The following is an 84,670-nucleotide window of genomic DNA, read 5'->3' as shown; positions in this document are numbered from 1 at the left end:
GAGCGAGTCGAGCACCACGAGGAGGGCGAGGCCGACCGAGTCGGCCAGCGCCGCCTGCTCGTCCGGCGTGGGCTCGTCGCCGGGTGTCCCCAGCAGGGCGCGGCTGGCGATCATCTTGGCGGCGTCGGCTGACTTGCCCAGGATGTGGCCGATCTCCTGGACGGTGCCGCTCGGACGGATGGCCGAGCCGCGCGAGGTCGCCGAGGTGGCCGCGTGGCTGCTCAGCGACCGGGCCTCGATGGTGACCGGCGCGATCGTGCCGGTGGACGGTGGCGCCGGCGCGTGAGGACCAGCCTCGGCCCGGCTGCAGCCCGGCGGGGAACCTGCGCCCGGCTTCGCGCGGGACCCGATTGATTTGTCCAATTTGTCCAAGCTTCGATCTTGTGAGCGGACGCGGGCTACAGTGACGACGGCCAGCAGTCAAAGGCAGTAAAGGCTGGCCGAAACCCGAGGAGAACATGAATGAGAAGAACGTGGCCAATGGCGTTGGTGGCCCTCGCCGCTGTCGTCATGGGCGGCGCGACGCCGGCGAGTGGCGACGCCGGCGACCCGGCGGCCAAGGCGACGACCGCAACCGCGGGAACGACGGCGGCCAAAGCCGCGGTCTGCGGTAGCGCGTCGCTGAACGGCCCCGCCACACCGCCGGCCGGCGCGGTCGTGGTGCCCGCCGGCGACAACAGCGGCGTGGACTTACGCAAGGCGAACACCACGTACTACTTCGAGACCGGCACGCACACCCTGGAGCCCGCCCAATACGCCCAGATCCTGCCCGGTGACAACGCGACGTTCATCGGCGCGCCCGGCGCGGTGCTCGACGGGAAGGGCGTGAACCAGTACGCGTTCGGTGACACGGCGACCGGGGTCACCATCCGGTACCTGACCGTCACCGGGTTCGTCGCGCCGCAGGAGGAGGCCGTGGTCAACCACAGCGCCGCCGACGACTGGGTCCTGGAGCACAACACGTTCCGTGACAACTCCGGCGCGGCGCTGATGGCCGGGGCCAGGAACCAGATCCGTGGCAACTGCATCAAGGACAACGGCCAGCTCGGCCTGAACGCGTCCCAGCACGGCGACCACATCACCGGCCTGGTGGTGGCGGACAACGAGGTCACCGGCAACAACACCGACGACTGGGAACACCAGGGCCAAGGGTGCGGATGCACCGGTGGCCTGAAGTTCTGGGCGGTGAACGGCGCCGACGTGACCGGCAACTGGGTGCACCACAACCACGGGCCGGGGATCTGGGCGGACACCAACAACAACGACTTCCTCATCGAGAACAACCTCATCGAGGACAACGACTCGATCGGGATCTTCTACGAGATCAGCTACAACGCCGTGATCCGCAACAACACCCTGCGCCGCAACACCTGGAAGGCGGGTGCCGAGCGGGCCGCGAAGGGCGACTCGTTCCCCGACGCGGCGATCTACCTGTCCGAGGCGGACGGCGAGCCGCGCATCCCGGCGCGCACCGGCAAGATCGAGGTCACCGGCAACCTGCTGGAGAACAACTGGGGCGGCATCACCGCGTGGGCGAACGCCGACCGGTTCTGCGGCAGCGCGGCCTCGACCACCAGCGACTGCACCCTGATCGTCGGGCCGGCCAACACCTCGAAGTGCTCGCCGCCCGCCATCAAGGACCAGCCGCTCTACACCGACTGCCGCTGGTGGACGAAGAACCTCGACATCCACCACAACACGTTCTCCTTCGCACCCGGCGCCGTCGACGGCGGCTGCTCGACGCAGTACTGCGGCCAGATGAGCCTGCTGTCCAACTGGGGCACGGCGCACCCGGACTGGTCGCCGTACCTGGGAGAGAAGATCGAGAAGTCGATCGTCTTCGAGTCGAACAACTCCTGGCACGACAACACCTACACGGGACCGTGGCAGTTCAGGATCTACGACATGGGCAGACGCGTCACGGCCGCGGAGTGGGTCGGCCCCCAGTACGGCCAGGACGCCGGCAGCACGTTCGACGGCAAGGCGCCCGAGGTGCCGCCGATCACCGAGCAGACCTTCGAGGACGTCTCGACGGCGCCCTACTCCGCCTGGTACGGATCCAGCCTGGCGCACCAGACCGGCGACGCGCACGGCGGCACCGGCTCGCTGCAGCTGACCAGCACCGAGGGGTCCGGCAGCGCGGTGGCGCTCGACAAGTACCCCGGATACAGCGGTGTGATCGCCGGTAAGAGCTACCGCGTGTCGCTGTGGTACCGGGAGGCCGTGGCCACCATGCCCACTGTCACCTGGAACGTGCGCTGGCGCGACGAGGACGGCGCGGTGCTGCGTACCGACCCCGTCTCCCTGCCCCGGAAGACGGCCTGGACCGAGGCGGCCGGCACGTTCACCGCGCCGGCGGGCGCGACCCGCGTCGACTGGACCTTCGTCTGGAGCGCCCCCACCGGGTCCGCGTTCCGGATCGACGACGTGGCGATGCGTGCCGCGCAAACGCCGTAAGCATGAACAACACCGAGGCCCCTCTGACGGGGGCCTCGGCCCGACGCGGTCGTGGTCCCTGTCGCCGCGGCCCTCGTCGTGCTCGGCCCGCAGCTGACCACCGCGCTGTTCTCCCACGGCAACGCCTCGGCCGCCGCCGCACGAGCCCTCTACGCCCTGGCCGCGCGCCTTCTCCGCATCGCCGAGTTCAGGATCCTCGCCGCCGTCCTGCGAGGGCCGGTCAGGCCTTGACGGCGAGGCCGCCGTACATGGAGACCATGGAGTCCTCCACGAGCAGCGCCCGGTCGTCGGGCCGCCACCGGTGCACCGGCACCACACCCGGCTCGATGAGCTCGAATCCGGAGAAGAGCTCCTCGATCTGAGCCCTGGTACGGGCCTTGGACATGATGCCGCGCCGGTTGTACTGGGCGACGGCCTCGCTCACCAGCCGGCTCGGCGCGCTGTCGAGCGTGATGGTGGACAGGGCCAGGAAGCTGCCCGGCGGCAGCGGCTTCATCAGGTGCTCGATGATCGAGCGGACGGCGGCGTCGTCGCGGATGAAGTGCACCACGGCGATCAGGCACAGCGCGACGGGACGGGTGAAGTCGAAGGTGTCGCGGACCTCGGCCGAGCCGATGATGGCCTCCGGGTCGTTCAGGTCGGCCTGGATGTAGCGGGTCCGGCCCTCCGGGGTGCTGGTGAGCAGGGCGCGGGCGTGGACGAGGACGAGCGGGTCGTTGTCCACGTAGATGATCCGGGCGGCGGGGTGAGCCCGCTGGGCCACCTCGTGCAGGTTGGGCGAGGTGGGCAGCCCGGTGCCGATGTCGATGAACTGGTCGACGCCGCGCTCGGCCGCCAGGTGGCGGGTCACCCTGACCATGAAGTCGCGGTTGGCGCGCACGGACGTCGGCATGTACGGGGCGATCTTGATGACCTCCTCGGCCGCCGCGCGGTCGGCCGCGAAGTTGTCCTTGCCGCCCAGGAGGTAGTCGTAGACCCGCGCCGAGTGCGGCACGTTCGTCTTGAGATCGACCGCCGTACGCCCGTCGCCGGCCACCCCCGCACCTCCATGTTGATCAACTGCCATGCGCCCCACGTTAGCGGGATTCAGGCGGCGGAATCCGGCGAATGCCACCTGGAACGACAACATCCTGGGCTCAGCGCGAGGAGGGCTTGCTCTTCTTGCGGGCGCGGCGGTCGGGGACGGGGGAGCGGCCCGCGGAATGGTCGGCGAACGCCTCGGCCGCCTTGGCGGGGTCGCCGTCGCGCAGCAGCGAGACCAGGCGGCCGTGCTCGTCGGCCATCGCGTGCCAGTCGCCGTCGAAGAGCGGGTCGGCGATGGCGCGCAGCGCGCGCAGGCTCGGTTCGAGGACCTCCCACATCCGGGTCAGGAACGGGTTGCCCGCGATCTGGCTGACCCTGGTGTGGAAGGCGATGTCGATGTCGCGGAACTTGCCGACGTCGTTCATCGCCACGGCCTGGTGCATCTGCTCGACGAGGTCCTCCAGCTCGCGGAGCTGGTCGTCTGTGACGTGCCCCGCGGCGAGCTGGGCGGCGAGGCGTTCGAGCGGCTCGCGCACCTGGCGGGCGTACTCGGCGTGCTCGGTGGAGATCTCGACGACGAAGTTGCCGCGGCGCGGCACGTGCACGAGCAGCCCCTCGCGGGCCAGCTGCTTGACGGCTTCGCGAACCGGCGCTTGACTCACGCCCAGACGGCGTGCGATCTCCGACTCCACCACGCGCTCGTTCGGCGCGAGGTCGCCCTCGACGATGGCCTGCCGGAGCAGCTCGTACACCCGATCGGAGATCAAGGTGGGACGGACCGAGTCTTTGCTCGTGGCCAGTCTGGAGGCGAAGTCACTGTTGGCTTGCCGTGTCGATGCCATGAAGTCCTCATCATGCGATCTCGCGCGTCCCCGGTCCCCGGTGTCATGATACGCGATCATCGGTTAGCAGGTATCGATTGCAGCCGATCCGCCAGCCAGGCGAGCTTGACGGCCTCGTGCGCCGGGCCGCCGCCCTCGTGGTCGTTGAACGGGTAGACGCTGATCCGCTTGCGCGCCGGGGGCAGGTCGTGCAGCGCGCCGTAGTGGTTGAAGGCCGCGTACACCGTCGAGGGCGGGCAGATGCGGTCCATGAGGCCGACGGAGAAGAGCGTCGGCGCGTTGGCCCGGCGGGCGAGCGTCGCGGCGTCGAAGTACGACAGGGTGCGCATCGCCGTCTCGGCGTGTTCCCGGTGCAGCTTCACGAACCGGGTGAATTCCACGTACGGCGGCTGGTCGGTGAACGTCGTCGCGCGCCCGAAGTGGCACAGGAACGGCACGTCCGGCATGGCCGCCACGAGGTCGGGGACGAGCCCGGCCGCGGCCAGCGCGATCCCGCCGCCCTGGCTGGTCCCGGTCACCGCGATCCTGGAGGCGTCCACCTCCGGATGCGTGCGCACCGCCGCGACGGCCCGCACGGCGTCGGTGTACAGGCGGCGGTAGTAGTACCGCTCCGGGTCGAGCACGCCGCGGGTCAGGAATCCGGGGGCCGCGACGTCGCCGGTCGCGGGATCGGGGTCGGGCGTCTCGGCGCCCTGGCCGCGGGTGTCCATGACGAAGTGCGCGTAACCGGCGCACGCCCAGAGCCGCTTCTCGTGGGCCACGCCGCGGCCGCTGCCGTAGCCGAGGTACTCCACGACGGCGGGAAGGGGGCCGGTCCTGGTCACCGGCAGGTGCAACCAGCCCTTGACGGGGTGGCCGCCGTAGCCCGCGAAGGTGACGTCGAAGGTGTCGATCGTCGCCAGCCCGTTCGGCGCCGGCTCGGCCGTCATGGCGAGGTCGACGCCGCTGGTCCCGGCGAGGGTCTTCGCCCAGAACGCATCGAGGTCCGCCGGTTCCGGCAGGGTCGGCAGGTACCGTTCGAGCTGGTCCTGGGGGAGGTCGAAATGGGCCATCGATCAACCAATCATCGCTTATCGATCAACTGTCGCATCGAAGCAGGGGCTCCGGAGCGTTGTCAACCGGAGGTGCCAGGCGGTACGCGCGCTCGGCGGTCGTGCGCAGCACCCGTACGCGCTCCCCGGCCGTCAGCCCGGCGAGCCCGAGAGTCGAGAGCCGCAACGACTCCGCGCGGGACCCGCGGGGCAGGCAGATCGGCCAGTCGGACCCGACGACGCACCGGTCGGGACCGAACGCCTCGACCACGTGGGCGACCAGGCCGGCCACCCGCTCCGGTGGCACGCCGTGCTGCTGGGTGAGCAGGCCGGAGATCTTCATGATCACGTTCGGGGTGCGGGCCGCCCGCCGCACGTGCTCGCGCCACTCCTCCGGATCGGCCGCCAGCAGGTTCGGGGGGTTGCCGAGGTGGTCGACGACCACGGTCAGCTCCGGGTGCCGCGCGGCGACCTCGGCCGCGACGCCGACGGCGGCGGCGTGCAGGTTGAGTTCGAGCGCCACCCCGAGCTCGGCCAGCACGGGGACGAGCGCGCGGGCCGAGGCGGGCGTGGCCGCCCACGAGGGGCCGCCGAGCCGCATCCCGTTGGGCCGGGCCTCGTCCATGAGCTCCCGGAACCGGGACGGCTCGATCCCGGCGTGGACGTTGAGGTTGCCGACGTGCCCGGTGATCAGGCCGGGGTGACGCAGGTGCAGGTCGCGCAGCCGCCAGGTCTCGCCGCGGTCGCCCCTGGACGCCTCGACCAGGATCGTCCCGGTCAGGCCGAGGCCGTCGCCCGCCGCGGCCAGGTCGCCGGCCGTGAACGACCGGTGGTGGGGCGACTCCGGTGTGATCCACGGATAGCCGCCGTCGAGGTCCCAGAGGTGGGCGTGGCAGTCGATCACCTGTGCTCCGTATGTTCGGCCAGTATTGACACGTTGATCCGAGCTCATGATGATTCTAATCATCGGCTATCGATCAGCGATTACAGGTGTTCTCATGCGCATGGCAGCAAGACGTCCCGGCGGCGCGGCAGAGCGGGGTGGCAGGCGGTGACGGCCTTCGACGCCACGCGCGTGCCGGAGGTGCGGGCCTCCCGCGGACTGGCGACTCCGCCGCGGTGGGCCGTGTTGGAGCGGGAGCTGTTCGCCGTCCAGGACAAGGCGTGGCGGATCTTCGCCGACCGCTACACCGAGGACGACGGCCGGCTGGTCTTCCGCGACACGCTGGGGGAGGGGCTCGACGGCCGCGACGGGGTCGACGACTTCTACGAGGCGTTCTTCAACTGGCCCACGCTGTACCTGCTCGGCGGCAGCGCGGACGTCCTGGCGGCGGCGCGGCGGCACTGGCGGGGCGTCACCGCCCAGCTGACCGGGATGGGCATGCTGGTCGAGGGGTTCGAGCGCGGCTACGACTGGTTCCACCAGGGCGAGGGCATGCTGCTGTTCTACGGGCTCTGCCTCGCCTCGCCCGATGACGGCGAGCTCAGGGCGCTGGCCGGGCGCTTCGCCGACCTCTACCTGCCCGGCGGCCCCAACTACGACCCCGAGCACCGGATCATCCGCGCGCCGCACAACGGCGCCGCCGGCCCGCGCTGGGGCTTCAGCGACCACGACGTGTACTTCCCGTGGAGCCTGGCCCTGCGCCCCTACGGGCTGCCCCTGGACTGGATCGACGAGGCCGCGCCCTTCGACGACCTGGCCGCCGATCCGGCGCGGGCCCGCGCGTACGGCCGCGTGATGTGGGAGCGCATGGGCCGCGGCGACACGATCGTCAACCTCTGTGCGACCAGCCTCGTCACCAACGCCTACCTGCTCGGCGGCGAGTCCCGCCACGCCGACTGGGTGGTGGAGTACGTCGACGCCTGGCGGCGGCGGCTGGACGGCCGCGACGTCGTCCCCGACAACGCCGGCCTGCACGGCGTGGTCGGCGAGCACCTGGACGGCCGCTGGTACGGCGGCCACTACGGCTGGTCCTGGCCGCACGGCCTGCCACCCGTCGGGACGGCGGCGATCGTCGGCGCGTCCAACGCCATGTTGCTGACGGGTGACGCGTCCTACCTGGACCTGGCCAGGAACCCGCTGGACGTCGTGCTCGGCCGGGCCGAACGGCGCCGCCCCGCCGACGTCTCCACCGTCACCAAGCGCTGGCGGCCCCACCTGCGCGGGCTGGAGCACGAGCCGACGCTCATGGCGCCCATGCGCCGCGACGACTCCGGGTGGTTCGACCACAACATCATGCCGACCCAGCTGCCGGTTGCCCTGTGGCAGTTCAGCCGGGCCGCCGCCGACCGGGAACGCGTCGACCGGCTGCGCGAGGAGGCGAGCTGGGACTGGACGGCGGTGCACACCCAGCGCACCAAGGAGGAGTCCGGGCACGAGGAGCCCTGGTACGAGTACCTCGCCGGCCGCAACCCCGGCTTCCCCGAGCGGATGCTGCGCAGCGCCATCGACACCTGCGCCCAGCGGCTGGAGTCCATCGCGGCCGACCCGATGGATCCCGCCGTCGGCCCCGACGCGTTCGGCATCCACGACTGGCAGGACCGCAACCCGGTCGTCACGGAGGCGCTGCTGCAGCTGACCACCGGATCCCCGCAGGTGCTCTACAACGGCGCGCTGGCGCAGATGCACCTGCGGTACTTCGACGCGGAGGAGCGCCGTCCGGGCCTGCCCGCCGACGTCGCCGCGCTGGTCACGAGCATCGACGCCGGGCACACCGTGGTCGAGCTGGCCAACCTCGGCGAGGCTCCGCGCTCGCTCGTGGTGCAGGCGGGCACGTTCGCCGAGCACGTCATCCACGAGGTCCGCGCCGACGACGAGCCGCCCACACCGGTCGAGGGGCCGCATGTCCACGTGCGGCTGCCCGGCTCTACGCACGTACGGCTCACGCTGACGATGACGCTGCGCGGCGGGAGACCCACGTACGAGGCTCCGCCGATGGAGGTGCGGCGATGAGGGCCGAGCTGCCGCGGCTGGGCCTCGGCACCGCCCCCATCGGCAACCTGTTCCAGGACGTCTCCGAGCAGGACGCGGCCGCCACGGTGGCCGCCGCCGTCCAGGAGGGCGTCACCTACTTCGACACCGCGCCCCGCTACGGGCACGGGGTCGCCGAGGAACGGCTCGGCCGCGCGCTCGCGACCGGTGGCGACGCCGCCGAGCCGGTGATCTCGACCAAGGCGGGCTGGCTGCTGCGCCCCGGGCAGACGGTGGTCACCGACTGGACGGAGCACGGCATCCGCCGGTCGCTGGAGTCCAGCCTGGAACGGCTCCGGCGGCCCTCCGTCGACATCCTGTACCTGCACGACCCCGACGACTTCCCCGACGACGTGCGCCGTACCGCCTACCCGGCCGTGCGCAGGCTGCGGGAGGAGGGGCTGGCCGGCGCCGTCGGCTTCGGCATGAACCACAGCGAACCGCTGGCCGCGTACGTGGCCGAGTTCGACGTGGACGTCGTCCTCATCGCCGGGCGGTTCTCACTGCTCGACCACGGCGCGCTGACGACCCTGCTGCCGCTGTGCCTGAAGACCGGCACGGCGGTGGTCGTGGGCGGCGTCTTCAACACCGGCCTGCTCGCAGACCCGCGTCCTGAGGCCATGTACAACTACCGGCCGGTGCCGGGCGGCGTGCTGGCTCGGGCCGAGCGCTGCCGCGCCGTCTGCGCGGAGTTCGGGGTGCCGCTCGCCGCGGCGGCCGTGCAGTTCCCCTTCCTCCATCCCGCCGTGCGGTCGGTCGTGGTGGGCTGCCGGTCGGCGGCCGAGGTGAAGGACAACGCGGCCGCCTCGCGTACGGAGATCCCGCCGGAGTTGTGGCGCCGGCTCGCCGAGGAGGGCTTCGTCCCTCCCGAGCTGCTGGACGGATAGAGGAAGACCCCGGCGGGGCGGGTTCGCCGCCCCGCCCCCCGTCTCTCAGTCGGTCTCGCGGGCGGCCAGGTACTCGGCGAGGCCGGCTCCGGTCAGCGGGTAGTAGTCCGACAGCCGGCCGCCCTCGTCCAGGCGGCGGCGGGCGAACTCCTCGCGGTCCTGGTGCAGGAGGGAGTCCTCGGCCACCGCCATGGCGCTGCGCTGCGGGACGACGACCGCCCCGTCCTCGTCGGCGACGATGAGGTCGCCGGGCGTCACCAGCGTGCCGCCCACCCCGACCGGGACGTTGAAGGCCGAGGGGAACAGCTCGGCCTGCGAGGCGTAGTGCGGCGTCACCCCCGTGCACCAGATCGGCACGCCGAGCGCGCGCACCCGCGCGGCGTCGCGCACCCGGCCGTCCACGACGATGCCGGCCCCGCCGCGCAGCTTGAAGTAGCGGACGAGCATGTCGCCGAGGCAGCCGGTGAAGTGGCTGGCCTGCGCGGAGATGACCAGCACGTCGCCGGGCCGGATGGATTCCAGCACCGCCCACAGCGCGGTCTTGCGCTCGGCGTCCTCCTGTCCGGTGCCGGAGAAGACGTCCTCGCGCTGGGGCAGGAACTGCAGGGTCACGGCGCCGCCGGTGATCCGCACACCGGGCTCCCTGTGCAGGGGGACGGGGCCGTCGATGAAGGTCCGGGTGATGCCCATCTGGTGGAGCTTGGCGCAGGCGGTGGCGGCGCTCACGTCCGCGAGGGCGTCCACCAGGCCCGCGCCGGGCCGGACGAAGGGCGAGGAGTGCGCCGGCCCCAGCATCGTCTCGTAGACGCCGGTCTCCGGGGCCCCGACATGCCCGTTCGTGCTCATTTCTGCCTCATCCCAACACATCGACAATTATCGCCTATCGATGGTAGATGTAACTGCCGACCGATGAGGGCTGTCAACCGTGAGAGGAGACCGGGATGCCGGCGGGGCCGACGGAGTGGTTCGAGGAAGCGCGGTTCGGGATGTTCGTCCACTTCGGGCTCTACAGCCTCGCCGCCCGGCACGAGTGGGTGCGCAGCCGGGAGAAGATGCCGGACGAGGACTACGACCGCTACCTGGAACAGTTCGATCCCGACCTGTTCGACGCGGCCGAGCTCGCCAGGAACGCCCGCGCCGCCGGGATGCGCTACGCGGTGCTGACCGCCAAGCACCACGACGGGTTCTGCCTGTTCGACTCCGAGCTCACCGGCTACACCAGCGTCCGCGCGGCCGGCCGGGACCTGGTCGCCGAGTTCGCCGCGGCCATGCGGGCCGAGGGCCTGCGCGTGGGGCTCTACTACTCGCTGCTCGACTGGCGTCACCCCGACTTCACCATCGACCAGTACCACCCGCTGCGTGACAGCGCGCCGCCGGACGCGAACGCCACGCGCGACATGGCCCGCTACCGGGCGTACATGAACGGGCAGGTACGCGAGCTGCTGACCGGGTACGGCCCGATCGACCTGCTCTTCTTCGACTTCACCTACCCGGCGAAGGGGCCCGCCGACTGGGGTGCGGAGGAGCTGATGGCGACCGTGCGCGCCCTGAACCCGCAGATCGTGGTGAACGACCGCCTCGGCATCCCCGGCGACTACGTGACGCCCGAGCAGTACCAGCCCGACCGGCCGCTCACCCGCGACGGCGTCCAGGTCAGGTGGGAGGCGTGCCACACGCTCAACGGCTCCTGGGGGTACGACCGCGACAACCACGACTACAAGGACCCGGCGCTGCTGATCCGGATGCTCGTCCAGTCCGTCGCGTGCGCCGGCAACCTGCTGCTCAACGTCGGGCCCACCGGCCGGGGCGCGCTCGACCCGCGGGCCCGGCACACGCTGGCCGCGATCGGGGAGTGGATGTCCCTGCACGCCAGGGCCGTGCACGGCGCGGGGCCGAGCCCGTTCACCCCGCCGCCCAACGCCCTCTACACCCAGCGGGCCGGCCGCCTCTACCTGCACCTGCTGTCCTGGCCGCTCAAGCACGTCCACCTGCCCGGCCTCGCCGGACGCGTACGCTACGCCCAGTTCCTCCACGACGGCTCCGAGGTGCGCTTCCACCAGGCGGACGGGGACCAGCACGAGCACAACAACCTCGCCCTGCCGGGCCAGCCGCCGGGCACGCTCACGCTGACCCTGCCCGTCGCCGCACCGGACGTGCCGCTGCCGGTCGTCGAGCTCGTGCTGCGCGACGACGATGGTTCCTGACGTCACCGCGCGGCCGGTGTGGGACGCGGCGCCCGCCGGGGCCCGCGACGCCGTCCTGGCCGCCGCGGCCGAGGAGCTGGCCCGGCCGGCCCCGCACCTGTCCCTGGACGACTGGGCCCGCACGTTCCGCGACGGGGCGCGGGCCGTCCACGAGGACAAGACGCGGCGGCTGCGCGAACGCGTGGACGTCCTCGCCCTCGCCGCCGTGCTCACCGGCGAGGTGGCCCCCGCGACCGCGCCCCCCGGAGCGTGCCCGCACCTGGACGCCGTCGTGGACGGGCTGATGGCGCTCGCCGAGACGAGCACGTGGTGCTGGGCGCCGCACGATCGCGGGGCCGCGGCCCGGGGCGAGGTCGTGCCCGATCCCGACGACCCCTTCCTCGATCTGGGCGCGGCCGAGATCGCGACGCTGTTCGCCTGGGCCGACCACGCGCTGGGCCCGCATCTGGACATCCGGGCGCCGGGGCTGCGCCGCAGGTTGCGCCGCGAGGCCGACCGGCGGGTGCTCACGCCGTTCGAGCGGGTGCGCGACTGGCACTGGATCGGCCGCGACGGCCGGGCTAACAACTGGAACCCCTGGATCCACGGCGCCGTCCTGGCGGCCGCGCGGCTGCTCTGCGACGACGTCCGGCGGCGCGAGCGCCTGGTACGCCTGGCCGCCGAGGGGCTGGACCACTACGTCGCCTGGCTGCCCGACGACGGCGGGATCGACGAGGGCATCGCGTACTGGTGGCAGGGGGCGTGCCGGCTGCTGGAGGCGCTGGACCTGCTGGAGGACCCCGGCCCGCCGGTGCTGCCCGCCCTGCTCGCCTATCCGCCGCGCATGCACCTCGGCGCGGACTGGTACGTCAACACCGGCGACGCTCCCGCCCGGCTCTCCGGCGAGCGGCCGTGGCAGGTGCTCTTCCGCTGGGGCGAGCGCCTGGGGCAACCGGGGACCGTGGCGTACGCGGTGGCCGCCGCACGCGGGTCCGGCGGCGTCGTCCAGCCCAGGGCCGGGCTCGGGCGCGCCATGACCGCGCTGGCCGACCGGCGATGGTGCCGGGCGGTCACGTCCGGCGGGACGCCGGACGGCTCGCCCTGGCTGGCCCGCGAATGCTGGCTGCCGCGCGTCCAGGTCATGGTCGCGCGCGAGCGGGCCGGGAGCGCGGACGGGCTGACCGTGGCGGCGAAGGCCGGCCACAACGGCGAGCACCACAACCACCTCGACGTCGGCTCCTACTGGGTGGCGCTCGACGGACGGCCGATGGTCGTGGACGTCGGCCAGCCGACCTACACCGCCGCGACCTTCGGCCCGCGCCGCTACGAGGAGTGGCCGTTCCAGAGCGCCTGGCACAACGTGCCGGAACCGGGGCACGGGCAGCTCCCGGGGGCCGAGCACGGCGCGCGGGACGTCGCCGTCCGGTTCGACGAGGGCCAGGCCGTCCTGCGGGCGGACCTGAGCGCCGCCTATCCGGCGGGTCTGCTCACCCGCTGGGAGCGGGTCGTCCGGCTGGTGCGCGACGGCCCGGAGCCGTCCGTCACCGTCGAGGACACATGGGCCGCGGGCCCGCGGACGGTGCTGTTCCGGCACGTTCTCGCCGGCGAGGTCGCGTGCGAGCCGGGCCGGGCGGTCGTCACGGCGGAGGGGGGACCGCCGCTCGAACTGCGCTGGGACCCCGCCGTCGGCGTCGCGTCCGTCGAGCACCGGGACATCGACGACCCGCGCCTCGCGCGCAGCTGGGGCTCCCGGCTGACCCGGCTGACGCTGGCCGTCACCGGCCCGGGGAGCGGCGGCCGGTTCGCCGTGAGCTTTCGCCGGCACTCACGAAATGACTCTTGAACAAGTTAGGTATGCCACATAACATCACCTATCGATAGGCGATGGACGTAGACGGTGGTCGATGTCGCCGCGTCGATCGTGTCGAGCCGCCACGCCGGCCCGCGCAGCCCGACCCCCTCACCCAGGTGGCCCCCGGGCGGGCGGCTCCCGAAGACGGCCAGTCCACCCCCGACCTTCCACCGGTCATGACTATGCAATTGGAGCGTGCAGCGGATATGGGAACACAGTTGCGCCGGGCGTGCGCGGTCGCGGTGGCCGCCACCACCGTGGTGGCCGCGGCCACCGCCTGCGGCGGCGAGGACCCGGCGCAGGCCGGCGCCACGACTCTGCGGATCATCGTCAACATCAGCCCGAACCTGACCGAGCAGTACTGGAAGGGACTGTTCGCGAAGTACGAGCAGAGCCACCCGGGGGTGAAGGTCAACCTGGAGCTCACCGGGACCGTCTCGGCGACCGCCAAGCTCACCCAGGACCTCGCCGCCGGCGACCCGCCGGACATCGCCCAGCAGATCACCCCGACGAAGGAGAACGCCGCGCTGTTCGCCGACCTCACCGGCGAGGCGTGGACCGCCCAGACCCCGCTGGCCGACCAGTACGCCGTGGACGGCAAGCGCTACCTGGTCGGCGTCGGCCAGCAGATCCAGTCGCTGGTCTTCTACAACAAGGCCGCCTTCGCCAAGGCCGGTCTCGACGCCACCGCCATCAAGACGCTCGACCAGTTCCAGGACGCCATGGCCAAGCTGAAGAGCGCCGGCTACACGCCGCTGCAGAGCGCCGGGCAGTGGGTGCCGGGAGCGCAGTTCTCCCTGATCGCCGACTCCGGCGTGCTCACCGCCGACCCGGACTGGACGGTCAAGCGCAAGCAGAACCAGGTCTCCTTCGCCACCGGCGACTACCTGAAGTACCTCCAGCGCTTCCGCAGCTGGATCGACCAGGGCTACCTCGACAAGAGCGCGCTCGGCCTGACCTACGCCGACGGGCAGACGGCCTTCCTCGACGGCAAGTCCGCGATGTACGTCATGGGCTCCTTCTTCGTCCCGGCCGCCGACGCGGCCAAGAAGAGCGACGAGATCGGCGTCTTCTCCATGCCGACCGACGGCTCGTACCCCACCGGCCAGTACGGCAACATCGCCAGCCCGTACGTGGTCGTCAACGCCTCCAAGCACAAGACGGCCGCGATCGACTTCGTGAAGTGGCTGGTCACCGACCCGGCCGCGATCGAGAGCCAGCTCGCCGCCGACGGCAACCTGCGCAAGGGCTTCACCTACAAGATGTCCAGCCTCGGCACGCAGGTCCAGAAGATCCTTGAGGAGGCGCCGTCCGTCCTGGTCAAGTCGGGCGAGCGCCAGCCGGTCGAGGGTTATCCGGCCGAGCTCAACACGCAGGTGCAGAAGCTGTACACGGGCGCCACGGCCGAGCAGGTCGCCGCCGGTTTGGACAAGTGGTGGAACTCGCAGAGCTGACCCGGCGGCCGGAGCGGCAGGCGTCCGAGCCTCGGCGCCCGCGCCGCGAGTGGCTGCCGGCCAGGTACCGGGCCAGGGCGGTGACCTTCGGGCTCGTCGCCCCGTCCGTGCTGGTCTACACGGTGATGACCGTCGTCCCGGTGGGCGTGGCGGTCTACCTGAGCCTGACGGACTGGAACGGCTTCTCCGACGCGGTGTTCATCGGCTTCGAGAACTACCTGCACCTGTTCGACGACCCGAGCTCGACCGGCGCCTGGTACGTGACCGCCCTCGTCGCCGTCACCGGCACCCTGCTCATGATCGGCGGCGGTCTGGCGTACGCGCTGCTGCTCAAGGAGCGCTCGCGGACGAACTCGTTCTTCCGCACGCTCGCCTACTACCCGCACGTGATCAGCGCGCTGATCCTCGGCTTCCTCTGGGCCGCGATCCTCGGCACCAACGGCGCCGTCAACAGCACACTGCAGCACTTCGGCATCGGGCCCGTCGGCTTCCTGTTCGAGGAGAACCTCGCCCTGGTCTCGCTCATCGCGGTGATCGTGTGGGCCGGCTTCGGGTTCAACGTCGTGTTGTTCGTCGCCGCGCTCCAGACGGTCCCCGCCGAACTGCTGGAGGCCGCGGCGATCGACGGCGCGACCCGGCGCCAGGCCAACCTGCGCGTGGTGATCCCGATGATCTCCCCGGTGGTGACCGTGGCCACCGTGCTGAACCTCATCGGCCTGATCAAGACCTACGACCTGGTCGTGAGCCTCACCAACGGCGGGCCCGCGGGCGCCACGCAGACGTACTCGTTCCTCATCCTGGCCAGGTCCTTCGAGGGGACGAAGGTCGGTTACGCCAACGCGCAGGCCGTCTTCCTCATGGTCGTGTGCGCCGGCCTCGCCCTGCTGGTGACCGCCGCGCGCAACCGGCAAGACCGCGCCACGACGAGTTAGGGGACGGTGATGATCGAACAGCCGCAGGCCGCCCACGGCAGGCGCCGCTCCTTCGTGCGCCCGGTCATGCTGGCGCTGCTCCTGGTGGCCATGACCGTGCCGGTCTACCTGCTCGTGGTCAACAGCTTCAAGTCCCAGGACGACATCCTCGGCAACCCCTTCTCCCTCCCGTTCGGGGACCTCACCTTCGAGTACCTCGCCAACGCCGTCAACAGCCCCCAGTACAACGTGATCCGCAGCTACGGCTTCACGCTGTTCCTGGTCGTCGTCGTGGACGTCCTGTGCATCCTGCTGGCCGGCCCGGCGGCGTACGCGATCGCGCGCAGCCTCAGCCGCCGCTCCCAGCTGCTGCTGCTGTACTTCCTCGCGGGCACGTTCATCCCGGGCGCCGCGCTGGTGATCCCGGTGATCTACGTGCTGCGCTCGGTCGGCCTGGCCAACACCGTGGCCGGCCTCGTGGCCCACGACGTGGCCTCGACCCTTCCGGTGAGCATCTTCCTGTTCGTCGGCTTCATCCGTACCATTCCGGCCTCCATCGACCAGGCGGCGATGATCGACGGCGCGGGGCGGCTGCGCACGTTCTGGACGATCATCTTCCCGCTGATGCGGCCCGCGGTGGTCACCGTGCTGATCCTCAACTCGATCGGGATCTGGAACGACTTCGTCAGCCCGCAGATCCTGCTCAGCCCCGGCTCCGGCCGGTACACGGTGACGACGGCCATCTACGCCGGGATCAGCCAGTACTCGACCGACCTGACCAGGGTGTTCCCCAACCTGCTGCTGGCGGTGGCACCGGTCGTCATCTTCTTCGTCTACATGCAGCGCCACATCATCAGCGGCCTCACGGTCGGCGCGGTCAAGGGCTGAACGGCCCGTCACGGAAAGAGGGACCATGACGTTGTTACGCAATCGGCGGCCGCGCGCGGCCGTGGTAATCGCGCCGGTGATCGCGACGATGATCGCGGTCGTGTCGGCGGCCGTCCCGGCGGCGGCCGAGCAGGGCGCGGGCGGCACCACGTACCACGTCGCGCCGTGGGGCAGGGACTCGGCCGGCGGCCGGTCGGCCGCGACGGCCTTCCGGCACATCCAGCGGTGCGCCGACGTCATGACGCCCGGCGACACCTGCCTGATCCAGTCGGGCACGTACGAGGAGACCGTCGTGCCCGCCAGGTCGGGCGCCGCCGGACTGCCCATCACCTACCGGGCGGCCCCCGGCGCGCGCGTGACGGTGAGCGGCGCCAAGCGGATCAGGGGCTGGTCCCCGGTCACCACCCGGGACGTGGCCCGCATCGCGCAGTGGGACCCGTACGCGCCGGACTCGCCCTTCGCCCAGGCCGTGCGCGACGGTCGCGTCCACAGCGCCCGCGCCGACCTCGGACCCGACGTCACGACCGTGCAGACCTTCACCGACCAGCGGATGAACGTCGAGGCCCAGTGGCCCTACCCCGGCCTCGACCTGCTCGAACCCGCGGTGCGGTACGCCGGCCCCGGCAGCGCGGAGGCCACCGTCGCCGACGACGCGCTGACCCGCCCGGCCGGCTACTGGACCGGCGCCCGCGTGACGACGAACTACTGGTACATCACGGCGACCTCCACGATCAAGAGCTCCGACGTGGGCTCGGTCGTGCTCGACGCGGCGCCGCCGTGCGTCCACAAGGTGATCCCGAAGGACACCCGGTACGCGCTCGCCGGCAAGATCGGCGAACTCGCCCACCCCGGCACCTGGTTCTACGACCCGGCCGGCAAACGGCTCTACCTGTACAGCGAGGACGACCCCAACCGGCACGTGATCGAGGCCAAGGCCCGCACGCTGGCCTTCGACCTGCGGAACACGAGCCACACGACGATCGCCGGCGTCGGCCTGTTCGCCGCCACCATCGAGACCGGGCCCGGCAGCAGCCATGTCGTGATCGACGGGATCACCGGCAGGTACCTGTCGCACTACACCGACATCACGCGCGGCGCCACCGACTGCGGCTCCACCGTCACCCGGGGCGTCGCCGACACCGGCATCGTGCTCAACGGCACGGACAACCAGGTCGTCGACAGCGACCTGTCACTCAGCGCCGGAAACGGCATCGCGCTGCGCGGCATGCGGAACACCGCGACGAACAACGTCATCCACGACGTGGACTACCTGGGCACCTACGCGGCCGGCGTCGCCGTGCAGGGCAACAGCCAGACGGTCACGCACAACACCATCTACCGGGTCGGCCGCAGCGGCGTGAACCTGCAGTGGGACAACGCCGCCGGCGGCACGCCGGGGCCGGACCGCATCGCCTACAACGACATCTCCCAGTACGCCCGGCTGAGCCTGGACGTGGCCGCGGTCTACACCTGCTGCGGCTCCGACATGCTGGGTACCTCGATCGACCACAACGTGCTGCACGATCCGGCGCCGAGGTGGGGCGCCACCAAGTTCGGGGTCACCGGCGTCTACGCCGACAACGGGCAGAGCAACATCACCATCGCCGCCAACGTGGGCTGGGGCAACCCCGAGGGGACCGTGATGCTCAACGGCCTCGGCGGCGGCTCGCACAACAACGGCGTCTACAACAACACCGGCGGCATGACGATGTTCTACGTCAAGGAGCCCGGCAACTCGACGGGCACGAAGGTCTACAACAACATCGGCCCGATCCGCGGCCTCGACGGCGCCACGAACGGCGGGATGGTGCTGTCCAACAACCTGCCGGCCGACGTCGACCCGCTGTTCGTCGACCCGGCCGGGCGCGACTACCGGCTGTCGGAGGCGTCCCCGGCGCGCAACCGGGCGATCCCGCTGCCCGGCGTCAACGACGGTTCGACGGACCCGCTCCCGAGCCTCGGCGCCTACCAGTACGGCGCCCCCAAGTGGGTGGCCGGAGCGACCCGCTAGGACGACCGGGCGCAGCAGCAGCCCCGGCGTCCGTGGCCGCCACCACGGGCGCCGGGTCCGGTGCGCGCAGGGCGTGCTCCGGGAGGTCGTCAGAGAGGGCGGTGCATGATGTGCAGTCCGACGTAGCCCTTCGCCGGGCTCCGGAAGCCCTCCGGCACGGTGCCGAGCACCTCGAATCCGAGTTTCCGGTACAGGCGCACCGCCGCCTCGTTGGTCTCCACGACCGCGTTGAACTGCATCGAGCGGAAACCCGTGGTGCGGGCCCACTCGATGGTGTACTCGCACAACGCGCGGCCCACACCACGTCCGGAATGTGCTGGATCGACCATGTAGCTGGCGCTCGCGACGTGCGAGCCGTTGCCCATCTGGTTGTTGTTCATCTTCGCGGTGCCGAGGATCGTGCCGTCGTCGTCGACCGCGACGACCGTACGGTTCGGGGCGGGCAGCAACCACCAGCCGCGCCCCTCTTCCTGACCGAGATCGAGCGGATAGGTGAAGGTCTCACCGGCGGCGACGATCTCGCGGAAGAACGGCCAGATGGCCGACCAGTCGTCCACGGTGGCTTCCCTGATCAGCATCCGCCCAATATACCGGCGACGCCGAGACGTCAGGCGAGCCTCCGGAGCGCTCTGATGCTGCCACCCTTGTGCCATGGTTCGCACATCACTGATCGCATGCTGCTTAGCCGTCTCGCTCGCCGGCTGCGCAGGTGACCCGGTTCCGGTCGAGTCGTCCAGGTCCGCTCAGCCGGAACCCGCCGCCGCCCCGCAGACTCCGCTGCAGCAGAGCGCCGTTCCCGGCACGCAACGGTATTACGCCACCGAACTGCGACCCGGCGACTGCATCGAACCCCTTCCCCAGACGTTCCTGGTGACCGTCGTCCCCTGCCATGTGCCGCACTCGGCCGAGTTCGCCACCACCTACGTCCTCCCGCAGGGGCCCTATCCGGAGGCGGACATGACACGGCTCGCGGAGAACGGATGCCTTCCCAGAATGCGCGTCAAGAAGTCGAAGAGGGATGTCATCGGGATGACGTGGCTGGGGCCGGCCGCGGAGGACTGGCCCCGCTACCGGACCGTGTACTGCCTGGCCGTACGCACGGACGGCCAGAAGACGACAGGCCGGGTGGTCGAGTGAACCACCGAGCCACGGCGGCCATGACCGCGACCGCCGTCAGGTGGACTTGATGAAGGTGTGCAGGTCGTCGTTGAACCGGTCACGGTGGGTGACGAACAGGCCGTGCCCGCCGGTCGGGTACTCCAGGTAGGTCGCCCCGGGAACCAGCTGGGCGGTGCGCCGCCCGGTGACGGCCACCGGCACGGAGGCGTCGGCGGCCCCGTGCACGACCAGCGCGGGCACGGCGATCTCGGCCAGCGAGGCCCGGTGGTCGAAGGTCATGGCGGCCCGCTGGTACTGGCGGATCGCCCACGGCGAGACCTCAAGGCACTGCCGCAGCGTGAAGTCCACCTGTGCGGGGGAGATCTCGTTGCCCAGGTGCGTGGCGAAGAACGCCTGCGCCCGCTGGGCCAGCCACTTGGGACGGTCGGCGTCCAGGGCCGCCATCGAGGCCTCCAACATGGCGCCCGGCACTCCCTCGGGGTTGTCGTCGGTCTGCAGCAGGAACGGCAGCATCGCCGAGACGAACGCCACCCGCGCGACCCGTTCGTCACCGTGGCGGGCCAGGTACCGGGCGACCTCGGCGCCGCCCATGGAGTGACCGACCAGGGTGACGTCACGCAGGTCGAGCAGCTCGATCAGCTCGGCCAGGTCGTCGGCGCCGGTGTCCAGGTCGTAGCCCGCCGAGGGGCGGTCCGAGCGGCCGTGGGCCCGCCGGTCGAGGGCGACGCAACGGTAGCCGCGCTCCACGAAGTACGGGATCTGGTACTCCCACATGTCGGCGGAGAGCATCACGCTGGCGACGAAGACGATGGGCTTGCCCTGGCCGTAGTCCTCGTAGGCGAGGCGGGTGCCGTCCGTGGTCTCGAAGAACATCTCATGACTCCTTATTTCGTGCGATGTCCTGAGCTTGTCAGTCAGAGGTAAGGGCGACAATTACGTCCCAGGTAAGCGTGCGCGGCCCCACATCAGCATGTTGACGCTGCCGGCACCGCATGTTGTGATCCACACAGGCGTATTTCGTACTGGTTCAGTAGGAAATCAGGTGGTCATGAGGCTCCTCCAGAGTGCGGCCGCGGTTGTCATGCTCCTGGTGAGCGCGGCGGGCATCCAGGTCGCGCGGAGCGGACCGGCGCAGGCGGCTCTGCCCACCGCCGCCGTCGCGCTCGGCGACAGTTTCATCAGCGGGGAGGGCGCGGGGGACTACCAGCCCGTCGTCGACGCCTCCGGTACGGCCCAGTCCTTCCCCGGCTGGTCGGCGGCCAACAGCAACGCCTACTTCTGCCACCGGTCGGCGAACGCCTCGGTGTTCGCGGCGTCGCTCCCGGGCATCCAGCAACGGTTCAACCTCGCGTGCTCGGGCGCCCAGCCCGCCGACATCGCCAGCCCCTCCAGCGCCAGGGCCGAGGGCCGCACCGTCGCCTCGCAACTCGACCAGCTGCGCGCCGTCGCCCGGACGCACGACATCGACGTCGTCCTCGTCGGCCTCGGCTCCAACAACACCCAGTTCACCTTCGGCGACGTGGCCACGCTGTGCGCCAACCGCTTCATCGCCGACGCCTGGACCGGCTGGTGGGAGTTCTGGGCCTACCTGAAGGGCGAGGTGCCGCAGAAGCCCTGCACCGCCTCGGACCTGGCCACCGACGCCGAGGTCGCCGCCGCCACCGCCGAGACCACCGCGGCCCTGCGCCAGATCCTCGACACCCTCGACCAGATCGACGCCGACGGCAGCCACCAGGTGATCCTGCAGACCTACACCAACCCGCTGCCGCCCGACGTAGCCCCGCAGTACTACGACGAGGACGGCCGCACCGACACCCGCGACAAGTTCCGCGCCCTCGGCGCCGAGCGCTACGCCGCCGGGTGCCCCATCCACCGTGCGAGCCTGGCCCCCGGGCACGTGTTCTCCCAGAACCTCGGCTCACTGGTCAAGAACGCCTTCACCACGCTGGCAGCCGAGCGCCCGGCGGCCGACCTGCGCGTCCTGGACGTCCAGAGGGCGTTCGACGGGGCCAGGCTCTGCGAGAACCCCGGCAGCCCGGCCGGTGCGCTCGCGACGCCGGTCCGCGTGCAGGACGGGCCGTCCGGCACGTTCGTCACCAGCCTGTCGGGCTGGGACAAGATCGGTATCCAGCGCGCGGCGAACACCTGCGTCACCTACTTCCAGACCTGTCAGGAGTCGTGGCACCCCAACGCCGCGGGCCACACTGTCCTCGGCCAGTGCCTGACCGGCGCCCTCACCGCGGCGCCCCGCGCGGTCGTCACGTGCGCCCGCAACCCGGACGGCACGCTCACCCTCTCCTGACGTCTCCTCGGCCGCGCGTCCGGCTGTCTGCGGCCGGACGCAGCCGCCCGAGCCGCCGCCGGCTCAGGAGCCGCCGGCCCCCAGAAGGCCGTGTTCCCGTACGAGGTCGAGGAAACCGGTCGTCAACGGGCCGGGCCGCCCGTCCTTCCACACCACGGCGATCTGCCATGCGGCCGCCGGATGGCGGACCGGCGTGATCACGACAGACGGGGGCGCGATACGGCGGGCGCTGGCCGGCACGAACGCCACCCCTGCGCCGGCCGCCACCAGCGCGAGCACGGTCTGCAGGTCCCGCGCCTCCTGGACGACGGCAGGCCGGATCGCGACGGCGGTGCACAGGCGGCTGATCTGCCCGGCCAGCCCCGGCCCTCTCTCCTGCGCCAACTGGAGGAAATCGTGGCGGGCCACCCACCCGGCGAGATCGCCGAGGTCGTGCGGCGGCCGGTCGTCATGGCCGGCCCAGGCGAGGGCGAGGCGGTCGCCGGCCAGTGGCAGCCGTCCCCATCCGCCTTCGAGGGGCAGGCGGACGAAACCGACATCGAGGTCGCCCGCGCCGATCCGGTCAAGCTGGGCCTGTGACGACATGTCATCCAAGGTGACGTGCACGTCGGGGTGGCGCCGCCGGAACGCGGCGACGATCCGGGGGGCCAGGTCGATGCTCGACAGCCCGAAGCCGACCGCCAGCCTCCCGGCCTCGCCGGCAGCCATGCTCGCCATCCGCCGCGCGAGCGCGTCGGCCTGCCGCAGGAGCGCCTGCGCGTCCGGGAGCAGGACGGCGCCCAGACCGGTCAGCACGGCCCCGTGCCGGCCGCGGTCGAACAGCCGGCCTCCCACCTGCGCCTCCAACGACTGGATCTGCTTCGTGAGCGTCGGCTGGGTGACGTTCAGCGTACGCGCGGCGCGGCCGTAGTGACCGTGCCCGGCGACCGCGAGGAAGGCGCGCAGCAGAACCATATCCATTCCGGGAGCCTATCGAACAGCGGAAAAGATTCATTGGACGAATGGGAAGCGCATGCGCTCTCCTGGTGAACCACCCCAAGGATCCGGAGGTTCGCGATGGCGCGGAACGACGAAGCGGCCGAGACCCCAACGCCGGCACTGCGGTGCGCGACCGTGCAGTTCGAGCATCGTCCCGATGACAAGACCTACAACCTGGCCCAGGTCGAGCACTACGTGCGCCTGGCGAGCGCGGACGGCGTGCAGGTCGTCGCCTTCCCGGAGATGTGCCTGCTGGGGTACTGGCATCTCCGCCGCCAGACCCCCGAGCGGCTGCGGGAGCTCGCCGAGCCGGTGGACGGTCCGGCCGTCACCGCCGTCCGCGCGCTGGCGGCCGAGCACGGCGTCGCCGTGGGGGTCGGCTTCCTGGAGAGCGACACGGACGGGCGGCTGTTCAACAGCTACGCCCTCTGCCTCCCGGACGGATCCGTCCATCGTCACCGCAAGCTGCACGCCTTCGAGCACCCGGCGATCAGCAGCGGCGACGCCTACACCGTCTTCGACACCCCCTGGGGCGTCCGCATGGGCATCCTCATCTGCTGGGACAACAACCTGGTCGAGAACGTCCGCGCCACCGCGCTGATGGGCGCCTCGATCCTGGTGGCGCCCCACCAGACCGGCGGCACCGCCTCGCGCAGCCCCCACGGGATGCGCCCGATCCCCGTGGAGCTCTGGCGGAACCGGCACGGCGCCCCGAAGGCGATCGAAGCCGAGCTGCGCGGCCCCAGCGGACGCGAGTGGCTGATGCGCTGGCTGCCCGCCCGGGCTCATGACAACGGGCTGTTCGTCCTGTTCAGCAACGGCATCGGCGAAGACGACGACGAGATCCGCACCGGCAACGCCATGATCATCGACCCCTACGGCCGCATCCTCGGCGAGACCTGGGCGGCCGCTGACGACATGGTCACCGCCGACCTCGACCTCAGCCTGCTGCCGCTCTCGACCGGCCGCCGATGGATCCAGGGACGACGCCCGGAGCTCTACGGCATCCTCACCCGCCGGTTCGGGGACGAACGCGAGCCTCGCGCCGCCCGCTTCGCCACCGACCCGGTGCCACTCCTCCGCGCCCCCGGCAGCGGGCCCGGCGACGCGGGAGCCTGAGTCCCGGCGCCGACGCGGCGCACCGGGCCGGTTGGGCGCGGAGCCGCCCGTGGCCGGTGTGCCCAGTCACTTTGTCGGTCGCGCCCGCCATACTCGCCGCTGTCGATCAAGAGGAAGACGGGATGCGGCGTGGAGGTATCGGCATGAGCGTGGAGCGCACGCTGACGTTCGTCGGCGGAGGTTCGGCCAAGTTCTGGGAGGTGCGCCAGGACGGCGCCGAGCTGCACATCCGGTACGGACGGCTGGGCGCGGCCGGTCAGACACAGGTCAAGTCGTTCGGCTCGGCCGCCGCCGCCACTGCCGCCGCCGACAAGCTGGTGGCGGAGAAGGTGCGCAAGGGCTACGCGGAGGACGGCACGGCTCCCGCGTCGCAGGCAGCGGCCGGCGGCGTCGAGGACGAGCACCGGCTGACGTTGCCGCCCGCCTGGTTGCGCGCTCTTCACCCCCGGCGGGGCGGAGCCAAGGCCCCGGCGCACCGGCCGGACCCGAGCGCGCCGCAGAAACTGGCCGCCGAGCTGGGCAGACGCGGGAAGGGGCTCGCCGACATGGTGGCGAGGTGCCCCGACCCGGAGCTCGCGTCCGCGGGCGCGGCGTACCTGGCGGGGGAGCCCGCCGCCACACCGCTGGGCGCGGCGGTGGTCGTCAGGGCGGTGGCCGCGTCCCTGCCGTGGAACGAGCGCGAGCTGTTCTCCCTGTTCCCCGACACCTGGCTGGCCGAACGCGGCCCGGTGTTCGCGGCGGTGGCCGTGACCGAGCTGGCCTCGCTGGACTACGGTCACGACGGGGGCGCCTCGGTGGTCCGCCGGCTGACCGACGGCCAGGCCCCCGACCCGTGGCTCGGCTGGGCCTCCGGCGAGCAGATCGACGCCCGGGTCCGCGCCGTGCTGGCCGCCGCGTCCGACGACGAGTACGCCGAGGTCGTCGCGGCGCTGGAAGTGAGCCGCGCGGGCGGGCTCCACCACCGCGTGGCCGCCTCCTTCCTGGCGCCCACCGAGACCGCATGGGTCGCGGCCGACTGCGCCGAGGTGAGCCAGGTCCTCCCGGCGCTCGCCGTCCGCCTGATCGCCGCCGTCAGCACGCCGGAGCACGCCGAGCTGATCGCGGACCAGGTGCGTGGCGTCTACCTGGGGGACTCCTTCACCCTGCCGGCCACGGTCGTCGACGGCATGGGCGAGGCGGCCGTGCCGCTGCTGGCCGGCTGGGTGGACCACGCCTACGGCGCGGACAGCCGCAAGCGGCTGCTGCACATGCTCGCCGACCTGCCCTACGACACGGCGATGCGGGCGATCCTCGACCGCGTCGAGCAGAAGTACACCCAGGCGGCCTTCCTGCGCGCGGCCTCCCGTTTCCCCCGCCGCGCGATGCGGATGCTGGCCGAGTCCGGCGGCAAGGCCGCCGACCTGCTGCTGCGCACCCACGTGGCGGCCCGTCCCGACCTGGTGGAGGAGGTGCTCGCGAGCCTCGGCGACGGCGCCGCCGCCGAGCGTCTCGACAGGGTCGTGACCGCCGGGACCGTCGCCGCCGCTCCGCCGCAGGCGCTGCCCGAGGTGCTGGTCAGCCCGCCCTGGACCCGCCCGCGCAAGCCGCGCAAGGTGGTCGTGGTCGACGGCCTGGCGTGCACCGACGAACCGGCCCTGTCGTGGGCGCCGGGCGAGCAGGACAATTGGCGTTCCTCCCGGGCGGCGAACTCCTGGGGCCGGGCCTGGCGCCGGAGCTGGAAGGACGTCGCCCGCGACATCGCCGAGAGGCGGGGCGCCCGCTGGACGGACCAGATCGCCCTGTTCGTCGCCGGGCCCGAGGAGCTGGCCGCGCCGCTGATCGGGAAGTGGCGCCCCGGCGACCTGTGGGGGGCCGGCGACTGGATGCCGACGGTGGTGGCCAGGTTCGGGCCGGCGGCGCTGCCCATGGTGGTCGACAGCGCCCGGCGCGGTCCCAGCTCGGTCGCCGCGTCGCTGCTGCCGTTCGCGGCGCCGGAGGTCGCCGTGCTGATGGCCGACTGGCTGGCCCGGCTGAAGTCCGTCCGCGCCACCGCGCTGGCGTGGCTGAACCGTCACCCCGGAGCGGCCGCCAGGGCGCTGATCCCGGCGGCTCTCGGCAAGCCCGGCGTGGCCCGGCTCCGGGCCGAGCGGGCGCTGGCGGCGCTGGTCGCGGGCGGCCACCGCGACACCGTGGCCGAGGCCGCCGCAGGGTACGGGCCCGCCGCCGAGGCCGCCGTCGCCGACCTGCTCGTGGCCGACCCGCTCGACGCGCTGCCCGCCAGGATGCCGGTGCTGCCCGAATGGACGGAGGTCGCCGTCATGACCCCGATCCACCTGCGCGGCGAGGCGGGCGCGCTGCCCCCCGAGGCGGCCCGCCACGTGATGACGATGCTGGCGATCTCCAAGCCCGGCGACCCGTACGCCGGTCTGGCCGTGGTCAAGGAGGCCTGCGACGGCCGCAGCCTCGCCGACTTCGCCTGGGCGCTGTTCCAGTGCTGGCAGGCGGCCGGCTACCCGTCCAAGGAGAGCTGGGTGATGGACGCGCAGGCGCTGCTCGGCGACGACGAGACCGTACGGCGGCTGACCCCGCTGATCAGGACCTGGCCGGGCGAGGGCGGGCACGCGCGCGCGGTCACCGGCCTGGACCTGCTGGCCTCCATCGGCTCCGAGGTGGCGCTGATGCACCTGCACGGCATCGCCGAGAAGGCCAAGTTCGGCGGGCTGAGGAACCGGGCCAAGCAGAAGATCGACGAGGTCGCCGCCGAGCTCGGCCTGAGCCCGCAGGAGCTGACCGACCGGCTGGTGCCCGACTTCGGCCTGTCCGCCGACGGCAGCCTGACCCTCGACTACGGCCGCAGGCGGTTCGCGGTGGGCTTCGACGAGCAGCTCAAGCCGTACGTGGCCGACGCCTCGGGCAAACGGCTGAAGAACCTGCCCAAGCCAGGCGCCAACGACGATCAGGAGCTCGCGACCGCCGCCTACCGGCGTTTCGCCGGGCTGAAGAAGGACGTGCGCTCCGTGGCCGGGGACGCCATCCACCGCCTGGAGCAGGCCATGGTCAACCGGCGTCGCTGGAGCGCCGGCGACTTCGGCCGGCTGCTCGTCGGCCACCCGCTGCTCCGGCACATCGTCCGGCGGCTCGTATGGGGTCTGTACGACCCGTCGGGCCGGCTCACGGGCACCCTGCGCGTGGCCGAGGACCGCAGCTTCGCCGACGTCCAGGACGACGCGCTGACGTTGCCCGAGGACGCCCTCGTCGGCGTGGCGCACCCGCTGGAGCTGGGGGAGGACCTGGCCGCGTGGGGTGAGGTGTTCGCCGACTACGAGATCCTGCAGCCGTTCCCGCAGCTGGGCAGGGAGACGTACGAGCTGGATCCGGCGCTGGTGGCCGAGATCGAGGCGGCCAGGATCCCCACCCGCGCGGTGCTCGGCCTGGAGCGGCGCGGCTGGCGGCGCGGCGCGCCCCAGGACGCCGGCTGGCAAGGCTGGATCGAGCGGGACGTGCCCGGCGGCAGCACCATCACGATCGGCCTCGATCCGGGCATCGCGATCGGCCACGTCGACTTCGCCGACGAGCAGACCCTGGTCCAGCTGGGGCTCGACGGCCTCGATGCGATCACCACCTCCGAGATCCTCCGAGACCTCAGGGAGATCACCCGATGAACGGACACGCCCAGCGGCCCCCGGCCGAGATCCGCTACGCCGGCGAGCTGGCCAGGCTGCGGGAGCACGACACCGACGACCGGCCGCCCGGCTGGGCGCTCAGCCTGCGGGCCGCCCGCCGTTTCGTCCTCGGGGACGAGAAGCTGGGCGTCAGCCGCAAGTTCGTGGGCGATCCCTCGCTGATCGACCGGTCCCTGGTGACGCTCGCGACCAACCGCGGGCTGATGCTGGTGGGCGAGCCCGGCACGGCGAAGTCGCTGCTGTCCGAGCTGCTGGCCGCGGCCGTGAGCGGCACCTCGACGCTCACCATCCAGGGCGGCGCGGCCACCACCGAGGACCAGATCAAATACTCCTGGAACTACGCGCTGCTGGTCGCCGAGGGCCCCTCCACCCGGTCGCTGGTGCCCGCGCCGCTGCTGCGCGGCATGGCCGAGGGCAAGGTGGTGCGCTTCGAGGAGATCACCCGGTGCCCGCTGGAGGTGCAGGACTGCCTGCTGTCACCGCTGTCGGACCGGGTGCTCGCCGTACCGGAGCTGAGCGGCCCGGAATCGATGGTGTTCGCCCAGGAGGGGTTCACGATCCTGGCCACCGCCAACACCCGCGACCGCGGCGTCAACGAGATGAGCGCCGCGCTCAGGCGCCGCTTCAACTTCGAGACCGTCTTCCCGATCGCCGACTTCGACACCGAGCTGGCGTTGGTGGAGGCGGAGGCGGGGGCGCTGCTCAAACGCTCGGGCGTCACCGCGCCGCCGCGCCGCGACGTGCTGGAGGTCCTGGTCACCACCTTCCGCGACCTGCGCCAGGGGCAGACCGCGCGCGGCGAGGCCACCGACCGGCTGTCGGGGGTGATGAGCACCGCGGAGGCCGTCTCGGTCGCCCATGCCGTCGGGCTGCGCGGCTGGTTCCTGCGCCGCGAGCCGGGCACGGCCGCCGACCTGGTCTCCTGCCTCGCCGGCACGGCCGCCAAGGACAACCCGGAGGACCTGGCCAAACTGCGCAGGTACCTGGAGCGCAGGCGGCACGGCGACCAGTGGCAGGCCCTGTACGAGGCCCGCCACCTGCTGCCGGGCTGACCGATGGCGGTCGTCTTCCTCGGCGTGCGGCACCACAGTCCCGCCTGCGCCCGGCTGGTCGCCGACACCATCCGTGCCGTACGCCCCGCGTACGTGCTGGTCGAAGGCCCGTCGGAGATGAACGGCAGGATGGACGAGCTCCTGCTCGGCCACGAGCTGCCGATCGCCGTCCACACCGGCTACCGCGACCATGAGCGGCGACACGGTTCCTGGACACCGCTGTGCGACTACTCGCCGGAGTGGGCGGCGCTGACCGCGGGCCGCGCGACCGGCGCCGAGCTGCGCTTCATCGACCTGCCCGCCTGGCATCCCGCGCTGGCGGACGTCAGCAACCGGTACGCCGACGCCGAGGCCCGCTACACGGAGGCGACCCGACGGCTCTGCCGCGCCTTCGACGTGGACAACGTGGACGCGTTGTGGGACCACCTGTTCGAGATCGAACCGGCCGACGGGCTGGCCGAACGGCTGGCCACCTACTTCGACCTCGTACGCGGCGACACCGAGACCGATCCCGGCGACACGGCCCGCGAGGCGTACATGGCGCAGTGGATCCGGGCGGCCGCCGGCGAGGCGGGCGAGCGGCCGGTGGTCGTGGTCACGGGCGGCTTCCACCGTCCCGCGCTGATCCGGCTGGCCGAGCAGGGCGAGCGGAGCTGGCCGCAGGTGCCGCAGCCGCCCGAGGGGGCGACGGCCGGCAGCTACCTGGTGCCGTACTCGTTCCGCCGGCTGGACGCCTTCGACGGCTACCAGTCGGGCATGCCGTCGCCCGGCTACTACCAGGACCTGTGGGAGCACGGCCCCGACGGAGCCGCCCGCCGGCTCACCGAGGCGGTGACGGCCCGGCTGCGCGCCCGGCGCCAGCCGGTCTCCACCGCCGACCTGATCGCCGCGCACGCCACCGCCGACGGGATCGCGCTGATGCGCGGTCACCCGCATCCGGCCCGCGTCGACGTGCTCGACGGCCTGGCCACCGCGCTGGTCGGCGAGGCGATCGAGACCCCGCTGCCCTGGGCGTCCCGCGGGCCCCTCCAGGCGGGCCACCACCCGGTGGTCGTGGAGATGATCGCGGCGCTCAGCGGCGACCGGACAGGCCGCCTGCACCCCTCGACCCCGCTGCCGCAGCTGGTCCACGCGGTGCTCGCCGAGCTGGGCGGCCCCGGCGACGAACGGCTCGACCTCGGCGGGCAGGCCGGCCGTGCGCGCAGCCGCTTCCTGCACAGGCTGCGCGTCCTGGGCGTCCCGGGCGTGGTCCGCATCTCGGGGCCCCGCCCCGCGGGCGGCGCCGAGCTGGTCGAACAGTGGACCCTGACCGACGCCGACGACCGCCTGCCCGCCCTGATCGAGGCAGGCGGGTACGGCGTGGACCCGCAGGAGGCGGCGGCCTCCGTGCTCGCCGGGCGGATCAGGGGCGCCGGCCTGGACGAGCTGGCCGACGTGCTGTTCGACGCCGCGCTGTGCGGCATCGGCGAGCTGACGGGGCAGGTGCTCGACGACCTCGCGCGGGCGATCGCCGCGGCGGCCGACCTGGGCTCGCTGGGCCGCACCCTCACCGTCGCCCTGGCGATGTGGCGCCACGACGAACTGTTCGCCACCAGCGGCAGCGCCACCTTGGGCGCCGTGGTGCGGGCCGCCGCCCTCCGGGTGTTGTGGCTGGCCGAGGGCGTGCGCGGCGGGCCCGTACCGGCCGATCCGCGGCGCATCGGCGCCCTGGCCGCCGTACGCGACGCGCTCAGGCACGCCGGCCCGCCGCTGGGCCTGGACCTGGACGCGGCGCTGGGCGTCGCCGACCGCGTCGCCGCCTGCCAGGACGCGCCGCCCGACCTGCGCGGGGCGGCGCTCGGGCTGAGCTGGTCACTGCGCGGCGCCCCCGCCGCGGACCCCGCACGGGCGGTACGCGGCGCGTTCGTCCCCGCCACGGCCGGCGACTGGCTGGCCGGGCTGTTCGCGCTCGCCCGCGAGGAGGTCCTGCACACCGGCGGCATGCTGGAGCTGCTCGACGAGCTGGTCGCGGCGATGGGCGACCACGACTTCCTGGTGGCCCTGCCGGCGCTGCGTCAGGCGTTCGGCTACTTCCCGCCCCGCGAGCGGCACCTCATCGCCGCCCGCCTGGTCGAACTGCGTTCCGGCGCGGGCGCGTCCGCGTGGGACCTGATGCGGCTGGAGGCGGCGCCGGAACTGGTGGCCGCAGGCATGGCACTGGACGAACGAGTCGATGCGGCACTGCGCCGGGAAGGACTGATCACGCCATGACCGATCCCACCCTCATGCGGTGGCGCCTGCTGCTCGGCGAGGCCGGCGGCGTCTGCCTCGGCGGCGGGCAGCTCGACGAGGAGGCCGCCGGCCGCGACGCCGCCATGGACTGGCTGTACGGCCGCGACGAGGACCTGCGCAGGCGGGGCGTACGAAGACAAGCCGGGAGCGGCCCGTCGAACCTGACCACGTTCGGCTGGCTCGACGACATCACCCGCCTGTTCCCCAAGGAGACCGTCGAACGCCTGCAACGCGACGCCGTCGAACGCTACGAGATCCACGACCTCGTCACCGACCCCGACGTGCTCGCGCGCATCGAGCCCAACCCCGCGTTGCTCAAGGCGGTCCTGCACACCAAGCACCTGATGAACCCGCAGGTGTTGCGGCTGGCCAGGCGCATCGTGGAGCAGGTCGTCCGGCAGCTCGTGGACCAGCTCGCCACCGAGGTGCGCAGCGCCTTCTCGGGCACGAAGGCACGGCGGCCGGGCCGGCTGCGGCTGGCCCGCAACTTCGACATGGTCCGCACCCTGCGCGCCAACCTCGGCCGCTACCAGCCCGACACCGGCAAGGTCGTGATCGAGACCCCGCTGTTCTTCTCCCGCACCCGCCGCCACCTCGAACAGTGGCAGGTGATCCTGCTCGTCGACCAGTCCGGCTCCATGACCGACTCGGTGATCCACTCGGCGGTCACCGCGGCCTGCCTGTGGGGCCTGCCCGGCGTACGCACCCACCTGGTCGCCTTCGACACCGACGTGGTGGACCTGACCTCCGACGTGGACGATCCCGTGGAACTGCTCATGAAGGTCCAGCTCGGCGGCGGCACCGACATCGCCCGCGCGGCGGCGTACGGCGCCGGGCTCGTGGACCAGCCGCGGCGGGCCGTCGTCGTGCTGATCTCCGACTTCTACGAGGGCGGCGATCCCCACCGGCTGGTCCGTATCGTGCGTCACCTGGTCGAGCAGGGCAGCAAGGTCCTCGGCCTGGCCGCCCTCGACGAGCAGGCCAACCCCGACTACGACCGGGACCTCGCGCAACGCCTGGCCGACGCCGGCGCGTACGTGGGCGCGATGACCCCGGGCGAGCTGGCGTCCTTCGTCGCGGAGCACGTGGGCCGATGAGAACGGACCTGCTCGGGCTCACCACCGACTCCCTCGCCGCGCTCACCAACCGCGGCCTGGTCAAGCGGGCGGGCAAGGAAGCCGCGCCCGACCTGCGCACCGACGCCGACGGGACCGTGCACGGCGACTTCGCGGGCGGACCGACCGCGAGCCTGCCCCCCGGCGGGCTCGACGCGGCCCGCTGCACGTGCGGCGCCACCGGAGTCTGCCGGCACGTCGTCGGGGTGGTGCTGGCGTACCGGCACCAGCACGCCGCGACCGTCGAGACCGTCGGACATCCGCAGGTCGAGGGCCCTGTTCCGGAACCCGCCGCCTGGTCGCCGGGGCAGCTGAGCGACGACGAGCTGACCGCCAGGATCGGCGCCCGCCTGATGACCGCCGCCCGCCGTGCCGAAAGGGCCGGATACACCGCCCGCGTGCGCCGCGCCACCGCCGCCGATCCGGTGCCGCAGGTCGAGCTCGCCACCGCGACCGTGCGTTTCCTGATCCCTGGCGACCTCGGCTTCGTGCACACCGACGCTGTCGCGGGCAGCCGCGACGACGTCATCGCCCTCGCCGTATGGGCCTTCCGGGTGGCCGACGAGCTGCATCCCGGGACGCCGGAGGTACGGGTCGACGTCGGCGGCCAAGCCGTCACCGGGGCCGGAGCCGGGCTGGAGGGGGCCCTGGGGCTGGCCGGCACGGTCCTGCGCGAGGGCGCGGCGCACCTCGGCCAGGGATTGGCGGCCACCATCGCCGACGTCCAGCGCCGCCTGGACGCCGCCGGATCGCGCTGGCCGCTGCTGGCCGTCGGCGACCTCGCCGAGCAGCTGGCCGCCTACCACGACCGCGGCGCCCACTACCGTCCCGAGCTGCTCGCGAGCCACCTCGCCGAGCTCCACGCCCGGCACCGGGCCGTGACCCGCCCCGACGCCACCCTCCGCAGCAGCGTGCTCGGCACCGCCGAGGCCGCCGAGACCCCGTTGCGCCGGGCCCGGCTGGAGAGCCTGGGCTGCCGGGTCCGCAGTCTCGGCGACCGGCGGATCGCCGAGGTCTACCTGGCCCACAGCGACAGCGCGATGGTCCTGGTGCTCCGCCGCGAATGGGACCGCGAACAGGACGGCGGCGACGACTGCGACGGCGCCGCACTGGCACGGCGACGCGTCGCCGGCTCCACGCTGGCCGCCCTGGCCACCGGCAACCTCGTCACCGAGTCCGCCGTCCGCAGCGCCAGCCGTACCGTGCGGCTGGCCACCGGGCGGATCGCCAGGACGACGGTCAGCCCGTCGCGCGGCGACTGGGGTGAGCTCTCGCCGTCTCTGGTGGTGACCGACCTCGCCGCGCTCGGCCGCGAGCTCGACGCCCTCACGCTGCGGCCCATCCGCCCGCGCGTCGAAGCGGAGCTGGTACGCGTCGTCGCCGTCTCCCGGGTGGTGGCCATGACCTACGCGGCCGGTGACCAGCGCCTCGACGCCGTCATCGCCGACCAGGCGGGCAACACCGCCACCGTCACCGCCGTCCACACCGGCGCCGCACCCGGCCGGCTCGACGCGCTGGCCGCCGTGCTCGCCGGGGAGGAGGGCGAGCTGCGTTTCGTCAGCGGAGTGGTCGGCCGTACCGCGGGCGGTGTCGTCATCGACCCCGTCGGCCTGGTCGCCGGCGGCCGGGTCGTCGTGCCCGACCTGCGACCCGCCGGAGGCGGCGGCCGGCTCGCGGCCGCCGCGGACGTCCGGCACGACCCGCTGACCGCCGTGCTGATCGACGCCCGCGGGCTGCTCGCGGAAGCGGCCCACCACGGCCTGTCCCACCTGCCGCCGACCTACGACGCCCGCCTCGGCAGCGCCGCGCGACGGCTGACCACGCTCGGGCTCCACCGCATCGCCCAGGCCGTCACAGCGTTCGCGGCGGCGCGGTCCCAGGGGCCGGGCGAGGCGGCCGAGCAGACCTGGGTCGACGCCTACCTGCGCCTGGAGGTGGCCCTGGAGCTGACCTGACCCTATGTGGGTCCCACACTCGCTGATTTGACTTCTGTCGAAACAGCGGCCCATGATGGCTCTTGCTTAGATGAGCTTCTATTCAAGGGAACAGTCATGAGCGACAGTTGCTGCGGCCCCACCACGATCGCGATCGAGCAGATCGCGGCCCCTCGCCAGGCGGCCTCGGTGCGGGACGACCTGCCGGTGGTCGTGATCGGCGCGGGCCCCGTCGGCCTGGCCGCCGCCGCGCACCTGACCGAGCGCGGCCTCGGCCACCTGGTGCTGGAGGCCGGCGATCAGGTCGCCGCGTCGATCGCGCAGTGGGGGCACGTACGGGTGTTCAGCCCCTGGACGTACGACATCGACGCCGCCGCCCGCCGCCTGCTGGAGGCCGACGGCTGGACCGCCCCCGACCCCGGACGGCTGCCGACCGGCGCCGAGCTCGTCGCCGACTACCTGGCCCCGCTGGCCAAGCTGTTCGGCGACCGGGTGCGCACGAACGCACGAGTGACCGCGATCAGCCGCCTCGGCCACGACCGGCTGCGCACGGCAGGCCGCGAGCAGGCCCCCTTCGTGATCCGCCTGGCCGACGGCGGCGAGCTCCAGGCAGCCGCGATCATCGACGCCTCCGGCACCTGGACCACCCCGAACGTGCTGGGCGCGGCCGGCCTGCCCGCCCACGGCGAGAACGACGTGCCCATCGACCACGCCCTGCCCGACGTCCTCGGCGCCGACCGGCACCGCTACGAGGGCCGGCACGTCCTGGTCGTCGGCGCAGGACACTCGGCCGCCACCACGCTGCTCGCCCTGGCCCAGCTGGACGACACCCCGATCACCTGGGCCATCCGCGCGGGCACCGCCGGCCGCGCCTACGGCGGCGGCGACGCCGACGCCCTCCCGGCCCGCGGGGCACTCGGCACCCGGCTGCGCGCCCACGTCACCTCCGGCCGCATCGCCTTGCTGACCGGCTTCTTCACCCACCGGGTGCGCGCCGCCGCCGACGGCGTCGAGGTGACCAGCCGCACCCCCTCCGGCGCCGAGCAGTCGATCACCGTGGACCGGATCGTCCGGGCTACCGGCTACCGCCCCGACCACTCCATCGCCGCCGAACTGCGTCTCGACCTCGACCCGGTGCTCGGCTCCACCCGGGCCCTGGCCCCGCTCATCGACCCCGACCAGCACTCCTGCGGGACCGTCCCGCCACACGGCGTGGACGAGCTGGCCCACCCCGAGCCCGGCTACTACGCCATCGGCGTCAAGAGCTACGGCCGCGCCCCGACCTTCCTGCTCGCCACCGGGTACGAGCAGGCCCGCTCCGTCGTCGCCGCGCTGGCGGGCGACTGGCAGGCCGCCCGCGACGTGCGGCTCGACCTGCCCGAGACCGGGGTGTGCTCGTCCAGCCTGGCCGAGGACCAGGAGCGGCGGGCCGGCCTGGCCGCGGGCGTCGGCGGCGGCTGCTGCGGCTGAGCGGGGCGCCGCGCCACGGCCGTGGCGGGTGCCGTCTCCGTGTTCGCGCCGGTCGCCTGCCAACGCCTATGATTTAGACCGGCATCGAATCAAGGAGTCACGCCATGGCAGCCCCCGCCACCGCCCAGTGCTGTGCGCCGATCGCCCGCGAACCGCTCGGCGAAACGGCTGCCGCCGAACTGGCCACCCTGCTCAAGGCCGTCGCCGACCCCGTACGGCTGCGCCTGCTGTCGCTGATCGGCTCCCATCCCGGCGGCGAGGCGTGCGTGTGCGACCTGACCGGCGTCTTCGACCTGACCGCCCCCACCATCTCCCACCACCTGAAGGTGTTGCGCACCGCCGGGCTGATCGACGGCGAACGCCGCGGCACCTGGGTCTACTACCGGATCGTCCCCGAGGTGGTGAACCGGCTGGGCGCGCTGTTCACGCCGCTCGCCGCCAAGGCGCAGAACGCCCCGGTGGACGTGGAACTCCACACCGTCTGACCGACACGGCGCACCCTCGCGGGACAATGTCTGACTTGCGCATCTGAGCAACCTTGATGCAGTCTGAAGCTGACAAAACGCCTGCTCAGTAAGGACGACACCATGGCCGACCTCGGTTGGGCGGAGATCCTGATCATCGCCCTCGTCTTCATGTTCCTGTTCGGGGCCAAGCGGCTGCCCGACACGGCCCGCGCCGTCGGCCGTTCGTTGCGGATCTTCAAGGCCGAGACCACCAGGACGGACGAGCCGGCCCCCTCGCTGGAGGAACAGGCCCGGCGTCTGGAGGAGCAGGCGGCCAGGTTGCGGGCCGGCGCGCGGCAGGACGGCCGGTAGCGGATGCGACGCTCGGGAGCCGGCGCGCCGCGCGCCTAGACTTGGCACCTGTCCCAAGAAGGAGTGAAGGTGGCCGGCGCACAGACCCCTGACCCGCCCGCCGAAGTGCTGGCCGAGGCCGCGGCCGCCTTCGCGCTGCTCGCCTCGCCGCCCAGGCTGCACATCGTGTGGGCGCTGGCGCAGGGCGAGTGCGACGTGTCCGGGCTGGCCGAGCGGGTGGGTGGCGCGCTGCCCGCGATCAGCCAGCACCTGGCCAAGCTCAAGCTGGCCGGCCTGGTCCGCTCCCGCCGCGAGGGCCGCAGGGTCGTCTACCTGATCGACGACGAGGACGTCGTGGCCACCGTGCGCGGGCTCGTCGGGCGGCTCTCGCAGCGGGCCGGCACCTCCGCGGGACGCGTCCATGGTCTGGGCGCCTGACGCGCCGACCACGGCCGGCGCCGGTCCGGCCCCGCTGACCCAGCTCCAGACCCTGCGCCTACTGGACACCGGGCCGCGCGGCCTGACGGAGGACCAGGCCGAGGCCCGCCTGCTGGACCGCGGCGAGAACACGATCCCCGCCCAGCGGCCGGTGTCCTGGCCGCGCCGCCTGGCCCGCAGCCTGCGTGACCCGTTCACCATGACGCTGCTCGCGCTGGGGCTCGTCGCCGCCGTGATCAGCTCCTGGGGCACGGCGGGCGTCATCGTCCTGCTGGTCGTGGCGAGTTGCCTGCTGCGCGCCAACGGCGGGTTCCGGGCCGACCGCTCGACCGCGGCCCTGCGCAGGCTGGTGGCCACCACGGCCACCGTGAGACGGCGCGCCCACGAGGGAGGCGAGCCCCGGGAGCGGGAGATCCCCGTCGACCAGCTCGTCCCCGGTGACGTCGTCAAGCTGGGGCCCGGCGACCTGGTCCCCGCCGGCGTGCAGCTGCTGCGGGCCGCCGGCCTGACCGTCCATCAGGCGCCGCTGACGGGCGAGTCGGCGCCCGTGCCCAAGCGGGCGCGCGACCTGCCCGAGGGCGACGACCACCTGTGCTGGCAGGGCAGCAGCGTGGCCTCCGGCAGCGCGCTGGCGGTGGTGACGGCCACCGGCGGCGGCACCCGGTTCGCCGGCGCCCACCACGCTCCGGCGCGCAGGCGTTCGGCCTTCGACCAGTCGGTGAACGGCATCTCCTGGATCCTGGTCCGGCTCATGCTGGTCGTCCCGCCCGTGGCGCTGGTGGCCGGCGCCGTCCTGCGCGGCAGAGGGCTGGAGGCGCTGCCGTTCGCCGTGGCGGTGGCCGTGGGGCTGACGCCCGAGATGCTGCCGGTCGTGGTGACCACGGCCCTCGCCCGGGGAGCGGCGCTGCTGGCCCGCCAGGGCGTGATCGTCAAGCGGCTGCCCGCGCTGCACGACGTGGGGGCGATCGACGTCCTGTGCATGGACAAGACCGGCACGCTGACCCGCGACCGGCCGGTGCTGAGCGGGTCCGTCGGCCCTGACGGCAGGCCGGATCCCGAGGTGCTGCGCTGGGCGGCCGTCAACAGCTTCTGGACGCTGCACCTGGCCGATCCGCCGATCCCCGACCCGCTCGACGAGGCGATCCTGGAGTGCGCGCCCGACCCGGGCGACACCGAGGGGCTGGAGGCCACCCCCTTCGATCCCGCCGGCGCCTGTCCCGCGCGGTGGTCCGCGACGGCGGCGCGGACGTCGTCGTGGTCAAGGGCGCCGTGGAGGCGGTGCTCGACCGGTGCGCGATGGGACCGGGCGACCGGCTGCGGGCCGGCGAGGTCGCCGGAGCCCTGGCCGAGGCCGGTGCGCGGGTGCTCGCGGTCGCCGTGTGCGACCGGTCCGCCGGTCCCGGCACAGAAGGCGGGCTGACGCTCGCCGGCTTCCTCACCCTCGTCGACGAGCCGTCGCCGGACGCCGCCGCCGCGCTGGCGCTGCTGGCCCGCAGGGGCATCACCCTGAAGGTGCTGACCGGCGACCATCCGGCCACCGCCGCCCGTACGTGCCGGGAGCTGGGCCTCGACGTGGGGGCGGTGATCGAGGCGGCCGACCTCACCGCCGCGTCCGCCGAACGGGCCACGGTGATCGCCCGCTGCACGCCGGACGACAAGGCCCGCGTCGTCCGCTTGCTGCGCGAGGCCGGGCACACGGTCGGCTTCCTCGGCGACGGCGTCAACGACTCGCCCGCCATGCGCGCCGCCGACGTCGGCATCTGCCCGCGCGCCGCCGTGGACGTCACCCGCGAGGCCGCCGACGTCGTGCTGGCCGGTAAGGACCTGTCGGCGATCGACCAGGCGATCGTCGCCGGACGGCGCAGCACCGGCAACATCGTCACCTACCTGCGCATCGCGCTGTCGTCCAACCTCGGGAACGTGATCGCGATGCTGGCGGCCGGGCTGGCGCTGCCGTTCCTGCCGATGTTGCCGGTCCAGGTGCTCCTGCAGAACGTCTGCTTCGACGTCGCCCAGCTCGCCTTCGCCTTCGACCGGGCCGCGCCGGCCGTGCTGCCGCCCGCCCGGTCCATCAGATAGGCGCTGGTCTCGCAGCCGATCGTGGCCGCGTTGAGCACGATGACGCCGATGACGGCCCGCTGGGTGAGCCGGTGCTCGAGCACGGCCCGCACGCGTTCTTGCCCGGACACCACTGGATCGCTCCTCACAGTGAAGATCACAAATCGCTGATCATGGTAGAGGCGACGGGAGGCTCCCACTGCGACCGAACCCGGCTGAGACGCGGATCACATCCGGCACTTACTCTCATCCATACGCGTTGACCTGGCAGTAGGCCCAGCCCCAGGTACGGCCTTCGTCTGCGGGGTGCACAGCCGCGATGAGCGTCGCACTCGGCCTGGTGGCCATCGTCCTGCTCACCCTCGCCACCGGCTACTTCGTCGCCCAGGAGTTCGCCTACGTCAGCGCCGACCGGCTCGCCCTGTCCCAGCAGGCCGCCGCCGGCGACAAGAAGGCGGCCAAGGCGGTCAAGGTGATGGAACGGCTGTCGTTCATGTTGTCCGGCGCGCAGCTCGGCATCACCTCACCGCGCTGATCGTGGGTTTCATCGCCAGGCCCGCGCTGGCCGAGCTGATCGCCCCCGCGCTGGAGGCGGCCGGCGTGCCGCGGGCGGCGATCGGCGGCATCGCGCTCGGCATCGGCTTCGCGCTGGCCACTGTGATCCAGATGGTGCTGGGCGAGCTCGCCCCCAAGAACCTGGCGCTGGCCCGCCCGGAGCCGCTGGCCCGCGCGCTGGCCGGCTCCACCCTGGTCTACCTGGCCATCGCCGGACCGGTGATCAAGCTGTTCGACACCGCCGCCAACAAGCTGCTGCGCGCCGTCGGCATCGAGCCGGTCGAGGAACTGCACCACGGCGCCACCCTGGAGGAGCTGGGCCACATCATCGGCGAGTCCGAGGCCCACGGCCACCTGCCCGGCAGCCACGCCGACGTGCTCGAACGGGCCCTGGCCTTCTCCGATCACACCGCCGAGGAAGTGATGGTGCCACGCGTGGAGGTGGTCGCCGTGACCGGCGCGGCCATCGTGCCCGACCTGGACGAGCTCGTCGCCGCCCACGGCCACACCCACTACCCGGTGCTCGGCGCCACCCTGGACGAGGTGATCGGCGTGGTCAGCCTGGGCGACCTGGCCGCCGTCCCGGTCGAGCAGGCCGCCGCCACCCGTGTCGCCGACCTCGCCCACGACGTGCTGATCGTGCCCTTCTCGATCAACCTGCCGGACCTGGTCGCCCAGATGCACACGCGCGGCCAGGAAGTGGCCTGCGTGGTGGACGAGCACGGCGGCCTGGCCGGACTGGTCACCTGGGAGGACGTCGCCGAGGAGCTGGTCGGCGAGATCGCCGACGAGAACGACGCCGACCCGCCACGGGCGGTGCGCCAGGGCGAGGCCTGGGAACTGGACGCCGCCCTGCGCATCGACGAGATCGCTCTGGAGACGGACCTGAACCTGCCCGACGAGGACGAGTACGACACCCTGGCCGGGCTCGTCCTGCACCGGCTGGGCCGCTTCGCCGTCCCGGGCGACGTCATCACCGCCGGCCTGCCCGCCACCCTCGACCCCCGTGCCCCCACGCACGCCCGCATCGAGGTGCTGACGCTGGACCGGCACGTGCCCGACCGCGTGCGCCTGACCCCCTACCGTGACGAATCGCAGGAGCAGGCATGAACCTGTCCGTCGGGCTGCCGCTCACCCTGCTGCTGCTGATCGGCAACGGCTTCTTCGTCGCCGCCGAGTTCGCCCTGGTCGCCGCCAAGCGGCACCGTCTGGAGAAGGCCGCCGCGCAGGGGAGCAAGGCCGCCTCCGCCGCCCTGTCCGGGATCAAGGAGCTGTCGCTCATGCTGGCCGGCGCGCAGCTCGGCATCACGCTGTGCTCGCTCGGGCTCGGCGTGGTGTCCGAACCGCTGATCGCCGGCACCCTCGCCCCGCTCTTCGGCGCCGTCGGCCTGCCCGAGGCCGCCGCGCACGCGGTGGCGTTCGTCATCGCGCTGGCGGTCGTGACGTTCCTGCACATGGTGCTCGGCGAGATGGCGCCCAAGTCCTGGGCCATCGCCCACCCCGAGCGCTCGGCCACCCTGCTCGCGCTGCCGTTCCGCGGTTTCACCCTGCTGGTCCGCCCGCTGATCAGCGCGCTGAACGCCGTCACCAACGGCCTGCTGCGGCTGTTCCGCGTCCGTCCGGACGAGGCGGGCGCCAAGGCGCGCACCCCCGACCAGCTCCGGCACCTGGTGGCGGAGTCGCGCCGGCTCGGCCTGATCGAGCCCGACGACCACGTGGTGCTCAGCCAGGCGCTGCAGGCGCCGCAGTCGGGCATCACCGCGCTGATCACCCCGGCCGAGCGGATCGTCGGCGTCCCCGCCACCGCCGCCGCCCAGGACGTCATCGACGCCTGCAACCGGTCCGGGCGCACCCGGCTGATCGTGTGGTCCGGCGCCGAGCCGAGCGGGATCGTGCACCTGCGCGACGCCTACCTGGCCCGCCGGCGCGGCGCCGCCACCACCGCCGCCCAGCTCGCCTACCGGGTGCCGGACCTGCCCCGGGAGACCTCGGTCGCCGACGCGGTCGCCCGGCTGCGCGCCGCCCACAGCCAGATCGCCGTGATCCGCGACGGCGCCGGCGCGGTCGTCGGCCTCGTCACCTTGGACGACCTGCTCACCACCCTGCTGGTGCCCGCCTGACCACCTCGCGAAGGAAGGGCGTTTATTTGGTATATCGGATAAATTCCCATTGACGATGAATGCGCTTGGCTTCTCTCGCCGGCGTTTCTTTGCCATTGCTTAACCTGTCGGTGTGTGCTCAAATTATGATTCGATTTACCCATTCCGGCCGGGATGTTAGGCGGCAGAATTGCGACATGGATAGACATGTCCCTTTCGGCGGCCGCAGGATCGACATTTCGCACAATCGACGGAGGAAGATCGCCATGTTCAAGAAACTGCTGCGTTTCCTTCCCGCCGGCCTCGCGGCCGGCTCGCTGCTGGCCGCCGTGGCCCTGCCCGCGCCGGCGTCGGCGTCGGCCTCCCTGGCCGGAAAGCGGCAAAATGTCGTCACCGTCCTCGGCTACAACAGCACCGACTGGAAATACCTCCAGGTGCCGCCCGGGGCCGACGCCCCGCGTTTCTACGAGCCGGACTTCGACGACAGCGACTGGTCGAGCGGACAAGAAGGATTCGGCACCACCAACCGGATCTGCTCGTGGAACAATTCCACCAACGTCAAGACACCCTGGGCGGTGAACACCGACATCCTGGTACGCCACTGGGTGCACATCCCGCGCAACGCCCGGCTGGTCCGCATCCAGGGAACGATCGACAACGATGCGCGGGTCTACTTCAACGGCCGCCTCGTCCAGGCCGTCAGGAGCGGCGGCTGCGCCGCGGGCGCCATCAACGTCGTCCTGCCCGCCAGGCACCTGGAGCGCTGCAACCTCCTGGCCATCCGCGGCCATGACTACGGCGTCGGGACCTATCTGAACGTCGAGGTCAGCTACGTCAGGGCGACCCCCTCCGCCTGAACGCGCACCCCGGCACCGCCGCGAGCCCCCGGCCCCCTTGAACCGCGAGAGGGCCGGGGGCTCTCCGCGCGGACCGGCCTTCGCCGCGGCGCGGACACGCCTGGCAGGCGCTGCTCCCGGCCAGGTGTTCAGGGACGGGCCCTTGAAACGACCTTCGACAAGGCGTGGAATCTGGAACTGGGAGGAGAGTGCGGCCCCGACCGGCCAGGTCTTTCCGCACCCGCCTCGCAGCGCTCGGCGTGGGCTTCGCCGCACGACAAGGCGACCCCTTCGCCGTGTCCCGTCAGCCCGCAGAAGCCCCCACCCGCACGGGAGGCCCCGCGTGACCCCCACACCCGTGGTTCTCGACAGCAGCGGACACCGCGTCTATGAGCAGGCCGACTCCCTACGAGCCGCCGGACCGGCCGTGCCCGTCCGGTTGCCCGGCGACCTCACCGCCTGGTCGGTGACCGACGGGGACGTCGTCAAGCACCTGCTGACGCATCCCCACGTCTCCAAGGACGCGCGTAAGTCCTGGCCCGGCTACCGTCCCTACGCGATCGGCTGGCTCACCGCCTGGGTGGACGTGAAGAGCATGTTCACCACCGACGACCCCGACCACCAGCGGTTGAAGAACCTGGTCGGCAAGGCGTTCACGCCCCGCCGCGTGGCGGCGATGCGGCAGCCGATCACCGCCGTCGTCACCACGTTGCTGGACGCCCTGGCCGCCGAGGCCCCGGGAGGCGTGCTGGACCTGCGGGCCCGCTACTCCTACAAGATCCCCACCCAGGTCATCTGCAACCTGTTCGGTGTGCCGCTGGACCAGCGGCCCGCCATGCTGGCCACCATCGACGCCGTGGTGGACACCAGCCTGTCAGCCGGGCAGGCGATCCACGTCCAGCAGGAGATGATCGCCTCGATGCTCCGTCTCATCGAGGCCAAACGGGCCCGGCCCGGCGACGACATGACCAGCCGGCTGATCGCCGCCAGGGACAGCGGACTCGATCAGCTCAGCGACGACGAGCTCGTCAGCACGCTGCTCCTGATGATCGGCGCGGGCAGCGAGACCACCGTGTCCCTGCTCGACCATGCCGTCATCGCCATGCTCAGCCACCCCGAGCAGCTCGCTGTCGCCCGCCGCGACCCCGCACGCTGGGACGACGTCATCGAGGAGACCCTGCGCCGGCGCCCGCCCGTCATGCATCTGCCGATGCGCTACGCCACTGCCGACATCCCCCTGGACGGGCAGACCGTCATCCGAGCCGGCGACCTCATCCTCATCGGCTTCGGCGCCCACGGGCGTGATCCCGCCGTCAACGCCGATCCCGACCGCTTCGACATCGACCGGCACGACCGGGCGCACCTGGCCTTCGGCCACGGCATGCACTATTGCCTGGGCGCGCCGCTGGCCCGGCTGGAGGCGCGCATCGCTCTGCCCGCCCTGTTCGAGCGCTTTCCCGATCTGCGGCTGGCCACCGGCCCGCAGGATCTCCAGCCGCTACCCTCCTTCATCGGCACCGACGTGCTCCGCCTGCCCGTGACGCTGACCTCCGGCATGTCAGAAGCGGCACGATGAACGATGAGCTCCGCGCTGAGCTGCTGGAACGCATGAGGCGCGATCAGGAGGTGCGCCTGAGCCTGCCCAGGAGCGGTCCCGTGCCCGATGACCTGATGGAGCGGTGGACGGCCGTGGACGCCGACAACACCGCCTGCGAACCTCGCCTATCTCGTGGACCGGGTCCGTGTCGGTGAGGGACGGCCGCAGGTGTTCGGCATGCAGTACCACGCTCCTGACGGCGTTCTCCGGCCGCAGCCGATAGAAGATCGCGATCGGCTTGACGAGCGGCGAGCCGAGGTCGGGCTGGGGCCGCACGCCGACTACGACAGCTCCATGCGCCAGCAGTACGGATGACCCTGGCCCCAGGAGGCGAATCGGTCGCCGGTGGAGGGTCGGGGCCAGGAGCAGCGCCTCGGGAAGCCACCGCCCTCCAGGTGGTGTATCGCATGCGGCGGCCCGAGGACCGCGAACCCGGCAGCAGGCGTCGGCCAGGTGCGGCGTCCCTCAGTCGAAGGACGGTCGGACGCCCCGCTCCCGGCTGCGCTTGAGCTCGAAGAAGTCCTCCGTCCCGGCGACCAGGACCAGGCCGTCCCAGAGCCGGCCGGCTGCTTCACCGCGTGGCGCCCGCCTGATCACCGGGCCGAACAGGGCCATGCCGCCGACGCGGAGAACGGGAGTGCCGACATCGAGCCCCACCTCGTCGAAAGCCTCATCGTGGGAGTCCCTGATGAGCTGATCCAGCTCGTCGCTGTCGGCGGCCGCCGCCAACCCAGCGGGCAGGCCCACCTCTGTGAGGGCTTCGGTGATGACTGTGGGGTCGTCGCGACGTCTCTGGTTGTGGAACCGGGTGCCGATCGCGGTGTACAACGGGCCGAGAACGTCACGGCCGGCGTGTTCGGCGGCGGCCGCGCAGACCCGCACCGGCCCCCAGGCGTTCTCCATCTGCTTGCGGTAGTCCTCGCTCATCCCCTCGCCCTTGCGCTGGACGAGGTTCAGGTGGGCCAGCGACATGAGCCGCCAGTCGGCGTGCACCGGCCGTACCTTCTCCACCTCCAGCAGCCAGCGCGAGGTGACCCACGCCCAAGGGCACAGCGGATCGAACCAGAACGGGACCTCGACGAGCTCCGACTCTTCCGTGATCGTCATGATGGCTTTCTTCCTCTCAGACCGATCTCGCACGCACCGCGACGGTGGTTCGCGCCAGGACAGCGCAGGGCAGGACCCTAACGCCGCTTCTTCGAGCGCTGGGGAGTGCCGCCCTTCGCGCGTTTCTGCTCGTACGCCTGATCGAGGGTCCAGATGTAGTACCACCTGCCCTCGCGGAGTGTCCGGACACTGTTCTGGCTGATCGCTTGGACCACGCTCCATATTCCACCGGTGGCGCCCAGGACTCCGAGCGCGGCGGTCAGAGCCGGACCGTAGACGGCGGTGAGGGTCGCTCCCGTCGTTCCGAGGACGGCGCCGGTCGCGGCAAGGGCTCTGGTCCGCTGGATCCTGGCCATTTCGGCCTGGCATTCCTGAATCTGCTCCCGGATCTCCAGGCCGATCCGAGTCAGGGCCACTTCTGACTGAACGGCGTCCTGGGCTTCGTCGAGCTGGAGGAACTTCCCGCGCAGGTAGGTGCGGAAACGGTCGTAGGAGCCGAACTCCTCGACAGTGATTCTGCTGAAGTCCCGAAGTCCGACGCCGTCGATGTAGGGCAGCTTGATGTCCAGGATCGGTCGGACGAGCCGGCTTTTGACGGGTTCTTCGCCTGACGCCTCGATCGCACGCCGCCCTCTGAGCAGGAAGTCGACGGCCCGAGCATCACGGATCGACCTGCTTCTTTGGACCGGGCGTCCCTTCTTCACCTGCTGGGTGCGGAGGCAGTAGTCGGGCAGGTACCAGGTCAGCCCGGCTTGCAGGAGGGGGCGTGCCTGGAGGATCCAGGTGCCGAGCTGTGCCAGGTCGAGCGTTCTGATGCCGAAGTAGTCCTCCCGCCAGTTCTCACGAGGCTCGCGGACGGCTGCCATGTGGAGCATCGATGCCGGCAGGTCGGGGGGCGTTCCGGGCGGGAGTCGCGGTTTGTTCCCTGAACGTCTCTCCGGGTCGTTCCAGTGGATTCCGGTCTGCCCGATTTCGTGATACGCCCCGCCCGTGCCGTCATGAAGAAGGAGGGTGTCGGAAATGAGCGAGACACGCTTGGTGATGGCGGTGAGGTCGGTTCCTCTGAGGCCGAGGCTCACGTCGAACTCGTGCTTGGTGAGGGATCGTATGTCCCGCAAGGTTTCCGCGTCCCGATCCCAGAAGTAGGCCGCGTACTTTTTGGCTACTTGTTCCGGTTGCTCATCTTTGCGCAGGCTGCGAAAGAAATTCTGCATATGTCCGGCGATGACCTGATTTTGGGTTGGGTGTCGTCCCCAAAGCCGCATTCGTCCATCATATGCCTTTCGATTTCCTGCCGTTCGAGCGGTGGGACGCGTCACTCGACGTCCACGCCCGGCGGGCAGTCGACGGGCTCGGAGGTGCCGTCGGTGTGCTCGATCTGGCAGCCGTCATCCGCGCCGCCGAACGGGGTGAGATGTCCGGAGGAGGCGGCGAAGACGGCCAGGCCGACGGCGGCGGCGATGAGCCCGATGACGATGCCGCCGTAACCGCCCCCGACACCGGCGTCGCCGGCGGGCACGGCCTTCGTCGGGTCGTCCGGGTCGTAGAGGACGTCGGTCTCCCTGCCGATGCCCAGCTGCGACTCCGTCCAGGACTCGGCGGTCACCTCCCGCCCTTCCAGGGTGGTGAAGGTCAGCACCGGACGCCGGCTCGCCTTGAGATGCTCGCCGCGTCCGGTGAACGTGGTGGCCACGTCGGTGATCACGCCCGGCACTCGCCGCGCCCCGCGGACGAACCGCCTGCCGTGCACGATCCCCCTGACCGACACCAGCACGATCACGGCGCCGAACGCCACGAACAGTAAGGGCAGGTACTCGAAGACTTGCTCCACCGCGGTCCCCCTGGAATCGGCAACACTCGGACAACGATCGGCAGCGGCGCATGGTTCGCGGCCGGCGAAAGGCGAGAGCGGAGGTCATGGCCGGCACCGGCTAGGCAGGGGCGTGCGGGGCCCTGTCGTCGGTGGGAGTGTCGTCTCCGGCTGCGGCGGCTTCTCCGGTGAAGCGGCGCAGCTCCGGGCTGAGCGCGGCCACGGCGGCGGTCAGGACGAGCAGTCCGCCCAGCACGACGAGGGCCGCCGCGCCGCCCAGCGCCGCAGCCAGTGCCCCGCCGAGGACGGGCCCGAGGGGCTTGAGCGCCATCGCACTCATGCTCAGGACCGCGCCCATCCGGCCGAGCATCGCCTCCGGCACCATGCGTGCGACCACGACGTTCATCACCACGTTCAGCGAGGGCGTGGACAAGGTGATGAACACCAACGGGATCATCGGCCACCACGCGCCCCAGGGCAGTGCCGTGGCCGCCAGCGCGGCGCCGAAGACCGTGACGACGGCCAGCAGGAGCCTTCCGGGAGGCAGGAGCCTGCTGAGGCGGCCCGACAGCAGGGCGCCGGTCAGCCCGCCGATTCCGAGACCGGCCAGGACCGTGCCGGTGACGCGCGCGTCGCCGCCGCGTTCGCCGACGAGCACGATCAGCGGGATGAGGAACGCCCCGCCCAGCAGGTTGAGGACCGTCACCGCTGCGGTGACCTCCCGCAGGCCGTGCCGCCGCCACAACCAGGTGAGGGCCTCGGCCGCTTCCCGGCGCATGCCGCGGCGGATCGGCCGCTGCTCCTCGCCGTCGTCCCGGGCGGAGGGGGGCGGCTCGTCCGCCGGGCGGCGGGGCACCTTGGCCAGAGCGTAGAAGAGCGTGGCGGCGACGAAGGTGGCGGTGTCGACGACGAAGGGCACTGCCCGCCCGAGGCCGTACAGCAGGCCGCCGAGCGGAGGGCCGATCAGTCCGGCCGCGTGGCTGCGGGCCTCCTCCTGCGCGTACGCACTGTGCAGTTGGCCTGAGGGGACGATGCCGCGCAGCGCCGTGTCCTGGACGGGCCCGATGAACGCGACGCACAGCCCGTCCAGCACGGCCAGTGTGACGAACTGCCAGACCTGTACCCGACCGGTGATGATCAACACCGTCAGCAGCGCGGAGACCACCGCCTGCAGGCCCTGGGCCGTGATGAGCGTACGGCGGCGGTCCCACCGGTCCACCCAGACGCCGGCCGGCATCTGGACCGCCAGGAACGCGACGGTACGAGCTCCGGCGACGACGCCCGCCAGCCCGGGCGAGCCGGTGAGCGCCAGCACCAGAAGCGGCATGGCGAGCGCGGTGAGCTGCGATCCCAGCTCCGAGACCGCGCTGCCGAGCCACAGCAGCTGAAAACGCGCGTTTCTCCGCAGCGGGACGATGTCGGTCACGGCGCGTCTTCCTTGCAGGCGGGGGGCGGGTCAGGTCGGGCGGGACCCAGAGAAACTATCCATCAGGGATGAAGCTGTCCAAGCGGTCACCGGTGGGCGAGACCGTCGCGGGTGCGGCGAAGGAGCTCCAGGACGCGGTGTTCGAGCTCGTGACCGGTGCCGAGCAAGCGGTTGCAGTGCAGGTGCACATGGCTGCGGCACACCACGGGGGAGGGGCGCGCGGACGGCAGGCTCCGGCGGCGGACGGCCAGCACCGATGTGAGGGCCCGGTCGTGCGGTGCCGGGACGGCCGGACCAGGATCGCCCAGCAGCCGGCGCAGCTCGCGGGAGCGCCGGCGATGGTCCCGGCCGCCGTCCGGTGAGAGGGAGACGGCGTCGCGGTAGAAGAGCGTGCGCTGCTCGACGTCCAGACCGAGGCCGTCGAGCAGGTCGTCGACGCTGAGCGCGGCCACGGTGGCCGGATCGTAGGGGAATCCGTGGCTTCTGGACAGGGCCAGCAGCTCGGCCACGGCCGGGCTGTCGGCGAGGAAGACGCCCTCGGCGGCCGGCATGTCGTCCAGGCCGCCGTACCGCTCGATCTCGCGTTCGTAGGTGTCGAAGGCGAAGGTCGCGCACGCGCCCGTGGAGATCAGGTCGGCCGCCCACGCGCAGACGTGGCGTATGAGCGGGCCGAGCAGCGTGGCGGGGTCGCCGTGGAAGCGGATGCGCAGGTGCGGGTCGGGATCGGCGTAACGCAGGAAGAACCAGCCGGCGGCCAGCCCCGCTCCGGTGACGAACTGCCCGAAGGGGCGCAGCGAGTCGACGATCAGCTCGTCCTGGAACCGGCGGGGGCCGTACAGCTTGAGGTAGAGCCAGTCGCTACCGGGCGGGCGCACGCGGGCGCCGGCAGGCACGGCGCCGGAGGTCCGGCGGCGCGGCGGGACGGTCCGTGGTGGTTCCCTCAGCGCGAGCGGCACCACCACCTCGCTGAGGTGGGCTCCCTCCGGGCCCGGCAGCCAGGCGTGATCCGGGTGGGGCAGGGCCTCCTGCAGCGTGACGGGACGTCCCGGCGGCTCGTCGCGCAGCAGTCCGGCCTGGTGGGGGTCGTCCAGGTCGAGCAGCAGCCGGTTGTCGCCCCCGGCCAGGTACACGTGGCGCGGGACGCCCTGCGCCCGCCGCCAGGCGGCCAGGCCGCCAGGCTCGCGCAGGGCCGCGGGATCGACCCGCCAGCGGGCCAGGGACAGGACGACGCGGCCCCGCTGGATCCGGGGCAGGAACGGCAGACCGGCGGCCGGCCCCCAGTCGAACGAGGTGAACACGCACCGGCCGTCGCGGGCGGCGTCCAGCAGGAAGCGGGCCGCCGGGGGCGCGTGCGACGGGTTGAGCATGTGGCACTGCGTGGCGACGACCTCCACGTCGCGGGCGGGCCACCGTACGGTGAACAGGCCGTCGCGCAGGCCCACGACCAGCTCGTCCACCGGTACGGCCCACTCCGGCGCGAGGCCGGTGGAAGGGCCGAGCCGGATCTCGTGGCGGTGCCCGCACCGGCGTACGGCGACGTTGCCGGAACGGGCCCGCTCCGGCGTGTAGACCACCTCGGCGAGGAGGCGGCCGGGCGCGTGCCGGGATTCGGCCTGCGCCGCCTCCGCCAGCGCGGTGGCCGCCGGGGGGCCGAGCAGGTCGGCGAAGCGTCCGAGGGTGCGCCCGGCCGCGTTCGCGCCCAGGTTCGGGCCCACGACGAGCAGGAAGTCGCCCTTGTCCACGGCCTCGGCGCCGGCGGCCGCCACCAGGACCGCGAGGTCGAGGGTCGGCGGGGCCGGCGCGGCCGCCGGGGTCCAGGTCTGGAGGCGTGCCAGCAGGTCGTCGTCGAGTTCGACGACGGTCACCCGGTCACGGCAGGCGTTCACCGCCAGGTCGGTCAGCAGCCGGTGCCGGGCGGCCGGCGCGTGGACCGGGGCGTGGACCGGGGCGTGGGCCGGGGCGTGGACCGGGTTGCCGCCGTCGGTGGGGCGGCCCAGCCCGAAGTCCGGGTCGACCAGCTCCAGCAGCGGGACCTCGCGGCCCACGCCGTAGCGGCGCTCGAACGCCCGGCGGCAGGCGTCGAGGCGGGGCGGTCCCGCGGGGTGCGGGCTCAACCGGAGCAGCAGCTCGGCCGCGGCCGCCGCCTCCGTCCCGATCCGCCTGTTCAGGCCGGTCCCGGACAGCGGCAGCGCGAGGTCCGTCTGGAGGAGGTTGCGCGGGTCGGCGGGGGACACGATCGCGGTCATCCGGTCCAGCAGGCCCGGCCACGTGCGGGCCCGTTCGCCGAGCGGGCGGGCGTCCCACTCCCGCAGGGCCGCCCGCAACCCGGCGAGGTCGTCCGCGACGGGATGCCCGGCGAGCCGCTCCCGGACGTGGCCGAGGGGGTCGCGGGTGAGCGGCGGACGCAGGTCGTGGTGCAGGAACCCTTGCCGGAGCAGGTCCTCGATCAAGGCGTCCGCCTTCTCCGGCGTGGCGCCGGGCAGCGTGATCAGCGCATCGACGAGCTCCGCACGCGAGACGGGCTCGCGGGCCAGGGCGAGCGCCCGCCGTACCGCCGAAGTGGCCCGCACGGACGCCGTGCCGCCCGCCGGGAACGCCCGTCCGGCGCGGACCAGCACGGCGGGGTCGGCCACCAGGCGCAGCCGGGCGCGCACCTCGGGATCGGCTTCGAGGCGCGCGACGAGGTCCGTGAGCCAGCCCAGGTCCGGACGGGTGCGGGTGCGCGGCTCCTGCTTGGCGAGGGCCAGGTCGGTGCAGTCTCCCCAGTCGGCCAGGGCGACGCCCGCGAAGAGGCCGAACGGGGTCGGCCGGGTGCTCATGCGGATGAGGTAGCGCAGCAGCTTGCGGCCGATGCGCCGAGCCTTGGGATGGCCGGGCGCCGTTCGCGCCAGAGCGGCGGCCAGATCGCCGCTCGCCACCTGGATGGCCGCCACCACCGCCGGCGCGCCGGGCAGCAGGCGGCCCGGCTCCGCCGGCTTGCCCGCTCGCACGGCGGCGTCCACCGGCAGCAGCGGGGCGCGCACCAGCGCCCAGTCCATCGGCGTGTACAGGCTCCGGGCAGCGCGGGTCATGACAGCAGGAAGAGCCGATCCCAGGCCGGTTCGACGTCCGTCGCCGCGGCCAGCAGCACCAGGACGACGCCCGCCGCGCCGTCCAGGACCCCGGCGCGGTCCACGGCGTTGCCCTGCGGCTCCAGGGAGGCGTACCCGAGCGGCCGTTCCGGCCGGTAGGCGGCCAGCAGCTCGTCCACGAGCCCGGCCGCCTCCCGGCGGAACAGGCCGGTGTCGCGGGTGAAGCGGAGCACGACGTGCAGCAGGCCGCTGACCCCGTGGCAGAACGTCGGCGACGGGATCGCGCGCCGCTCGGCCGGCCGGCGCAGGACGGCGTCCATCGACTCCAGCGCCAGCTCGCCCAGGAGGCCGTCGTCGAGCGCCTGGGCCGCCAGCCACAAGGCGCGGGCGACCCCGGGGGTCCCGTAGCACCACGCGCTCCGTGACGGGGCCGACCGGCCGGGCCGTCCCTCGCCGGTCAGCGGTACGAACGCGGGCCAGTCGTCCCCGGCACGGTGGGCGACCAGCCAGTCGGCGATGCGCCTGACGGCGTCCGCCTGGCCCGGCACCTCGACGCCCGCGCGCAGGGCGAGCGACAGCAGGGCGAGCGGGCCTGGGATGCCGTGCGCGAGACCGCAGTCCAGAGCGCCGTGCGGGTGCAGCCGGGACATCGTCTCGTCGCCCATCAGGCGGGCGGGCGTCATCCAGGCGGGCGGCTCCTGCTCCCGGGCGAGCGTCACGAGCCCGGCGAGGATCGCCGGGAGGATGTCGTGCGGGTCGTGCCGCAGCAGGTGGGCGCCCACGCCGCAGGCTCCGGAGATCAGGTCGAACGCGCTCACCGGGCCCGGCTCGCGGGTCTGGCCGAGCCGGGCGCCGATCGCCGCGGCTCGGGGCGCCAGGGCGTCGTCCAGCGCGGCGAGCATCCGCCGGTAGCGGGTCCCGTCCCGGCTCAGCGACACGGTGGCGAACGCCAGCCCGCTCAACCCGCCGAACAGGCCCGCCGGCGCCGCTTCCACGCCCGCCGCGGCCGCCGTGAGGAACTGGTGGCCCACCGCGTCCCAGCCTTCGCCGGGCCGGCACGCGTCCAGGTAGGCGCAGGTCAGCGCGAGGCCCGCGTCGCCGTCCGCGACGGCGTAGGGCCTGCGGGCCAGGGATCTCGGGAACCGGGTCTGTTCGACGGACGCGGCGAGCGCCGCCGCCACCCGGCCCGGGTCGGTCACCCGCGCGGCGACGTCGCGAGCGACGCGGAGGGCCGCCGCCTGCCGGTCGGGGCCGAGCGGGCTCTGCCAGGCGGCGTCGGTCCTCGGCGCCCCCGTGCCCAGCCGTCGTACGGGTGGCCCGGACGTGACGGCGCTCACCGGTTCTCACCGCACCCGGCGTCGCAGGTCACGCAGCTGGCGCAGTTGGTGGGGCTGACGCAGGTCTCGTAGCAGGATCCGCAGTTGGTCACGCAGGTCTCGCAGCTCGGCTGGCAGGTGCCCGGCGTCACGCAGTCCCCGCCCTCCGCCGCCGTCGGCTCCTCGCAGTCGTGCTCGCGGGTGTCGGTCAGGCCCGGGATGCACTGACCGCTCCCCGACCGGCCGATCCGCACGTCGAGGTCGAACTCGTCGAGGGAGCGGGCCGTACGGGTTCTGGTGAACTCCACCGTCGCGTCGCGGCGCAGGGTCACCTGGGTGGCCTCCTCGCCCCGGAACGGCTCCTCGTGGCGGGCGACCGTGGTCATGTCGATGACGTCGCCGGTGCGGAACTCCGCGTAGTAGTCGAGCCCGCGCGTGAAGTACAGCCGCCGGTGGCCAGGCCGGTCGCTGTCGCCGAGAAAGCCGGTCATGCGCAGGACGGCCGCCGGCGGCTGCGCCGGATCGGGCCGCAACCTCTCCACGATCGGGTCCTGTGGTCTGCCGGCACTCCCCGGTGCCTGCTCGTCCTCGTCGGGCATCGCCTGCGCTCCTTGACGTCCGCGGTTGCCGGGTCGCGGGGACGCGGCCCCGCGACCCCTTGATCAGCGCTCCAGCAGGGCGCCCAGGCGGCGGCCGGACTCCTCGACCATCGCCCGTACCTTCTCGGTGACGGTCTCCTCCGACCGGTCGGGCACGGGGCGCAGGAACGCGGCGGGCGGCACCGGGCCCAGCGCCCGCAGCACCAGATCCCTCGTCCGCAGGAACGCCTCGGCGCTGTCGCGGAACGACGCTCCGGAGGATTCGCGCTCCGCGAGCGCCCTGTCCTGGCCCTGCAGTTCGTCCTGCTGGTCGCTCGGCTCGCCGGTCGCGGCCAGGACGGCGAGGCAACCGCTGATCTCCTGCCTCGCGGCGCTCCGCAGGGCGGCGGCGTCCTCGTCGGCGTCCTCGTCGGCGTGCCCGGCGTCCGGCCGGGACAGGGCCCGCCGGATCGTGTCCGCTTCACGCTCGTACAGGTCGAGCACGAGGTGCGCGTACGTGCCCGCCGGCGCGGGCGACGGGTCGAACGCCTCGTTGATCCCGCCCAGCCAGCGCAGGAAGAGCCGGCCGCCTGATCCGAGCTGGTCGGTGTGGTGGCCGAGACGGTGAAGGAGGTACTGGGCCCGGTCGAAGGACCGCCTCGCCTGCCGGGCGGGATCCGCGCCGGTGATCGGCCCGTACCGGTCGGCCAGTTCCGCGTGCCTGGCGGCCACGGTGGAGTGGAACAGCGCCAAGGTGGTGTAGACGTGGCTCACGGTGAGGGCACGATCCACCGGCCAGCCCGCGTCCGCCTGCGGCCTGGCCCGGTTCCAGTGCGGACGGATCAGCGGCGACTCCGCCGCGTCATAGCCCTCCTCCAGCAGGGAGTGGGTGTGTTCGAGGTCGGTGAACTTGACGTGCATCGCCTCGTGCAGAAGATACTCGGCGGCCTGCCACGGGTCGCCCAGCACGGCGGCCGACAGGAAGATCACCCCCGGGATGCGAGGATGGGTGAGCGACGCGAACCCGGGTGACGTGGAGCCGGGCGACGTGATGCCGGGTGACGCCGAGCCGGGCGACTCCCTGCCTGCGACGGCGACCAGGTGCACGTGGCTCAGCGCGCTCCGCGCCAGCACGGGGCAGAGCTCGTGCAGCAGCTCCGCGCCCCGCAGGAGCGTCTCGCGCACGCGGCCCTCGGGGCTCGTCAGGGTGAGCCCATGGAAGCTCGCGGAGAAGACGCGGCGGAAGAACTCTCCCAGCGGGTCCACCTCAACCCGGGGCTCGGACCACACCCAGGGCCGGCCGGTCTCGTGCAGCCGCACCAGATCCGCCGCGCCCTCGGCCAGCGGCGGCACGGCCGCGCGAGGGCTCTGCGCCGCCGCGGTCTCCAGGACGGCGTCCAGCTCCTCCTCGGGCCAGGGCAGCTCACGGCCGCCGAGCACGGCGCTCAGCCAGGTGTCGGTCGCCACCCGGACCGCCGGGTCGCCCAGCACCTGGTGGTGCCGGTCGTCGGAGGCGTCCCGCTGTGCGGCGAGCAGCAGATGCGCGCCCTTGGAGTGCTCCTTGAGCAGGAGCAGGCGGTGACGGTAGTGCAGGCGGACGCGCTGACGGATGTAGTCGCAGTCGCCGAACGGGCGGTCGCCGGCGAGGATCTCCTCCATCTGCCGCCTTGCCTGAGCGGTGTGCACCGGAGGCCTCAGCGCAGGGGGCCGGAGTCGTACATCGCGGCGCAGTACAGGACAGGGCATCTGACCCTGGCCAGAGCGGCGGCTCCCTCGCTCTTGTCGCTCAACGCTCTCAGATCGTCCTCGGAGAGCTGGCTGTCGACGATCTCGCCCTCGGTGATGCGCAGGACCATAGGCCCCTTGATGCTCTGCCCCATTGGTACTCCCCTCATCGGGCTCATCGGCTCGATGCTGGTCCTGCTCGACGTCGGGCAAGCGAGAACCATCGGCTTCTTCAAGCTTCTTCCGTCCGGGACGCCGGCGGTCACCGCGCGCCCCCGGGCCCGCATCATCGGCCGTCAGCCGGCCGCCCTCGAGACGCCTGCGCGAACCGCACGGTGATGGACAAGCCGCCTTCGGGGCGGGCATCGGCGGTGAGGGTGGCGCGGTGAGCCCGGGTGACGGCGTCGACGATGGCGAGGCCGAGCCGTGGCCGTCGTGGCGGCCGTGACGATCGGGCGCCAGTTTCTGGAAGGGGTGGAACAGGCGCTCGATCTGGTCGTCGGGGATGACCGGCCCGCTGTTGGCGACCGTGAGGGCCGCCTGCGTGCCGGACGTCTGAGTGGTGACCGTCACGTGCCCGTCCGGGTGGTTGTGGCGGACGGCGTTGTCGACGAGGTTGGCGACGAGGCTCTCGACCAGTCTCGGGTCCCCGGCCGTCACCGCGGGCGTCAGGCGTTCGACGAGGTCGATGCCGCGTTCCGTGGCTCGGCGGCGGCGGGAGGCGAGCACTCCATCGACGGCCGGAGACGGTCGAGATCGGGCTGTTCGTCACCTCGCCAGGCGTCCTGTGGGACATGGCGAAGGCCTTCGCCCAGGCCACCGCCACCTTCGACCAGATCGAGCTGCAGGGGGCGGACGGTTCCTGGCGGCGCGACGACGTCGGCGTCTCCATGAAGTCGGACGGGAGGACCCCGCACCACCCGGGCGGGGTCGTCGAGTCCGGCGGGAAGCTCGTCGTGACCGGGGGAGGCGACATCGGGCCCGCCACGGTGGAGGGCGGTCTGCGCGCCGACCTCCTGCTGATCGGCGGGGCCGTGGGGCTGATCCCGATCTTCGTGGCGGCGGCCACGTTCCTCACCACCCGAAATCGGCCCGAACCAACGGGCCCCAGCCCGACCGAACACCCGCGCGAACCGGCCGGCAGCGGCCCGGCGGCCGTGTCGCGTCCGGCGCGGCTGCTGGCGGCCAGGGCCGTGGTGGTCGGGGTGGTCGGGTTCGCGGCGGGGCTGGTGATCGTGCTGGTCGTCGTGCCGTACCTGCTGGCGACCGCGGGGCTGGCGCCGTGGCTGCTGGTGATCACCCCGGCCGCCGGGTTCGCGATCACGCAGAGCATCCCGACGTTCGCGCATGTGGACGTGGACCCGTCACTGCTGGGGGGCTACTACCCGCTGCCGCCATGGGCGGGTTTGACCGTGACCTGCGGATACGCCGCCGTCACCTTGGGGGTGGCGATCGCCGTGTCCCGCGGAGACGTGCCCCTTCATGGCAGTCTCCCGCTCGCCCGCTGAGCCGGCACGTCCGCCGACACATCGGGCTGGGCGAGCCCGTGCCCGCCGTCGAGCGGGCACGGGCTCGCCCCCGCGGGCAGACCGCCAAGGTGACCTTCCAGACCTCGGCCACCACCCCGCCCGGCGACCCCGGGGCCCTCGGCCGTCGGGTTCGTCGTGCGTGGACAGGCGCCGTGCCGGAGGCGGGGCACGATGGCGGATGCCAGGGCGAGGGGGTGGGATGGGATGATGGGCCGGTTATGACCGCCTCCCTGCCGTTCCGTCTCGCCCGTGCCGCGGTGTTCGCCGTGGTCTGCGTGGCGCTGGGCGTGCTGGCGCACCTGTTCGGCGGGGGATCGGTCACCGGGCCGGTGGTGGCCGGTGGGCTGCTGCTGGCGTTCGGGGGCGGGGTCGTGGCCTCGGCGCGTGAGCGCACGCTGGCGGTGATCCTGCCGTTGCTGGCGGGCATGCAGGTGGTGCTGCATGTGCTGTTCTCCCTCAGCCATGCCGCCGACGCCTACGCCGCGCTCGTCCACGGCCATTCGGGGCTGGTGCCCGGCGTCGGCATGCTCGTCACGCATGCCGGTGCCACCGGGCTGATCGCCCTGTGGCTGGCCCGGGGCGAGGCTGCTCTGTGGGGGCTGCTGCACCGCCTGGCCGCGCGGCTGTGCCGGGTCCTCCTGGCACTCCTCCCGCGTCCGCTGGGCCAGCCGGTCGTCGTGGTGACGGCGCCCGAGCCGGAGCGGCTGCGCTCGGCGGTGCCGGCACACGCCGCGCCCACGCGTGGCCCGCCGTGCACGCAGGTGATCGCTTTCTCCGGCTGACCCCCGTGGTGCCGGAGTACGTCGTCATGCCCGGCTTCGTCCGGGTCCGCGTGGCCGCGGACGTCGCGGCCGCGTCGAGCGCCCCTGCCTGATCCGCCTCCGGCGCGGTGGGAGATCCCGCCGTGCGCCGAGGCCTGCCTGGAAAGGCCCACCATGCACTCTCTCCGTTCGCGTTCCCCGCTTCTTCCCGCCGCGGCGCTGGCCGTGGCCGTGCTCGTGTCCGGCTGCGGCGGCCAGGGCACGACCGCGTCGGCGTCGCCGGCCGCCGCCGCCACCGTCGCCACCGCGCCTTCGCCCGCTCTGACCATCACCGACCCCTGGATCAAGACCGGCGGGAAGGGCATGACCGCCGCCTTCGGCACCCTGGTCAACAACACCGACGCGGAGCTGACGGTCGTCTCCGGCACCTCGCCGCTGTCTCCGAAGGTCGAGCTGCACGAAGTGGTGGACTCCGGGGGCAAGATGGTGATGCGCCCCAAGAAGGGCGGGTTCGTGGTCCCTGCTCGCGGTTCCCACCCGCTGGCCCCCGGTGGCGATCACATCATGCTGATGGGCGTCACCGGGAAGGTGGAGCCGGGAGCCGAGGTGCCCTTCACCCTGACCCTCGCCGACGGTTCCACCCTCCGCTTCACCGCGATCGGCAAGAACTTCGCCGGCGGCAAGGAGAACTACCAGCCCGGTGAGGGCGAGCACTGATGGACGCGCACACCGGCAGCAGGTCCCGCCTGACCCGGCGGGGCCTGCTGGCCTCGACCGCCGCCGCCGCGGCCGGCGTGCTCGCGACACCGGCCGCCTCGACGGGCCCGGCCGCGGCGCAGGCCCCTCCGACGGGCTCGGCGGTGGAGCCCTTCCACGGCCCGCACCAGGCCGGGATCGCCACCGTCCCGCAGGCCCACGCCGTCTTCGTCGGACTGGACCTGCGCGGCGGCGTCGGCCGGGAGGCGGTGGCCCGGATGATGCGGCTGCTGACCGACGACGCCCGCCGCCTGACCGCGGGCGGTCCGGCCCTGGCCGACACCGAACCGGAGCTGGCGGTGCTGCCCGCCCGGTTGACCGTCACCTTCGGGTTCGGGCCCGGCCTGTTCGACGCGGTGGGCCTGGCGGACGCGCGTCCGTCCTCGCTGAAGGCGCTGCCCCGCTTCTCCATCGACAGGCTGCAGCCCCGGTGGAACGGCGGCGACGTGCTGGTGCAGATCTGCGCCGACGACCCGCTGACCGTGGCCCACGCCCTCCGCATGATCATCAAGGACGCCCGCGCCTTCACCCGCGTCCGATGGGTCCAGCGCGGGTTCCGGCGGGCCGCCGGGGTGCAGGCGTCCGGGCTGACCCAGCACAACATCATGGGGCAGCTCGACGGGACCGCCAACGCCGTCCCCGGGAGCCCTGTCTTCGACCGGGTGGTGTGGGCCGGCGCGGACGCGCCCGCCTGGCTGCGCGGCGGCACCACGCTGGTGCTGCGGCGGATCCGGGTCGAACTGGAGACGTGGGACGCCGCCGACCGGGTCGCCAAGGAGTTCACGGTCGGCCGCCGCCTGGACACCGGCGCCCCGCTGACCGGGACCGCCGAGCACGACCCGCCCGACTTCGCCGAGCTGACGCCCGTGGGGTTCCCGGTCATCTCCGAGTACGCCCACATCAGGCGGGCGCACAGCGCCGACCCGGCCAAGGGGATCTTCCGTCGCCCCTACAACTACGACGAAGGGCTCACCGCGGCCGGACACCCCGACAGCGGCCTGCTCTTCGCCTCCTACCAGGCCGACGTCGGCACGCAGTTCCTGCCCATGCAGCGCCGGCTGGCCGAGGCCGACCTGCTCAACGAGTGGACCACGCCGATCGGGTCCGCCGTGTTCGCCATCCCGCCGGGCTGCCCGCCCGGCGGCTGGATCGGGCAGGGACTGCTGGCATGACGCGAGGGGGCCTGCCGACCCGGCGGCGCCATCTCGGTGTCAGGTCAGCGGTCCTCCGGCGACCGGCGGCGCAGCAGGTACGTGTCCATGATCCAGCCCTTGCGGTCGCGGGCCTCGGCACGCAGCCGCCGGATGCGTTCACCGACCTCGGGCACCGGCCCCGACACCAGGATCTCGTCCGGCGTCCCGAGGTAGGCGCCCCAGTAGATGTGGAAGTCGTCGAGACCGGTGAAGGAGTTGTGGGCGTCGAGCATGACCACCATGTCGTCGGCGGTGGGGCCCTGCTCCGCCAGGCGGCGGCCGGTGGTCAGGTGCGTGGGCCGGCCGACCTGGGTCAGGCCGATGCGGTGGCGGGCGGTGAGGGCGGCCACGCTGCTGATCCCGGGGACGACCTCGACGTCGAAGGCGACGTTCCCGCGTCGCCGGATCTCGTCGAGGATGGCGAGCGTGCTGTCGTAGACGGCCGGGTCGCCCCACACCAGGAACGCGCCGGTCTCGCCGGCGCCCAGTTCGTCGCGGATGAGCGCTTCGCAGGCGAGCGAGCGGCGCGAGCGCCAGTCCTCGACGGCGGCGGTGTAGGCGGGGGCGGTGCGGTCGCGTTCCGGGTCGCGGGCCTCGGCGATCCGGTACGGCCTGCGGCCGTGCTCGGCGATCAGGTCGAGGCGGAGCTGGATCAACTCGTGCTTGATCTCGCCCTTGTCGACGATGAAGAACACGTCCGTGGCTGCGATGGCCTTGACCGCCTGCAGGGTGAGATGGTCCGGATCGCCGGCGCCGATCCCGATGACGAGAAGCCGTTTCACCCGCCAAAGTCTGCCAGATAGGCAGATATACGATATCCCTCGCACTTTGCCATAGAGGAGGATCGTGAACCTGGCCGAGCAGGGCGCCGCCTTCGCCGCTTCCCGTCAGCGGGTCGCCGAGGAGCTCCAGCTGACCCGGCGCGACGCGTGATCACGGTCGTCGGGATCGGCGCGGACGGCTGGGACGGCCTGCCCCCGGGCTCGCGCCGCGCGGTGGAGGCCGCCGACGTGCTCATGGGCAGCGTGCGGCAGCTCGGCCTGGTGCCCGCGACGGCCGCCGAACGCGTGCCGTGGCCGTCGCCGCTGCTGCCCGCCCTGCCCGCGCTCATGGACCGGTACGCCGGCCGCGAGGTGTGCGTGCTGGCCAGCGGCGACCCGATGTTCCACGGCATCGGCTCGACCCTGGTCCGGCTGCTGGGCGCGAAGCGCGTCCTGGTGCTGCCGCACGTGTCGTCGTTGTCGCTGGCCTGCGCCCGCCTGGGCTGGCCGGCCGAGCGGGTGGACGTCGTCAGCCTGGTGGGCCGGCCGCCCGCGGCGCTGGCCGCCGCCCTCCAGCCGGGCCGCCGGGTCGTCGTGCTCGGCGCGGGGCCCGGCTCGCCCTCGGTGGTCGCCGGGTTGCTCGTCCGGCACGGGTACGGGCCGAGCCCGATGACGGTGCTGTCGGACCTGGGCGGCCCGCGCGAGTCCGCGCTGCGGGGGACGGCGGAGAGCTGGACGGAGGGCCAGGCGCCCGCGCTCCACGTGATCGCCGTCGAGTGCGTCCTCGCCCGGGACGCCGAGCCCCTGGCCAGGGTGCCGGGGCTGCCCGACGGCGCCTACGAGCACGACGGGCAGCTCACCAAGCGGGAGGTCCGCGCCGTCAGCCTGTCCCGCCTGGCCCCGATGCCCGGCGAGCTGCTGTGGGACGTGGGCGCGGGGGCGGGCAGCATCGCCGTCGAGTGGATGCGCAGCCACCCCTCGTGCGCCGCCGTGGCGATCGAGAGCAGGGCCGACCGGGCCGCCGCCGTCCGGCGCAACGCCGAGCGGCTCGGCGTGCCGTCGATGCGCGTGGTCGAGGGCAAGGCCCCCGGGGCGCTGGACGGGCTGCCCGAGCCGGACGCGGTGTTCGTCGGCGGCGGCGCGACCGCCCCCGGCCTGCTGGAACGCTGCTGGACGGCGCTGCGCCCCGGCGGCCGGCTGGTGGTGAACGCCGTCACCCTGGAGTCCGAGGCCGTCCTCGCCCACTGGTACGGCAGGCTCGGGGGCGACCTGGTGCGCCTGAGCGTCCAGCGGGCCTCGCCGGTCGGCGGGTTCACCGGCTGGCGGGCGGCGATGCCGGTGACCGTGTGGTCGATCACAAGGAAGGATCAACGATGACGGAGGGGGACCGGCCGTGACCGTGTACTTCGTCGGAGCCGGTCCCGGCGCCGCCGACCTGATCACGCTGCGCGGCCTGCGGCGGCTGGAGGCGTCGCCGGTCTGCCTGTACGCCGGTTCGCTGGTGCCGCGTGAGCTGCTCGACGCCTGCCCGCCGGGGGCCAGGCTGGTGAACACGGCGGACCTGACGCTCGACGAGATCGTCGCCGAGCTGGCCGCCGCCCACCGCGACGGTCTCGACGTGACGCGGCTGCACTCGGGCGACCCGTCGGTGTTCAGCGCCGTGGCCGAGCAGATGCGCAGGCTGGACGCCCTGGGCGTGCCGTACGAGGTGGTGCCGGGGGTTCCGGCGTTCGCGGCGGCGGCGGCCGCGCTGGGCCGGGAGCTGACCGTGCCCGGCGTCGGCCAGACGGTCATCCTGACGCGCACCTCCGCCCGCGCCACCCCCATGCCGGACGGCGAGGACCTCGCGACGCTCGGCGCGAGCCGGGCCACGATGGTGCTGCACCTGGCCGTGCAGCGGATCGACGCCGTGGTGGCCGAGCTGCTGCCCTCCTACGGCCCGGACTGCCCGGTGGCCGTGGTGGCGCGGGCGAGCCGGGCCGACGAGGTGATCCTGCGCGGGACGCTGGCCGACATCGCCGGACAGGTCCACGACGCGGGCATCCGGCGGACGGCCGTGATCGTCGTGGGCCGGGTGTTGTCGGCGACGCAGTTCCCCGACAGCCATCTCTACAGCGACGCCAGGGAGCGGGCGTGCGACGGGTCCTGATCCTCGGCGGCACCGCCGAGGCCCGCGCCCTGGCCGCCGAGCTGGCCGCCGCCCCCGGGCTGCACGTGGTGTCCTCACTCGCGGGACGGGTGAACAACCCGCGGCTGCCCGTGGGCGAGGTGCGGGAAGGCGGGTTCGGCGGGCCGGCGGGCCTGGCCGCGTGGCTGCTGAAGGAGCGCATCGACGTGCTGGTCGACGCCACGCATCCGTTCGCGGAGCGGATGACCGCCTCGGGGGTCGCGGCCTCGTCGGCGACCGGGGTGCCGCTGCTGGTGCTGCGGCGTCCGGGATGGCGGGAGCGACCGGGCGACGCGTGGCTGCGGGTCGGCTCCCTCCAGGCGGCGGCCGGGCTGCTGACCGCGAAGCGGTGGGGCGCGGCCGGCCGGGAGACCCGGGTCTTCCTCACGACCGGGCGCCGCAGCCTGCCGGTGTTCGCGCCGCTGCCCGGCGTGTGGCTGCTGGCCAGGTCGGTGGACCCGCCGGAGGGGCCCGTGCCGGCGAACGTGCACGTCCTGCTGGACCGGGGGCCGTACACCGTCGAGGGCGAGCGCGCCCTGATCCGGGAGCACCGCCTGGACGTGCTGGTGACCAAGGACAGCGGCGGCGGCATGACCACGGCCAAGCTCGGCGCGGCCCGTGAGCTCGGCCTGCCGGTGATCATGGTGGACCGGCCGCCGCTGCCCGCGGGCGTCCGGGCGACGGACAGCGTGGCGGCGGCGGCAGCCTGGGTTCAGGGATAGCGGCGCGGGGTGTAGACGACGCCGCCTTCGGTGGCCCGGGTCGTGGACGAGCCGATGATCAGCAGGCAGCGCATGTCCACCTGGCCCGGGTCCAGCTCGCCGAGCGTGGTGACCGTGACGCTCTCCTCCGGGCCGCCGACGTCGCGGCCGATCACCACGGGGGTGTCCGGCGCCCGGTGCTCCAGCAGCAGGTCCCGGGCGGCGGCGACCTGCCACGTACGGCTCCGCGAGGCCGGGTTGTAGATCGCCAGCACCAGGTCAGCCCGCGCGGCGGCGGACAGCCGGTCGGCCACCACCTTCCACGGCTTGAGCAGGTCGGACAGCGACAGCACGCAGTAGTCGTGCCCGAGCGGCGCGCCCGCCCTGGCCGCGACCGCCTGGGCGGCGGTCAGTCCCGGCACGACCCGCACCGGCACGTCCGGGAAGTCGGCGGCGGCTTCCAGCACGGCGCTGGCCATGGCGAACACGCCCGGGTCGCCGGACGACACGACCGCCACGCGGGCCCCGTCCCGGGCCAGCTCAAGGGCGTGCCTGGCGCGTTCGGCCTCCACCCGGTTGTCGGTGCGGTGGCGGCGCTGGCGCGCGTTCGGGGCCACCCGGTCCACGTACGGGCCGTAGCCGACCAGGTCGGTGGCCGCGGCCAGCGCCTCCTGCGCCTCCGGCGTCAGCCACGGCCGTCCCGCCGGGCCCAGGCCGACCACGGCCACCTCGCCCCGCCCCTCGTCCACCGGGCGCTCGGGGACGAACGTGCGCTCGGCCGGGCTGGCCAGCAGCGCCAGCGAGAAGTACGGGACCCCGTCCGAGTCCACGTCCTTGAGCGGGGCGACCCGCTCGGCGCCCATGGTGGCCCGCTCGACGTACCAGGCGTCGTCGAGGCGGCCCGCCTCGGCCAGCGCGTCGCGCACCTTCCCGAACGTGCGGCCCAGCTTGAGCACGGCGGCCGAGTCGGTGTCGCGCAACCGCTCGGCCAGCACCTGCGCGGGCAGCGTGCCGGGCAGCACGGTCAGCACCTCGTCCCGCTCGACCAGCGGCCGGCCCAGCACGGCGGCGGCGGCGCTGACCGAGGTCACGCCGGGCACCACCTCGGTCGGGTAGCGGTGGGCGAGCCGCTTGTGCATGTGCATGTAGGAGCCGTAGAACAGCGGGTCGCCCTCGGCCAGCACGACCACGGTGCGGCCCGCGTCCAGGTGGGCGGCCAGGCGTTCGGCGCAGTCGGCGTAGAAGTCGTCGAGCGCCCCCTGGTAGCCGCCGGGGTGGTCGGTGGTCTCCGTGGTCAGCGGGTAGAGCAGCAGCTCCTCGATCTGGCCTTCGCGCATGTACGGCAGCGCGATCGATCGGGCGATGCTGCGGCCGTGCCGGGCGGCGTGGTAGGCGATCACGTCGGCCTCGCCGATCAGCCGGGCCGTCCTGACCGTGACCAGCTCGGGGTCACCGGGGCCCAGGCCGACTCCGTACAGGCGTCCTGACATGGTCCTCACTCCGTCTCGTTCGCGATGGCGTTGATCGCGGCGGCCGTCATCGCACTGCCGCCGCGACGGCCGTGCACCACCAGGTACTCCAGGTCGCTGCCGGCCAGCGCCTGCTTGGACTCGGCCGCGCCGATGAAGCCGACCGGGATGCCGAGCACGGCCGCGGGGCGTCCCGCGCCCTCGGCCACCAGCTCCAGCAGCCGGAACAGCGCGGTCGGCGCGTTCCCGATCGCCACCACCGCCCCCTCCAGGCGGGCGCGCCACAGCTCCAGGGCCGCGGCGCTGCGGGTGGTGCCGAGGCGTTCGGCCAGCTCGGGGACGCGCGGATCGCCCAGCGTGCACAGCACCTCGTTGCCCGCGGGCAGCCTGCGCCGGGTCACGCCGGAGGCGACCATCATGGCGTCGCACAACACCGGCGCGCCGCCGCGCAGCGCCGCCCTGGCCCGCGCGACGACCCGCGGGGACCAGGCCAGGTCGGTCACGAGGTCGGTCATGCCGCACGCGTGGATCATGCGCACCGCCACCTGGGCGACCTCGGGGGGCAGGCCCGTGAGGTCGGTCTCGGCGCGGATGGTCGCGAACGAGCGCCGGTAGATCTCGGCGCCGTCGCGGATGTAGTCGCTCACTCCTGGCGTTCCTCGTATCCGTTGATGGTCGCGATAAGCTGGCGGACCGGGCCGCGCGGCAGGCCGCAGCGCCGCTCGCAACCGGCCCAGTGGACGGGTGTGGCGGGTGCGCGGCCGAGGCTCCGCACCCATTGGCGGGCGTCCGCCCGCACGTCGGCGAGCGCCTTCGCGCAGCCGGGACGGCCGGTGCAGGCGGTGACCCCGGCCCAGGGGGAGTCCGGGTCGGTGACGAGCCCGGCGGCGGCCAGCGCCCGCTCGATCCGGTCCGCCTCGCCGGGGGATCCCGGGGAGCCCGGGGAGCCCGAGGAACCGGGGGAGCCGGGGGAGAGGTCCGGCAGGACGACGGTTCGCCAGGGGGTCAGGCGCACCGGCCGCCCGAGGTCCGCGAGCGCTCCGGCCTGGGCGGACGTCAGACGGCCGAGCGGCACGAGCGCCTCGATCGCCACCCGGCCGTCCCGCTGCGCGATCCTGCCCGCGGACGGGCGGCGCGCGGGGGCGGGTGAGGGCGGCGCGTTCGCGGCGTCCGCGGCCTGCGGGGCGTCGGCGGTGTGGGGCGCCTGCGGGGCCTCCGGGGCGTCCAGTGCGTTCGGGGCGTTCGTTCGGGCTGGTCGGCCGTCGCGCAGGCGGGTGGCGATCGCGGCGGTGCCGTCCGGCAGGTCGCGGATGCGCCAGGCGCGCGGGCCGTCGGGGGACAGCTCGTCCAGGAACGCCTCGGCGGCGTCGATCATGAGCGGCACGGCCGCGTCCGGGGCGACGGTCAGCCCGGTGTCGGCGCCGGCGAGCAGCAGCCGCCCGGTCGCCGCGTAGGTGACGTCCGCGCCGAGCCCGGCGACGTCCCGCGTGCCGTCGTCCAGGGCGAACAGGAACCGTCCCGGCAGCGCGGCCAGCCGGGGCCGCGCGCACAGCGCCCGGTCCAGGGCGTCCGCCATCGCCTGCACGTCCAGCAGCCCGTCAGGACCGCGCCCGCTCAGCGGCGAGGCCAGGATGTTGCGCACCCGCTCGTGCGCGGGCGACGGCAGCAGCCCGGCCGCCGCGATGCGCCCGGCGAAGACCTCGGGCGAGCGCAGGCCCCGCACCTGGACGTTCGCCCGCGACGTCAGCTCGATCACGCCCGCTCCCAGCTCGGCCGCGCACCCGGCGAGCACGCGGAGCTGCGCGGCCGACACCGCGCCGCCGGGCAGGCGCACGCGGGCGAGCGGGCCGTCGGCGGCCTCGTGCACCTGGAGCGCCCCCGGACAGGCATCGGGACGCGTACGTCCGGAAGATTCACCTACGGGCACGAAGGGATCGTAACGCCACTTCTGGGACGGGTCGCTCCTGCCGTAAGCTTCGGCGTAGACGATGGCAATGGGAGGAAGCCGGTGCGAATCCGGCGCGGTCCCGCCACTGTGACCGGGGAGCGAACCCCACCACGAGGCCACTGTCCGGCGACGGACGGGAAGGCCGGGGTGAGCGTCGATCCGGGAGCCAGGAGACTCCTGCCGTCGTGTCACCCGCGACCGGGGCGAGGACCCCGAGGGAGGAATGCGCCGTGCCTGGCGACAGCCGTACCGTTCTGCTGCTCTCCACCTCCGACACCGACCTGCTGAGCGCCCGCGCCTGCGGGGCGGGCTACCGTCTGGGCAATCCCGCCCGGCTGACCGCCGAGGACGTCCCCGGCCTGACGGAGGGCGCCGACCTGGTCGTGGTGCGCCTGCTGGGCGGGCGGCGGGCCTGGCCGGAAGGGCTCGACGCGCTGCTGGCCGGGCCCCGCCCGGTGGTGGTGCTGGGCGGGGAGCAGGCGCCCGACGCCGAGCTGATGGAGCTGTCCACCGTCAGCGGCGGGGTGTGCGCCGAGGCGCACGCCTACCTGGCCCATGGCGGCCCGGCCAACCTGGCCGAGCTGCACGCGTTCCTGTCCGACACCGTCCTGCTGACCGGGCACGGGTTCGAGCCGCCCGTCCCGGCCCCCACCTGGGGACGGCTGGACCGCCCCGCCAGGACCACCGGCGGTCCCGTGGTGGGGGTGCTCTACTACCGGGCCCACCACGTGGCGGGCAACACCGCGTTCGTCGAGGCGTTGTGCGACGCCGTCGAGGACGCGGGCGGGCAGGCGCTGCCGGTCTTCTGCTCGTCCCTGCGCGCGGCCGAGCCGGAGCTGCTGGACACGCTGCGCGCGGCGGACGCCCTGGTCGTCACGGTGCTGGCGGCGGGCGGCTCCCGTCCGGCCACCGCGGGGGCGGGCGGCGACGACGAGGCCTGGGACGTCGGCGCGCTGGCCGAGCTCGACGTGCCGATCCTGCAGGGACTCTGCCTGACCACCACCCGCCAGGCCTGGGAGGAGAACGACGACGGGCTGTCGCCGCTGGACGCCGCCTCGCAGGTGGCGATCCCGGAGTTCGACGGGCGGATCATCACGGTGCCGTTCTCGTTCAAGGAGATCGACCCCGACGGGCTGACCGTCTACGTCGCCGACCCCGAGCGGGCCGCCCGGGTGGCGGGCATCGCGGTGCGCCACGGCCTGCTGCGGCACACCCCTCCCGCCGAACGGCGGCTGGTGGTGATGTTGTCGGCGTACCCGACCAAGCACTCCCGCGTCGGCAACGCGGTCGGGCTGGACACCCCGGCGAGCACCGTCCGGCTGCTGGCCCGTCTCGCCGAGGCGGGGTACGACCTGGGCGACGGCTTCCCCGGCGTGGCCGACCAGGACGGCGACGCGCTCGTCCACGCGCTGATCGCCGCCGGCGGCCAGGACCAGGACTGGCTGACCGAGGAGCACCTGGCGGGCAACCCGGTCCGCATCTCCGCCGCCTCCTACGAACAGTGGTACCGGACGCTGCCCGCGGCCCTGCGCGAGGAGATGGAGCGCCACTGGGGGCCGCCGCCCGGAGAGTTGTTCGTGCACGAGGGCGAGGACGGGACCGACATCGTGCTGGCCGCGCTGCGGGCCGGGAACCTCGTGGTGATGGTGCAGCCGCCGCGCGGCTTCGGGGAGAACCCGATCGCCATCTACCACGACCCCGACCTGCCGCCCAGCCACCACTACCTGGCCGCCTACCGCTGGCTGTCGGCCGAGTTCGGCGCGCACGCGATGGTGCACGTCGGCAAGCACGGCAACCTGGAGTGGCTGCCCGGCAAGTCGGCGGGGATGTCGGCCGCGTGCGGCACCGACGCCGCCATCGGCGACCTGCCGCTGGTCTACCCCTTCCTGGTCAACGACCCGGGGGAGGGCACGCAGGCCAAGCGGCGCGCGCACGCCGTGCTGGTGGACCACCTGGTGCCGCCGATGGCCCGCGCCGACACCTACGGCGACATCGCCCGGCTGGAGCAGCTCCTGGACGAGCACGCCACGATCGCCGCCATGGACCCCGCCAAGCTGCCCGCGATCCGGGCGCAGATCTGGACGCTGATCCAGGCCGCCCGGCTCGACCACGACCTCGGGCTGGCCGACCGGCCGCACGACAGCGAGTTCGACGACCTCATCCTGCACGTGGACGGCTGGCTGTGCGAGGTGAAGGACGCGCAGATCCGCGACGGCCTGCACGTCCTCGGCCAGGCGCCCACCGGCCAGGTCCGGGTGGACCTGGTGCTGGCCATGCTGCGCGCCCGCCAGATGTGGGCCGGCCGGGAGACGCTGCCCGGCCTGCGCGAGGCGCTCGGCCTGGCCGAGGACGGCACGGCGGGGCTCGGCGACGTGGACCGCGCGGAGACGACCGCCCGCGCCCTGGTCGAGGCCATGGAGCAGCACGCCTGGGCCCCGGAGGCAGCCCCCGCCGTCGCCCGCGCGGTACTGGACGCGACACCCGGCCTCGCTCCCGACGCGTCGGACGGTACGCCCGGTGCCGCTCCCGCCGCATCGGTGGGCCGTGTGGCCGAGGGACGGGTGGAGCTGGTGGCGCGGGTGCTGGCGTTCGCCGCCGCCGAGATGGTGCCGCGCCTGGCCCGCACCACCGACGAGCTGGACCACGTCCTGCACGCCCTGGACGGCGGCTACGTGCCCGCCGGCCCCAGCGGCTCCCCGCTGCGCGGCCTGGTCAACGTGCTGCCGACCGGCCGCAACTTCTACTCCGTGGACCCCAGGGCGGTGCCCAGCCGCCTGGCCTGGGAGACCGGCCAGGCCATGGCGGAGTCGCTGCTGGAGCGCTACCGCGCCGACACCGGCGAGTGGCCGCGCTCGGTCGGGCTGTCGGTGTGGGGGACCAGCGCCATGCGCACGGCGGGCGACGACGTCGCCGAGGTGCTGGCCCTGCTCGGCGTCCGCCCCGAATGGGACGAGGCGTCGCGTCGCGTCATCCGCCTGGAGCCGATCCCGCTCGCCGAGCTGGGCCGCCCGCGCATCGACGTGACGGTCCGCATCAGCGGCTTCTTCCGCGACGCCTTCCCGCACGTGGTCGGCATGCTCGACGACGCCGTACGGCTGGTCGCGTCGCTGGCGGAGCCGGCCGAGGAGAACTACGTCCGCGCCCACGTGGCCGCGACCGGCGGCGACGAGCGGCTGGCCACCATGCGCGTCTTCGGCTCCGCGCCCGGCGCCTACGGGGCCGGGCTGCTGCCGCTCATCGACAGCCGCAACTGGCGCGACGACGCCGACCTGGCCGAGGTGTACGCCGTGTGGGGCGGCTACGCCTACGGCCGCGACCTCGACGGCGTCGCCGCCCGCCCCCAGATGGAGGACGCCTACCGCCGCATCGCCGTCGCCGCCAAGAACGTCGACACCCGCGAGCACGACATCGCCGACTCCGACGACTACTTCCAGTACCACGGCGGCATGATCGCCACCGTGCGGGCGCTCACCGGCAGGGCCCCGGCCGCCTACGTCGGCGACAGCACCCGTCCCGACGCCGTGCGCACCCGCACCCTGTCGGAGGAGACCTCACGGATCTTCCGCGCCAGGGTCGTCAACCCGCGCTGGCTGGCCGCCATGCGCCGCCACGGCTACAAGGGCGCCTTCGAGCTGGCCGCCACCGTCGACTACCTGTTCGGCTACGACGCCACCACCGGCGTGGTCGCCGACTGGATGTACGACAAGCTGACGGAGACGTACGTGCTCGACCCCGAGAACCAGGCGTTCATGGCCCGCTCGAACCCCTGGGCGCTGCACGGCATCGCCGAACGCCTCCTGGAGGCCGCCGAGCGCGGCATGTGGCAGCACCCCGACCCAGAGGTCCTGCGCGGCCTGCAGGAGGTCTACCTCAAGACCGAGGGCGACCTGGAGGACGACACCAGCCGCTGAGCCAGGCCGGGCGCGCCCGCCCAGTGAAGATGCAGGTAGGACGCGGTCACGCCGGGATCGCCGTACCCGTCGTGGCCGCCGTCCCAGCGGAACAGCGGCTCGCCCGCGTACGTGACGGCCGTCCGGTGGAACTCGTGCCCGCGCAGCCGCTCGCCCGTCCTGGTGAGCGGCGAGCGCCGCAGCGCGACGGCGTCCCGGTAGCCGAGCGTCAGCCGGGACGTCATCCGCGCCCGCCCGGGGACGCGCCCGCACATGCGCTGACCATCCAGTTCGTCGCACAGGTACAGCAGCCCCGCGCACTCGGCGGCGATCGGGCCGGGGAAGGCGGCGACCTGCTGCCGCAGGGGCTCGTTGGCGGCCAGTTCGGCGGCGTACACCTCCGGGAAGCCGCCGCCGATCACGATCGCGCCGGTCCCGTCCGGCAGCCGCGTGTCGCGCAGCGGGTCGAAGACGGCCACCTCCGCACCCGCCGCCCGCAACAGCTCGACCTGCTCGGCGTAGCCGAACGTGAACGCCGCCCCGCCGGCCACGGCCACCACCGGCCGCTCACGCGCAGCCCCCGCCACCTCCGGCTGGTCGCCCGCAGCCCCCCGCGCCTGCGGCCGGTCGCCCGTCGCGCCGGGCGCCGGCGGCGTCCAGGCGGGGCCGCCCAGCGGGGGAGCGGAGCGCGCCAGCCGCAGCAACGCGTCCAGGTCGCACGAACGCGCCACCAGCGCGGCCAGCCGGTCCACGGCGGCGACCGCCTCGGTCCGGCGCTCGGCGGCCGGCACCAGCCCCAGATGCCGGGAGGGGGTGGCCACGGCGTCGTCGCGGCGGATCGCCCCCAGCACCGGCACGCCCGCCGCCGCCAGCGCCGACCGGCACAACTCCTCGTGCCGGTCGGAGCCCACCCGGTTGAGCACCACCCCGCCCACCCGCACGTCCGGGTCGAAGGTGGCGAACCCGTGCACCACCGCCGCCACCGACCTGCTCTGCCGGGCCGCGTCCACGACCAGCACCACAGGCGCGTCCAGCAGCGTCGCGACGTGCGCGGTCGAGGCGAACCCGGTGTCCCCCCTGCCGTCGAACAGGCCCATCACGCCCTCGACCACCGCCACGTCGCACCCGGCCGCGCCGTGCAGGAACAGGGGGGCGACCAGCTCCTCCCCGACGAGCCACGGATCCAGGTTGCGGCCGGTACGGCCGGCGGCCAGCGCGTGATAGCCGGGGTCGATGTAGTCCGGCCCCACCTTGTGCGGCGAGACCCGCAGTCCGCGCGCCCGCAACGCCGCCATGAGCCCGGTGGCCACCGTCGTCTTGCCGCTGCCCGACGACGGCGCGGCGATCACCAGGCGCGGAACTACCACTCGATGCCCTTCTGCCCCTTCTGCCCGGCATCCATGGGGTGGCGTACCTTGCCCATCTCCGTCACCAGGTCGGCGACCTCGATCAGCCGTTCGGGCGCGTCCCTGCCGGTGATCACGACGTGCTGGCTGCCCGGCCGGTCCGTCAGCGTCTCCAGCACGTCGTCCAGATCCAGCCACCCCCACTTCAGCGGGTACGTGAACTCGTCCAGCACGTAGAACCGGTACGTCTGCGCCGCCAGGTCGCGCTTGATCTGCTCCCAGCCCTCACGGGCGTCGGCCGCGTGGTCCTCCTCGGCGCCGGGCCGCTGGATCCACGACCAGCCCTCGCCCATCTTGTGCCAGGTCACCGGGCCGCCCTCGCCCGTCTCACCGAGCACCCTGAGCGCGCGTTCCTCGCCGATGCGCCACTTGGCCGACTTCACGAACTGGAACACCCCGACCGGCCAGCCCTGGTTCCAGGCCCGTAACGCCATCCCGAAGGCGGCCGTGGACTTGCCCTTGCCCGGCCCGGTGTGCACCATCAGCAGCGGACGGGTCCGGCGCTGGCGCGTGGTCAGGCCGTCGTCGGGCACGACAGCCGGTTTTCCCTGAGGCATCCTCAGACCGCCTTCCTGTGGTCACGGACGACCGAACCGAGATCGGCCAGAGAGTCGAGAGGCACGAGCCGCGCGCGCAGCCGGGCGGCCAGCCGGACGGCCAGGCCGAGCCGGACCGGCCCGCCCTCGCAGTCCACGACCACTGACGTCGTGCCGGCCAGCAGCGCGGCGGCCCGGTCCACGTCACCGCCGGCGGTGGCCCGTCCGTCGGTGACCAGCACCAGCAGCGGACGCCTGGCGGGGTCGCGCAGCCGTTCCACCCGCAGCACCTCCGCCGCGCGCACCAGCCCCGCCGCCAGCGGCGTGCGGCCTCCGGTGGGCAGGGAGCGCAGCCGGGCCGCGCCCGCCTCCACCGACGAGGTCGGCGGCAGCGCCACCTCCGCGCCGGCGCCCCGGAACGTGATCAGTCCCACCTTGTCCCGCCGCTGGTAGGCGTCGAGGAGCAGGCTGAGCACGGCCGTCTTGACCGCGGTCATCCGCCTGCGCGCCGCCATCGAGCCGCTCGCGTCCACCACGAAGAGCACGAGGTTTCCCTCCCTGCCTTCGCGCACCACCTCGCGCAGGTCGTCGCCGCGCAGCGCCAGCCCGGGGCCCCGGTGGCCGCGTTCCCGCTGGTGGGGCGCCGCCGCCAGCAGCGTCGCCGGCAGGTGGAGGTCGCGTACGGGGCCGTGCGGGCGGCGCGCGCCGGCGCTCCGGCCGCGCCGGGTCCGGGACCGCGACCGCCGGCCCACCGCCCCCTCGCCGACCCCCGGCACCTCCAGCAGCGGCACCCGGTACGGCGCCGCCACGCCCGCCACCTGCGAGCCCACCTGTGAGGCCGCCTGAGATGCCGCCTCGGAGGCCGCCTGCGTGGCCGCCTGGGGCGCCGACGCTCGGGAGGCCGTCGCGCCCGTGGCGGGTGCCGCGTCCGGAGCGGGGTCCCCGGCCACCGGCGTCGCGTCCGCACGGGCGGCTGCGGACCCCGGCGGGTCGGCGGACGTCCGGCCGTCCGCCGGGGGCTCGCCGGCCGGGTGGTCCGGCGTGCCCGGTCCGGTGCCGTCGCCCGGTGGCGGCGTCCCCCCAGGTCCGCCGGCACCGCCGGGCCCGGAGTCAGGGCCGCCGTCCGGGCTGTCGTCCGGGGCGTCGTCGTCCGACGTGCGTTCCAGCAGTTCGTCGAGCAGCGCCTCGTCCAGCCCTGGAGCGTCGAACGGATCGCGCCGCCTGCGGTGCGGCAGCGACAGCCGGGCCGCGGCCCGCACGTCCTCGGTCGTCACCGTGTCGCGGCCCTGCCAGGCGGCGTGGGCGATCGCCGCGTTCGCCGTCACCAGGTCGGCACGCAGGCCGTCCACCTCGAAGGCCGCGCACACCGTCGCGATCTGCCGCAGCCGGGCGTCCGGCAACCGCACGTCCGGAACCCGGGACCGCGCGGCGGCGATGCGGGCCGCCAGCGCCGCTTCCTCTGCCGCCCATCGACGCGCGAACGCCGCCGCGTCCGCCTCGAAGGCCAGCCGCCGCCGCACCACCTCGGCGCGCTCCCGCGGGTCGCGGGACGCCCTGACCTCGACCGTCAGCCCGAACCTGTCCAGAAGCTGCGGACGCAGCTCGCCCTCCTCCGGGTTCATGGTGCCCACCAGCAGGAACCGGGCGGCATGGCGCACCGACACCGACTCGCGCTCGACGTAGCACGTGCCCAGCGCGGCCGCGTCGAGCAGCAGGTCCACGAGGTGGTCGTGCAGGAGGTTCACCTCGTCCACGTACAGGACGCCGCGGTGGGCGGCCGCCAGCAGCCCCGGCTCGAACGCCTTCACCCCCTCCGTCAGCGCCCGCTCCACGTCGAGCGAGCCGGCCAGCCGGTCCTCCGACGCGCCGACCGGCAGCTCCACCAGGGCGGCCGGCCGTTCCACCCGCCCGGCGCCCGGCCCGTGCGGCCCATCTGGGCACTCAGGGTCGGGGACGACGGGATCGCAGGCGAACCGGCACCCGGGCACCACGGCCACCGTCGGCAACTGGGCCGCCAGCGCCCGCACGATCGTGGACTTCGCCGTTCCCTTCTCGCCGCGTACGAGCACCCCGCCCACCCGGGGCGACACCGCGTTCAGCACCAGCGCCAGCTTCAGGTCGCCGAGCCCGACGACGGCGCTGAACGGATAGGTGACGATCAAGACTCAGCCTTCCGGTTGACGTGGACCACCCGCCAGCCGTCCCGCGCGACGGTCAGCTCGGTGGTGGACAGAGGGGCCAGGTCGAAACGGGCCGCGCGCAGCGGATCCAGCCCCAGGGCATGGCCGAGCGCCGCCCTGATGGCGCCCGCGTCGCAGACCACGACGGCCCGCGGCTCGTCCCGCACCGAGTCGAGCCAGCCCGCCACCCTGGCGGCGAGCGCGCTCAGCGACTCACCGCCGTGCGGGGCGGCGTGCGGGTCGGCCAGCCAGCTCGCCAGCGCGTCCGGCTCCTCCAGCGCGACCCGCCCGTACGGCAGGCCCCGCCACCGGCCGCAGTCCGCCTCCGCCAGGGCGGGAACCTCGCGGGCCGCCAGCCCCATGGCGGCGGCCGTCTGCCGCGCGGCCCTGCCGGGAGCGGTCCATGCCGCCGGCCCCTCGACGGAACCCCACGCGGCGGCCCTGGTCAGGCTCGCCGCGTCGGCGTCCTCGTCGGCGGGAAAGCAGCCGGCCCGCATCCCCGGCGTCGTGGCATGCCGGACGAACAGCACCTTGCTCAGCTCGGCGCCGCGACCAGCGGATGAGCCGCCGCGCGCCGTTCGGCCCGGTCGCTCGCCCAGCCGAACAGCACGCCGAACGCCGTCCAGAAGACGAGCTGCGTGCCGATCGAGGCGAGCCGGAACTCCCACAGCAGCGTGGCGGGGAACCCCTCGGGCACCTCATTGACCGCCGGCAACAACCACCACGCGGCGACGACGGGCACGAGGAACGCGACCGCCGCCGCCGTCCAGCGCGCCCACGGGCCACCCTCGACGCGCCGGGCCGTCGCCACCGCGATCGCCGTCGCCGCCAGCCCGACGAGGATCATCACCACGTAGAGCAGCGTGCGGCTGTTGATGGTGTCCGGATCGCCCACCGCAGGCGGGTTGGCCGGATACTTCACGAAGGGCACGAGGATGATCGCGGTGAACGCCGTGCCGGCCGCGGCCACCGCCAGCCGCCCGTCGGAACGCGGGCCGACCCGCCCGCGCAGCCCGGCGAACACCAGGGCGAACACCCCGCCCACGGCGAGCCCGTAGAGCCCGGTGGCCAGGAACAGCCCCGCCTTCTGCACGGGCCTGCTGACCACGGCGTCCTCGCCGTGACCGTGCTCGGCCGCTTCGGCGTGGCCGTGCTCGGCCGTCCCGGCGTCCGGATCGGGCGCCCCGGCCTGGGCGGCGGCCTCCTCCAGGGCGATCGCGTGGTCCACGCGAGGTTCACCGAAGGCGAAGGCGAAGGCGCCCGCGATCAGCCCGGCCAGCAGCCCGATGAGCAGACCTCTGGCCAGGAAGGTGCGTACCATGCCCCGGCCCTCAGTGGCAGGGCACGCCGAGCAGGTGACGCCCGTCGTGCATCAGCTCGTGCAGGAAGGTGCCGGTCTGGGAGATGGCGCCGTTGTCCATCAGAACCAGGTAGGCGACCAGCAGCAGCACGGGCACGGCCAGCAGCAGCCAAGGGCGCAGGCGGGGAAAGGGAATCGTCGACGGGGTGGACAGCCCGGTCATGTCAAGCCTCCTCAGGGGTCACGCGTCCCATATCACGAGGTCACGGCTGCCAAGCGACCTGGCTCCCGGGATCTGCGTCCCGGATACAGTGGCGCGTCCGCACCGGCATCTCACCGGATTTCCCTTGGACAACCGTGAAATCTACCGGAACGTATCCTTTCCTCACGTTCGCGTCAACAGGCGCCCGGTGACCCTCCGTCACCTGCCGCTACGCCTCGTGCCTTTGTGAAAGGCCCAGAATTCTACCTCGCCGAGTGGACGGATTTAGCCTGCGTTGGCAATTCGACCGCATATCCACAGCCGCGTCGGGCATCGAGCGAAGGAGGAGGATCCGGTGCCATGAATGTTGCCCGCGACGTACGCGACCGCTATACGGACGCGTTCAACGCCCACGACATGAAGGCACTGCTCAGCACTTTCAGCCCGACCGGGGTGTCCATCAGCCCCGAAGGCGTTTCCCAGGGACACGCCGAGCTGGCCTCCTATCTGGAGGAGTTCTGGACGGCGTTCCCCGACGTCCGGGCCGTGATCACGGAGTCCTCCGAGGGCGAGGCCACGACCGTCGACGAGCTTCTCATGGTGGGAACTCACCGAGGGCCGTACGCCATGGCCGACGGTCAGGTGCTGACCGCGACGGGTCGTCCCCTTCGTTTGCGTTGCTGTTATGTCTGCACGGTGGAAGACGGGCTCATAACGAGTCTGCGCCTCTATTTCGATCAATTGGAGTTGCTCACCCAGCTCTCCGCCTCGGTGACTCTGCAGCGCCCTTGACGAATTGCCCGACGCGATCCCGCGCCCGCCCGTCCTGCACCTGACAGAGGTACCTTCAGCAGGGCTCTGGTTGATCTTCACGGCCGGCCGCACGCTGGCCGCATGACGACCGAAACCCACGACATGACCGCCGCCGGCACGACCCCGCGATGGGGGCCGCGCGGCTGGCTCGTCCTCATCACGTTGTGCGGCGCGACGTTGATGACCGGGCTGGACTACTCGATCATCACGGTGGCGCTGCCGGAGATCGGCAGGGACCTCGGCTTCTCCTCCGCCTCGGCGCTGCAGTGGGTGGCCACCGCCTGCCTGCTGCCGACGGCCGCGTTGATGCCCTTGTTCGGACGCGCGTCCGACATGGTGGGCAGGCGCCGGTTGTTCGTCATCGGCGTGGCGGCGTTCTCGGCGTTCTCGTTGCTGGCCGGGCTGGCGCCGACCCCGGGGCTGCTGGTGGCGGCCCGCGCGGGACAGGGCGTGGCCGCGGCCATGATCGGCCCGACCGCGCTGGCGCTGATGACCGGCACGTTCCAGGAAGGGCCGCAGCGCACCAGGGCGCTGGGCGTCAACGGCGCCCTGCTGTCGCTGGGCTTCGTCGTCGGGACGATCGGCGGCGGCCTCATCACCAGCGGACTGAACTGGCGCTGGACGATGCTCGTCCTGTTCGGCATCGGCGTCCTGGTCATGACGGGCGCGGTGACGGCGGTGCGCCAGACGGCCGTACGCGGCCGCGCCAGGCTCGACGTGCCCGGCGCGACGTGCCCGGCGCGCTCCTGGCGAGCGGCGGCCTGTTCGCCCTGGTCTACGGCATCTCGACCGGCGGGTCGGCGGGCTGGGGCAGCCTGCCGACGCTGGCGACGCTGACGGCCGCGGCCCTGGTCGCGGGCGGCTTCGCGGCCAGGATGATCAGCACGCGCGGGACGGCGGCGACCATCGTCACCGGCCTGACCGTGCAGGCCGCCGGCACCGCCGCCATGGTGTTCCTGCCGGCCCAGGGCGGCCTGGTCCTGCTGCTGGCGACGTCGGCCACCATGGGGTTCGGGCACGTCCTGACGGTGGTGGCCGCCGTCACGACCATCACGTCCGGGCTGGACGAGGCCGACCAGGGCGTGGCGGGAAGCCTCGCCCAGATGCCCACCTTCGTCGGCGCCGTCGGCGTGGCGGGGCTCACCGCGATCGCCGCCGCCCGTACGGAAGCGCTCGCCTCCGCCGCCACCGAGGCGTCGGCCACCCTCGGCGGCCTGCACGCCGCCTTCCTGGTGGCCGGCGCCGTGGCGCTGACCGGCGCATTCGTCGGCGGCGCCCTGCTGCGCCGCCCCGCCCCGGCCGCGTGACCGTGCTTCCGAGGCCCTACGGTGAGACGGCGGCGGCCAGCTCGGCCAGCCGCCGCAACCGTTCCTCCGACGGCGAACCCGCCTCGGCCTGGAAGACCGTCACGCCCTGCCCTTCGTCGTCGGGCGTGCGCAGCAGCTCGGCGGTGAGGGTCATGACGCCCACCTCCGGATGCCGGTAGTCGCGCGAGATCGAGGCGCAGTTGCTCACCGGGTGCTCGGTCCACATCGAGCGGAACTCAGGACTGAGCGCCAGCAGCTCCTTGACCAGCGCGGTCAGCCCTTCGTCGGTGGGGAACCGGCTCAGGGAGGCCCTCCAGGTAGGCGATGTCGTCGCGGGCCTTCTGCGTCCAGTCGCCATACAGCCCGCGGGAGAACTCCAGCTCCAGGAAGTCGAGGCGGACGAAGTTCGGCTTCTCCTCCCCTTCGAAGGGCCAGTGCGGGGCGAGCAGCGCATGCGCCGGACGGTTCCAGGCCAGGATGTCGCCCCGCCGGCCGACCGCGATCGCGGGCCGGTCGGTGAAGGCGTCGACCATCAGCCTGATGCCGGGACGCAGCTGCTCCGGCTTGGCCTTCGCCCCGGCGCGGGCGGCCCTGGCCAGCCGGTGCAGATGGGCCAGCTCGTCGTCGTCCAGCCGCAGGACGCGGGCCACGGCGTCCAGGACGTCGTCGGAGACGTTGGGGCTCTGCCCCTGCTCCAGGCGGGTGTAGTAGCCGACGCTGACTCCGGCCAGCGGCGCCAGCTCCTCCCTGCGCAGCCCCGCGACGCGCCGATGCCTGACCCCTGAGCTCAGGCCCACGTCCTCAGGCCGCAGCCGGGCCCGTCGAGACCGCAGGAACATACCAAGCGCAGAAGCGGGATACATAGCACCAAGCCTGCCAAACTCCCCACCCTTCCCTGCCGGGTGGGGTCAGACGGCGATCGGGGCTTCGTGTTCGGCGTCCTTCGGCGAGGTCCGCGGGCGGGGAAGGACGAGGTAGGTGAGGGCCAGTCCGATCAGGCTCAGGGCCGCGCCCGCCAGGCCGGTCCACCGCAGGGCGCCGGCGGCGACGATCGTGCCGCCGATGACCGAGCCGGCTGCGGCCCCGAGGTTGAAGGCGCCGACGTTGGCGGAGACCGCCAGGTTCGGGGCGGCGCCCGCGTGGTGCAGGATCAGTCCCTGCAGCGGGGCGATGGTCGCGGTGGCGAGCAGGCCGAGCATCAGGACCGCGGCCACGGCGGCAGGCTGCCACACCACGGCGAACGGGACCAGCAGGAGCGTCCCCGCCAGCCCGCCGAAGACCCCCCGTACGGTGGCGCTCATCGACTTGTCGGTCAGCCTGCCGGCAGTGAGGTTGCCGATGAAGCTGCCCGCGCCGTAGGCGAGCAGCAGGCCGGAGACCGCCGCGGCGGAGAAGCCGGAGACGCGGGTCAGCAGCGGGGCGATGTAGGTGAACACCGTGGCGACCCCGGAGAAGCCCACCGCGGTGGTGGCGATGGCGAGCATGACCGGCCGGCGCGTCACCACGCGCAGCTCGTCCCGCAGCCGCGTGGACGGCGCCTCCTGCCGGGGCAGGACGGCCGCCAGAAGCACGGTGCCCACCAGGGACAGAACGGTCAGCACGGCGAAGGGCGCCCGCCAACCGGCGCTCTCCCCGAGCAGCGCGCCCAGAGGCACGCCGAGGAGCGTGGCCACGGTGAAGCCGGAGGCCACGGTGGCGATGGCCGAGCCCGTCCGCTCGGCCGGGACCACCCGGGTCGCCGTCACCAGCGCCAGAGCCAGGAAGGCGGCGTGGCTGAGCGAGGACACCACGCGGCCCGCCAGCAGCAGGCCGAACGACGGCGCCGCCGCGCTGATCGCGCTGCCCACCGCGAACAGCAGCATCAGGCCCATGGCGAGCCCCTTGCGCGGCAGACGCGAGGTCAGCAGGGCCATGAGCGGCCCCCCGGCCACCACTCCGAGCGCATAGGCGGTCACCGCCTGCCCGGCGGTGCCCACGGAGACGTCGAGATCAGCTCCGACCTGGGGCAGCAACCCGGCGATCAGGTACTCCGAGGTGCCCACGACGAAGACGCTTGAGCACAATGCCGCGAGCGTCGCGAAACCCTTGTCCATCTTCATGGCGTAGACGCTAAAGTCTCACATCGATATGAGAGTCAAGGCAGGCCGGGGGGATGACCGGCTCGCCGTCAGGAGGTCGTCGTGCGCATCGGTGAGCTGTCCCGGCGGACCGGCGTGGCCGTCCACCTGCTGCGCTACTACGGGGAACAGGGTCTGCTGCACCCGCAGCGGCGCCCCAGCGGCTACCGGGAGTACGCCGAGGAGGACGTCGCCGTCGTCCGCCGCATCCGCAGCCTGCTGGCCGCCGGCCTGAACACCTCGACGATCATGACGGTCCTGCCGTGCCTGCGGGACGCCGGCGACCGCCTCGTCCCCACCTGCCCGGACCTGCTCGCCGACCTCCACCAGGAGCGCGACCGCATCGCCCAGGCCATCAGCGACCTCCAGGCCTCCATGGACGCGCTCGACGACGTCATCGCCGCCGCCCCGGCCGACATCACTCGCCGGGCCCTGGCCTCGCTCGGCGGCTGAATCCTCTGTCGTGCTGACACGGCACGGGGAAGATCGTGAGGATGTGGGCATGAGTACATCACAGTCCTCCGCCGGCCGCGGGTCCGGGCCGGACACGACCTCAGGCGGGCCGGGGGATAGCGCCGGCGCAGCGTCCCACACCTCCGGGTCTGCCCCGGATCACCGCTACTTGCTGGACAACGCCCGGGCGGAGGCGGGCGAGCGGTTCACCTGGCTGGCCGAGCTGTTCGACGGCGTCACCCGGGGGCACCTCGACCGGCTCGGCCTGACGGCGGGCTGGCATTGCTGGGAAGTCGGCGCGGGCGGCCCCGGCATTCCCGAGGCGCTCGTCACGGCCGTCGGGCCGACCGGTTACGTGCTGGCCACGGACATCGATCCCTCCTGGCTGGACCCGCACGCCGGGTACGAGGTGCTCCGGCACGACGTCGCCGCCGACCCGCCGCCGCAGCCGGGCACGTTCGACCTGGTGCACGCCCGGCTCGTGCTCGTCCACGTGCCCGACCGGGCGCGGGCGCTGGCGACGATGGCGGCGGCGCTGCGTCCCGGTGGCCGGCTGCTGATCGAGGACGCCGACACCGAGCTGCAGCCGCTGGCCTGCCTCGACGAGGTCGGCCCGGCACAGCGGCGCGCCAACCGGCTGCGGCGCGCCGTCCGGGAGTTGCTGACCCGTCGCGGCGCCGACCTGCGCTACGGCCGTACGCTGCCGCGGGCGTTGCGGGCGGCCGGCCTGGTCGACGTCGCGGCGGCCGGCTGCTTCCCGGTCGGCGGGGTGGCCTGCGACCGGCTGGAGGCCGCGACGGTGCGCATGGTCCGCGCCGAGTTGCTCGCCGCCGGTCTGGCCGACGACGCCGAGATCGACGCGCACCTGGCCGCCGTCGAGGCCGGCGAGCTCGATCTCACCCTCGCGCCGCTGATCTCGGCATGGGGACGCCGCCCGCAACAGCCCGGGGCGCCCGAACCGCGATGAGCCGTGGTGAGACTCGGCTCCCCGGTGGTCGTCAGGGACGGGAAGTTGCTGCGGAAGGCGCCGCGGGGGCCGCCGACCGGCCGGAGCCGGCGGGCCGTCAGCGGATCGCGCACAGGGCCCGGACGGCATTGAGAAATCGTTGAGCCGGGGGACGCACCATTCGCGTCATGAGCTACGTCGAGGTGGGATGCCGGGTTCTGCTGGTCACCGTCTTCGCGCTCACACTGTGGGGCAAGATCTCCGGGCGTGAGCCGTGGGCGCGGTTCGTCAGGTCGGTCGGGGACATGACGCCGTGGCGCTCGAACGCCGTCCTGGTAGCGGTCGCGGTCGTCGTGGGGGAGGGCGCGGTGATCGTGCTGGTGGCGACGCCCCTCCGGTGGGCGGCGGTGCTGGGGTTCGCGCTGGCGGCGGCGCTGCTCGCCTCCTTCGCCGTCGCCACCGCCCTCGTCGTACGGCGGGGCGCGGCCGTACCGTGCCGCTGCTTCGGCGGCGACTCGCGGACGCCCATGGGGTGGACGCACGTCGTCCGCGACCTCGTCCTCATGGCGCCGGCCGTACTCGGTCTCGTGGCATCGTCGTCCTCCGGGGTCGCCGACGTGGGGATGGCATTGATCGCGGGCGTCTCCGGCGCCGCCTTCGGCCTGCTGATCACCCGTACGGACGATAACCTCATCGACGCGTGGCCAAGGCGACCAGGAAAAGGGACCGGTGAAGTACGCAATGTGTGAGCCGAAGCACGAACAGCCGCTCACCGCCCTCGAAAAGGTCGATGCGCCAGGAGCGACGATTTCGATTCTGTCCCGCATCGATTACCGCATCGAAGACATCGGCCGACTTCTCGAAGAGGGACGCAAGGCTTACCGACGGTTACAGCCTGACGCAGGCCCGGAAGAAGTCAATGACGCCGTACCGGACGTGCAGAGCGCCATTTACGAGATCATGCACGCGAACGGCGATCGAATCCCCTTCCCCTTCCCTTCCGGGGTGCCGATCGCGGGCGTCACCTGGTTTCTGGAAGTGGATGAGGCGTTGGGGAAAGACATGCACAGTTCGCCGGAGGAGCCGTTCGGGATCGGCTGCAACACCGAGGACGGCGAGCTCATTTATCAGCACCGCGACATTTATCACCTGACGGCAGAGGCGCTGGAGTCAGCGAGCGAGCCCGGCCTCCGCCTCGGAGAGTGAGTCCGCCGCGCGCCGACCACCTTTACGGCATGACCCCGGACGGTGACGGCGGCTACCGCCGAAGTTGCAGCCGGACAAGCCGCCGTACGGCCGTTGATAGACGAAAAATCTCTATTTTTCGCCGTATTTCACGAGCTCAGGGCCATTGATAGCGTCAGCCGCGCAACACGGAGCGATCCTGGAGGCCAGTGTGGTCATGCGATGGTTGTCAGCACTCATGCTGGTCTTCTCCGGGATCCTCGTGGTGGCGGGGGCGCCCCCGGCCGCCGCCGCGTCGGTTCAGCCGGGACCGGGCCAGTTCTACGGAGTCCGGGCCCGGGTGCTGAGCAACGTGTCGGTCGCGGCGGGGGCCACCACCACGGTCAAGGTGGCGGGGGTGGGCGCGGTGCCCGCGAGCGGGGTCGCGAGCGTCGCGGTGAACTTCGCGGCCAAGGGCGCGAGCGCGGCGGGCGGCCTCATCGTCTTCCCCTCCGACCTGGCCGCGGCGCCCGCGGTGACGGGCACCCGCTACCGGTCCGGCGTGTGGGACGACCAGCTCGTGACGGTCAAGCTCGGCCCGGACGGCGCGCTCAAGGTCAAGAACACCGGCACGGCCGCCGTCAACGTCTACGCCGACGTGCACGGGTACTACACCGCGACGGCCGCCGCGACGGCGGGAGCCCGGTACGTGCCGCTGGACACGGGCCGGGTCATCGGCAACCAGACCGTCGCGGCCAACTCGACCGCCACGTTCGCGGTGGCGGGGGTGGGCGGCGTGCCGGCCTCCGGGGTGGCGTACGTGGCGCTGACGTTCGCGGTGAAGAGCACCGGGTCCGGCAAGATGATCGCCTACCCGTCCGGCGGCACGCTGCCCGTCGGGTCGAACATCGACTACCGGCCGTCCTACTTCCAGTCGAACCTGGTCATCGCGGCCCTCGGCACGGACGGCAAGATCGCCGTCAACAACAACGGGGCCGCCGCGCTGACGGTGTACGCCGACGTCGCGGGCTACTTCGCGACGCCCGCCGCCACGGTCGCCTCCTCGATCTTGGCGCCCGTCGCCCCGTCACGGACCCTCACCTCCGTGACGGTGGCGGCGGGCGCCTCGTACACGGTCGCCCCGCTGGGCAAGGGCGGTGTGCCGGCCTCCGGGGTGAGCGCGGTCGGCGTGAACATCACCGCCAAGGGCACGGCGAACGGCCTGCTGCGCGTCCACCCCACGGGCCAGTCGAGCATCCCGGGCGGCGGCTCGATCGCGTACCAGCCGAACGACTTCTGGTCGAGCCTGGTGCCGGTGAAGGTCGGCACCGGCGGCACGTTCGTGATCCTGAACACCGGCACGGCGAGCGTGAGCGTGACCGTCGACACCTTCGACTACTACGCGTCGGCGTCCGTGCCGTCCGCCCCGGCCGGCGTGAGCGCGTCGGCGGGCGACGCGTCGGCGACCGTCTCCTGGCAGCGTCCCGCGGACGGCGGCGCGCCGATCACCGGGTACACGGTCACCGCCGCCCCCGGTGGCAGGACCGCGACGGTCTCCGGCGACCTGCTGAAGGCCACGGTCACCGGCCTGGCCAACGGCACCGCGTACACCTTCACCGTGACCGCCGCCAACGCGGTGGGCAGTTCGGCGAAGTCGGCCGCGTCCGCGCCGGTGACGCCGGCCGGGGCGGTCACCCGTCCCTCGCCGCCGCTCGGGGTGTCCGCGACGCCGGGCGACCGCACGGCGAAGGTCACCTGGCGCGCGCCCGCCTCCGACGGCGGCTCGGCGATCACCGGGTACGTCGTGACGGCCTCACCCGGCGGCGCCACCGTGAACACGACGGACACGCAGGCCACGGTCACCGGCCTGACCAACAGCACCGCGTACACCTTCACCGTCACGGCGGCCAACGCGAGCGGGGTCTCCGACGCCTCCGCGCCCGCCGACCCGGTCACCCCCGGCGTCGCCGGCCGGCCCGGCCGCCCGTTCGTCACCGGCGTGTACGGCAGGGACGGCGCGGTACGCGTCACCTGGGCGCCGCCCGAGACCGGCGCCGCGGGCGTGACCGGCTACGTCGTGACGGCCTCACCCGGCGGCGCCACCGTGAACACGACGGACACGCAGG

Annotated in this window: 75 protein-coding genes, 4 pseudogenes and 2 riboswitches; of the genes and pseudogenes, 48 read left to right on the top strand and 31 right to left on the bottom strand. The window is 73.2% G+C overall.

Translation table 11 applies throughout. The features are described 5' to 3' along the window. Positions 1 to 166: 166 nt before the first annotated feature. From AB0J71_RS38635 to AB0J71_RS38625, 3 genes and pseudogenes are all read left to right on the top strand, one after another. A pseudogene (locus tag AB0J71_RS38635) lies at positions 167 to 286 on the top strand (SDR family oxidoreductase); the annotation flags it as partial. A 194-nt stretch (positions 287 to 480) separates the two neighbouring features. Beyond that, positions 481 to 2,457 carry a right-handed parallel beta-helix repeat-containing protein gene (locus tag AB0J71_RS38630; RefSeq protein WP_364419042.1) on the top strand — a complete coding sequence of 659 codons (1,977 nt, stop codon included), beginning with the start codon at positions 481 to 483 and terminating at the stop codon, positions 2,455 to 2,457. 51 nt (positions 2,458 to 2,508) lie between these two features. Next, positions 2,509 to 2,688 carry a hypothetical protein gene (locus tag AB0J71_RS38625; RefSeq protein WP_352323580.1) on the top strand — a complete coding sequence of 60 codons (180 nt, stop codon included), beginning with the start codon at positions 2,509 to 2,511 and terminating at the stop codon, positions 2,686 to 2,688. Here the strand turns inward: AB0J71_RS38625 and AB0J71_RS38620 are convergent. The 4 genes from AB0J71_RS38620 to AB0J71_RS38605 form a co-directional block, all read right to left on the bottom strand. Next, positions 2,678 to 3,523, bottom strand: a complete 846-nt coding sequence (locus AB0J71_RS38620; protein ID WP_352323581.1) for an SAM-dependent methyltransferase — start codon at positions 3,521 to 3,523, stop codon at positions 2,678 to 2,680. The two genes, AB0J71_RS38625 and AB0J71_RS38620, sit on opposite strands and share 11 nt — an antisense overlap. A 70-nt stretch (positions 3,524 to 3,593) precedes the next feature. Then, positions 3,594 to 4,322, bottom strand: a complete 729-nt coding sequence (locus AB0J71_RS38615; protein ID WP_352323582.1) for a GntR family transcriptional regulator — start codon at positions 4,320 to 4,322, stop codon at positions 3,594 to 3,596. 56 nt (positions 4,323 to 4,378) lie between these two features. Beyond that, entirely contained in the window at positions 4,379 to 5,374 is a 996-nt protein-coding gene (locus AB0J71_RS38610; protein WP_364419040.1) for an acetylxylan esterase, read from the bottom strand. A 25-nt stretch (positions 5,375 to 5,399) separates the two neighbouring features. Beyond that, positions 5,400 to 6,257, bottom strand: a complete 858-nt coding sequence (locus tag AB0J71_RS38605) for an amidohydrolase family protein (RefSeq protein WP_352323584.1) — start codon at positions 6,255 to 6,257, stop codon at positions 5,400 to 5,402. Between the two features lie 147 nt (positions 6,258 to 6,404). Between AB0J71_RS38605 and AB0J71_RS38600 the strand changes: the two genes are divergently transcribed. Further along, a complete protein-coding gene (locus AB0J71_RS38600) occupies positions 6,405 to 8,306 on the top strand; it encodes a hypothetical protein (RefSeq protein WP_364419038.1) in 1,902 nt (633 codons plus the stop codon). Further along, positions 8,303 to 9,211, top strand: a complete 909-nt coding sequence (locus AB0J71_RS38595; RefSeq protein WP_364419036.1) for an aldo/keto reductase — start codon at positions 8,303 to 8,305, stop codon at positions 9,209 to 9,211. Before AB0J71_RS38600 ends, AB0J71_RS38595 begins: the two co-directional genes overlap by 4 nt. Before the next feature lie 45 nt (positions 9,212 to 9,256). Here the strand turns inward: AB0J71_RS38595 and AB0J71_RS38590 are convergent, their stop codons facing one another. Further along, a complete protein-coding gene (locus AB0J71_RS38590; protein ID WP_364419034.1) occupies positions 9,257 to 10,057 on the bottom strand; it encodes a hypothetical protein in 801 nt (266 codons plus the stop codon). A gap of 95 nt (positions 10,058 to 10,152) precedes the next feature. Between AB0J71_RS38590 and AB0J71_RS38585 the strand changes: the two genes are divergently transcribed. The 6 genes from AB0J71_RS38585 (at position 10,153) to AB0J71_RS38560 (ending at position 18,510) form a co-directional block, all read left to right on the top strand. After that, positions 10,153 to 11,415, top strand: a complete 1,263-nt coding sequence (locus AB0J71_RS38585) for an alpha-L-fucosidase (RefSeq protein WP_364419032.1) — start codon at positions 10,153 to 10,155, stop codon at positions 11,413 to 11,415. Then, positions 11,405 to 13,237 carry a heparinase II/III family protein gene (locus tag AB0J71_RS38580; protein WP_364419030.1) on the top strand — a complete coding sequence of 611 codons (1,833 nt, stop codon included), beginning with the start codon at positions 11,405 to 11,407 and terminating at the stop codon, positions 13,235 to 13,237. Before AB0J71_RS38585 ends, AB0J71_RS38580 begins: the two co-directional genes overlap by 11 nt. A gap of 215 nt (positions 13,238 to 13,452) precedes the next feature. After that, positions 13,453 to 14,700: an extracellular solute-binding protein gene (locus tag AB0J71_RS38575; RefSeq protein ID WP_364419028.1), complete on the top strand. Its 1,248-nt coding sequence runs from the start codon at positions 13,453 to 13,455 to the stop codon at positions 14,698 to 14,700. Continuing rightward, complete coding sequence (locus tag AB0J71_RS38570) at positions 14,682 to 15,632, top strand: sugar ABC transporter permease (RefSeq protein WP_352323591.1); 951 nt, start codon at positions 14,682 to 14,684, stop codon at positions 15,630 to 15,632. Before AB0J71_RS38575 ends, AB0J71_RS38570 begins: the two co-directional genes overlap by 19 nt. Positions 15,633 to 15,641: 9 nt before the next feature. After that, positions 15,642 to 16,499, top strand: a complete 858-nt coding sequence (locus AB0J71_RS38565; RefSeq protein ID WP_364419026.1) for a carbohydrate ABC transporter permease — start codon at positions 15,642 to 15,644, stop codon at positions 16,497 to 16,499. 25 nt (positions 16,500 to 16,524) lie between these two features. After that, a complete protein-coding gene (locus tag AB0J71_RS38560) occupies positions 16,525 to 18,510 on the top strand; it encodes a right-handed parallel beta-helix repeat-containing protein (protein WP_364419024.1) in 1,986 nt (661 codons plus the stop codon). Between the two features lie 89 nt (positions 18,511 to 18,599). On the opposite strand, the gene AB0J71_RS38555 is transcribed toward AB0J71_RS38560, so the two are convergent. Beyond that, on the bottom strand, positions 18,600 to 19,088 hold the full coding sequence (locus AB0J71_RS38555; protein WP_352323594.1) for a GNAT family N-acetyltransferase: 489 nt from the start codon (positions 19,086 to 19,088) through the stop codon (positions 18,600 to 18,602). A 73-nt stretch (positions 19,089 to 19,161) separates the two neighbouring features. On the opposite strand from AB0J71_RS38555, the gene AB0J71_RS38550 reads away from it, so the two are divergent. Then, positions 19,162 to 19,647: a hypothetical protein gene (locus tag AB0J71_RS38550; RefSeq protein ID WP_352323595.1), complete on the top strand. Its 486-nt coding sequence runs from the start codon at positions 19,162 to 19,164 to the stop codon at positions 19,645 to 19,647. A 36-nt stretch (positions 19,648 to 19,683) separates the two neighbouring features. Here the strand turns inward: AB0J71_RS38550 and AB0J71_RS38545 are convergent, their stop codons facing one another. Next, positions 19,684 to 20,502, bottom strand: coding sequence for an alpha/beta hydrolase (locus tag AB0J71_RS38545; RefSeq protein ID WP_352323596.1), 819 nt, complete (start codon positions 20,500 to 20,502; stop codon positions 19,684 to 19,686). A gap of 175 nt (positions 20,503 to 20,677) precedes the next feature. On the opposite strand from AB0J71_RS38545, the gene AB0J71_RS38540 reads away from it, so the two are divergent. Beyond that, entirely contained in the window at positions 20,678 to 21,931 is a 1,254-nt protein-coding gene (locus AB0J71_RS38540) for a hypothetical protein (RefSeq protein ID WP_364419022.1), read from the top strand. 63 nt (positions 21,932 to 21,994) lie between these two features. Here AB0J71_RS38540 and AB0J71_RS38535 read toward each other — a convergent pair whose 3' ends face one another. After that, a complete protein-coding gene (locus tag AB0J71_RS38535) occupies positions 21,995 to 22,891 on the bottom strand; it encodes a LysR substrate-binding domain-containing protein (protein ID WP_364419020.1) in 897 nt (298 codons plus the stop codon). A 153-nt stretch (positions 22,892 to 23,044) separates the two neighbouring features. Between AB0J71_RS38535 and AB0J71_RS38530 the strand changes: the two genes are divergently transcribed. The 18 genes and pseudogenes from AB0J71_RS38530 to AB0J71_RS38445 all read left to right on the top strand — a co-directional run. Beyond that, a complete protein-coding gene (locus AB0J71_RS38530) occupies positions 23,045 to 24,028 on the top strand; it encodes a nitrilase family protein (RefSeq protein WP_364419018.1) in 984 nt (327 codons plus the stop codon). A 143-nt stretch (positions 24,029 to 24,171) separates the two neighbouring features. Beyond that, on the top strand, positions 24,172 to 27,669 hold the full coding sequence (locus tag AB0J71_RS38525) for a DUF4132 domain-containing protein (protein WP_364419015.1): 3,498 nt from the start codon (positions 24,172 to 24,174) through the stop codon (positions 27,667 to 27,669). Then, complete coding sequence (locus AB0J71_RS38520; RefSeq protein WP_352323601.1) at positions 27,666 to 28,742, top strand: AAA family ATPase; 1,077 nt, start codon at positions 27,666 to 27,668, stop codon at positions 28,740 to 28,742. Before AB0J71_RS38525 ends, AB0J71_RS38520 begins: the two co-directional genes overlap by 4 nt. 3 nt (positions 28,743 to 28,745) lie before the next feature. Continuing rightward, positions 28,746 to 30,992 carry a DUF5682 family protein gene (locus AB0J71_RS38515; RefSeq protein WP_364419013.1) on the top strand — a complete coding sequence of 749 codons (2,247 nt, stop codon included), beginning with the start codon at positions 28,746 to 28,748 and terminating at the stop codon, positions 30,990 to 30,992. Beyond that, positions 30,989 to 32,110, top strand: a complete 1,122-nt coding sequence (locus tag AB0J71_RS38510) for a VWA domain-containing protein (protein ID WP_364392023.1) — start codon at positions 30,989 to 30,991, stop codon at positions 32,108 to 32,110. Before AB0J71_RS38515 ends, AB0J71_RS38510 begins: the two co-directional genes overlap by 4 nt. Continuing rightward, positions 32,107 to 34,083 (top strand): hypothetical protein, encoded by a 1,977-nt coding sequence (locus AB0J71_RS38505; RefSeq protein ID WP_364419011.1) that lies wholly within the window; start codon positions 32,107 to 32,109, stop codon positions 34,081 to 34,083. The genes AB0J71_RS38510 and AB0J71_RS38505 overlap by 4 nt, the downstream gene beginning before the upstream one ends. Positions 34,084 to 34,179: 96 nt before the next feature. Next, positions 34,180 to 35,532: an FAD-dependent oxidoreductase gene (locus AB0J71_RS38500; RefSeq protein ID WP_364419008.1), complete on the top strand. Its 1,353-nt coding sequence runs from the start codon at positions 34,180 to 34,182 to the stop codon at positions 35,530 to 35,532. A 104-nt stretch (positions 35,533 to 35,636) separates the two neighbouring features. After that, positions 35,637 to 36,017, top strand: a complete 381-nt coding sequence (locus AB0J71_RS38495; RefSeq protein WP_352324474.1) for a metalloregulator ArsR/SmtB family transcription factor — start codon at positions 35,637 to 35,639, stop codon at positions 36,015 to 36,017. 102 nt (positions 36,018 to 36,119) lie between these two features. Further along, positions 36,120 to 36,350, top strand: coding sequence for a twin-arginine translocase TatA/TatE family subunit (locus AB0J71_RS38490; RefSeq protein ID WP_364335331.1), 231 nt, complete (start codon positions 36,120 to 36,122; stop codon positions 36,348 to 36,350). Between the two features lie 69 nt (positions 36,351 to 36,419). Continuing rightward, the gene (locus tag AB0J71_RS38485) at positions 36,420 to 36,767 is read left to right on the top strand and encodes a metalloregulator ArsR/SmtB family transcription factor (protein ID WP_352324476.1); all 348 of its coding nucleotides are present in this window, start codon (positions 36,420 to 36,422) and stop codon (positions 36,765 to 36,767) included. Continuing rightward, entirely contained in the window at positions 36,751 to 38,187 is a 1,437-nt protein-coding gene (locus tag AB0J71_RS38480; protein WP_364419006.1) for an HAD-IC family P-type ATPase, read from the top strand. The genes AB0J71_RS38485 and AB0J71_RS38480 overlap by 17 nt, the downstream gene beginning before the upstream one ends. Next, entirely contained in the window at positions 38,130 to 38,846 is a 717-nt protein-coding gene (locus AB0J71_RS38475; protein WP_364392237.1) for an HAD-IC family P-type ATPase, read from the top strand. Before AB0J71_RS38480 ends, AB0J71_RS38475 begins: the two co-directional genes overlap by 58 nt. 298 nt (positions 38,847 to 39,144) lie before the next feature. Then, positions 39,145 to 39,677: pseudogene (locus tag AB0J71_RS38470) on the top strand (CNNM domain-containing protein); the annotation flags it as partial. Between the two features lie 126 nt (positions 39,678 to 39,803). After that, complete coding sequence (locus AB0J71_RS38465; protein ID WP_364419046.1) at positions 39,804 to 40,490, top strand: transporter associated domain-containing protein; 687 nt, start codon at positions 39,804 to 39,806, stop codon at positions 40,488 to 40,490. Beyond that, positions 40,487 to 41,500: a hemolysin family protein gene (locus AB0J71_RS38460; protein WP_352324479.1), complete on the top strand. Its 1,014-nt coding sequence runs from the start codon at positions 40,487 to 40,489 to the stop codon at positions 41,498 to 41,500. The genes AB0J71_RS38465 and AB0J71_RS38460 overlap by 4 nt, the downstream gene beginning before the upstream one ends. Positions 41,501 to 41,745: 245 nt before the next feature. Beyond that, positions 41,746 to 42,336: a hypothetical protein gene (locus AB0J71_RS38455; RefSeq protein ID WP_352324480.1), complete on the top strand. Its 591-nt coding sequence runs from the start codon at positions 41,746 to 41,748 to the stop codon at positions 42,334 to 42,336. A gap of 322 nt (positions 42,337 to 42,658) precedes the next feature. Further along, positions 42,659 to 43,891, top strand: a complete 1,233-nt coding sequence (locus AB0J71_RS38450; RefSeq protein WP_364419004.1) for a cytochrome P450 — start codon at positions 42,659 to 42,661, stop codon at positions 43,889 to 43,891. A gap of 150 nt (positions 43,892 to 44,041) precedes the next feature. Beyond that, positions 44,042 to 44,227: pseudogene (locus tag AB0J71_RS38445) on the top strand (DUF6624 domain-containing protein); the annotation flags it as partial. A 150-nt stretch (positions 44,228 to 44,377) separates the two neighbouring features. Here AB0J71_RS38445 and AB0J71_RS38440 read toward each other — a convergent pair. From AB0J71_RS38440 to AB0J71_RS38400, 9 genes are all read right to left on the bottom strand, one after another. Next, entirely contained in the window at positions 44,378 to 45,019 is a 642-nt protein-coding gene (locus AB0J71_RS38440; protein ID WP_352324483.1) for a DsbA family protein, read from the bottom strand. A 77-nt stretch (positions 45,020 to 45,096) separates the two neighbouring features. Continuing rightward, the gene (locus tag AB0J71_RS38435; protein ID WP_364419002.1) at positions 45,097 to 46,284 is read right to left on the bottom strand and encodes a hypothetical protein; all 1,188 of its coding nucleotides are present in this window, start codon (positions 46,282 to 46,284) and stop codon (positions 45,097 to 45,099) included. 50 nt (positions 46,285 to 46,334) lie between these two features. Next, complete coding sequence (locus tag AB0J71_RS38430) at positions 46,335 to 46,850, bottom strand: DUF3592 domain-containing protein (RefSeq protein WP_352324486.1); 516 nt, start codon at positions 46,848 to 46,850, stop codon at positions 46,335 to 46,337. Positions 46,851 to 46,950: 100 nt separating this feature from the next. Then, positions 46,951 to 48,255, bottom strand: a complete 1,305-nt coding sequence (locus AB0J71_RS38425) for an MFS transporter (protein ID WP_364419000.1) — start codon at positions 48,253 to 48,255, stop codon at positions 46,951 to 46,953. 86 nt (positions 48,256 to 48,341) lie between these two features. Continuing rightward, a complete protein-coding gene (locus AB0J71_RS38420) occupies positions 48,342 to 51,326 on the bottom strand; it encodes a lantibiotic dehydratase (protein WP_364418998.1) in 2,985 nt (994 codons plus the stop codon). Beyond that, on the bottom strand, positions 51,323 to 52,663 hold the full coding sequence (locus AB0J71_RS38415; protein WP_352324489.1) for a lanthionine synthetase C family protein: 1,341 nt from the start codon (positions 52,661 to 52,663) through the stop codon (positions 51,323 to 51,325). Before AB0J71_RS38415 ends, AB0J71_RS38420 begins: the two co-directional genes overlap by 4 nt. Further along, entirely contained in the window at positions 52,660 to 53,241 is a 582-nt protein-coding gene (locus tag AB0J71_RS38410; RefSeq protein ID WP_364418996.1) for a hypothetical protein, read from the bottom strand. Before AB0J71_RS38410 ends, AB0J71_RS38415 begins: the two co-directional genes overlap by 4 nt. 63 nt (positions 53,242 to 53,304) lie before the next feature. Continuing rightward, positions 53,305 to 54,879, bottom strand: a complete 1,575-nt coding sequence (locus tag AB0J71_RS38405; RefSeq protein WP_364419050.1) for a hypothetical protein — start codon at positions 54,877 to 54,879, stop codon at positions 53,305 to 53,307. Positions 54,880 to 54,914: 35 nt separating this feature from the next. Further along, a complete protein-coding gene (locus AB0J71_RS38400; RefSeq protein ID WP_352324492.1) occupies positions 54,915 to 55,100 on the bottom strand; it encodes a hypothetical protein in 186 nt (61 codons plus the stop codon). A gap of 31 nt (positions 55,101 to 55,131) precedes the next feature. On the opposite strand from AB0J71_RS38400, the gene AB0J71_RS38395 reads away from it, so the two are divergent. After that, complete coding sequence (locus tag AB0J71_RS38395; RefSeq protein WP_364419048.1) at positions 55,132 to 55,284, top strand: hypothetical protein; 153 nt, start codon at positions 55,132 to 55,134, stop codon at positions 55,282 to 55,284. 144 nt (positions 55,285 to 55,428) lie between these two features. On the opposite strand, the pseudogene AB0J71_RS38390 reads toward AB0J71_RS38395, so the two are convergent. After that, a pseudogene (locus tag AB0J71_RS38390) lies at positions 55,429 to 55,605 on the bottom strand (ATP-binding protein); the annotation flags it as partial. Positions 55,606 to 55,739: 134 nt separating this feature from the next. Between AB0J71_RS38390 and AB0J71_RS38385 the strand changes: the two are divergent. The 4 genes from AB0J71_RS38385 to AB0J71_RS38370 all read left to right on the top strand — a co-directional run bounded on the left by AB0J71_RS38385 (position 55,740) and on the right by AB0J71_RS38370 (position 59,163). After that, complete coding sequence (locus AB0J71_RS38385; RefSeq protein WP_364418994.1) at positions 55,740 to 56,453, top strand: hypothetical protein; 714 nt, start codon at positions 55,740 to 55,742, stop codon at positions 56,451 to 56,453. Positions 56,454 to 56,692: 239 nt separating this feature from the next. Then, entirely contained in the window at positions 56,693 to 57,256 is a 564-nt protein-coding gene (locus AB0J71_RS38380) for an MFS transporter (RefSeq protein ID WP_352327291.1), read from the top strand. 153 nt (positions 57,257 to 57,409) lie between these two features. After that, complete coding sequence (locus tag AB0J71_RS38375; RefSeq protein ID WP_364418992.1) at positions 57,410 to 57,952, top strand: copper chaperone PCu(A)C; 543 nt, start codon at positions 57,410 to 57,412, stop codon at positions 57,950 to 57,952. Then, positions 57,952 to 59,163: a Dyp-type peroxidase gene (locus AB0J71_RS38370; protein ID WP_364418990.1), complete on the top strand. Its 1,212-nt coding sequence runs from the start codon at positions 57,952 to 57,954 to the stop codon at positions 59,161 to 59,163. The genes AB0J71_RS38375 and AB0J71_RS38370 overlap by 1 nt, the downstream gene beginning before the upstream one ends. Positions 59,164 to 59,207: 44 nt before the next feature. Here the strand turns inward: AB0J71_RS38370 and cobF are convergent, their stop codons facing one another. Further along, positions 59,208 to 59,966, bottom strand: coding sequence for a precorrin-6A synthase (deacetylating) (gene cobF / locus AB0J71_RS38365; protein WP_364418988.1), 759 nt, complete (start codon positions 59,964 to 59,966; stop codon positions 59,208 to 59,210). Positions 59,967 to 60,113: 147 nt separating this feature from the next. Here cobF and cbiE point away from each other — a divergent pair, with 147 nt between their 5' ends. The 3 genes from cbiE to AB0J71_RS38350 are packed head-to-tail and all read left to right on the top strand — an operon-like array spanning position 60,114 to position 62,834. Beyond that, complete coding sequence (gene cbiE / locus AB0J71_RS38360; protein WP_364418986.1) at positions 60,114 to 61,322, top strand: precorrin-6y C5,15-methyltransferase (decarboxylating) subunit CbiE; 1,209 nt, start codon at positions 60,114 to 60,116, stop codon at positions 61,320 to 61,322. Between the two features lie 16 nt (positions 61,323 to 61,338). Beyond that, positions 61,339 to 62,094: a precorrin-4 C(11)-methyltransferase gene (gene cobM / locus AB0J71_RS38355; RefSeq protein WP_364418984.1), complete on the top strand. Its 756-nt coding sequence runs from the start codon at positions 61,339 to 61,341 to the stop codon at positions 62,092 to 62,094. After that, the gene (locus AB0J71_RS38350) at positions 62,079 to 62,834 is read left to right on the top strand and encodes a cobalt-precorrin-6A reductase (protein ID WP_364418982.1); all 756 of its coding nucleotides are present in this window, start codon (positions 62,079 to 62,081) and stop codon (positions 62,832 to 62,834) included. Before cobM ends, AB0J71_RS38350 begins: the two co-directional genes overlap by 16 nt. Here AB0J71_RS38350 and cobJ read toward each other — a convergent pair. Genes cobJ through cobG form a run of 3 tightly spaced genes read right to left on the bottom strand, consistent with a single transcriptional unit; the run spans position 62,825 to position 66,209 of the window. Further along, positions 62,825 to 64,303, bottom strand: a complete 1,479-nt coding sequence (gene cobJ, locus AB0J71_RS38345; protein WP_364418980.1) for a precorrin-3B C(17)-methyltransferase — start codon at positions 64,301 to 64,303, stop codon at positions 62,825 to 62,827. The genes AB0J71_RS38350 and cobJ overlap by 10 nt on opposite strands. 5 nt (positions 64,304 to 64,308) lie before the next feature. Beyond that, positions 64,309 to 64,929 (bottom strand): precorrin-8X methylmutase, encoded by a 621-nt coding sequence (locus AB0J71_RS38340; RefSeq protein WP_364418977.1) that lies wholly within the window; start codon positions 64,927 to 64,929, stop codon positions 64,309 to 64,311. Beyond that, positions 64,926 to 66,209, bottom strand: coding sequence for a precorrin-3B synthase (cobG, locus tag AB0J71_RS38335; RefSeq protein ID WP_364418975.1), 1,284 nt, complete (start codon positions 66,207 to 66,209; stop codon positions 64,926 to 64,928). Before cobG ends, AB0J71_RS38340 begins: the two co-directional genes overlap by 4 nt. Positions 66,210 to 66,280: 71 nt before the next feature. Then, a riboswitch (cobalamin riboswitch) is annotated at positions 66,281 to 66,407 on the top strand. A 53-nt stretch (positions 66,408 to 66,460) separates the two neighbouring features. On the opposite strand from cobG, the gene cobN reads away from it, so the two are divergent. After that, positions 66,461 to 70,141 carry a cobaltochelatase subunit CobN gene (gene cobN, locus AB0J71_RS38330; RefSeq protein WP_364392001.1) on the top strand — a complete coding sequence of 1,227 codons (3,681 nt, stop codon included), beginning with the start codon at positions 66,461 to 66,463 and terminating at the stop codon, positions 70,139 to 70,141. Here the strand turns inward: cobN and AB0J71_RS38325 are convergent. Genes AB0J71_RS38325 through AB0J71_RS38300 form a run of 6 tightly spaced genes read right to left on the bottom strand, consistent with a single transcriptional unit; the run spans position 70,096 to position 75,765 of the window. Beyond that, positions 70,096 to 71,472 carry a cobyrinate a,c-diamide synthase gene (locus AB0J71_RS38325; RefSeq protein WP_352330743.1) on the bottom strand — a complete coding sequence of 459 codons (1,377 nt, stop codon included), beginning with the start codon at positions 71,470 to 71,472 and terminating at the stop codon, positions 70,096 to 70,098. The genes cobN and AB0J71_RS38325 overlap by 46 nt on opposite strands. A gap of 8 nt (positions 71,473 to 71,480) precedes the next feature. Next, complete coding sequence (cobO, locus tag AB0J71_RS38320; protein WP_352330740.1) at positions 71,481 to 72,083, bottom strand: cob(I)yrinic acid a,c-diamide adenosyltransferase; 603 nt, start codon at positions 72,081 to 72,083, stop codon at positions 71,481 to 71,483. A 2-nt stretch (positions 72,084 to 72,085) separates the two neighbouring features. Next, a complete protein-coding gene (locus AB0J71_RS38315) occupies positions 72,086 to 74,224 on the bottom strand; it encodes a VWA domain-containing protein (RefSeq protein ID WP_364418973.1) in 2,139 nt (712 codons plus the stop codon). Further along, entirely contained in the window at positions 74,221 to 74,772 is a 552-nt protein-coding gene (locus tag AB0J71_RS38310) for a histidine phosphatase family protein (RefSeq protein ID WP_352320004.1), read from the bottom strand. Before AB0J71_RS38310 ends, AB0J71_RS38315 begins: the two co-directional genes overlap by 4 nt. A gap of 5 nt (positions 74,773 to 74,777) precedes the next feature. Continuing rightward, a complete protein-coding gene (locus AB0J71_RS38305; protein ID WP_364418971.1) occupies positions 74,778 to 75,563 on the bottom strand; it encodes a CbtA family protein in 786 nt (261 codons plus the stop codon). 10 nt (positions 75,564 to 75,573) lie between these two features. Further along, complete coding sequence (locus AB0J71_RS38300) at positions 75,574 to 75,765, bottom strand: CbtB domain-containing protein (RefSeq protein WP_352320001.1); 192 nt, start codon at positions 75,763 to 75,765, stop codon at positions 75,574 to 75,576. A 34-nt stretch (positions 75,766 to 75,799) separates the two neighbouring features. Beyond that, positions 75,800 to 75,929: riboswitch (cobalamin riboswitch) on the bottom strand. A gap of 175 nt (positions 75,930 to 76,104) precedes the next feature. Between AB0J71_RS38300 and AB0J71_RS38295 the strand changes: the two genes are divergently transcribed. The 3 genes from AB0J71_RS38295 to AB0J71_RS38285 all read left to right on the top strand — a co-directional run bounded on the left by AB0J71_RS38295 (position 76,105) and on the right by AB0J71_RS38285 (position 77,864). Next, a complete protein-coding gene (locus AB0J71_RS38295; protein ID WP_364418969.1) occupies positions 76,105 to 76,536 on the top strand; it encodes a nuclear transport factor 2 family protein in 432 nt (143 codons plus the stop codon). Between the two features lie 102 nt (positions 76,537 to 76,638). Continuing rightward, positions 76,639 to 77,394, top strand: a complete 756-nt coding sequence (locus AB0J71_RS38290; RefSeq protein ID WP_364418967.1) for an MFS transporter — start codon at positions 76,639 to 76,641, stop codon at positions 77,392 to 77,394. Beyond that, a complete protein-coding gene (locus tag AB0J71_RS38285) occupies positions 77,289 to 77,864 on the top strand; it encodes a hypothetical protein (protein ID WP_364418965.1) in 576 nt (191 codons plus the stop codon). The genes AB0J71_RS38290 and AB0J71_RS38285 overlap by 106 nt, the downstream gene beginning before the upstream one ends. A 16-nt stretch (positions 77,865 to 77,880) precedes the next feature. Here the strand turns inward: AB0J71_RS38285 and AB0J71_RS38280 are convergent, their stop codons facing one another. The 3 genes from AB0J71_RS38280 to AB0J71_RS38270 form a co-directional block, all read right to left on the bottom strand. Further along, complete coding sequence (locus tag AB0J71_RS38280; protein WP_364419044.1) at positions 77,881 to 78,117, bottom strand: hypothetical protein; 237 nt, start codon at positions 78,115 to 78,117, stop codon at positions 77,881 to 77,883. Further along, positions 78,101 to 78,703 (bottom strand): helix-turn-helix domain-containing protein, encoded by a 603-nt coding sequence (locus AB0J71_RS38275; protein WP_364418963.1) that lies wholly within the window; start codon positions 78,701 to 78,703, stop codon positions 78,101 to 78,103. Before AB0J71_RS38275 ends, AB0J71_RS38280 begins: the two co-directional genes overlap by 17 nt. Before the next feature lie 69 nt (positions 78,704 to 78,772). After that, positions 78,773 to 79,963 carry an MFS transporter gene (locus AB0J71_RS38270; RefSeq protein WP_364418961.1) on the bottom strand — a complete coding sequence of 397 codons (1,191 nt, stop codon included), beginning with the start codon at positions 79,961 to 79,963 and terminating at the stop codon, positions 78,773 to 78,775. An 81-nt stretch (positions 79,964 to 80,044) separates the two neighbouring features. On the opposite strand from AB0J71_RS38270, the gene AB0J71_RS38265 reads away from it, so the two are divergent. The 5 genes from AB0J71_RS38265 to AB0J71_RS38245 all read left to right on the top strand — a co-directional run. Further along, positions 80,045 to 80,434, top strand: coding sequence for a MerR family transcriptional regulator (locus tag AB0J71_RS38265; RefSeq protein ID WP_364418959.1), 390 nt, complete (start codon positions 80,045 to 80,047; stop codon positions 80,432 to 80,434). Between the two features lie 169 nt (positions 80,435 to 80,603). Further along, the gene (locus AB0J71_RS38260; protein WP_364418957.1) at positions 80,604 to 81,401 is read left to right on the top strand and encodes a methyltransferase domain-containing protein; all 798 of its coding nucleotides are present in this window, start codon (positions 80,604 to 80,606) and stop codon (positions 81,399 to 81,401) included. Between the two features lie 167 nt (positions 81,402 to 81,568). Then, on the top strand, positions 81,569 to 82,129 hold the full coding sequence (locus tag AB0J71_RS38255; protein WP_364418955.1) for a MauE/DoxX family redox-associated membrane protein: 561 nt from the start codon (positions 81,569 to 81,571) through the stop codon (positions 82,127 to 82,129). Beyond that, a complete protein-coding gene (locus AB0J71_RS38250; RefSeq protein ID WP_364418953.1) occupies positions 82,110 to 82,586 on the top strand; it encodes a hypothetical protein in 477 nt (158 codons plus the stop codon). The genes AB0J71_RS38255 and AB0J71_RS38250 overlap by 20 nt, the downstream gene beginning before the upstream one ends. Before the next feature lie 196 nt (positions 82,587 to 82,782). After that, a partial coding sequence (locus AB0J71_RS38245; protein ID WP_364418951.1) for a fibronectin type III domain-containing protein occupies positions 82,783 to 84,670 on the top strand: 1,888 nt, incomplete at its 3' end.

Source organism: Nonomuraea sp. NPDC049637 (assembly GCF_040675235.1).
Lineage (GTDB): Bacteria > Actinomycetota > Actinomycetes > Streptosporangiales > Streptosporangiaceae > Nonomuraea.
This window is presented reverse-complemented; position numbering and strand designations above follow the sequence as displayed.

Excerpts from the sequence above, each read along its gene's own strand:
- AB0J71_RS38465 (WP_364419046.1), top strand. The coding sequence starts at position 39,804 with ATGGTGCCACGCGTGGAGGTGGTCGCCGTGACCGGCGCGGCCATCGTG.
- AB0J71_RS38590 (WP_364419034.1), bottom strand. The coding sequence starts at position 10,057 with ATGAGCACGAACGGGCATGTCGGGGCCCCGGAGACCGGCGTCTACGAG.
- AB0J71_RS38575 (WP_364419028.1), top strand. The coding sequence starts at position 13,453 with ATGGGAACACAGTTGCGCCGGGCGTGCGCGGTCGCGGTGGCCGCCACC.
- AB0J71_RS38545 (WP_352323596.1), bottom strand. The coding sequence starts at position 20,502 with ATGTTCTTCGAGACCACGGACGGCACCCGCCTCGCCTACGAGGACTAC.
- cobO (WP_352330740.1), bottom strand. The coding sequence starts at position 72,083 with ATGCCTCAGGGAAAACCGGCTGTCGTGCCCGACGACGGCCTGACCACG.
- AB0J71_RS38515 (WP_364419013.1), top strand. The coding sequence starts at position 28,746 with ATGGCGGTCGTCTTCCTCGGCGTGCGGCACCACAGTCCCGCCTGCGCC.
- AB0J71_RS38595 (WP_364419036.1), top strand. The coding sequence starts at position 8,303 with ATGAGGGCCGAGCTGCCGCGGCTGGGCCTCGGCACCGCCCCCATCGGC.
- AB0J71_RS38460 (WP_352324479.1), top strand. The coding sequence starts at position 40,487 with ATGAACCTGTCCGTCGGGCTGCCGCTCACCCTGCTGCTGCTGATCGGC.
- AB0J71_RS38410 (WP_364418996.1), bottom strand. The coding sequence starts at position 53,241 with ATGCCCGACGAGGACGAGCAGGCACCGGGGAGTGCCGGCAGACCACAG.
- AB0J71_RS38290 (WP_364418967.1), top strand. The coding sequence starts at position 76,639 with ATGACGACCGAAACCCACGACATGACCGCCGCCGGCACGACCCCGCGA.
- cobJ (WP_364418980.1), bottom strand. The coding sequence starts at position 64,303 with ATGTCAGGACGCCTGTACGGAGTCGGCCTGGGCCCCGGTGACCCCGAG.
- AB0J71_RS38610 (WP_364419040.1), bottom strand. The coding sequence starts at position 5,374 with ATGGCCCATTTCGACCTCCCCCAGGACCAGCTCGAACGGTACCTGCCG.
- AB0J71_RS38615 (WP_352323582.1), bottom strand. The coding sequence starts at position 4,322 with ATGGCATCGACACGGCAAGCCAACAGTGACTTCGCCTCCAGACTGGCC.
- AB0J71_RS38555 (WP_352323594.1), bottom strand. The coding sequence starts at position 19,088 with ATGCTGATCAGGGAAGCCACCGTGGACGACTGGTCGGCCATCTGGCCG.
- AB0J71_RS38455 (WP_352324480.1), top strand. The coding sequence starts at position 41,746 with ATGTTCAAGAAACTGCTGCGTTTCCTTCCCGCCGGCCTCGCGGCCGGC.
- AB0J71_RS38490 (WP_364335331.1), top strand. The coding sequence starts at position 36,120 with ATGGCCGACCTCGGTTGGGCGGAGATCCTGATCATCGCCCTCGTCTTC.
- AB0J71_RS38255 (WP_364418955.1), top strand. The coding sequence starts at position 81,569 with ATGAGCTACGTCGAGGTGGGATGCCGGGTTCTGCTGGTCACCGTCTTC.
- AB0J71_RS38380 (WP_352327291.1), top strand. The coding sequence starts at position 56,693 with ATGACCGCCTCCCTGCCGTTCCGTCTCGCCCGTGCCGCGGTGTTCGCC.
- AB0J71_RS38495 (WP_352324474.1), top strand. The coding sequence starts at position 35,637 with ATGGCAGCCCCCGCCACCGCCCAGTGCTGTGCGCCGATCGCCCGCGAA.
- AB0J71_RS38620 (WP_352323581.1), bottom strand. The coding sequence starts at position 3,523 with ATGGCAGTTGATCAACATGGAGGTGCGGGGGTGGCCGGCGACGGGCGT.
- AB0J71_RS38440 (WP_352324483.1), bottom strand. The coding sequence starts at position 45,019 with ATGACGATCACGGAAGAGTCGGAGCTCGTCGAGGTCCCGTTCTGGTTC.
- AB0J71_RS38370 (WP_364418990.1), top strand. The coding sequence starts at position 57,952 with ATGGACGCGCACACCGGCAGCAGGTCCCGCCTGACCCGGCGGGGCCTG.
- AB0J71_RS38480 (WP_364419006.1), top strand. The coding sequence starts at position 36,751 with ATGGTCTGGGCGCCTGACGCGCCGACCACGGCCGGCGCCGGTCCGGCC.
- AB0J71_RS38400 (WP_352324492.1), bottom strand. The coding sequence starts at position 55,100 with ATGGGGCAGAGCATCAAGGGGCCTATGGTCCTGCGCATCACCGAGGGC.
- AB0J71_RS38435 (WP_364419002.1), bottom strand. The coding sequence starts at position 46,284 with ATGCGGCTTTGGGGACGACACCCAACCCAAAATCAGGTCATCGCCGGA.
- AB0J71_RS38585 (WP_364419032.1), top strand. The coding sequence starts at position 10,153 with ATGCCGGCGGGGCCGACGGAGTGGTTCGAGGAAGCGCGGTTCGGGATG.
- AB0J71_RS38375 (WP_364418992.1), top strand. The coding sequence starts at position 57,410 with ATGCACTCTCTCCGTTCGCGTTCCCCGCTTCTTCCCGCCGCGGCGCTG.
- AB0J71_RS38275 (WP_364418963.1), bottom strand. The coding sequence starts at position 78,703 with ATGTTCCTGCGGTCTCGACGGGCCCGGCTGCGGCCTGAGGACGTGGGC.
- AB0J71_RS38630 (WP_364419042.1), top strand. The coding sequence starts at position 481 with ATGGCGTTGGTGGCCCTCGCCGCTGTCGTCATGGGCGGCGCGACGCCG.
- AB0J71_RS38395 (WP_364419048.1), top strand. The coding sequence starts at position 55,132 with ATGCTGGTCCTGCTCGACGTCGGGCAAGCGAGAACCATCGGCTTCTTC.
- AB0J71_RS38535 (WP_364419020.1), bottom strand. The coding sequence starts at position 22,891 with ATGGATATGGTTCTGCTGCGCGCCTTCCTCGCGGTCGCCGGGCACGGT.
- AB0J71_RS38525 (WP_364419015.1), top strand. The coding sequence starts at position 24,172 with ATGAGCGTGGAGCGCACGCTGACGTTCGTCGGCGGAGGTTCGGCCAAG.
- AB0J71_RS38300 (WP_352320001.1), bottom strand. The coding sequence starts at position 75,765 with ATGACCGGGCTGTCCACCCCGTCGACGATTCCCTTTCCCCGCCTGCGC.
- AB0J71_RS38305 (WP_364418971.1), bottom strand. The coding sequence starts at position 75,563 with ATGGTACGCACCTTCCTGGCCAGAGGTCTGCTCATCGGGCTGCTGGCC.
- AB0J71_RS38550 (WP_352323595.1), top strand. The coding sequence starts at position 19,162 with ATGGTTCGCACATCACTGATCGCATGCTGCTTAGCCGTCTCGCTCGCC.
- AB0J71_RS38270 (WP_364418961.1), bottom strand. The coding sequence starts at position 79,963 with ATGAAGATGGACAAGGGTTTCGCGACGCTCGCGGCATTGTGCTCAAGC.
- AB0J71_RS38580 (WP_364419030.1), top strand. The coding sequence starts at position 11,405 with ATGGTTCCTGACGTCACCGCGCGGCCGGTGTGGGACGCGGCGCCCGCC.
- AB0J71_RS38385 (WP_364418994.1), top strand. The coding sequence starts at position 55,740 with ATGGCGAAGGCCTTCGCCCAGGCCACCGCCACCTTCGACCAGATCGAG.
- AB0J71_RS38405 (WP_364419050.1), bottom strand. The coding sequence starts at position 54,879 with ATGGAGGAGATCCTCGCCGGCGACCGCCCGTTCGGCGACTGCGACTAC.
- AB0J71_RS38560 (WP_364419024.1), top strand. The coding sequence starts at position 16,525 with ATGACGTTGTTACGCAATCGGCGGCCGCGCGCGGCCGTGGTAATCGCG.
- AB0J71_RS38510 (WP_364392023.1), top strand. The coding sequence starts at position 30,989 with ATGACCGATCCCACCCTCATGCGGTGGCGCCTGCTGCTCGGCGAGGCC.
- AB0J71_RS38540 (WP_364419022.1), top strand. The coding sequence starts at position 20,678 with ATGAGGCTCCTCCAGAGTGCGGCCGCGGTTGTCATGCTCCTGGTGAGC.
- AB0J71_RS38520 (WP_352323601.1), top strand. The coding sequence starts at position 27,666 with ATGAACGGACACGCCCAGCGGCCCCCGGCCGAGATCCGCTACGCCGGC.
- AB0J71_RS38295 (WP_364418969.1), top strand. The coding sequence starts at position 76,105 with ATGAATGTTGCCCGCGACGTACGCGACCGCTATACGGACGCGTTCAAC.
- AB0J71_RS38500 (WP_364419008.1), top strand. The coding sequence starts at position 34,180 with ATGAGCGACAGTTGCTGCGGCCCCACCACGATCGCGATCGAGCAGATC.
- AB0J71_RS38505 (WP_364419011.1), top strand. The coding sequence starts at position 32,107 with ATGAGAACGGACCTGCTCGGGCTCACCACCGACTCCCTCGCCGCGCTC.
- AB0J71_RS38420 (WP_364418998.1), bottom strand. The coding sequence starts at position 51,326 with ATGACCCGCGCTGCCCGGAGCCTGTACACGCCGATGGACTGGGCGCTG.
- AB0J71_RS38565 (WP_364419026.1), top strand. The coding sequence starts at position 15,642 with ATGATCGAACAGCCGCAGGCCGCCCACGGCAGGCGCCGCTCCTTCGTG.